The organism is Ramlibacter henchirensis, from assembly GCF_004682015.1.
GTDB lineage: Bacteria > Pseudomonadota > Gammaproteobacteria > Burkholderiales > Burkholderiaceae_C > Ramlibacter > Ramlibacter henchirensis.
This window is the reverse complement of sequence record NZ_SMLM01000002.1, coordinates 444445-556497: the sequence shown is the minus strand read 5'-3', so window position 1 is coordinate 556497 and position 112053 is coordinate 444445. Positions and strand designations below refer to the sequence as shown.

Sequence of the window (112053 nt, the reverse complement as noted above, 5' to 3'; positions counted from 1 at the left end):
GGTGGTCGCCGGATACGCGGAGATCCCCAACCGCTTCAAGACCGGCCGCAGCGCCTACGACCTGGCCGGCGAGGTGCTGGCCGCGCTGCTCGACCGGATGAACCTGGCGCTGGAAGACATCGACGGCCTGTCGGTAACCGCCGCGCTCAGCGAAGGCACCAATCCCTTCTACGCCGCCTACATGTGCGAGGCCCTGGGCATCACGCCCACCTGGCTGCACCTGTCGGGCCTGGGCGGCTGCTCGGCGCTCAGCGGCCTGATGCGCGCGATGTCGGCCGTGCGCGAGGGCGAGTGCCGCATCGCGGTGGTGCTCTCGGCCGACGCGCCAAGCACCATCTACCGCGCGGATTTCGGCGCGCAGCGGCCCGAGTTCCAGGAGCCGCAGGCCGCGGCGCGGCCGCCGGCGGCGTTCGGGTTGCTGATGAACCGCTATGCCCACCAGTACGGGCTCGACCCGAACGCTCTGGGCAAGATCGCCCAGGTGCAGCGCGAGCACGCGGTGCGCAACGACAACGCGCTGCCCAAGCTGCGCACGCCCCTGTCGATGGAGGACTACCTGCAGTCGCGCGTGATCGCCGATCCGCTGCGCCTGCTGGACAGCGTGATGTTCTGCGACGGCGGCAACGCGCTGGTGGTGACCTCGCGCGAGGAAGCGAAGCGGCGCGGCTGGAGCAAGCTGGCGGCGCCCGTGGCGTACGCCGAGATCACCAACTTCAACGGCCGCGACCCGCTGGCCGACATCACCGAAACCGGCTTCGGCCAGCTGGCGCCGCGCCTCTTCGCCCAGGCGAACCTGAAGCCCGCCGACATCCGCATGTTCCAGCCCTACGACGACTTCACGATCGCCGTGCAGATGCAATTGGAGCAGCTGGGGTTCTGCGAACGCGGCGCGGGCGCACGCTTCATCCTCGAAACCGACCTGTCGTTCGCGGGCAAGCTGCCGCTCAACACCGGCGGCGGCCAGATCTCGGCGGGCCAGCCCGGCCTGGCGGGCGGCGCGCTCAACCTCGTGGAGGCCGTCCGCCAGCTGTTCGGCGAAGGCGGGCAGCGGCAGGTGCCGGACCCGCGCAACGCGCTGGTCACGGGCATCGGCGTCATCCCTTACGGCCGCAACTGGTCCACCAGCGCGGCAATGATTCTGGAGCCGGCATGAGCCAGGAAACACCCGCGCGGCGCGTGCCCGCCGAGAGCGCATTCACCGACAGCGCCGCCTTCTGGCAGGGCACGCGCGAAGGCAAGCTGGTGCTGCAGTACTGCACCAAGACCGGCCGCTTCCAGCATTTCCCGCGGCCGGTGAGCCTGGCCACCGGCCGGCGCACGCTGGGGTGGAAGGAGGTGTCCGGCAACGGCACGATCTACTCGCACACCGTGCTGCGCACGCCGGGGCTGGGCGCCGATGGGCGCCTGCCGTGCCCGCTGGCCTTGGTGGACCTCGACGAAGGCGTACGCATCCTCGCCAACCTGCCCGGCGCGGACCTCGATCGCCTGAAGATCGGCGCGCGGGTGCGCCTCGTCTGGGACACCCTGGCGGGCGACGCGCGTTATCCGGCGTTCGCGCTCACCTGAAGCGCACGACAAATCCAAGGAGACAAGGCATGGCAGATCGACGCGAGTTCATCATCAAGGCGGGCGCCGCGCTGGCGGCGCTCGGCACCGGCAGCAGCGTGCTCGCGCAGGCGGGGGACTTCCCGAACCGGGCGATCCGGTTCTACTGCGGCTTCCCGCCCGGCGGCGTGGCCGACATCGTGGCGCGCATCATCGCGCAGCCCCTTTCGGAAAAACTCGGCCAGCCGGTGGTCGTGGACAACCGCTCGGGTGCAGGCGGCGCGATCGCCGTCGAGACCGTCGCCAAGGCGCCGCCCGACGGCTACACCATGGGCTTCGGCGTGTCGGGCGCACTCACTTCGAGCGTGACGCTCAACCCCAAGCTGACCTACGACCCGCGCCGCGACATCACGCCCGTGACCACCGTCGTGATGAACCCCATCGTGCTGGTGGTGCCCGCCGACAGCGGCATCGCGACGCTCAGGGACTTCATCGCGCAGGCCAAGTCGGCGCCCACGCGCTTCAACTACGGCACGCCCGGTCCGGGCACGGCCATGAACCTGGCCGGCGAGCTGCTCAAGCAGGTGGCCGGCTTCGAGATGTCGCACGTGCCGTACAAGGGCAGCGCGCCGGCGGCCACCGACCTGCTGGGCGGCCACCTGAAGGCGGCCATCATCGACTACACGACGGCCAAGCCGCACATCCAGGGCGGCCGCCTGCGCCCGCTGGGCCAGACCACAGCGACGCGTTCGGCCGTGGTTCCCGACGTGCCCACCCTCGCGGAGGCGGGCGTCGCGGGCTATGAGTTCAGCTCCTGGTTCGGGCTCGTGATGCCGCCCGGCACCCCGGCCACCATCGTCGAGCGGGTGAACCGGGACGTCGTGGCGGTGCTGCGCGACCCCGGCGTGCGCCAGCAACTCGTGGCGGCGGGCAGCGACCCCGCCCCGAGCACGCCCGCCGAGATGCGCGCGCGCATCGAACGCGAGATCACGATGACGGCCAAGCTGATCAAGGATGCCAACATCCCGATCCAGTAAGGCCGTCGCGGCGCGCGGCGGCGCGACGTCGTACTGGCCGCGCCACCTGCCGCGGCACCTGGAGGCGCCGGACGTCACCCTGAGCGAAACGCTGGCCACCTCGGCGCGGCGCTTCGCCGATCGCGCGGCGATCCATTCGTTCGGCCGCAGCATCCTCTATTCCGAACTGGCCGATGCCGTCGAGCGGTTCGCCGGCTGGCTGGTCAAGCGCGCCGGCGTGCGGCGCGGCGACCGGGTGCTGCTGTACATGCAGAACTCGGCGCAATGGGTGATCGCCTACCACGGCGTGCTGCGCGCCGACGCCGTGGTGGTGCCGATCAATCCGATGAACCGCGGCGCCGAAGTGGCGCATTACCTGAAGGACAGCGGCGCCTGCGTGGCCGTGTGCGCGCAGGACCTGGTGGAGCAACTTGAAGCCGCGTCGGCCGGCACGGACCTGCGCCAGATCATCGTGGCGACCTACTCCGATTACGTCGATGCGGGCACGGATTGGGCGCTGCCCGACTGGTTGCGCGAGCCTCGTCGCCCTCACGGCTCCCATGTCACCTGGGCCGACGCGCTGGCGGCCGGCGAGCGGCCCGGTCCCCCGCTGTCGCAGCCCGGCGACCTGTGCCTGCTGCCCTACACCTCGGGCTCGACCGGCGTGCCGCGCGCCTGCATGCACACGCACCGCAGCTTCATGCACAACGCGGCGGGGATGGCGCTGTGGCACTGGACAGCGCCCGCCACCGCCTTCCTGTGCGTGGCGCCTATGTACCACGTGGCGGGCCTGTCGCATTCGCTGAACCTGCCGATCTACGTGGGCGGCACGCTGGTCGTGCTGCCGCGCTGGGAGCGCGACCTGGCGCTTCGCCTGCTGGCCGAGCAGCGCGTGGGGCACGCCGCGATTCCGCCGACTGCCGTGATCGACCTGCTGGGCCATCCGCAGCTCGATCAGTACGACCTGGGCGGCCTGCGCCGCATCACCGCCGGCGGCGCGTCGATGCCGATGGAGGTGTGGAAGCGGCTGCGCAATCGGCTGGGCCTGGACTTCATCGAAGGCTATGGCATGACCGAGACGGCGGCCACGACGCACAACAACCCGATCGACCGGCCCAAGCGCCAGTGCCTGGGCGTGCCGTTCTTCGACACGCTGTCGTTGGTGATCGACCCCGCGACGCTGCGGCCGCTGCCGGCCGGCGAGCAGGGCGAGATCCTGGTGAGCGGGCCCCAGCTGTTCCAGGGCTACTGGAACCGGCCGCAGGACACGGCCGATGCCTTCGTCGAGATCGACGGCGTGCGCTACCTGCGCACCGGCGACATCGGCCAGGTCGACGAGGAAGGCTACTTCTTCATGACGGACCGCGCGAAACGGATGATCAATGCGTCCGGCTACAAGGTCTGGCCCGCCGAGGTGGAGTCGGTCCTGTACCAGCATCCCGCGATCCGCGAGGTCTGCGTGATCGGCAGCCGCGACCCCTACCGCGGCGAGACGGTGAAGGCGCTCGTGGTGCTGGATCCGAAATCCCGCGGCAGCGTCGGCGCGGACGACATCATCTCCTGGGCGCGCGAACGCATGGCCGCGTACAAGTACCCGCGTATCGTGGAGTTCACCGAGTCGCTGCCGAAGTCGCCCGTGGGCAAGATCCTCTGGCGCGACATCCAGGAAGCGGAATCCGCCCGCACCTGAAGTGCGGCAGGGCGGAAGGGCGCAGCGCCCTCCGCCTATTTCGCGATCAGGTCCATCTCCTTCATCAGCGGCACCGCCAGTTGCCGCGCGCCGTCGATGCGGCGCTTGATCACGTCCGGCCCGAAGGACACGGCATGCACGCCCTGGCCTTTCGCCGCAGCCTTGAACTCGGGGTCGTTCGCGGCCTTGGTGAACGCTTCCTGCAGCACGCGGGTGCGCTCCGCAGGCGCCTTGCGGTTGGCGACGATGGTGATCACCGAGTTGAACGGGCTCATGTCGACGTTGACGCCCTTCTCGGCGACGGTCGGGATGTTCGGGAACTCGGCCAGGCGCTCGTCGCCGAAGACCACCACACCGGCGAGCGAACCATCCTCGATGTGCTTGGCCACGCCCGAGATGTCGACGATGCCGCTCGCCACATGGCCGCCCATGACCGACGGGACGTATTCGTTGCTGCCCTTGAACGCGACGTACTCGAGGTTCAGGCCCGCCGCGCGCGCGAAGATCTTGCCGAGCATGTCGGGCGTGGTGCCGCGCCCGGTGCCGCCGTAGGAGACCGGCGCCCGCTTCGCGGCGGCCACGAACTCCTCGTACTTGCGCAGTGGCGAATCGCCCTTGACGAACAGCACGTGGCGGAACTGCGCGAAGCCCACCAGCGGCTGGATGTCCTCGGCCTCGAACTTCAGCTTGTACTGGTAGTACGTCATGCCGGGGAAGGTGTCCGTCACCATCCCGACGGTGTAGCCGTCGGGAGGCGCGTTCATCAGTTCCTGCATCGCGATGCTCTGGCCCCCGCCGGGCTTGTTGATGACGAGCAGCGGCTTGTCGACGTGCTTCTGCGCGGAGCGCACCAGCGCGCGCAGGGCCAGCTCGGCCACGCTGCCGGGCGGGAAGCCCGTGATGACGCGGACTTCCCGCTCGGGGAAGGCCTGCGCGAGCGCCGAGCCGGCGAAGAGCGCCAGCGACGCGACGGCGAACAGCTTGTTCATCATGGTTCAGTCTCCTCGGTGGGGAACGAGCAAGGCCTGGATGGCTTCGCCCAACTTGCGATCGGCCGCCTGCGCGGCGGATTCGAACTCCTGCGCCGCGCGCGCGTCCTGTTCGATGCACGCCGCGGCTGACTCGACCTGCTGCATCACGTCCCGCTCGGCGGGGCCGCCGGAAACGATGCGCGACTCCACGATCGCGCGCGGCTGCCGCACCTGGTCGACGAAGCCCGGCGCGAGGCGCAGCCCGTCCTGGCCGGTGTACGTAAGGAAGGCCTGCAGCACGTCCGACTCGGTAACCGATTCCGCCGTGCGGCGAGAATCCATCATCTGCCGCACGAGCACGCTCACCGACTGCTGCGCGGTGCGCCACGGCAGCCCGTGCTCCAGCACCAGCGCGGCCGCGAGGTCCGACGTCCAGCACCAGCTGTCCTCGAAGGCGGCGAGCGCGGCATCCTCGTGCACCGTGAGCGACTCCAGCACCGCCGAGAAAAGCGTCAGCGCGCCCTTCGCGTCGTCGAATGTCCGCCAGAGCTCCTCGACCGCGAGGTAGCGTTCGAACACGATGCTGTCCGAGGGGCTGGCGAACGCGGCCGATACCGACGTGGCGCGGCCCATCGCGATGCGGCCGACGCCGCGGATGTGTTCCAGGGCCACCGGGTTCTTCTTCTGCGGCAGGATGCTGGAGTTGATGCAGAAGCCGTCGTCGATCTCGACGATGCCGAACTCCGAGGTGGACCACAGGTACAGGTCGTCCGCGATGCGCCCGCAGGTCGCGAGCAGGATCGAGAGCGCCGCCGCGGCCTCCTGGTAGGCATCGGCCGCCCAGCCGGCGTCGCGCGAGTTGCGGAACACTGCGGAAAAGCCCAGCAGTTCGGCCGTGCGTTGCGGACGCAGCGCGAAGCGCGAGCCCGTGAGCACCGCCGCGCCCGCGGGGCTGAAGTCGAAGCGCCGGTACAGGTCGGCCAGGCGCGCGAAGTCGCGCTCCAGTCCGAACAGCGCGCTGCACCAGTAGTGGCCCATGGTCGAAGGCTGCGCGTGCTGCAGGTGGCTGTAGCCCATCACGAGCACGCGCGCGTCCTGCCCGGCGCGCGCCAGCACTGCGCGCCGAAGCTGCAGCAGCAGCCTCATGGTGTCGCGCAGTTCGCACTGCTGCGTGAGCCGGTTCGCCACCGCGCTGATGTCGCCGCTGCTGCGCCCCGCGTGGATGCGGCCGGCGACGCCTTCGCCGAGCTTGGCGGTCAGGTACTTCTCGCCGGAATGGTTGCCGCCTCCGATGTCCAGCCGGGCCTGCACGGCGCCGCCTTCGGCCTGCTCCAGTTCGAGCAGGGCTGCGAGCAGCTTGGCCGCGTCCTCGCGCTCGAGGATGCCCGCTTCGGCCAGCATCACGATGTGCGCCTTGTCGAAGCGGTGCACCCCGTCCAGCACGCGCCAGATGCGCTCGTCCGGCACCGGGTAGCAGACGGCCGAGAGCTCGGGCCGCAGCGAGCCCTTCAATCGCGTGCCCGCGGCACGGAACGACGGCGCCTTGTCGTTCATGGCTGCAGGCCCGCTTCGGCCGGCGTCAGGCCGTACTGGTCGACCGCCGCGCGCGGCGTGATGTAGCCGTTGCGCAGGTCCTGCAGCACGGCGGCCCGGTCCCGCTGCAGCGGATCGCCGACGCCCGCGCCGCCCGGCATGCAGGTCTCCAGGCGGTCGCCGGGCGCGAGCTGCACGCGCTTCTTCGGATGCAGGTGAGTCGTGCCGTTCAGGATGTTGGTCCGCAGCGAACCGGGGCCGCCGCCCAGGCGCCCCATGGCCGGATGCTCGGTGCGGTCCGACAGCATCGACACCCACGCATTGCCGCGGTAGCCGGGCGGCACGCGGATCGCGTAGGTCTGGCCGAGGCCGCCGCGCCAGCGCCCGGCGCCGCCGGAGTCCGGCGTGAGCATCTTGCACTCGACGAGCAGGCCCGAACGCGCTTCCACCACCTCGGCCGGGACATTCGCGATGTTGGTCGGGAACGAGCACGCCGAGATGCCGTCCTGTCCCCAGCGCGCGCCCATGCCGCCGTTGCTGGAATAGAACTGGTTGATGGTGCGCGAGCGGCCTTCGGCATCGATCTGCTGCAGCGTGAAGTTGGGGCTGCCGGGCAGGCCGCTGTCGCCGACGGCGAGCTCCTTCGACGTCTGCGCCAGCGCGCCATAGATCGCGAACGGAACGAACATGCCGGTGAGGTGACGCCCGCCCACCGCGGCGGGCGCCTGCGCGTTGAGCACGGACCCGCGCGGCGCCGACACGCGCACCGGCCGGAAGCTGCCTTCGTTGCAGGGCGAGTCGGGGCTCAGCAGGCACTTGACCGCGTAGTTCGCGTAGGCCTGCGTGTACTGCAGCACCGAGTTGATGCCGAAAGGCTGCTGCGGCGAGCTGCCGGTGAAGTCGATCTCCAGCCCGTCCTGTGAGACCGTCACGCTGCACTTGAGCGTGAGCGGGTCGCTGAAGCCGTCGAGCCCCACCTCATGCCGGTACGTGCCCGCCGGCAGGCGGGCGATCGCCGCGCGCATCGCTTCCTCGGACCGCTGCAGGATCTCGCGCGCGAGCTCGCGCAGGTCCAGCCCCGGGTACCGCGCAAGCAGCTCGCCCAGGCGCCGTTCGCCGAAAGCCGTGGCGGTCACCTGCGCCATGACGTCGTGTTCCACGTCGTCAGGGTTGCGCACGTTGTTGCGCAGCAGCTCGAACAGGACCTCGTTGCGCACGCCGGCGTCGAACAGCTTCATCGGCGGGATGCGCAGTCCCTCCTCGAAGACCTCGTTGCAGTCGGCCGACCACACCTTGCCGCCGATGTCGGGCAGGTGCGCCGTGCTCGCCGTGATCGCCACCAGCTGGCCCGCGGCGAACACCGGCCGCAGCACCGTGAGGTCGGGCAGGTGGCCGCCCGCCACCCAGGGATCGTTGGTGGCGAGCACGTCGCCTTCCTTCAGGCCGGGGCCGAAGCGCCGGATCATCTCCTTGGCGGTGTGCGGCATCGTGCCCATGAAGGCCGGGAGGGCATGCGAGGACTGCGCGACCGAGTTGCCGCGGTCGTCCAGCAGCATGCAGGCACAGTCGTGCGACTGGTTCACCACGGTGGAGAACGCGGTGCGCACGAGGATGCTCGTCATCTCGTCGGCCACCGTGACGAGGCGGTTCCAGTGCAGGCCGAGTTGGATCGCGTCGAGGGTCATGCCGTGAGCTCCATGCCCGCCAGGTCGATGATCAGGTTGCCGGAGGGGTCCATCTCCGCGACGGCGCCGGGCGGAATGATCGTGGTGGTGTCGCGCTCCTGCAGGATCGCAGGGCCTTCGATGCGCTCGCCGGCCGCGAGCGAATCCCGGTCGTGCACCGGCGTGCTCGTCTCGCCCGTCTCGGGGAAGTACGCGATGCGCGTGTTCGCCGGCCGCTTGCCGCCCACGGCTTCGCGCGTGACGGCGCCGCGGACCTCCGCGCGCTGCAGCATCTGCATGCGCACGGCGGTGATCTCCACGTCGGCGCGCGACGGGCAGTCGCCGTACGACTGCCGGTACTTCTCCTTGAACGCTTCCGCCAGCCGGTTTGCATCGCCGAGAAGCGCCACGTCGATGCCGAGCGCCAGCGAATGGGCCTGGCCGACGAACCGCGCCTCGATCGAGAGCGCGACCTCGGCCTTGTCTTCCGCGACGCCAACATCGGCCAGCGCGCCCAGCGCCTCCGCCCGCATCGAGTCGCAGGCCTGCGCGATCACCGCGGGGTCCATGCGCGAGAGCGGCATCAGCACGGTGCGGCGCAGGTCGATCGACACCGGGGCGACCAGGAAGCCGAGCGAGGAAGCCACGCCCGCGGCCATCGGCACCACCACCTTGCGGATGCCGAGCTCGCGTGCCAGGCGGCAGGCATGCGCCGGGGCGCAGCCGCCCGAGACCACCAGGGTGTAGTCGGACAGGTCGCGCGCGGTGTCGAAAGCGTGCAGCTGCGCGGCGCGCACCATGTTCTGGTTGACGGTTTCCTGGATCGCCCAGGCGATCTCGACGACGGGCTTGCCCATGCGAGCGGCCAGCGGTCCGAAGGCCTCGCGTGCGGCGCCCGGATCGAGCGGCATCTCGCCGCCGAGGAAGTTGCCGGGGTCCAGGTAGCCCAGCAGCAGGTTTGCATCCGACACCGTCGGCAACGTGCCGCCGCGTCCGTAGCACGCCGGCCCGGGGACGGAACCGGTGCTCTGCGGGCCCACGGCCAGGATGCCCAGCGAGTTGCAGCTGGCGATGCTGCCGCCGCCGGCGCCGATCTCGATCAGGTCGACCATCGGCACGCGAACGGGCATTCCGCTGCCCTTCTTGAAGCGGTCCATGCGCGCCACTTCGCCGTCGGCCACCACCTGCGGCTGGTAGTCGTCGACGAAGCAGATCTTCGCCGTGGTTCCGCCCATGTCGAACGCCAGCGCGCGCCGGATGTCGAGGGACTCGGCGACGAACGCAGCGACCGCAGCGCCGCCCGCGGGACCGGATTCGAGGATGCGCACCGGCATTTCCTTGGCGAGCCGGAAGCGTGCGAGGCCGCCGTGCGAAAGCATCATCAGCGGCGGTGCCTGGATGCCCATGGCCGTGAGCGCGCCTTCCAGCCGGTCCAGGTAGCTCGCCACCAGCGGCTGCACGTAGGCGTTGATCAGGGTGGTGGACGTGCGCTCGAACTCGCCCATCTCGGGCGACACGTCGGAGGAGATCGAGATCGCCGTGCCCGGGCCGAGCTCCTCGCGCAGCCACTGCGCGACCAGGCGCTCGTTGGCCGGGTTGCGCCATGCGTGCAGCAGCACGACCGCGATCGCCTTCTCGCCCGGCGGAAGCTGCCGCACGAGCGCGCCCACTTCCTCGCGAGACGGCGCGCGCACCACTTCGCCGGAAGCGCTGGTGCGCTCGTCGACCTCGAGCCGGCGCGAGCGCTCCACCAGCGGCGCCGGGTTGGCCATGTGCAGGTCGTAGATGTCGTAGCGCTTCTCGCGGCCGATCTCGATCACGTCGCGAAAGCCCTGGGTCGTCACCAGCCAGGTCGGGCTGCCGCGGCGTTCGATCACCGCGTTCGTCACCAGCGTCGTGCCGTGCACCACATAGGAAAGATCGCGCGCGCCCATTCGGCAGCTCGCCAGCAGCTTGCGGGTGCCTTCCAGCACCACGCTGTCGGGACGCTCGGGGTCGGTCAGCAGCTTCTCAGTCCAGATCCTGCGGGACACGGTGTCCAGCAGCACGAAGTCCGTGAAGGTTCCCCCGATGTCCACGCCCAAGATCATCATCGGCAGTCCTCGGTTCCTGCGCGGATGCTAGGAGCCGGGCCGATATTTGTTTAAAACAGCAATCCATGGACCACTCCCGGCCGACCCTGGCCCGGCCGCACGGCCAGAAGGACCTGCTGAACTACCGGCTGAAGGCGCTGTTCGCGCTCAGCGGGGCGCCCGGCCTGCGCCTGTTCGAAGGCGGCTTTGGCATCGCGCGAGCCGAGTGGCACCTGATGGCGATCCTGGTGGAGGAGGGCGCCATGTCGCCCACGGAACTCGGGCAGCGCGCGCACATGGAGTCGGCCCGCGCCTCGCGGCTCGTCACCAGCCTGTTGAGCAAGCGCCTGATCCTGCGAAAGGAACTGGAGATCGACCGGCGTCGCGCCGTGCTGGAGGCGACGGACGCGGCCCGCGAGCTGCATGCGCAGATCTTCCCCCTGCTCGTGCGCATCAACGCCGAGCTCGTCGGCGCGCTCGATGCGGACGAACTGAAGGTGTTCGAGCGCTGCCTGGAGAAGCTCACCGACCGGGCCCGTGAGGTCGCGGCCCATGGCGTGATGGACGTCTCGGCCAATCGCTGGATGGGCTCGGCGCGGCGCGACGAGAAGCGGCGGGCGGGCCGTCCGCGTCTCTAGGGTTTCCGTCAGATTGCTGCGAATCGATCTTGACGGCAAAATCGATTATTCAAACAGCAAAGAGGAAACCCCATGGCCCGTTTTGCTTCCGGCCGCCGAGTGCTGCTCGGCGCCGCCGCCCTCGTGCTCGTGTTCGCCTCGTCCGGCGCCGCGGCGCAGGCGTACCCGAACAAGCCGATCCGCTGGATCGTTCCTTACGCCGCCGGCGGCCCGGCCGACATGATCGCGCGGGCGGTGCAGCAGAAGATGCAGGAGCACCTGGGCCAGCCCGTGATCGTCGACAACCGCCCGGGCGGCGCCAGCAACATCGGCCACGAGCTGGGCGCCAACGCGGCGCCGGACGGCTACACCATCGTGTACGTGGCGCCCAACATCATCACCAACCAGCTGCTGTACAGGAACATGGTGGATCCGGTGAAGGACCTGGTGCCGGTCGCGAAGATGACTTCGCAGGCCTACATGCTGGTCGCCAACCCGAACTTCCCCGCGAAGACCGTGGCCGAGATGATCGAAGTGGCGCGCAAGACCGGCGTCAACTGCGCGTCGGGCGGCGGGCTGCCCGGCTTCGGCTGCATGTGGTTCAAGTCGCACACCAAGGCGGACTTCACCCATGTCCAGTACAAGGGCAACGCCCCGGCGATGAACGACCTGATCGGCGGACAGGTGCACGTGATGATCGACCTGTTCAACACCGCGCTGCCGCAGGTGAAGGCCGGCAAGGCCAGGCCGATCGCGCTCACCGGCCGCAAGCGCGGCATGCCGCTGCCGGAGCTGCCCGTCATCGGCGAAACCATCCCGGGCTTCGTGCTGGAGGGCTGGCACGGCGTGATGACGGCGCCGGGCACGCCCGCGCCCATCATCGACCGCCTGAACCAGGCGATCCGCGCCGCGCTGGCCGACCCGGCGGTCGCCAAGCGCATCGGCGAGAGCTCGATCGAGGTGACGCCTTCTTCGCCGGCCGAGTTCGCGGCCACCATCAAGGAAGACATGACGAAGTACTCGCGCCTCACGCAGGAGGCGGGGATCCGGCCCGAGTGACGATCGCCCGGCCGGCCGACCGCATCCTGCGGGGCGGCCATGTGATCACGATGGCCGGCGGCGAACCCGCCGAGGCAGTGGCGATTCGCGGCGACACCATCGTGGCGGTCGGCCGCGACCACGACGTCTCTTCGTTCGAGGGGCCGGGCACGGAGATCACGAAGCTGCACGGCCGCACGCTGATGCCGGGCCTCATCGACGGGCACGCCCACGCCGACCGCGAGGGATTGAAGAGCCTCTTGCCTTCGCTGGCCGACTGCCGGTCCGTCGCCGAGGTCGTGGATCGCATCCACGGCATCGCGCAGCAGACGCCCAGGGGCCGCTGGATCGTCACGATGCCGCTCGGCGATCCGCCCGAGTTCCGCGCTTTCCCCGCGATGTATGCCGAAGGCCGCCTGCCCGACCGGCACGACCTCGACCGGGCCACCGGCGAGCATCCGGTGCTGGTGCGCTGCGCCTGGGGTTACTGGCCCGGCACGCTGCCGACCGTTTCCATCGCCAACACGGCGGCGCTGCGGCTGGCGAAGATCGACCGCGACACGAACTCGCCATCGCCGAAGCTGGTGATCGAGAAGGACGCCGCCGGCGAGCCCACCGGCCGCTTCTTCGAGCATGCGTTCCAGCCGCTCGCGGAGTTCACCTTGTTCCGCGCGGCGCCGCACTTCACCGCGGACGACCGCCTGCGCACGCTGGAAGCGTCCATGCGGGCCTACAACGAGGTGGGCACCACGGGCGTCTTCGAAGGCCACGGTGTCGCGGGCGAAGTGATCGATGCGTGGCGCCGAACGCGCGACGCGGGCCGCAGCACCCTGCGCGCCCACCTGCTGGTTAGCCCGGCGTTCAGCGGCGCGTCGCTGGCCGACGTCACGCAATGGGTGGCGCGTGAAGCGGCGCGCCTGCGCCGCGACGAGCAGGGCGACGACTGGGTGCGCCTGCAGGGCCTGTACGCCGAGCCTGCGGCCGAGCTGCACGAGGCGCGGCTGCGCGCGGCCTGCGCGCCGCAGACCGGTTGGGCCGGTTTCAACTACGACGCGGGTCTTCCCCCGGAGCAGCTGCGCGCGCTGCTGCACGCGGCCGCTCGCGAACGCCTGCGTGTCTGCGTGATCCAGACCGCGATGGCCGACGTGCTGCTGGACGTCGCGCGCGAAACGCCGATCGACGGCCTGCGCTGGGTGGTCGCGCATCCCGCGACGCTCGATGCCGGACAGATCGCCGGCATCGCCGACAACGGCATCTGCGTCACGACGCTGACCAACGCCTACATCTGGCGCAGCGCCTCCGCGGTGCGCGACCGCATCGGCGCCGCGCGCGAGAACGAGATCTGCCCGATCCGCTCGCTGCTGGATGCCGGCGTGAAAGTCTCGCTGGCCAGCGACAACGTGCCGGTGACGCTGTGGCCCTGCGTGTGGCAGGCCACCGAGCGGATCGACCGGGCGACGCAGGCCGTGATCGCGCCGGCGCAGCGCATCTCGCGCGAGGAAGCGCTGCAGTGCGCCACCGTCAATGGCGCGTGGCTCTGTGGCGACGAGGCGCGCCGCGGGACCCTCGAGCCCGGCAAGCTCGCCGACATGATCGTGCTGCCGGAAGACCCGCTCACCATGCCGGCCGAACGCCTTCCCCTGCTGGTGCCCGACGAAACCATCGTCGGCGGAAAGACGGTGCACCGCCGATGAACTGGAACTTCCCCCATCCCTCGCAGCGCATGCCGCTGCTGGCCGACAACGTCGTCGCCACTTCGCAGCCGCTCGCCGCGCAGGCGGGCGTGCAGGCGCTGGCGCAAGGCGGCAACGTGGTGGACGCGGTCGTCGCTGCCGCGGCCGCGCTCACCATCGTCGAGCCCGTGATGAACGGGCTGGGCAGCGACGCCTTCGCGATGCTGTGGGACGGCAAGGAACTTGCAGCCCTGAACGCCTCGGGCCGCTCGCCGCAGGCGTGGACGCCGCAGCGGTTCGCCGGCCGCGAGCGCATGCCGACCGAAGGCTGGGACTCGGTGACTGTGCCGGGTGCGGTGTCGGCGTGGATCGAGCTCTGGCGCAAGCACGGCAGCCTGCCGCTGGACCGTTTGTTCGCGCCCGCCATCCGCTACGCAACCGAAGGCTTTGCCGTGTCGCCGCGGGTGGCGCGCCAATGGGCCGGTCAGGCCGCGCGGCTGGCGAAACAGCCGGGCTTCGCCGACACCTTTCTTCCGCAGGGCCGCGCGCCGCGCGCCGGCGAGCGCTTCCGCTTCCCCGCCGCCGCGCAGTCGCTCGCGTGCATCGCGGCCTCGGAAGGCCGCGATTTCTACGAGGGCGAGATCGCCCAGGCCATCGTCGCGCATGCGCGGGCGCACGGCGGCGCGCTGTCGCTGGACGATCTCGCGTCGCACCGGCCGGAGTGGGTCGAACCGCTGCGGCTGGGCTATCGCGGCGCCGAGGTGCTGGAGCTGCCGCCGAACGGGCAGGGCATCTCGGTGCAGATCGCGCTGGGCATCCTGCAGCATTTCGACCTGTCCGCCGCCGTGCCGCAGGCGACGCGCATGCACCTGCAGATCGAGGCGATGAAGATCGCGTTCGCGGACGTCTACCAGTGGGTGACCGAGCCGGCCGCCATGCCGATGCGCGTGCAGGACCTGCTCGACCCGGCCTACCACGCGCAGCGCGCACGCTCGATCGACCCGAAGCGGGCTCAGCCGTGGACCGCGCGCCCGCTGCCGCCCGGCAACACGGTCTACATCGCCGCGGCGGATGCGCAGGGCCGGCTCGTGTCGTACATCCAGTCGAATTTCCAGGGCTTCGGCTCGGGCGTGGTGGTGCCGGAGGTGGGCGTGAGCCTGCTCAACCGCGGTGCCGGCTTCTCGCTCGATCCCTCACATCCCAACCACGTCGCGGGCGGCAAGCGGCCCTTCCACACGACCATCCCCGCGATGCTGGTGCGCGACGGGCGGCCCTTGGCGGCCTTTGGCGTCGTCGGCGCCGACATGCAGCCGCAGGGACAGGTGCAGGTGGCGAGCGATCTGCTCGATCGCGAAGCGAACCCGCAGGCGGCGCTGGACGCGCCGCGCTGGCGCATCGCCGAGGAGGACGGCCGCATCCGGCTCGAAGCGGGCCTGTCGGCCGCGGTGGCGTCCGAACTCGCGTCGTACGGCCACCGCGTCGAAGTGGCCGACCCGGCGTCCATCGAATTCGGCGGCGGGCAGCTTGTGCTGCGGCTTGGCGACACCTGGGCCGGCGCGTCGGATTTCCGGCGCGACGGCTGCGCGGCGGGGTTCTAGCGCGAGCCGATCTGATCGAACATCGCGCGCACCAGCGCGCTGTCGCGGCGGCCGAGCTCCGCGATGATGGAGAAGTGATGCAACTCCGGGCACGGCAGGAAAGTGGCCGGGTGGCCGTGGAAGCGCCACACGGCGGCGAAGTTGCGCGATTGCTCGACGAACTCCGGCATTTCGTCGGCCCCCACCGCGCAGACGATGCTGCCGCCGCGGCGGGGTACGTTGTAGATCGCGCTGTGGCGCACCGCGGTGTCGATGTCGAGCCGGAGCCACTCGTTGGCGCCGCTCTTCATGAGCGGGATCATGTCGAACACGCCGCTGACGAACGTGCCGCCCTTGATCAGGTCCGCCGGGAGGCCATGCTCGGTCCAGTCGGTCGTCATCATCACCGAGGCGAGGTGGCCGCCCGCCGAATTGCCGCACACGAAGATGCGGTCCGGGTCGCCGCCGAACGAGCGCGCGTTGGCCGCCACCCAGGCCATGCCCTTGCGCAGGCACGCCACCATGTCGTCGACGCTCGCCGCCGGTGCAAGCGGGTATTCCATCGAGATCCACACCGCGCCGGCGGGGCAGAACACGTCGGCCGGGAACGACCGGTCGCCCTTGCTCGACGCGCGCCACCCGCCGCCGTGCAGGAACACGACGATCGGGGCGTTCGCGTTGTCGGCCGGGAAGATGTCGAGCCGCTCGGCCGGCGCGTCGCCGAACGCCACGTCGAGCTGGCACCGGCGCGAGGCCTGCACCCGCCGGCTTTCCGCGGAGAACTTCTGGAGCCACTCCGCGAAACCGGGCGTGGCCTGCTCGACGGCATAGGCAGGGAAGGGGCTCATCGCACGCTCCTTCACTGCGGCAGCAGCGCGTTGGTGAACATCGCGTCCACCGGCGTCTTGCGGTCGATCACCTTCAGCTGCAGCAGCGACTCCTGCGCCGCTTCGAGGCGCTTCGGATCGGTGGAGCCCCACTTGTAGTTCTTCGCCGCGTCGCGCCTGGCGCGGTCCTGCGTCTCCTTGGAGAACACGCGCAGGTGCTGCGTGTCCTGCACGGTCTGCGGGCCGTACTTCGCCTGGTATCCGTCGATCTCGGTGTCGTGGGCCGGGTCGCGGCCGTATTCATCGGCGCGCTTGAGCACCCGCAGGTAGGCCTTCACCACTTCCGGCTTGTTCTTCACCAGCGACTCGGGCGCGAGGATCATGTCCTGCGGCATCGGCATGTGGTCGTCCATCGCCAGCAGGTTGACCGGCACGCCCTTCGCCTGCAGGGACAACCCCTGGGTGCGGAACCACACGTAGGCGTCGATCTGCCTTTGCGACAGCAGCGTCGGGCCGCTGATGCCGATCGGCCGCAGCGTCACGTCGGAGTCCTGCAGCCCCGCGGAGCGCAGCAGCGCCTGCACCATGAAATGGGTCGCGCTGGAGAACGCCAGCACGCCGATCGTCTTGCCCTTCAGGTCGGCGGGCTTGGTGATGTTGGCGTCCTTGTGGCTGATCAGGTTCCACAGGCTCTCGGCCGACGCGCTCTGGATGCCGACGATCGGCACGCCGCGCGCCCGCGCCTGGATGATCGTGTAGCCGCCCGCCCAGGCGATGTCGCCGCCGCCCTGGCTGAGCACGGAAACCAGGTTGATCGCGCCCCCCGGGATGGGAAGGAACTCGATCTTCAGGCCCTCCTCCTTGAACCAGCCCTTCTCGACGCCGGTGTAGAGCGCACGGAACGTGGTGCCGTGCGGCTCCGGCATCAGCAGGCGCAGCGTTTCCTCGGCGTGGGCCCCGAACGCGGCGAGCCAGCCGAGCAGCAGGAACAGGAAAGCGAAGAAGTGCTTCTTGAACATGATGGGTCCTCCTGGCTTCAGGCGCCGAGGCCTTCGAGGAAAGCCGTCCACGAACGGTCGCTCTCGGAAAGGTCCATGCCGGACTGCGCCTGCAGCGTGCCCGCCATGGTGATGATCCAGGCCGCGTTCAGCACCGTGCGCGCGGCGGCCGCGCGGTCCTTGCGGACGCCTTCGCGGCTGAGGTCCTGCCGCGACAGCAGCTCCAGGCCCAGCGTGAGCACGCGCCCGGAGAGGTGCATGAACCGCGAGCCGCGCCAGTTGGTGCAGATGCTCACGAAGCGGGCCGCGCCCAGCTCGGAGGGCTGCGTCTTGAAGACGGTCTGCTCGCGCCGCCAGGCGCCGTGCATCTTCTCGGTGAGCCACTTGCCGGCGCGGATCGTGCCCGCGGCGAGGCCGCGCAGCTGGTTCTTCATCACGACCAGCTCGGAGGGCTCGACCTCGCCGGGCCCCTCCATGTAGAGCACGCCGATGTGGCCGATGGCGTGCCGCGAATTCAGGTCCACGCTGCCCACCGGGTGGTACTCGCTCTTCGAGTAGTCGACGTCGGGCCGCTGGTCGGGGCCGGCCGCGCCGAGCCAGACACCCGCCAGGACCTTCAGGACGTTGGCGTCGCGGTACAGCTCCGCGGCGCGCTCGGTCTGGTGGCGCGTGTAGTAGCGCTCATGCTCGCGGTGGTATGCGGCGATGTTGCGCTGCGCCTCGACCGCCACCGCGTCGGGCTCCGCGCTTTCCTTCGAGGGCGGCATCGGCGGGTCGGGCGGCAGCGGGATCACCGGTGCACCGGCGCCGAGCGGCGTCGCGCTGACGACCGGCTTGTTCAGCACGGCCGCGCAGCGGAGCAACTGCATGCGTGCGATCGCGGCGTTCACGCGCGCGGCGGCCTCGTTGCCGCGCGTTTGCCAGTCGCAGGCCGACTCGACCGCGCGGGCGGCGAGGCTCAGCTCGATCGCCGAAACCGCCGTGAGCAGGGCGCGCTCGACGTCGTTCGCATCCCGGCACGCCGCCAGGCTGCGCTCGGCCTCGCCGTCGGCGTTGCGGTGCAGCGCCTGGACGTCGTTCAGCACCGACGTGGGCGGTTGCCCCTCTTCCAGCGCGAGGGCGGCGCGCAGCAGGGCCGAAGTGGTGGATGCGGTCATGTCAGGTTCTCCAGAACAGCACGTGCTTCTCCAGGCGCAGCACGATCACGTAGAGGGTGAGGCCCATCGCCATCAGCAAGACGACGGCGACGAAAAGCAGGCTGGTGTCCATGTTCCCCGCCGCGGTCACGGCGAGGTAGCCGAGCCCCGCCCGCGCGCCGACGAATTCGCCGACGACGGAGCCGATCACCGACAGCACCACGGTGATCCGCAGGCCCGCGAAGATGAAGGGCAGGGCGCTCGGGATCTCCAGGTGGATGAAGGTCTGCCACGGGCTCGCCTTCAGCGACTGGAACAGCCGCCGCTCCGTCGGGTTCACCGACCGCAGGCCCGCCATCACGTTCACCAGCAGCGGGAAGAACGTAATGATCCCGGCGATCAGCACCTTGGGCATCAGCCCGAATCCGAACCACATCAGGAACAGCGGCGCGAGCACCACCATGGGCGTGGTCTGGCTGGCGATGATGTACGGCCGCAGCACTTCCTCGGCGAAGCGGGAGCGCGAGATGAGCGTGCCGACCAGCACCGCCATCGAGGTGCCGAGCAGGAAGCCGAGGCCGGCCTCCTGCGCAGTGGCCGCCAGGTGGGGCAGCACGTCGCCGCTGCGAAGCTGCTGGTAGAGCGAGATCGCCACGTCCTTCGGGTGCGGCAGCACGAATGCGGGGATGTTCGCGAGCTCGATGTAGCCGATCCAGACGGCCAGCAGCAGCACGGCCACCAGCGGCCGGGCGATGCGCAGCGCCGTGCGCGATTCCTTCTTCACGGCGCTGCCTCCTTGTCCGGCACCAGCAGCTCGCGCAGCTCGCGGCAGGCCGCCAGGAAGCGCGGGTCTTCCTGCGTGAGCGGGCCGCGCGGGCGGGGCAGGTCGATGCGCAGGTCGCGCACCACGCGGCCGGGCCGCGCGCTCATCGCGATCACGCGGTCGGACAGGAACACGGCTTCCGAGATGCCGTGCGTGACGAACACCACCGTCTTGCGCGTGCCCTGCCAGATGCGCAGCAGCTCCAGCCCCATGCGCTCGCGCGTCAGCGCATCGAGCGCGCCGAACGGCTCGTCCATCAGCAGCACGGAAGGATCGAGCAGCAGCGCCCGCGCGATGGCCACCCGCTGGCGCATGCCGCCGGAGAGTTCCCCGGGAAGGTTCTTCTCGAAGCCCGCCAGGCCGACGGTCGCGAGCAGCTCCCGCGCCTTGGCCTCGTAGCGGGCCTTGTCGTGCCGGATCTGCGCCGGCAGCAGCACGTTGTCCAACACGCTGCGCCAGGGCAGCAGCACGGCGTCCTGGAACGCGAACCCGATCCGGGGTGAAGGTTCCGTGACGGGTTGCCCGTCGAGCAGCACGCTCCCTGCGGTGGGCTTGAGCAGGCCGCCCACGATCGACAGCAGCGTCGACTTGCCGCATCCGCTGGGCCCGACGATGGAGACGAAGGTGCCGTCGGCGATCGCCAGGTCGACTTCGCTGAGCGCCTGCAGCGAGCCCGATTGCGTCTCGTAGCGCAGCCCGAGGCCGCGCACCTCGATCGCAGGAACCGTCGCCTGGCGTTCGCCGGCGACTGCGCGTTCGGGCTGGTACATGTCGACGGCAGCGCTACCGGCTGAAAAGCCCCGTGTCGTGCACCGGCCTGCCACCCAGCAGCGTGGCCAGCACGCGGGTCTGCGGGATGCGGTCCTCGTCCACGGCCAGGATGTCCTGCGACAGCACGGCGAGGTCGGCGTACTTGCCGGGCTCGATCGAGCCGGTGACCTCGTCCCAGAACGCGGTGCGCGCGCCGTTGAGCGTGTAGGTGCGCAGCGCCTCCTGGCGCGAGATGCGCTGGGCCGGGTCGCCCAGCGCCTGGCCCGACACGGCGTCCTTGCGTGCGATCAGCTGCCAGAAGGCGAACATCGGCTGGAAGGGGTTGCCGTCGGTCGACTGCGCGATCGGCACGCCCGAGTCGAGCCAGCTGCGGAACGGGATCGCCTGCTGCGCGAGCTCCTCGCCGAAGGCCTTGCGGTAGACCGAGCCGTACATCCACAGGAAGTTGGTCGTCGTCGTGGGCAGCACGCCCAGGCGCAGGCAGTCCGCCATGTTGTGCGCGCTCGGGAACTGGCAGTGCTGGATGGTCCAGCGCTTGCCCTGGATCGGGATCTCGCGGTCGACTTCCTCGTAGGTGCGCAGCACCTTGTCGATCGCGCCGCCGCCGGAGCACTGCACCTGCACCCGCAGGCCCGCGGCCGCGCAGCGCCTGACGATGTCGCGGAACGCCTCGTCGTCGGCGAGCTGCACGCCCAGCCAGGGCTTGCCCGCGGCGCCGGTGTAGGGCTCGCGCATCAGGCACGCGCCCATGGCGGCCGCGCTGTCGAACGAGAAGCCGAGCCCGCCGAACTTCAGCAGGTCGTCGCCGAAGCCGTTGCCGCCGGCGTAGCGCGCGGTCTGCTCGATCAGCTCGTTGCCCTTCTCGCGGTCGCGGTAGTAGGGGATCGGGTACGACACGACGAAGTACGTGCGCACCGTGAGCTGCTTGCGGTTCCACAGGTCCATGTAGGCGCGCTGCGGCCCCACCGGGATGCCGTGCCCTTCGTAGATGGTCGTGATGCCCGCTTCGTTGAACGCCTTCGCGCCCGCGGCCACGGCGGCCAGGGTCTCGGCGTCGGTGAGCTCCGGCATCGCGGGGAACAGCGACCCCTGCGCGCGGAACGCGCCGTCGCGCACCGGCAGCCATTTGGGGAAGTTGATGTCGCGGAACACGCCGGTGGGTTCGCCGGACGCATCCACCTCGATCTCCACGCCTTCCTTGACCGGGCTGTCCTTGCGGATGCCGCACAGCCGGATGGCCGCGCTGTTGGCGAACGCGTGGCCCGGCGCCACCAGCGACGGCGGCTCGATGTACACCGGGTTGTCGGGCGACACCTTGTCGAGGTCGTGGCGGTTGGGCCAGCGGCCCTCGGCCAGTGCCGCCGGGTAGCCGAACACCTCCGGCTCGCTGGCGACCGGGTTGCAGATGATCCACTCGCCCGGCTTGCGCCGCGCGACTTCCTTGCGGATCACCTCCTGGATGTCGGCGATGGACTTCGGGTTGTTGAACGCGGGCTTGGTCAGGCGCAGGCCCACGCTGTCCATGTGCGGGTGCGCATCGACGAAGCCCGGCACGACGGTGCGGCCGCCGAGGTCGACGCGGCGCGTGGACGGCCCGCAGCGCTGCTCGACGTCCGCGAGGCGACCGACGGCCAGGATGCGGCCGCCGGCGATGGCGATCGCTTCGGCCACCGTGTCCTTGGGATCGACGGTGTGGACCGTCGCGTTGTGCAGGAGCAGGTCGGAGACCTGCGCGGTGACTGCCGCCATGGCCGCCTCAGCGCAGGTAGGACCACTTCCCGCCGCGCGCCTGCAGCACGGTGGGCTGCAGCACGGCGTCGCCGTTCTCGTTGAAGCGGATCGGGCCCGCCACGCCGTTGAACTTGATCTTCTCCAGGCAGCCCCGGATCTTCTCGCGGTCGCCGGCCAGGTCGGCCTCCTTGTTGGTCACGCCGGTGGTCTCGATGCAGTTCTTCAGCATGAACACCGTGTCGTACATCAGCGCGTCGGTGTTGTTGGGCGCCACGTTCGCGCGCTTCTTGTACTCGTTGACCCAGCTCGCGATGCGCGGCTCGGGGTTGTCCGGCCAGAACGGCATCACGACCATCGTGCCTTCCGAGGCGGGGCCGGCGATGTCCAGGAACTTCGGCTCGGACATGCCGAGCGCGCCCACCACCGGCTGCTTCAGGCCCTGCTTGCGGATCTCGCGCACGATGTTGCCGCCCTCGTTGTAGAGGCCGGCCACCACGATGCCGTCGGGATTGAGCTGCTTGGTCCGCGTGACCTGCGCGGCGTAATCGATGTCGGCGGTCTGGAACGAGATGTTGTCCAGCACCTTGATGCCCTTGGCCTGCAGGATCGCCGGGAACACCGTCTGGCCGTCGACCTTGGTGAACGCGTCCTTCACGTCGGTGAGGATCACGACCGACTTCACGTTCGGGTTCTGCTTGAGCCAGGAGTCGATCAGCAGGCCGTTCATCTGGTCCGACGCCAGCGCATTGCGGAAGGCCCAAGGCCGGTTCTTGGTGGCGATGCCCGGCTTGGCGGCGGAGGCGGTGATGATCGGCGTCTTGCCCTGCACGCCCACCGGGAAGGCCACCTCGGTCTCGGCGCTGAAGAACGGGCCGATGATGGCGAGCACCTTGTCGTTGTGGATCAGCTTGCGCGTGAGGCTGATCGCCTCGGCGTTCTCGCCGCGCGTGTCGTACACGATGAACTGGACCTTCTCGCCCTTGATGCCGCCCTTTTCCAGCTCCTGCTGCGCCATCTTCATGGCCACTTCCTGGTGCTGGCCGTAGGAAGCGCCCTTGCCGGAAAGGGGCATCAGCACGCCGATCCTGATGTCGGCGAGGGCGCTGCCCGCGAGCAGCGCGCCGGCGGCGAGCGCCGCCACGGTTCGGGTCGTGATCTTCATGGTTTGTCTCCTTCGGTGGTGGATGTCAGAGCAGAGACGCATGGCCTTCGGCCAGCGCTGCCTCGATGAACGTGACGCCTTCACGTTCGCCGCTCGGGTATCGCGTGAACAGCTCGATGTCGTGGCCGGGAACCAGGCGCTTGAGATCGTCGCCCGCCACCGCCTTCATCTTCTTGAACTCGCGGATCATGTTGAACGCGTTGCCTTGCGTATACCCGGGCGGCCACATGCGCTCCAGGTTCTGGAACGTGTAGCAGCAGTCGCCGGCCAGCACGAACGGCCCCTGGCGCGTGCGGATCTCCAGCCACTGGCTGCCGAAGGTGTGCGAGTCGCGCGCCAGGCGGCAGGTCACGCCGTCCGCCACTTCGTAGTCGCCGTCCAGGAACTCCACGCGGCCCTGCGCCATCGCGCGCTCCAGCGCGTCGAAGTCCGGCACGTTCAGCGACGAGAAGGCCCAGTGGTCCTTGGACTGCGGCGTGCCGCCGAACTCGGCGATCACTTCCTTCCACGCGTCGTACTCGTAGCGCTGCAGGTAGATGCGCGCGTTCGGGAAAGCGTCCAGGTTCCCCGCGTGGTCGAAGTGCATGTGCGTGAGGACCAGCTTGTGGATGTCCTTCGGGTCGCAGCCGAAGCGCCGCAGGATCTCGTCGCTGCGCACGAATCCGTCGAACTTGCGGCCGGTCATCGACTCGCCGGTGGCGAAGCCGGTGTCCACCAGCACCAGCTCGCCGGTGGTCGACTTCAGCAGCGAGACGATCATCGGCACCGGCTGCGTGCCCTTGTTGCTGTTGATCGGCGAGCCGCTCAGGAAGTCCACGGGCAGGCGCCCGGTGGCGTAGCGGAAGCTCCAGAGGCTCCATTCGTTCATGGCGTTCTCCTTCTTCACACGCCCAGGTACGCCTGGCGCACCCGGGGATCGTCGGCCAGGTGCGCGCCCTCGAGCACGATCCGGCCGGTTTCCATCACGTAGCCACGGTGTGAGATCTTCAGCGCCTGGTGCGCGTTCTGTTCCACCAGCAGGATCGTGCTGCCCTGCTGGTTGAGCTCGTGGATGAGGCGGAAGATGTCGGCCACGACCAGCGGCGCGAGGCCGAGCGAGGGCTCGTCCAGCATCAGCAGCGAGGGCCTGGCCAGCAGAGCCCGCGCGATCACCAGCATCTGCTGCTCGCCGCCCGACAGCGTGCCGGCCGGCTGCTTGAGCCGCGGGCGCAGGACGGGAAAGCGCTCCAGCATGCGCTCCAGGTCGGCCTGGATGGCTTCGCGGTCCTTGCGCATGTAGCCGCCCAGCACCAGGTTCTCCTGCACCGTCATGTGCTTGAACGTGGAGCGGCCTTCCAGCACCAGCGCGATGCCGCGGCGGGCGACTTCCGGGCCCGGCAGGTTCTGCACCGCCTCGCCCTTGAACATGACGGTGCCGGCCTGCATGCGGGTGAGGCCGGCGATGGCGCGCAGCAGCGAGCTCTTGCCCGCGCCGTTCAGGCCGATCAGCGAGACCACCTCGCCTGCGCGCACTTCGAGGTCGGCGCCCTGCACGGCGCGCACCTTGCCGTAGCTGATCTCGGCGCCCTTGACCTGCAGCATCAGTGCGCTCCCTCGGGCGTGCCCAGGTACGCCTCGACCACCTGCGGGTCGTCGCGCACTTCGGCCGCCGTGCCTTCGGCGATCTTGCGGCCGTAGTTCAGCACCGTGATGCGGTCGGAGATGCTCATCACCAGGCTCATGTGGTGTTCGGTGAGCAGCACCGTCACGCCGCTGTCGCGGATGCGCTGGATCAGCTGCGCGGCTTCCTTCACCTCGACCGGGTTCATGCCGGCGACCGGTTCGTCCAGCAGCAGCATGCGCGGCTCGGTGGCGAGCGCGCGGGCGATCTCCAGGCGGCGCTGGTCGGCCAGGGCCAGGTCCGCGGCAATGGCATCGGCCTGCTTTGCCAGACCCACCATGTCCAGCAGCTGCATCGCGCGTTCGCGAGTGGCCGCTTCCTGCTTCCCCTCGCGGCCGGGGATGCGCAGGAACATCGGCAGCAGGTCGCTGGACGTACGGATGTAGCGGCCGGTCTGCACGTTCTCCAGCACGGTCATGGCGCCGAACAGGCGCACGCCCTGAAAGGTGCGCACCAGGCCCATGCGGGCGATGCGGTCGGGCCGCCGCCCGGTGAGCTCCTGGCCTTCGAGGGAGACGCTGCCCGCGCTGGGCGGAAGCACGCCGCTCACCAGGTTGAACAGCGTGGTCTTGCCCGCGCCGTTGGGGCCGATCACCGCGTGGATCGTGCCTTGCCGAACGGTGGTGCTGACCTCGCTCACGGCCTGGTAGCCGCCGAAGGTCTTGGAGATGGAGCGAATCTCGAGCATCAGCGCCGCGCCCCCACCAGGCCCCAGGGCCGCAGGATCATCATCACGATCAGCAGCGTGCCGAAGAACGTCATGCGCCAGTCCTGCAGGAAGCGCAGCACCTCGGGCAGCAGCGTCACCGTGACGGCGCCGAGCGTGGCGCCGATGAAATTGCCCATGCCGCCCAGCAGCACCATGATGAAGATCTCGGCGGACCGATGGAAGCCGAACTGCGCCGGGTCGATGAACGACGCGTAGTGCGCGTAGAAGCCGCCCGCCAGGCCGGCGAGCGCGCCGCCGATGGCGAACACCGCGATCTTCACGCGCGTCAGGTTGATGCCGATGATCTCGGCGGCCAGTTCGTCCTCTCGGACCGCCGCGATCGCGCGGCCCATGCGCGAGCGGCGCAGCTGCCAGAAGCCCGCCAGCAGCACGGCGACCACGGCAATGAGCCAGGGCAGGGTGGTGTGGCCGGGGATGCCGCCCAGGCCCGACGCCGCGCCGGTGCGCTCGAAGTTCAGGAAGAACACGCGCACGATCTCGCCGAACCCCATGGTCAGGATGATCAGGTACACGCCCTTGATGCGAAGCGCCGGGAAGCCCACGATCACTCCGACCAGGAAGGCCGCCAGGCCGCCCGCAACCAGCGCCGCGAGGAAGGGCCAGGCGAAGGTGACGGTCAGGTACGAGGAGGTGTACGCGCCGATCGCCATGAAGCCGCCCTGGCCGAGCGACAGCAACCCCGCGGAAACCGGGAGGTAGAGGCTCAACGCCAGCACGACGTTGATCAGCATGAAGATGAGCACCGATTCCGTGTACTGGTCGAACATCGCGCTCAACCCTCCACGTGGTGCAGCGAGCCGAAGATGCCGCGCGGGCGCAGCAGCAGCACGGCGATCATGATGATGAAGGCGAAGGCGTCGCGGTACGACGAGGCGAGGTAGGCCACGCTCAGCACCTCCGCCATGCCGATGATCAGGCCGCCCAGCATCGCGCCGTAGATGTTGCCCAGGCCGCCGAGCAGCATCGCCGCCAGGCCCTTGATGCCCATGTCGATGCCCATGAAGGGCGAGATTGCGTTGAACGACAGGCCCACCAGCACGCCCGCCGCGCCGCCGAGCGCGGAGGCGATGACGAAAGTGAGCAGCACGATGCGCTCGGAGCGGATGCCCAGCGTGTGCGCGATCGACGCGCTCTCCGCCGTGGCGCGCATCGCCATGCCCAGCCGCGTGCGCGTGACGAAAAGATGGAGCGCCACCATCAGCACGATGGAGACGCCCAGGATCAGCAGCTGCACGGACGAGACCGTGATGGTGCCGACATGCCAGGAGGTCGCTTCCATGCGGTGCGGGAAGCCCACCTGCTCGGCGCCGAAGGTGCGCGCCACCACTTCCTGCAGCACGATGCCCACGCCGATGGTGCTGATCATCGGGGCGAGCGAGTGGCCCTTGCGCCGGCGGATCGGGCGGATCGCCAGCAGCTCCACCAGCGCGCCGGCGGCAGCGGCGGCGGCCAGCCCGAAGACGATCGCCATGAAGACGTCGCCGCCGGCGAACCGCACCGCCATCAGGCCGGCGAAGGCGCCCACCATGAACACCTCGCCGTGGGCGAGGTGCACGAGGTGGAGCACGCCGAAGATCAGCGTGTAGCCGATGGCGATCAGCGCATACGTGCTTCCGAGCATCACGCCGTTGAGGACCTGTTGTTCGAGCATCGGAAGCGCGGCGGGTGGGCTTCAGGCCGTGTTGCGGGACTTCAGCAGGTCCAGGGCCACGTCGACGATCATGTCTTCCTGGCCGCCCACCATCTTGCGGCGGCCGAGTTCCACCAGGATGTCGACCGTCTTCAGGTCGTAGCGCTTGGCCGCCACCTCGGCGTGGCGCAGGAAGCTGGAGTACACGCCGGCGTAGCCGAGGGCGAGCGTCTCGCGGTCGACGCGCACCGGGCGGTCCTGCAGCGGGCGCACCAGGTCGTCCGCCGCGTCCATCAGCTTGTACACGTCGCAGCCGTGCTTCCAGCCCATCTTGTCCACCGTCGCGATGAACACTTCGAGCGGCGCATTGCCCGCGCCCGCGCCCATGCCGGCCAGGCTGGCGTCGACGCGGTCGCAGCCTTCCTCCACCGCGATGATCGAGTTGGCGACGCCCAGGGACAGGTTGTGGTGGGCGTGGATGCCGGTCTCGGTCTCGGGCTTGAGCACCTCCTTGAAGGCGCGGAAGCGGTCGCGGATGTCGCGCATGTTCTGCGCGCCGCCGGAGTCCACCACGTAGATGCAGGTGGCGCCGTAGCTTTCCATCAGCTTGGCCTGTTTCGCCAGTTCGTGCGGCGGCGTCATGTGGCTCATCATCAGGAAGCCCACGGTGTCCATGCCGAGCTCGCGCGCGTACTCGATGTGCTGTTTGGAGACGTCCGCTTCGGTGCAGTGCGTCGCGACACGCACGATGCGCGCGCCGGCGTCGTAGGCGTTGCGCAGGTCGTGGATGGTGCCGATGCCGGGCAGCAGCAGCGTGGCGATCTTCGCCTTCTTCACCGTCTCGGCGGCCGCGGCGATCCATTCGACGTCGGTGTGCGCGCCGAAACCGTAGTTGAAGCTGGAGCCTTCCAGGCCGTCGCCGTGGGCCACTTCGATGCTGTCCACGCCGGCCTCGTCGAGCGCGGCCGTGATGGCACGGACGTTGGCCACGGAGTACTGGTGGCGGATCGCGTGGCTGCCGTCGCGCAGCGTCACGTCCGAGATGTAGAGCTTCTTGTCGGGATTCATGATGCGTTCCTCGCCGGGCGGGTGGCGTTCTGTTCGATGCGGCGGCGGGCGATGCGGTCGCCGCAGGCGAGCGCCGCCGAGGTCATGATGTCCAGGTTGCCCGCGTAGGCGGGCAGGTAGTGCGCAGCGCCCTCGACCTCCAGGAAGATCGAAACCTTCAGGCCGTGGCGCGGCCCGATCTTCGGCACGTTGAGGGGCGCGCTTTGCGGCACCTCGTCGAACTGCACCTTCTGCTTGAGACGGTAGCCCGGCACGTAGCCCTGCACCGATGCCACCATGTCCTGGATGCTCTTCTCGATGGCGGCCTTGTCGGCGGGCTCGCAGAGCACGAACACGGTGTCGCGCATGATCAGCGGCGGCTCGGCCGGGTTCAGGACGATCACCGCCTTGCCGCGCTCGGCGCCGCCGAGCTTCTCGATGGCCAGGCGCGTCGTCTCGGTGAACTCGTCGATGTTGGCGCGCGTGCCGGGGCCGGCCGACTTGCTGGCGATCGACGCCACGATCTCGCCGTAGTGCACCTTGGCCACGCGGGAGACGGCGGCCACCATCGGGATGGTCGCCTGCCCGCCGCAGGTCACCATGTTGATGTTGGGCGCGTCCACTTCCTCCAGGTTGATGGACGGGATCACGTAGGGGCCGATCGCCGCCGGCGTGAGGTCGATCACCTGCACGCCGTGCTTGCGCAGGATCTCGTCGTGCTTCTTGTGCGCGCCGGCCGACGTCGCGTCGAAGGCGACGTCGATCTCCTTGAACACCGGCAGCTTCAGCAGCCCGTCGATGCCTTCGGCCGTCGTCGCCACGCCCAGGCGCTTGGCGCGGGCGAGGCCGTCGGATTCGGGGTCCACGCCCACCATCGCACCCATCTCCAGGTGCTTGGCATTGCGCATTACCTTGATCATCAGGTCGGTGCCGATGTTGCCCGAGCCGATGATCGCCACCTTCAGTTTCCTGTCTTGCGTCATCTCATTCCCCCACGTGGAAGCCGGCGCTGCCGAGGCGTTCCATTTCGATCGACACGTACTGGCCGGGTTTGATCCACTCGGCGGCGGTCGCGCCGCCGGCCATCACGACCCAGCCCGCCTGCAGCGGCTCGCCGGCCGCGGCCGAGAGGCGCGCGGCCGCCACGAGCGAGCGCAGCGGATGGTTCAGGATGGCGGCGGTCGAGCCGACCTGCACCACACGCCCGTCGATCGAGAGCGTGAGGCCCAGGTTCGAGAAGTCCTGCTGCGGGTTGCACCAGGGCCCGATCACGAAGCCGCTCGACGACGCGTTGTCCGCGATCACGTCGGGCAGGCTGAACTTGAACTCGCGGTAGCGCGAGTCGATGATCTCGATCGCCGGCGCGATGGCCTCGACGGCGGCGAGCGCCTCGACGGCCGTCACGTCGCCGGCCAGCGGCTTCTTGAGCACGAAGGCGATCTCGGGTTCGGCGCGCGGGTGGACGTACTTCGCGAAGGATGTTTTTGCGCCTTCTTCCACCTGCATCCCGCTGGTGAGCCGGCCCCAGATCACGTCGTTCAGGCCCATCTGCACCATCTTGCTTCGGCTGGTGAAGCCCATCTTCACGCCGACGCGCTTCTCGCCGCGCTCCAGGCGGCGCTGGATCGAGGCGGACTGGATGGCGTAGGCGTCGGGCAGCGGGATCTCGCCCTTCGGGTCGATCTGGTCCACGCCCTTGGCATTGCGCGCCGCATCGTCCAGCAGCGCGGCAAGTTCCTTGATGTTGCTCATTTCTGGGCTCCTTCGAACACCGCCTTCACGGTGCCGAGTCCATTGATGCGGGTTTCGAAGATGTCGCCGGGCTTGACGGGCGCCATCGGGCCGAGCGCGCCGGACAGCACCAGGTCGCCGGCGCGCATGGGCGAACCCACGCGGGCCATGGTGCGGGCCAGCCAGAGCACGGCGTTGAGCGGGTTGCCCAGGCAGGCGGCGCCCGCGCCCACCGAGACCGGCTCGCCGCGCAGCGTCATCGCCATGCCGCACATGCGCAGGTCGAACTCCGAGAGCTTGCGGGGCGTGCTGCCCAGCACGTAGGCGGCCGACGACGCGTTGTCGGCGACGGTGTCGACGAACTTGATGTTCCACTTGTCGATACGGCTGCCCACGATCTCCATCGCCGGCAGGGCGTAGTCGATCGATCGCATCACGTCCACCAGCGTGGGCTCGGCGGCGTCGATGTCGCGGCCGATGACGAAGGCGATCTCGGCTTCGATCTTGGGCTGCTGAAGCACCCTCACCGGCACCGGCTCGCCGTCGCCGTAGCCCATGTCGTCGAACAGGATGCCGAAGTCGGGCTGGTCCACGCCCAGCTGCGCCTGCACGGCCTTGGCGGTCAGGCCGATCTTGCGGCCGACGATGCGGCGGCCTTCGGCCAGGCGCTTGTCGGTATTGATCTTCTGGATGGCATAGGCGGCGGCGCCGTCGATGCCGGCATAGGTCTCGCGCAGCGGCGGGATCCACTGGCCGGTGCGCGCCGCCTCCCGCAGCGAGGCCGCCGCTTCCTGGAGTTGGGGGTCGTTCATGTTCGGATCTCTCTCGGGTGGGATGTCTGTTCGAGGTGGCGGATGCACTCCGTCCAGTTCGGGTCGTTGTCGGCCAGGTCCGCCGCGGTGCGGGTGACCAGCTGTGCGGCCGCGGCCAGGATCGCGGCGGCTTCGTGCAGGCGCGTGGCGTGCGCCGCGCGGTCTTCGCGCAGGCGCCGGGGCTCGAAAGGGATGCCTTCGAGCACGCGCAGCGCCATCTCCAGCACGCGCGCGGCGAGTTGCCGCTCGCGCGAGCCGCGCCAGTTGACGACGATGGTGTTGTAGCGCTGGTGCGCGACGGCGATCAGCGCCGGCTCGTACATCGCGCGCTCGCGGTCCCAGGCCGCTTCCATCTTGGCGGCCAGCCACTCGCCGGCTCGGCGCCACGCAGCCGCCAGTGCCGTGAGCTTTGCCTTCAGCACCTTGATCTCGATCGGCTCGGCCTCGCCTTCCATGAACAGCACGCCGATCATCGAGATCGCGTTCAGCTCGTTCAGGTCGGTGCAGCCGGCCGGGGCGTACACCGGGTCGGAGAAGTCGATCGCGGGGTCCAGCTGCGCCGGTGGGTTGCGGCGCCAGGCCTCGGCCACCACCTTCAGCTTGTTGGCCTCGCGCTGCAGGTCGGCCGCCACGGCCACCCGGTCCTGGGCGTAGAAGCGCTCGTGCTCGCGGTGGTGGCGGCAGATGTTGGTGAGCAGGTCGATGCGCGGGGCGGCTGTGGACGGCGCTGCGGCAGCGTGCGGCTCGGGCGCCGGCGTGCCCACGTCCCACTTCCGTTCGCCGTGCCCGTAGGCGACCAGGCGCCCGACGGAGGCGAGGGCGTCCAGCAGGTTGCTCTGCGCCACGGTTCGGTTGATCTGCTCGGCGCGCGGGTTGTTCGCGTACTGCGCGGCGGTCGTGAGGGCCTTGCGCGCGATCCCCAGGCGCATCGCGATCTGCGCCGACGCGATCGCGAGCTGCGCCGAGGCCGCGTCGTCGCCCTCCAAGGCTTCGTCGCTCGCCTTCGCGAAAGCCGCTTCCAGCGCGGCCATGGCGGCCGGCTCCAGGCCGGGCTGGGACAGCTGCGCGATGACCTCGCGGGTCTTCATCAGTCCGCCTTGAATCCGGCCGCCTTGATCACCGGCTGCCAGAAGCGGCTGTCGGATTCGATCGTGGCCTTCAGTTCCGCGGGCGTGCTGCCGGCGACTTCGAGGCCGAAGTTCTCCAGCTGCTTGCGCGCGGCGGGGTCCTGCAGCGCCTCGTTCAGCGCACGGCTGAGCTTCTGCACCACGTCCGGCGGCGTGCCGCCGGTGGTGAACGCGCCGTACCAGCCCGAGGGATAGTCGAGACCCTTCACGCCGAGTTCATCGAACGTGGGCACATCCGGCGCGAGCGGCGTGCGCTTCGCGCCGGTCACGGCCAGCAGGCGGATCTTGCCGCCGCGGTACAGCTCCAGCTTGCTGCCGATCGAGTCGATGCCGGCGCCGATGTGGCCGCCCATCTCGTCGGCCAGCACCGCCGCGCCGCCCTTGTAGGGCACCGGCGTGACTTCGGCGCCGAGGGCCTTGCCCATCTCCAGCACGGCGAAATGCGCGCTGGTGCCGGCGCCGGGCATGCCGACCGAGCCTCGCCCCGGCGCCGCCTTCACCCAGCGGCGGTAGTCGTCGAAGTTGCGGTACGGCTGGTTCGCACCGGCGCTCAGCGCCAGCGGGAATCTCACCAGCTGCGTGACCGGCACGAAATCCTTCTGCGGGTCGTACGGCAGCTTCGAGAAGGTGAACGGGTAGATCGTGAACGCGGGCGAGAAGTTGATCAGGACCGTGCGGCCGTCGGGCGCCGCCTTCTTCACCGTGTCCATGGCGAGGAAGGTGTTCGCGCCGGGCCGGTTCTCGACCAGGACCGTCGTGTTGAGCGACGTGCGCAGCTTCTCGGCGAGCGTGCGCGCCAGGCTGTCCACCGCGCCGCCCGGCGGGAAGCCGATCACGATCCTCACCGGGGCTGCGTCCTGCGCGTGCGCCGGCAGGGCGGCCGGCAGCAGTGCGGCGGCCGCAAGACCGAAGGCGAACGTCTTGCGCTTCATTGCTTGTCCCGGATCCGGGCCACGATGGCGTCCGCGGCCGTGGCAGCCGCCGACTGCAGCGTGCGTTCGCCTTCCTCGGCGCTGGCCGCGGCGGGATCGCCGAAGTAGCCCAGCGGCGTCGTTCTGCGCGCGTGCTCGAACCCCTTACGCCACACCGCCAGGTCGTCGGGACCGAGGTCGGTGGACTTGAGCGTCCTGCGCACGTCGTCGCGCACCAGGCTCGCGCAGCTCGCGAGCATCATGGACGACTCCCAGCGTCCGGCGTGAACGTCCACGTAGCGCGGCGGCGCCTCGCCGTCACCGGGGGAAGACGGCGAAGACGTGTTCACCTGGAAGAACTTCAGTCCCTCGGCCTGCGCGCCGGCCGGCAGCGTGATCTGCGCATCGTCCAGCGGGATGCCCAGGCGCTGCGCGAGCGCCGCATCCATCACGAAGCTGATGTCCATGCCCGTGCGCTCCACGCCGAGCTTCACGCCTTCGTGGATGGTGCGGTTGTGCAGCGCGTCGCCGTGCCCCGAGAAACAGAACACGCGCTGGAAGCCGTCCCCCTTGAGGCTGGCGAACACGTCCGCCATCAGCTCCCGGATGATCTCCGGGCGCACCTTGTAGGACGCGGGGAACGCGCCGGAGACGACGTTCACGCCCCAGTAGTAAGGCGGCACGATCAGCGCCTTCACGCCGCGCTGCGCCAGCTCGCGCTTGACCTCGCGCAGGCGCGCCTGCGGGATGTAGACGTCGGTGCCGGTGGGCAGGTGCGGGCCGTGCTGCTCGATCACGCCGAAGGCCCACAGCAGGACGGCCCCGTCCTTGGCCGCCTGGTCCACTTCGTACCAGGTCATCTCGGCAATCGTGTCGGCGAAGATGTCGGTCTGGGTCATGGCCGTCCTCCGGTTCTCGGGCGACTCAGAGCTTCACGCAGACGTTGCGCAGTTCCGTGTAGAACTCGAGCGAGTGGACGCCCCCCTCGCGGCCGATGCCCGACTGCTTGCTGCCGCCGAACGGCGTGCGCAGGTCGCGCAGGAACCAGGAGTTGATCCAGCACAGGCCCACGTTCAGCTTCGCGCCGATGCGGTGCGCGCGCGAGAGGTTGGTCGTGTAGACCGACGCGGCCAGTCCGTACGGCGTGTCGTTGGCCAGGCGGATCGCTTCCTCCTCGGTGTCGAACGGCGTCACGTGGCAGCAGGGACCGAAGATCTCCTCCTGTACGATGGCGCTCGTCTCCGGCAGGCCGGTCCACACGGTGGGCTCGATCCACGCGCCTTCGGCCAGCGCGCCTTCCATCTTCGGGATGCCGCCGCCCGCCACGATGGTCGCGCCTTCCGCGCGCGCCTTCTCGTAGTAGGACAGCACCTTGCGGCGATGCTCCTGCGAGATCAGCGGGCCGATCTTCGTCGCGTCGTCCTCCGGACGGCCCGGCTTCATGGACCTGGCCGCTTCGCCGAGGCGCTTGACGAACTCGTCGAAGATCGGGCGCTCGACGTAGACGCGTTCGGTGCCCAGGCAGACCTGGCCGCAGTTGGCGAACACGGAACGGGTCGTGGTCTCGATCGCCTGCGCCATGTCGCAGTCGGCGAACACGATGGCGGGATTCTTGCCGCCGAGCTCCATCGACGTCGCCTTGATGCCGTCGGCGGCCGCCTTCAGGATCGCCGCGCCGGTGCGCGTCTCGCCGGTGAAGGTGATCGCGTTCACGCCCGGGTGCGAGGTGAGGAACTCGCCCGCCGAGTTGGGGCCGAAGCCGTGCACCACGTTGTAGACGCCGGGCGGAACGCCGACCGCGTTCATCACCTCGCCGAGCAGCGTGGCGGTGGAGGGCGTTTCCTCCGAGGGCTTCACGACCACCGTGTTGCCGCAGGCGAGCGCCGGACCCACCTTCCAGGTCATCAGCAGCAGCGGCAGGTTCCACGGGCAGACCACCGCGATCACGCCCTTGGGGACGCGCACCGCGTAGTTGAGGGCGCCGGCGCCGTCGGGCGTCGCCATCTCGAAGAACTCGCTGGAGACGTTCTTCACCGTGTCGGCGAAGACCTTGAAGTTGGCGGCCCCGCGCGGGATGTCCAGGTGCGAAGCCAGCGACACGGGCTTGCCGGTGTCGGCCACTTCGGCCTGCAGGAAGTCGTCGAAGCGGCGGTTGATCTCGTCGGCGACGGCGTAGAGCATCTTCGAGCGCGCATCGACGGTGAGCTTGCCCCAGGGGCCGTCCAGCGCGGCGCGGGCGGAGCGCACGGCGGCATCGACTTCCGGGCGGCCGGCTTCATGCACGCGCGCGATCAGCCGGTTGTCCACCGGGCTCACGTTGTCGAAGGTGCGGCCGCTCGCGCTGCGCACGAACTCGCCGTTGATGAAGTGCAGGGTCTCGGCGCTCACTTCTGCTCTCCCGGCCCGCCGGCTTCCTCCTCGCGCGCGGCGAGGTTGGCCAGCATTTCAGCCCCTTTGTTCGCCGCGCCGAGGCCCCGGAAGAGGAAGCAGAGGCTGATGACGTCCTGCAGCTCCTGCCAGGTGGCGCCCGCGCGGCGGGCGGCCATCGCGTGCAGGACCGCGGCGTCGCTGCCGTCCATCATCAGCATGCCGACCAGCATGAGCTGCGCCGTCTTCACGTCGAAGCTCCTGGGATACATCGCGTGGGCGCGCATCTGCTCCTGCAGCTCCACGAGCTTGGGGTCCAGCGCGCCGGTGACGTTCAGGCGGGCCTCGATGCGCGGGGGCACGAAGCCGATCAGCTCTTCGTAGATCTTGCCGGCCTCGTCGACGATCTTCGCATCGGGGGTGCCGATGCGCTTGCGGACGACGGGCACGTTGATTCGTTTCGGTAGCACGGGATGTCCTTCGGATGTGTGGCTTGTTTGTTGGGGATCAGGGCTCGGTGCGCCAGGCGGCGAGCACGTCGCTCGCGGGGCACACGTCGCCGAACAGGAAACGCACGTTGTTCAGGGTGGCTTCGTGCAGCGCCGGCGTGTGCGAGCCGACGGCGTCCTGCACGGCCACGCAGTAGTGGCCGAAGGCGTGCGCATCGCGCAGCGTCGACTCGACGCACACCTGCGTCTGCACGCCGGTGAAGACGATGGTCTGGCGCTTCAGGGCGCCGAGCACGTCCTGCATGTCGGTGCCGATGAAGCCGGAATAGCTGTGCTTGGTGACGACCGGCTCGCCGGCGGCCGGCTCGACGCCGTACCACTCGAAGCCCCAGGTCCCGGGCTTGCAGCACTCGGCCTGGATCCCGCGCGCGGCGAGCTTCACCGCCATGGAGTCGGGGATGCGGTCGTGCGAATAGTCGGCGCGCAGCCAGACCACGGGCACGCGGGCCTTGCGCGCCTGCGCGACCAGCTCGTTGATGGTGGGGACGATCACGGCGGCGGCGCTCACATCCTTGCCCATCGTCTTGTCGATGTAGCCGCCGGGCGCGCAGAAATCGTTCTGCATGTCGACGACCATCAGGGCGCAGCGCTTGGGCTCCAGGCGCGCGGCGGGCGCCACGGGAAGGTTGCGGTCCGCGAGGGTCACGACAGGCTCCAGTAGGACCCGCCCATGCCGCAGCGCATCGGTACCGAAGGCACGTAGAACACGTTCTCGCCCCGCGGTTGGCCATGCTCGGCGGCCGCGCCCATCGCGACCAGCCAGGCGAGCAGTTCGGCCGCGCCGCCGTCGCCGCCGGTGAGCAGCTTGTCGAACGTGACTTCGCGCCGCACGCGGTCGAGGTCGCCGCTTTCCATCAGGCCCATGAACCAGCGGTCGAAGTCTTCGTGCACGGTGAAGTAGTCGGGGCCGCCCGGGTCGTGCGACAGGCCGCCGGTGGCCATCAGCACCACGCGCTCGTCGCCGGGGAAGTCCCTGACGATGCGGGCGATCTGGCGGCCGACTTCGAGGCAGCGTTCGGCGGCGGGCATCGGCGGCACGATGCAGTTCATGTGGATCGGCACGAACTTCACGCCGTACTCGGGGAACAGGAACTTCAGCGGAACCGACCAGTTGTCGTCGAACAGCAGCTGCTCGGCGAACGCGTGGTTGATGCCCGCCCGGGCCGACTCGCGCACCAGGGCGCGGCCGAGCGCGCGGTGGCCGCTGACCTTGTAGTCGGGCACGTTCAGCCAGTCGCGGAACCAGGGGGCCGGGCCCTCCCAGTCGTCGCCGATGCCGACGCAGAAGTCCGGGATGTTCTCCATCGGGAAGTTCAGCAGGTGGTCGTTCGCCACGCCGATCACCACGTCGGGCTTCAGCTCCTTCATGCGGCGGTGGAATTCGGCGTAGCCCGCTAGCACGGCGTCCTGCTCGTGCCGGGGCGCCTTGTCGATCCAGCCGGTGACGCCGGGGGCGTGGGCGATGCCCACGCTTGCGATCAGTCTTGCCATCTGTCTTCCTTGCTGGCGCTCAGCGGGCGCCGCCCGCGATGTGCATCTTCTCGGCGTACAGGCGCGCCGCTTCGCTGTCGTTGTGGTTGTAGCCGCCGCCCTTGAACAGCCGCGAAACCTGCGGCAGGAAATAGGGATGCACGCCCAGGCGAGCGAGCGTGGAAAGGTCCACCTCGCGCCAGGCGCGCTTTTCTTCGTCGGTCAGCCCGTAGCGGGCCATGCTGGCTTCCAGGTCGCGCTTGAATTCCGCGTACGCCGCGGGGTCGCGGCGCAGCTCGAAGACCATGCGGTTGGAGGGCAGCGTGCGGTCGGTGTCTCGGATTCCCATGGCGAATCGAAATAAATTGGAAAATCGATTATACGAGCCGAGCTTCCGTTGACAAGGGCGGCCGGATAATCGATTATGGAACTCTAAGTCGATTGCACAAGATAAACCGATTGAGGAGAGATGTCCATGGCCATCGAGGAAGTAAGCGGCCGAGCCGTGTGGACCGCCGACGAGATGCGGCGCGACACCCGCTGGGTGCAGCCGCTCGATGAGGCTGAGCGCGCCGAGCTGCGCGGCGCCGTCGACCTGGTGAGGAGCCGCCGCGCCGGGTTCGATTTCGGCAAGGAAGACTTTTCGCTGCCGCGGCTCGGCGAGAAGCTGGTCCGCATCCGGGAGGAGCTCGAGGACGGCAGCGGCGTCGTCGTGATCCGTGGCGTGCCGGTGGAAGACTGGGACCTGCCCGCGATCGAGCAGGCCTACTGGGGCATCGGGACGCACCTCGGCAGTGCGCTGGCGCAGACGCCTCGCGGCGACCTGCTGGTGCGCGTGGAGGACCGCGGGGGCGACCAGCACAAGGACCCGACCGCTCGCGGCTTCCACACGGCCCGGTTCCTGCCCTTCCACAACGACCAGGGCGACGTCGTCGGCCTGCTGTGCGTGCGCGCGTCGAAATCCGGCGGCGCCAGCTGCATCTCCAGCGCGGCCGCCGTGCACAACGAGATCCTCCGCACCCGGCCCGACCTGCTGGAGGTGCTGTACGGCCAGTGGTATTCCGACATCCGCGGCGAGCAGCCGCCGGGCCGCCCGCCGTATTACGTCGAGCCGCGCTTCGCCCGGTTCCGCGGCAGGCTCTTCACCCAGCATGGCCGCACCTACGTCGACAGCGCCCAGCGCTTCCCCGAAGTGCCGCGCCTGACGCCCCAGCAGCTCGAGGCGATGAAGCTCGTCGACACGCTCTGCGAAAGCGAGAGGTACCGGCTGGACATGGATTTCCGCCCCGGCGACATCCAGTTCCTGAACAACCGCGTCGTGCTGCACTCGCGCACCGACTTCGTCGACCATGCCGAGCCCGAGCGCAAGCGCCTGCTGCTGCGCCTGTGGCTGCGCACGCCGGGGTACCCCGAGCTGCCGGACTACTTCAAGCCGCGCTTCGAGGACATGGATTACTGGCTGAAGCACCCGCTGCCGCAGCCGGCCACGCAACACGCCTGACCAGGAGAACCCCGTGATCCGACGCTACTTTTCCGCGGCCGTGGCCGCGCTGTGCCTGGCCGCCGGCTCCGCGCCCGCGCAGACCGCTTCGACGGGACCGGCCTGGCCGGAGCGGCCGCTCAAGCTGGTGGTGCCCTACACCGCGGGCGGCCAGTTCGACGTCGTCGCGCGCATGGTCGCCGAGCGCATGGGCCAGACGCTGGGCCAGGCCGTCGTCGTGGAGAACCGGCCCGGCGGCGGCACGCTGCTCGGCGCCGACTACGTTTCCAAGTCGAAGGCCGACGGCTACACGCTGTTCTACGCGGGCGCCAACGCGTTCGCGATCTCGCCGCACCTGGTGGCGAAGATGCCTTACCAGCGCAGCGACTTCCAGACCATCTCGCTGGTGAGCGAGCTGCCGATGGGACTCGTGGTCAACGCCAGCCTGCCGGTCAAGACGCTGGAGGAATTCATCGCGTACGTGAAGGCGAATCCCGACAAGGTGAACTTCGGCACCTCCGGCGAGGGCGGGGCGCAGCACCTGCTGTGCGAACTGGTGAAGGACCGCACCGGCATCAGCATGCAGCACGTCGGCTACAAGGGCACCGCGCAGGTGCTGCAGGACCTGTTGCCCAATCGCGTGAACGCGGCGTGCGACGGGTTGCTGGCATACGCGCCGCACATGAAGTCCGGCGCGCTGCGCATCCTGGCCGTTTCCAGCTCGCAGCGGTTGCCGGCGCTGCCCGACGTGCCCACTTTCGCCGAACGCGGCATCCCGGATGCGACGGTGAGCGCCTGGGGCGGCATCATGGCGCCCGCGGGCCTCCCGCCGGCCGTGCGGCAGAAGCTGCACGAGGCCGTTACGGCGGCCGTCAACTCGCCGGAAGTGCGCCAGCGCATCAGCAACGATGCCGCCGTGCCGCGCACGACCACGCCCGAGGAATTCGACGCGATCATCCGCACCGACTACGAGAAGTGGGGCGGCGTGATCCGCAAGCTCGGCCTGGCCGGCTCGGTGAAGTAGGGAAAGGGCGGCCGGCGGTGGATCTGTCGCAGGCGGCGGAACAGGGCGGCCAGACGCTGTCGAGCACGATCGCCACCACCCTGCGTGCCGCGATCTCGAACGGGGAATTCGCGCCCGGCTGCAAGCTGCGGCTGGAAGATCTGCGCGCCACTTTCGGCGTGAGCCTAAGTCCGCTGCGCGAGGCGCTCGCGCGGCTGGCGGCCGAGGGCTTCGTGCAGGTGGAGGACCAGCGCGGCTACCGCGTCGCGCCGGTGTCGGAGCAGAACCTGCTGGAAGTCACCAGGTTGCGCGGCATGCTGGAGCCCTTCGCGCTGCGCCGCTCGATCGAGCAGGGCGACGACTCCTGGGAGGGCTCGGTGGTGGCCAGCCTGCACCGGCTGAACAAGCTGGAGCGCGTGGCCGCGCGGTCCGAGCAGGATGCGTGGGAGGTGGCGCACCGGCAACTGCACGATCGCCTGATCTCGGCCTGCCGCATGCCGCTGCTCCTGCAATTCAGCGCCACGCTGCACGACCTGAGCGACCGTTACCGGCGGCTGTTCCTCAAGGCCCGCCCCCTGGACGACGCCGTGCGCCGCGAGCATGCCGACATCTGCGATGCGGCCCTGGAGCGCGACGCCGACCGCGCGTGTCGCATCCTGCACGAACACATAGAGCGAACGGGCAGCAACATCCGTCGCGCCATCGTGAAAAACGAAGTTCCTCCGTATAATCGATCCTAGCTACAGATCGATACGATGGACCTCTCCCAAGCATCCGAGCAAAGCGGTCAGACCCTTTCCACCACCATCGCGACGACGCTGCGGGCGGCCATCTCCAACGGCGAGTTCGCGCCCGGCTCCAAGCTGCGGCTGGACGAGCTGCGCGTGATGTTCGGCGTGAGCCTGAGCCCGCTGCGCGAGGCGCTGTCGCGGCTGTCGGCCGAAGGCTTCGTGGTGATGGAAGATCAGCGCGGTTACCGCGTGGCGCCGATCTCCGAGGAGAACCTGGAAGAGGTGACCAAGCTGCGCGCGATGGTCGAGACCTTCGCGCTGCGCGAGGCCATCCAGAACGGCGACGACAGGTGGGAAGGCGAGGTGGTCGCCAGCCTGTACCGGCTCAACAAGCTCGAGAAGGTCGAGGACACCGCCGACCGGAGCGCCTGGGAGGCCGCGCACCGCGATCTGCACTATCGCCTCATCTCGGCCTGCCGCATGCCGCTGCTGCTGTCGTTCAGCTCGATGCTGCACGACCTGAACGACCGCTACCGCCGTCTGTTCCTGGCGGCCCGGCCGTTCGACAAGACCGTGCGGCGCGAGCACACCGACATCTGCAATGCCGCGCTGGAGCGCGACGCCGAACTGGCCTGCGGCATCATGCGCGAGCACATCGAGCGCACCGGCGCCAACATCCGCAAGGCGCTGCTCAAGAAGGACCAGCCGCTCAAGCAGGCGGCCTGATCCGAACTCCCCGACCTCGACCACGCCCCGCTGAGCCGGGGCGTGCTGCCGCATGGCGGCCTGCGATCCGGCAAGGCGTTTGCCAGCGTTGACAGGGGGTCCCGGCGCGTCTAAATTCGCAGCTCCAATCGATCCAGTCGATGAAAATCGATTTAACTGCGATGCCCAAGATCCTCGTTCAAAGCGACAAGGCGCCGGTGACCGGCTTCACCGACAAGAGCAAGCCGTCGCCGCTGGCCCAGGCCATCCGCGCCGGCGATTTCCTCTACGTGTCCGGCCAGGGGCCGCTGGATCCGGCCACGCGCGAAGTCGTCAGCGACGACATCGCCGCGCAGACGCGCCAGACGCTGTCCAACCTGAAGAACATCCTGGAATCCGGCGGCGCCACGATGGCCCAGGTGGTGAACATGCGCGTCTGCCTGCGCAACACCACCGACTTCCCGGCCTTCAACGAAGCGTTCCGCGACTTCATGGCCGGCGAGAAGGTCACGCGCACCTGCATCGGCGGCACGCCGCACCGCACCGGCGTCCTCGTCGAGATCGACTGTGTCGCCTACCTCGGCTGAGATGCAGTTCGACACCACCGAAGCGGTCGCCGTGAAGGCGGCGAAGCCCGCGGCAGCGACGTCGCCCTACCTGCGCCTGGCCGGCATCCGCAAGGCGTTCGGCACGGGCGACAGCAGCACGCTGGCCATCGGCGGCGTCGACCTCGACGTCCGGCAGGGCGAGTTCCTCGGGATCATCGGCCCCTCGGGCTGCGGCAAGTCGACGCTGCTGCAGATCGCCGCGGGCCTGGCGGCGCCCACCGAAGGCAAGGTGAGCTTCGAGGGCCGCGAGGTCGTGGCGCCGCCGGCCGGCATCGTCTACCTGTTCCAGCAGTACGGGAAGTCGCTGTTCCCGTGGCGCACGGTGCAGGACAACGTGGCCTTCGCCATCGAGCACCAGCCCGGCATGACCCGGGAAAAGGCGCGCGGGGAAAGCCGCCGGTACCTGGAGATGGTCGGCCTGTCCGGTTTCGATCGCAAATTCCCGTTCCAGCTTTCCGGCGGCATGCAGCAGCGCGTGACCATCGCGCGCGCGCTCGCGGCCAAGCCGCGCGTGCTGCTGATGGACGAGCCTTTCAGCTCGGTCGATGCGCTCACGCGCCTGGACCTGCATGCGCTGATCCTCGACCTGTGGCAGCAGCAGGGCTTCACCGCCGTGCTGGTGACGCACGACGTCGACGAGGCCGTGTTCCTGGCTGATCGCGTGGCGGTGCTGTCGCGACGGCCTGCGCACATCGCCGAGGTGGTCGAGACGCAGCTGCCGCGGCCGCGCGACAACATCGCCACCCGCGAGCTGCCGCGCTTCATCGAGCTGCGCCACCACCTGCTGGAGCAGCTGCTGCGCCGCGAGCCATGAAGACACACGCCTTCCGCGGCTCGGACGCGCTGCTCGGCCTGACCACCATCGTCGTGCTGCTGCTCGCGCTGGAGGGGGCCGTGCGCGCGGGCAAGGTGAATGCGGCCATCGTGCCGCCGCCCACCGTGGTGGTGCAGAAGCTGATGGACATCGTGACCGGCGGCGCGTTCCTGGAGCCGCTCGGCAAGACGATGTACCTGCTGTTCGTGTCGTACGCGATCGGCTGCGCGCTGGCGGTCGGCGTGGGCCTGCTGATGGGCCGCTACAGGTTCGTCGACGGGCTGCTCGAGCCGATCGTGGAGTTCCTGCGCCCGCTGCCCAAGCCGGCGCTGCTGCCGCCGCTGATGCTGTTCCTCGGGCTGGGCGACGCGATGAAGATGACGGTGATCTCGCTGGGCGTGTTCTTCCCGGTGCTGATCAACACGGTGCAAGGCGTGCGCGGCACCGATCCCGTGCTGCTCGACGTGGGCCGCACCTTCGGCCACAAGCCCACCGCCGCGCTGCGCAAGATCATCCTGCCGTCGGCGCTGCCGCTGATCCTGGCGGGCATGCGCGTGAGCCTGGGCCTGGGCCTGGTGCTGGTGATCGTCGCCGAGATGATGGCGGGCACCGGCGGCATCGGCTTCCTCGTCATCGACATGCAGCGGTCCTTCCGCAGCGCCGACATGTACGCCTGGATCGTGATCCTGGCCGTGCTCGGCTTGCTCCTCAACGCGCTCTTCGTCCGGCTGGAGCGGCGCTTGATCCACTGGTCTTATTCCAGAGCCGACTGAAACGAGAAAGGAAACCAGGAAATGCTGCCCAGAACCCTTCGCCGCCGCGACTTCAACCTGCTGGCGGGCGCCACGGCCCTCGGCGTCGCCGCGCCCGTGTTCGCGCAGACCACCAAGCTGCGCCTGAGCACCATCCCGATCGTCGACACCGCGCCGCTGCAGGTCAGCATCGCCAAGGGCTTCTTCGCGGAGCAGGGCCTGGAGATCGACACCACGCCCACGGCCGGCGGCGCCGCCGGCCTGCCGGCGCTGGCCGCGGGCCAGGTGCAGATCACGTTCAGCAACATCATCTCGATCGTGCTGGGCGCCAAGCAGGGCCTCGGTTTCCAGGTGATCGCGATGGGCGCCGGCACCGGCGACACCACGCCGGACCTGGCCGGCCTGATCGCGAAGAAGGGCGCGCCGTTCAAGACCGGCAAGGACTTCGAAGGCAAGCGCATCGCGGTGAACACCCGCAACAACGTGATCTGGCTGTTCGCCCGCGAATGGGTGCGCGCCACCGGCGGCGACCCGGACAAGGTGAACTACATGGAAGTGCCGTTCCCGCAGATGACGGATGCGGTGCGCGGCGACCGGGTCGAGGCCGCGTTCGTGGTGGAGCCGTTCCTCTCGAACGCCCAGAACGCCGAGAACATGCAGGTGGTGGGCTGGCCGTACAACGTGGTGATGAAGAAGGTGCCCGTCGGCATGTACGCGGCGACCAAGACCTACATCGACCAGAACCCGCAGATCATCGAGCGCTTCGTGCGCGGCTACATGAAGGGCGTGGACTGGACCAACGCGAACAAGAGCAGCGACGAGTGGATCCAGATCGTCGCCAACTACACCAAGCTGCCGCCGGAGAAGGTCAAGGGCCTGACCGTGCCGCCGTACGACAAGGTGGTCGATGCCGCCGGCGTCGACGCCGTGCAGGGCCTGATGCGCAAGAACGGGATGCTCGACTCGCCCGTGGACACCAAGGGCCTGCTGTACCGCACGGCCACCAACCCGGTGAGTTGAACATGGCTGCATCCCGGAATCGCCGCGCTCTCCTGAAGCTCTCCGGCGCCGTGCTCGCCGCCGGTGTCGCGCCCGTCGCGCTGGGGCAGCAGCAGCCCACGAAGCTGCGCCTCAGCACCATCCCGATCATCGACACGGCGCCGCTGCAGGTGGCGATCGCCAAGGGCTTCTTCACGGCCGAAGGCCTGGAGATCGACACGACGCCCACCGCCGGCGGCGCGGCCGGGTTGCCGGCGCTCGCGGCCGGGCAGGTGCAGATCGCCTTCAGCAACATCGTCTCGATCGTGCTGGGCGCCAAGCAGGGCCTGGGCTTCCAGGTGATCGCCGCGGGCAGCGCCATGGGCGGCCCGCCGCCCGACATCGGCGGCATCATCGCCAACAAGGGCGGTCCGAAGTCCGGCAAGGAGCTGGAGGGCAAGCGCCTGGCGGTGAACACGCGCAACAACATCGGCTGGCTGTACGCGCGCGAATGGGTCAGGCGCACCGGCGGCGATCCCGACAAGGTCTCGTACGTCGAAGTGCCGTTCCCCCAGATGGTGGACGCGGTGCGCGGCAACCGTGCCGAGGTCGCCTTCGTCATGGACCCGTTCCTGTCCGCCGCCGTGGCCAGCGGCAGCATGGAGGTGGTCGGCTGGCCGACCGACGCGGTGCCGGGACCCGCGCCGCTGGCGCAGTACGCCTCCACCAAGGCGTTCATCGAGCAGAACCCGGCGGTGATCGAGAAGTTCGTGCGCGCCTACAACAAGGGCGTGGACTGGGCGAACGCCAACAAGAGCAGCGACGAATGGGTGCGCATCGTCGCGGGCTACACGAAGATGGAGCCCGAGAAGGTCAAGGGGCTCAAGCTCCCGCCGTTCGAGAAGACCGTGGACGCGGCCGCCGTCGAGAAAGTGGTCGGCGTGATGCGCAAGAACGCGCTGCTCGATGGCCCGTTCGACGCGAAGTCCGTGCTGTACCGCACCGCGACCAGCCCGGTCAGCTGAGGAGGCGATCGCAGTGGCAGTGAACGGCAAGGCGCTCGTCGTCGAAGGCGACATCGTGACCATGGACCCGGCGCGTCCGCGCGCGCGGGCGATGGCGGTGCGCGAAGGCCGCATCCTCGCGGTGGGCGGCGTGGAGGAAGCGCGTGCGGCCGCAGGCGCGGGTCACGAGGTGATCCGCTACGGCAGCGGCACCGTGGTGCCGGGCCTGATCGACACGCACAACCACATGCAGTGGACCGGCATCCAGTCGCGCGTGGTCGACCTCGCGGCCGCGCGGTCGATCGCCGACATCCAGGACGCGATACGCGCGTATGCCGCCAGGAACCCGCAGGTGGCGTGGATCACCAGCGGCTCCGGCTGGCACGTGGTGAACCTCAAGGAAAAGCGCTACCCGACGCGCCAGGAGCTCGACGCAGCCTGCGCCGACCGGCCGATCTACCTGCCGCGCGTGGGCCATGCCGCGGTGGCGAACACGCTGGCGCTGAAGCTCGCGGGCATCGGCGCGGAAACGCCCAATCCCGAAGGCGGCAAGATCGAGCGCGACGCGCAGGGCGTGCCCAACGGCGTGCTGATGGAGCCGCCCGCGTTCGAGCCGGTGGCGCGGCTGGTGCTGCCGCCGAGCCTGGAAGACCAGGAAGGCGCGCTGCGGGACATCCAGAAGGTCTACCACGCCGCGGGGCTCACCGGCATCGTGGACCCGGGCCTCACGCCCGAGATGTTCGGGATCTACCAGAACCTGTGGGCGCGCGGCGAGCTCACCATGCGCTCGGTGCTGATGCCGCTGGCCGACTCCAGCCTGCCGGTGGAGGAGAACGTCGCGCGGATCCGGCAGTTCGGCGTGCGCACCGGCTTCGGCGATGCGCGCATGAAGCTCGGCGCGGTGAAGCTGTTCCTGGACGGCGGCGCATCGCTCGGCACCTCGCTGATGCGCGAGCCGTATCCGGACGAGCGCTGCAATTGCGGCATCCAGGTGACGCCCACCGAGAGCTTCCGCGCGATCGCGAAGACCTGCGCGCAGAACGGCTGGTCGCTGGGCGTCCACACCGTGGGCGGCAAGGCGATCGACATCGCCCTGGACGTGTTCGAGGAGATCGACCGCGAGATCCCGCTCAAGCCGCTGCGCTTCAGCCTGATCCACGCCTACCTGTGGCCCGAGGAACGCAACATCCGCCAGGCGCGCAAGATGGGCATCACGGTGGCCACGCAGTGCTCGATGCAGTACACGTTCGGGCCGCTGCTGGTGCAGCGCTTCGGCACGGCGATGATGGCCACGGCGACGCCGGTGCGCAGCTGGCTGGACGGCGGCGTGGTCGTGGGCGGCGGTTCCGATTCGCCGGTGACGCCGTACTCGCCGCTGCTGGGCCTGTGGCAGGCGCGCACGCGCCGCATCGCCGGCACCGACGAGCCGGTCGGCCGCCTGCAGGCGGTGAACGGCGAGGAGGCGCTGGCGATGTACACGCGCGATGCGGCGTACGTGGCCTTCTCCGAGCACGAGCGCGGCGTGCTGCGCCCCGGACTGCTGGCCGACTGGACGGTGCTGTCGGTGGACCCGGTCGCCTGCCAGCCCGACGCGCTGCAGGACGCGCGCGTGCTCGCCACGGCCGTGGGCGGCGAGGTGGTCCATGAAGCGTGACCGCGACTACCGCATCTGGGGCTTCGGTCTGGTGGCGGCGCTGCTCGTGCTGTGGGAGCTTTCCGCTCGCACCTGGGTGGCCAGCCCGAACTGGCCGCCGGTGTCGCAGATCCTGGTGGCCGGCAAGGAGGCGTTCACGTCGGGCGAGCTGCCGATGGTGTTCCTCTCGAGCCTGGGGCGCATGGCCGCCGGCTTCGTGGCCGGAGGGCTGCTCGGCATCGTCGTGGGGCTGCTCATGGGCCGCTTGCGCTGGGTGAATGCCGCGCTGGACATGCTGGTGGAACTGGTGCGGCCGATCCCGATCCCCGCCATCGTGCCGCCGCTCATCCTGCTGCTGGGCATCGACACCTCGATGAAGGTGTTCATCGTGGCGTTCGCCACCTTCTTCCCGGTGCTCGTGAACACGATCGCCGGCGTGCGTTCGGTGGAGAGGACCGCGCTGGACGTCGCCCGCACGTTCCAGGTGCCGCCCTCGCGCACGCTGGTGCGCGTGGTGCTGCCCGCGAGCATGCCCTTCATCCTGGTCGGCCTGCGCACCAGCCTCGCGCTGGCGCTGATCGTGACGGTGATCGCCGAGATGATCGCCGGCTCCGAGGGCATCGGCTACTACCTGATGACGATGCAGTTCGCCATGCGCGCCGGCGAGATGTACGCCGCCATCCTGCTGCTCGCCATCGTCGGCTACGTCCTCAACCTGGGCATGCTGCGCATGGAAAGGCGCGTGCTGCACTGGTTCCAGCGCGCCGCCGACTGAACCACCGGTGCCCCCCATGAACCTGACCTGGCAGATCGGCGACTCGACCGTCACCCGCATCGAGGAGCAGCTGGGCGCCGGCAGCTACCCGCCGGACCAGTACTTCAAGGGCTTCGACCCGACCGTCGTCCAGAGCAACCTGTCGTGGCTGGCGCCGAACCACTACGTTCCGGAGAGCGACGCGCTCATCACCAGCGTGCATTCCTGGCTGGTGCGCACGAAGCACCACACGATCCTGGTGGACGCCTGCTCGGGCAACCACAAGGACCGCCACTTCTGGCCGCGCTTCCACATGCTGGAGACGCCGTACCTCGAGCGTCTGGCCGAAGCCGGCGTGGCGCCGGAGGACATCGACTTCGTGATGTGCACGCACCTGCATGCCGACCACATCGGCTGGAACACGATGCTGAAGGACGGCCGCTGGGTGCCGACGTTCCCGAACGCGCGCTATGTGCTCTCACGCAGGGAATGCGACCACTGGGACCCGGCGAAGAACCCCGAGGGCGCCGACGACCCGCACCGTCGCATCGCCTACCAGGACAGCGTGCTGCCGGTGATCGAGGCGGGCCTGGCCGAGCTGGTGTCGGGCCCGCATTCGATCGGCGACCAGTTGCTGATCGAGGATGCGCCCGGCCACACGCCGGGGCACATCCTGCTCAAGCTGCTGCATCCGTCCGGCGGCGGCGTGTTCTGCGGCGACGTGATCCACCACCCGATCCAGATCTATGCGCCGGACTGGGTGATGTGCTTCTGCGAGGACCCCGACCAGTCGCGCAAGACGCGCCGGCGGGTGCTGGAGCATTGCGCCGACACGGGTGCGCTGTTGCTGCCGACGCATTTCGGCGCGCCCCACGTGGCCGCGATCGACCGTTCGCGCGACGGGTTCGCGGCCCGCTGGATCAATCCGGGTTGACCGGGTTCGCGCGCCAATACTCCATGTCCTCGTGCCGCGGCCGCAAGAACGGCGGGATGTCGGCATACCAGGGCGTGTCGAGCCACAGGCGCAGCAGGTGGCGCTTGCGGTGCGGCTCGTCGAAATCCACGAACCCCGTGCGCGAGTGCAGCACCAGGTGGTTGTTGAGGAACTGCACATCCCCCGGTTCGAAGTCCATGTCGAGCCGGAAGCGGTCGTCGGCCGCGAGCTGCGTGACAAGCTCCAGCGCCTCGAGCTGCTGCGGCGTGAGGCGAGGCACCTCCTCGAATCGCTGCGCCGACTTGATGTAGGTCGGGCCATGCTGCGCATAGAAGCGGCCGTTGTGCACGGCATAGCGCGGCTCGACGTAGTAGGGCTTGCGGCCCGGCGGCTGCTCGCCGCGGATGTCGGCATACCAGTCGCCGTACAGCAGCTCCAGCAGCTCGGGGCGCGTGGCCAGGATCTCGTTGTGGATCGCGCCCGAGCTGCACACGCAGCTGAGGCCCCCTTCCTTCGACCTGCGGTAGCACAGCAGGCCGACGACGTCGCCCTGGTCGTTGTGGAACGGCAGGTACTGCGAGGTGTGATAGCCGCGCTGCGTGGGGTTCTTGTACGGGTCGCCGCCTTCGTCGCGCACGTCCACCAGCAGCGCGCCCTTCGGGTTCTGCGCCAGCGCGGTGCCCAGGTGCGCGCCCAGGCCCCAATAGACGAGGCGGGTGCCGTCGAGGCCGTAGCGGTCCACCTCCAGGCCGCGGATCAGGGCCACGCCCGCGCCTTGCTCGATCTCGTCACGCATCGCCCCCAGCCGCTTCGGGAGCGAATCGAGCGGGAAGTCCTGCGGGCCGAACGGGATCTGCAGGCCGCGCGATCGCACGCGCCCGAGCGCGCCCGCGATCTCGCGCAGCTCGGCGGCGCTCAGCTGGAACACCCATCGGTCACGGTCCGAGCGCATCTGCGCGGCGAGCCAGGCGTTGGGGAAGGGAACAGCTTCGATCGGCATCGGGGTTTCTCCGAGGAAAATCGATTATCTGTTGTAAATCGACATAGCGCCAGATAACATCGGAACGGCAACCCAGGAGGTTTCCCCATGAATACGAACTGCTTGCCCGCGCTGCTGCGCGGGGTGGCCGCCGCGGCCATCGCGGGCCTCGCGGCCGCCGCGCCCGCGTGGGCGCAGGACAAGGTCAAGGTCGGCGCGTACTCGTCCGTTTCCGACGCGCCGCTGTACATCGCGCTGGAAAAAGGCTTCTTCAAGGAGCAGGGCCTCGACGTCGAGATGGTCAAGATCGACTCCGGCGCGGCGCTCACCACGCTCTTGTCCACCGGGGACCTCGACGCCTCGGGCGGCTCGCCCGGCGCGGGCGTCTACAACGCGGTGCGGCAGGGGCTGCAGTTCAAGATCGTCGCGGACAAGGGCAGCACGCTGCCGGGCCACGGCTACTTCGCCTTCGTGGTGCGCAAGGACCTCGCCGACCAGATCAAGACGCCGGCCGACCTGAAGGACCGTTCGCTCGCCGTCACCGGCTACAAGGTGGGCGCCAGCAGCGAAGTCACCATCGGGAAGCTGCTGGCGAGCGGCGGCCTGAAGGAGTCGGACCTGAAGATGACGAACATGACGTTCGGGGACATCGCGGCCGCGCTGGGCACCAAGAAGATCGACGTCGGCGTGCTGATCGAGCCGCTCGTGACGCAGGTGGAAGCGCAGGGCATCGCCACGATCTGGAAGCGGGCCGACACCGTGTACCCCAACCAGCAGTACGGCGCGCTGATGTACGGCCCGGGCATCATCAAGCGGCAGGCGGTGGCCGACAAGTTCATGGTCGCCTACCTCAAGGCGGCCCGCTTCTACAACGCGGCGCTCGCCGGCAAGGCTTCGAAGGACGAGCTCGTGCAGATCCTCACCAAGCACACCACGGTGAAGAACCCCGAGCTGTACAAGACCATGAAGTTCCCCGGGATCCATCCCGACGGCAAGCTCAACACCGCCGGCATGGCCGAAGACGTCAAGTGGTGGCACGCGAACGGCCGCATGAAGGAGGAGGTCAAGCTCTCCGACATCGTGGACCAGTCCTACGCGGAGCGCGCCAAGAAACAGCTCGATGCTTCGCGTTGACCCGCTCGACAAGGCCAATCCCCGCGACGGCGGGGGCGGCGCGGTGAGCGCCGGGACCAAGATCGCGGTCCGCGGCCTGGCCAAGCAGTTCCAGGCCGGCGCCGCGACGGTGAGTGCGCTGGAGGGCTGCAGCATCGACGTCGCCGAAGGCGAATTCGTGACGATCGTCGGCCCGTCCGGCTGCGGCAAGACGACGCTGCTGCGCATCGTCGCGGGACTGGAAACGCCTTCGCAGGGCAGCGTGTCGATCCGCCACCGCGATGCGGGCAAGCCGCTCAGCACCATGGTGTTCCAGGAGACGTCGATCTTCCCCTGGATGACGGTGCGCGCCAACGTCGGCTACGGCCTGATGCTGCGCGACGTGCCGCGCGCGCAGATCGATCCCGTCGTCGACAAGTTCCTCGCGCTCACCGGCCTCGAGCGCTTCGCCGATGCGTACCCCTACCAGCTCTCGGGCGGCATGAAGCAGCGTGCCAGCGTGGCCCGCGCGTTCGCCAACGACCCCGAGGTGCTGCTGATGGACGAGCCGTTCGCGGCGCTGGACGAGCAGAACAAGATCCTGTTGCAGGAGGAGCTGCTGCGCATCTGGGGCGAGACGCGCAAGACCGTCCTCTTCATCACGCACTCGATCGACGAGGCGCTGGTCCTGAGCGACCGGGTGCTCGTCATGAGCGCGCGGCCCGGCCGCATCAAGGCCGACCTGCGGGTGAACTTCCCGCGTCCGCGCGCGGCGATGGACCTGCGGGGTGACCCGGACTATGCGCGCCTGAGCCGCGAGATCTGGCTGATGCTGCGCGAAGAGGTGGTGGGCAGATGAGGATAGCGACCGCTGACGAAGTGCGCGTGCTGCCGGACGACACCGCCGGCGAGCCCGCGTGGAAGAAGCTCACGCGCCAGGGCTGGTTCCTGGCCGTGGCCTCCCCGGTGCTGATGCTGGTGCTGTGGGAGATCCTGGTGCGGGTGAAGCTGCTCGATGCGCGCTTCTTCCCGATGCCCTCGGTCGTGATCCAGGACCTGCTGACGCAGGCGATGCACAAGGAGCTGTGGATCCACACCGGCTACACCATCAGCCGCATGCTGATCGGCTTCGTGCTGGGCGCGATCCCCGGCGTGCTGCTCGGCATCGCGATGGGCCTTTCGCCCGTGCTGCGCCAGCTGCTGCAGCCGGCGATCGCGGCGATCTACCCGATCCCGAAGGTGGCGCTGTTCCCGCTGATCATGCTGATGTTCGGCCTGGGCGAGAGCTCCAAGTGGGTGATCGTGGGCGTGGCGGTGTTCTTCCAGGTGCTCATGGCCACGCTGGCCGGCGTGGTGAACATCGAGCGCGTGTACCTCGACGTCGCGGCCGATTTCCGCGCGCGGCGCTGGCAGGCCTATCGCACCATCGCGCTGCCAGCCGCGCTGCCCTTCATCTTCACCGGTTTCCAGCTCGGGCTGGGCATGTCGCTGATCGTGGTGGTGATCGCGGAGAACTTCGGCACCGAGAAGGGGCTGGGCTACGTGATCTGGCACTCGTGGCAGATCTTCGAGGTGCGCGACATGTACGTCGCGCTGATCCTGGTGGCGCTGCTCGGCTATCTCTCGCAGCTCCTGCTGGCGCGCATCGAACGCGCCGTGATCCCGTGGCGCCGGCCGGTGCGCCAGAACCTGAACACCTGACGTGTCCATCACCACCCAGACCTGGCGCGTGGGCGCCGCCACCATCACGCGCGTCGAGGAGCAGGTGGGCCCGAACGATTCGGTCGCCGGCCACTTCCTGCCCGACCTCGACCGCGCGCGTTTCGAGCCGCACTTCGACTGGCTGGTGCCGACGCACTACGACCCCGTGCACGACAGGCTGATCACGAGCAACCACTCCTGGCTGATCCGCACGGACGACCTCACGATCCTGCTGGACACCTGCGCCGGCAACCACAAGGAGCGGCCGTGGTTGCCGCGCTTCCACCAGCTGAATGTGCCGTTCCTGGAGCGGCTCGAAGCGGCCGGCGCGAAGCCGCAGGACATCGACATCGTGCTGTGCACGCACCTGCACGCCGACCACGTGGGATGGAACACGCGGCTGGAGAACGGCCGCTGGGTGCCCACCTTCCCGAATGCGCGCTACCTCTTCTCGCGCATCGAGAACGAAGCGTGGGACCCGGAGGTCGGCAACCGCCGCCAGGAGAACCCCGGCCGCGCCTGCATGTACGACGACAGCGTGCTGCCCGTCATCCAGGCGGGGCAGGCGCAGCTGCTCGAAGGCCTGCACGAGATCACCGGCGCGCTGCGGGTGGAGCCGACGCCGGGCCACACGCCCGGCCACGTGGTGCTCAAGCTGCTGGAGGAGGGCGGCGGCGCCGTGTTCTGCGGCGACACCATCCACCATCCGATCCAGGTGTGCGAGCCCGACTGGAGCACGCGCTTCTGCGGCGACCCCGTGCTGGCGCGCGTGAGCCGGCGCAAGGTGCTGGAGCATTGCGCGGAGCAGCGCAGCCTGTTGTTCCCGACGCACTTTGCGGCGCCGCACGTGGCGGCGGTCGACCGCGCGGGCGAGGGCCGGTACCGGCCGCGGTTCGTGCACTGCTGCTGACCGGGACGCGGCCGTGGCGCTCGAGCTTCGCATGCAGCCCTGGCGCAAGGACCCGCGCCGGGCCGCTGCGTCTTCGGTGTGGCTCGAGGAAGCGATGGCGGCCGAGCCCGGCTTCACGCCCGCGGTGCTCGAAGGCGACACGCGGGCCGACGTCTGCATGGTCGGCGGCGGCTTCACCGCGCTGTGGACCGCCTTGCGGCTGAAGGAGCAATCGCCTGCGCTCGACATCGCGATCGTCGAAGCGGGCCTCTGCGGCCAGGGCGCGAGCGGCCGCAACAGCGGCGCCACCGGCCATTGGTGGGGGCGGCTTCCGGTGCTGCTGCGCCTGCTGGGCAAGCAGGACGGCGTGCACCTCCTGAAGGCCAGCGTCGATGTCCTCGACGACGTGCGCGCCTTCATCGCCGCCAACGCGATCGACTGCGACCTGCGCAGCGAAACGTCCGTGTGGAGCACCACGTTTGCGAACCAGCAAGGTGCGTGGCTGCCGATGTTCAAGGCTGCGGAAGCGGCCGGCGTGACGCCGCCGCACCGTGTGCTCTCCAGGGCCGAACTCAAGGAGCTGTTCGGCGAGGCACCTTACTTCTCCGGCGTGGCGGAGGACAACGCGCTGCGCGTGCAGCCGGCCAAGCTCGCGCGGGGCCTGCGGAAGCTGGCGATCGAACGTGGCATTCGCGTGTACGAAGCCTCGCCGGTGACGCGCATCGCGAGCGAGCCCGCCGGCGTGTCCGTGTGCAGCGAAAGGGGCCGCGTGCGCGCCGGGAAGGTGCTGCTCGCGGCGAATGCCTGGATGTCGCACCTGCCTCAGCTCAAGCCCTTCATCGCGGTGACGTCCAGCGAGATGGTGGTCACCGACCCGATCCCCGAGCTGCTGGCGCAGCGCGGCCTGCGGCGCCGTCCCGGCGGCGTCAACTCGCGCATGATGCTCAACTACGGCGGCGTCAGCGCGAATGGCCGCGTCTACATGGGCCGCGGCGGCGGCAGCATCGCCTGGGCCAACCGCATCGGACCCGAGTTCGATTTCAGCCCCCGGATGACCGCCGAGGTCGAGCAGGACTTCCGCTACCTGTATCCCGAGCTGCGCGACGTGCCGGTCGCGGCGTCATGGTCGGGCCCCATTGACCGCTCGTCCACCGGGCTGCCCTGGTTCGACACGATGCCCGGCGATCCGCGCATCCACTACGCCATCGGCTACAGCGGCCACGGCATGGGCGCGACCGCGCTGGCCGGCCACGTGCTCGCTTCGCAGCTGCTGGGACGCGACGACGCGTGGTCGCAGCTGGGCCGGCTCTTCCTGCGCGCGCGCAGCGGCTGGTACCCGCCGGAGCCGATCCGCTACATCGCCGCGCATGCGATCCGAAATGCGGTGGCGCGGCGGGATGAAGCGATGCGCGATGGGCGCGCGCCTTCCAGGCTGGACACCCGGCTCGCGTCGTACGCGATGAGCAGCCTGCCGGACCGCTATCGCTGGAGTACGACCTCTTGAGCGAGATCGTCATCGAACGCATGACCTGCCGCTACGGCGCGGGCGCGCCCGCCGTCGACACGCTCGACCTGCGGGTCGGCGACGGTGAATTCATCGCGCTGCTGGGCCCCAGCGGCTGCGGCAAGACGACCACGCTGCGATGCATCGCGGGACTGGAGCAACCGTCGGCGGGCCGCATCGCCATCGGCGGCCAGCTGGTGGCGGACGGCAGCGACCGCTGGTCGGTGCCGGCCGACAAGCGCGGCCTGGGCATGGTGTTCCAGAGCTATGCGCTGTGGCCCCACATGAGAGTGTCCGCAAACGTGGCCTATCCGCTGAAGGTGCGCGGCAGCAAGGACGACATCCCGGCGCAGGTGCGGTCCGCGCTCGCGCTGGTGGGCATGGAGGGTTTCGGAGACAGGGCGGTGTCCGACCTTTCCGGCGGGCAGCAGCAGCGCGTCGCGCTGGCGCGCGCCCTTGCGAGCCGGCCGCACGTGCTGTTGCTGGACGAGCCGCTGTCCAACCTCGACGCGGGGCTGCGCACCTACATGCGCCGTGAACTTCGACGGATCCATCGCGAGGTGCGGACGACCTGCGTCTACGTCACCCACGACCAGCTGGAGGCCGCGACGCTGTCGGACCGCATCGCGGTGATGCGCGCCGGCCGCCTGCAGCAACTGGGCACGCCCCGCGAGATCTTCGAATCTCCGGCGACCGCCTGGGTGGCCGAGTTCGTCGGCTTCGACAATTTCGTGCCCGGCGCCGTCACGCAGGTGGACAACGACACGGCGCTGGTGCAGCCGCCGGGCTGGCCCACGGCGTTGCGTGCGAGGACGGTCGCGAGCGCGCGGGTGCAGCCCGGCCGGGGGGCGGTCGTGGCTTTCCGCAGCTCGAGCCTGCAGCAATCGCCGCTGGACACGGCGAACCGCATCGATGCCACCGTGACCGAGCGCATGTTCCTCGGCGACCAGACGGAGCTGACGCTCGCGGCGCATGGCGCGCGGCTGGTGGCGAAAGTGCCGGGTGCGCGACTCGAGGGCGAAACCTCGCTGTCGTTGTGGCTGCGACCGGAGCAGGCCGTGGTCCTTCCGGAGGCGGTGTGACGGCGCTCGCCGCGAACCATCCGGGCGGCGGCATGGCGCGGATTCCCGCGCACGCCGGCGCGGCCCTGCTGGTCGCGGGCGTCGGCTTCTTCTTCGTCTGGCCGGTGCTGATGCAGGTGCTCGGCATCTTCAGGGACGCGGCCCCGGGCAGCACGGCGGCCTGGTCGCTGCAGACGCTCACGCGGGTCTACAGCAACCCGGAAACGTACGCGGCGCTGAAGAACTCCCTCATCTACGCGGTGTCGACCACGCTGCTCGCGACGCTGCTCGCGCTCGTGCTGGCGCTGCTGGCGACCCGCACCAGCGTGCGCCTGGGCTGGCTCGTGACGCCGGTGATGGTGCTCGTGTTCGCCGCCCCGAACCTGTTCTACGCGATCAGTTGGTCGCTGCTGGCCGATCCCGGCGCGGGGCTGCTGAACCAGGCGGTGCGCGCCGCCACGAATTCGTCCGTGACGCCATTCAACGCGTACTCGTGGACCGGGCTGGTCGCGGTGCAGTCGCTCAAGCTCACCGGGTTCTGCTACCTCATGCTGCTCGGGCCCTTCCAGCGCATGAACCGCAGCTACGAGGAGGCATCGCTCATCTCCGGCGCGGGGCGCTTCAGGACCATCGTGCTCGTCACCATTCCGTCTATGACGCCGGCGATCTTCGGCGTGCTGATCGTCGGCATCGTGTTCGGCATGGGGACGTTCGACATCCCGCAGATCCTCGGCGGACTGGCCAACATCTCCTTCCTCTCCACCGAGATCTTCAAGTCGATCAGCTACGACGTGCCGGCGGATTACGGCCGCGCAAGCGCGCTCAGCCTGTTCGTGATGGCGGCGCTCGCCCTCATGCTCCTGGTGCAGTGGAGCGTGGTGAAGCCGGGGCGTTTCGTCACCGTAACCGGCAAGGCCTTCCGCGGCGACAACTGGCAGCTGGGCGCGTGGGGCCATGCGGGCACGGCGCTCATCGCCGTGTTCACGATCGCTGCGCTGCTGCTGCCGGTCGTGCAGTTGGTGATCACCTCGTTCCAGCCGGCGATCGGTGTCTGGCGCTTCACATCGGGGAACTACACGGCGGTGCTCCGTGATTCGCAGACGGTGGCCGCCTTCCGGCTGACGGCCGTGCTCGCCATCACCGGCGGGCTCGCGGCCGTGCTTCTCGCGGCATTGCTGGCGCACGTCGGGCGGCACTCGCGGCCCTGGATGGAACGCCTGCTCGACCTGGCGACGCTGCTGCCGATCGTGATGCCGGGCGTCGCGCTCGCGGTGGCGCTGCTGTGGGCCTACATCTCGGTGCCGGGCCTGCGCGCGCTGTATGGCACGGCGTGGCTGGCGCTGATCGGGCTGGTGGTCGCCGTGATGCCGATCGCGAGCCGGGCGGTTCGCGGCGGGCTGGCGCAGATCGGGCGCGAACTCGAAGAGGCGGCCACCGTCTCCGGCGCCTCGCCGCTGCGCGTGCTGGGCGACGTGGTGCTGCGGCTGATCGCGCCCAGCCTCGTGGCGGGCTGGATCGTGAGCTCCGTGATCATCGCGGGCACCCTGGACGTGCCGCTGATGCTGCTCTCGTCCACCCGGCCCACCGTGTCGATGCAGGTGTTCGGCGTGCTGCAGGCCGGCTCGCCGACGCAGGCCGCGGCGTTGCTGGTGCTGCTGCTCGCCTGCATCCTGGCCGTCACCTGCCTCTACGGCGCCTGGCGTGCGCTGCGGCGCTGATTCCACCCCTTGCCTACCCACCTGGAGCTGTCATGACCTTCTCACGCCGACAAGCAATTGCCGCCGCCGCGGCCGCAACCCTCATCTGCGGAAAGCCCGGGTTCGCGCAGGACACCGCGTGGGCCGGCAGCCCGGCCAATGCCACCGCGATCCAGAAGCTCTATGACGAAGCCGTGGCTGCGAAGCAGTCGCAGGTGGTCGTGTACGGCGGGTATTCCGCGCTGTACAAGCCGCTCTGGGAGGTGTTCACCAAGCGCTTCCCCAACGTCACCGTCGTGCCGAACCCGCTGACGGGGCCGCGGCTGGTGAGCAAGCTCGATGCGGAATTCGCCGCCGGAAAGACCGAAGCCGACGTGCTGATGGCCGGCATGACGGAGCTGCTCTACAACGTGTCCAAGGACCGCGTCACGCCGTACAAGCCGCCGAACTTCTCGGCCCTGCCGGCGCGCTTCGCCGATCCGGACGGCAAGTTCCTGATCATGTTCGCCGACGCGTACGGCACGCTTTACAACACGACGCAGATCAAGCCGGCGGACGCGCCGAAATCGATCACTGACCTCGCGGACCCGCGCCTGAAAGGCCAGTTCGTGCTGGACAACCCGCTGGGCGGCGGCGGCGCCACGCTCGTCTGGATCGAGCTGTTCAACAGCGGCCTAATCGACCCGAAGCTGATGCGCGGGATCCGCGACAACGCGCAGGTGGTGCCGAGCGTGCCGCCGCTCTACCCGAACGTCGGCGCGGGCTCGGTGAAGATGATCGCGTGGGGGTCCTTCACGCGTTACCTGCAGATGAAGGAAGCCGGCTCCCCCGTCGGATTCGCGTTCATCGACAAGGGCGTCGTGCCGCTGTTCGGCGGCACCGCGATCATGAAGGGCGCCCCCAACGAAAAGGCCGCGCGCCTGTTCCAGGCCTGGTTCCTCACGCCCGAAGCCCAGGAGGCCGTCGTGAGCAAGGGTCACAGCTACCCGGTGCTGCCGGGCGTGAAGACACCGGCCGAGTGGAAGCCGCTCACCGAGCTGATGGCACCGCTCAAGATGGTGCCGCCCGCGGAGTACGTGAAGGTGCGCGCGGATTACGAGAACGTCGCCAGGCAGGCGCTGCAGTAAGCAAGGAAGGAAAAGATGCCCCACGCCAACATGGAGCACTGGCGCTCGCTCGTCACGGGCCAGCTCGCCGAATACAAGCCGATCACGTCCATCGAGGACCTCGTCGCCCGCCGCAAGAAGGGCGCCGGCCTCTACGCTCGCCTGAACGTCGACCTGCCCGATCTTGCGCAGTTCCACGAGCACGTGGTGATGCGCCCCAAGGGGCGCAGCACGCCCACCGCGGAGATCTATGTCCCGCACGGGAAGGGACCTTTCCCGGTCCTCATCCACCTGCACGGCGGCGGCTGGTTCACCGGCACCGCGGAAGGCGAGCGCAAGCTCGGGATGCTGCTCGCAACGGCCGGCTTCGTCGTGGTGAACGTCGACTATGCGCTCGCCCCCGAGCAGCCGTACCCGCAGGGCCTCGAAGACTGCATCTACGCGGCGCGCTGGGTCAGCAGGCACATCGCGGAATACAACGGCGACCCGTCGCGTATCGCGATCGGCGGCGGCTCCGCCGGCGGCAACCTTGCGGCCTGCACGGTGCTCGCGCTGCACGGCTCGGAGGAGGACCTCGACGGCGGCGACCTCGCCGGCGTTCCCGTCAGGTTCGCTGCGGCCGTGCTGGAATTCGGCGTGCTCGACGTGCCCCTGTGGCTGCAACAGCCGCACTACTACGCCGGCGTGTCGGAGATGTTCATCATGTCGTACCTGGGCATGAACTTCACCGACAAGATCCGCCTGCCACTGGTGAGTCCCGTGCACAACCCGCACCTCGGGAAGATGTGCCCCACCTACCTGTCCTGCGGCGACCAGGACGCTCTTTTGAGCCACACCTTCTCGATGGCCCACGCGCTGTCTCTCGTCGACGTGCCGATCACGGTTTCGGTGGTGCAGGGCGCGGACCATGAGTTCCTGAAGATTCCCGGCGTCGTGGAGGGCTCCGGCCCCGAGCGCGAGCGCATCGCAGCCTGGCTGCACAAGCAGATGGGGACCGCCCGATGACACACAAATTCGAAGCGAGCGCCGCCTCGGTGCCCTGGGAACCCATCGCGCAGGCCCCCGGCACGTCGCGCGCCACCGTCCCGACCGACCGGGGCCGCGAGCCTTATCGGCTCGCGAAGTGGAAGGCCGAGCCGGGCACCTACGTGCGTCCGGACGGCATGACCTGGTCGGAAAGCTTCGTCGTCTACAAGGGCCGTGGCCGCCTGCGCACGCAGGGCGAGACCGTGGACCTTTCGCCCGGCGTCGTGATCGACGTGCGCAAGGGCGTACCGTACGTGCTCGAGATCTTCGAGACGCTTGAGAAGGTGGCGGTCGTCACCCTGGAAACCTAGGAGCAAGAGTGATCTTCAAGAACAACCCGACCCGCCGCGAATGGCTGGGCGCAACCCTGGCCGTGGCGGCCGCATCGGCCCTGCCGCTGAACGCGTGGGCGCAACGCAAGTACCCGCAGCAGCCGGTGAAGCTGATCGTGCCGTTCGCGGCGGCCGGCGCCATCGACAACATCACGCGCACGGTCGCGCAGCAGATGTCGCGCGAGCTGCAGCAGTCGGTGGTGGTGGAAAACCGCGCGGGCGCGGCCGGCAACATCGGCGCGGCCGCGGTCGCGCGCGCCCAGCCGGACGGCTACACGCTGCTGGTCGGAACGTCGGCGACGCACGGCGCCAATCCCTCGCTCTTCAACAAGCCGGGCTACGACGCGTTCAACGACTTCGAGCCCATCGCGTATTTCGGCAGCGTGCCCAACGTGCTGGTGGTGCACCCGCAGAAGGGCCCGAGAAACGTGGCGGAACTGGTCGCGCGCGCAAAGGCGGAGCCGGGCAAGCTCACCTACGCGTCGGCGGGCCTGGGCACGTCGCTGCATCTCGCGGGCGTGATGTTCGAACGCGCCTCCGGGGTGCAGCTCACCCATGTTCCGTACAAGGGCGGCGCGCCCGCTTCGGTGGACCTGATGGGCGGCGTGGTCGACATGATGTTCGACACCGTCGCGGTGTCGCTGCCGCTGGTGCAGTCGGGCAAGACCCGCGCTCTGGCCGTCGCCTCGGCGGAGCGGCATCCTTCACTGCCGGAAGTGCCCACCTTCGCCGAGCTCGGGTTCAAGGGCGTCGAGGCGGGCACCTGGGCCGGGCTGTTCGCGCCCAAGGGAACGCCGGCCGACGTAGTCGCCGAACTGCGCCGCGCGAGCGATGCGGCGCTGGCCGACAACGGCGTCAGGACGTCGCTGCGCGGCATGGGCGTGCAGACGGTCTCGCGCTCGGGGCCGGCCTTCCGTGAGTTCGTGCAGGAGGAGATCCGCAAGAACGCGCAGCTGGTGAAGGCGGCGAAGATCTCGCCCGAGTGACCCGGGTGTCGTAGCCGCGCCTTCAGTCCGGCTGGATGCCCGCTTCCTTCACGATCCGCGCGTACTTCTCGTAGTCGCGCTTGAGCGTCTCAGCGAAGGCCGCCGCGCTCGTGGGCGTGACTTCGATGAAGCTGTCCGTGATCTTCTGGCGAACGGCGGGGTCGGCGAGCGCGCGGGTGAACGCCGCGTTCAGGCGTTCGACCCGGTCCGCCGCGGTGCCTGCGGGCGCCATGATGCCGTGCCACCCCTGCAGCACGAAGCCCGGCAGCGTCTCGGCGAAGACCGGCACGTCCGGCAGCGGCTGGCCACGCGTCGCGCGGGTGAGCGCGATGGGCCGCACCGTGCCGGCGCGCACTTGCGGCAGCGCGGTGTTGAAGAGGTCGACCATCACGTTCACGTGCCCGCCGACGAGGTCGTTGAGCGCCTGCGTCCCCTTGTAGCGGACGTGCGTGATGTTCTTCTTCGTCGTCGAGCGCAGCCAGTCGCAGGCGAAAGCGGGTAGTCCGCCGCCGCTCGCGCAGGTCACCTGGCCGGTGTCGGCCGCCGCGATCAGCTCGGGGAGCGTCCTCGGCTTGAACGAGGGATGCGCGATCATCACGTACGACTGCGTCGTGAGCTGGGCGACCGGCGTGAGCTCCTTGAACGGGTCGACCTGCGCGGCCTTGAACAGCGAAGGATTGGTGACGATCCCGGGCGCCACGTAGAGCAGCGTGTGCCCGTCGGCCGGCGCGCGGGCCACCAGCGCGTGCGCGATGTTGCCGTTGCCGCCCGCGCGGTTGTCGACGACGATGGGCTGGCCCAGCTCCTCCTGCAGCTTCGGCGCGATCGTGCGAGCGATGATGTCCGCGGGGCCTCCGGCCGAGAACGGGATCACGAGCGTGATCGGCCTGGACGGGAAACCCTGGGCGTTCGCCTGCGATGCGCATGCGAGGGCGAAACAACAGGAGGCGAGCAGCTTCTTCATCGGACGTTCCTTCAACGCGTGTCAGCCCGCAGGCGCGTGCCGCCGCAGGAAATCCAGCAGCAGCGGCGTGAACTCCGCGGTGTTCTCCGCCCACGGGTAATGCCCCGAGCGGGAAACCACCGCGAACTCGGAGCGGGCGGCCATCGCCGCGACGCGCCGCATGCCTTCGGGATGCCCCACCTTGTCCTCCGACCCGGCGACCAGCAGCGTGGGCACGGCCAGCGCGCGGAATGCGCCGACGGCGTCCTGCTCGGGGTAGGCCTGCACGGCGCGCACCGACGCCTGCACGCTGTCCGGCGGCGTCTGCATCGCAACTTCGCGCACCAGGTCGACGTCCGCCCCGGTGGCGCCGGCCGCGAACATGCCGTTGATGACGGCGAGCTGCGCGACCTTCGGGTCGGTGCCCGGCTCGGGCGGCTTCGTTCGCGTGCGGACGAACTCGGCCTGCTCCTCCGGCGTGCGATTGGCGAAGTAGCCGATGGTGGCGGTGATCACGGCCGCGCGCACGCGGTCCGCCACCTTGCCGACCAGCCGCGGCGTGATCTGGCCGCCCATGCTGTGGCCGAACACCACGTTGTGTTCGGTGCCGGTGGCGCGGATGAGCCGCGCACCGGCTTCGGCCACCACGTCGAAGCTGAAGTCGTCCGGGCGCTTGGACAAGCCGTAGCCGGGCGCGTCCCATGCGATCACGCGGTAGCCCGCCTCCACCAGCCGGCGCGTCAGCGGCCGCCAGTATTCCTTGGCGCCGTAGATGCCGTGCAGCAGGTAGACCGTGGTGCGCCCCGCATCGTGGGTGACGACGTGGTCGGGCAGCGGCAGTCTCTCGCGTTCCATCGTCGTTCCTTCACTTCCAGCTGACGCCGCCCATGCTGCAGCGCAGGCCGACGGTGGGTTCGTAGCAGACGATCTCGGCCGGCGCGCCCTGCGCCGCGCCCCACGCGACGAACCAGGCGATCAGCTCCGGCGTACCGCCCGCGCCCGCGGCGCGCATGCGCTCCAGCGTGCATTCGGCGAACGCGCGCTCGGTATCGCCCTGCTGCAGCAGCGCGAGGAACCAGCGGTCGAAGGCTTCGTCGATCTCGAAGTAGCGCGGCCCGCCCGGGTCGTGCGACAGCCCGCCGGTGGACATGATCGCCACGCGCAGGCCGGCGGGGAGGTCCTCGGCGATCGCCCGCGCGATCAGCGCGCCCTTGTCGAAGCAGGCCCTGGGCGTGGGCACCGGCGGCACCAGGCAGTTCATGTGCACCGGGATGAACGGAACGTCGAACTGCGGCGTGAGCACCTTCAGCGGCACGCTGAAGTTGTCGTCCATCAGCAGGTCCGGGCGGAAGGCGAGCGCCAGGCCGCGCCGGTCGAGCGCCTGCACCAGCGCGTGCGCGACGTCGGGCTTGCCCGGCACGCGGAACGGCTCGATCGCGAGCCAGTCCTGGAACCACGGCGCGGGTCCTTCCCATTGCGCGGCGGTGCCGATGCACATGTCCGGCAGGTTGTCGAACGGCAGGTTCAGCAGGTGGTCGTTGCCGAAGCCGATCACCACGTCCGGCCGCGCGGCCTTCAGGCGGCGGCCCAGGTCGGCGTAGCCGGCCTGCAGCCGCTCCCGCTGGCCGGGCTCGGCCTTGTCGAACCAGCCCGTCATGCCCGGCGCGTGCGCCACGGCCATGCAGCTCACAAGTTGCGCCATGGTGCTCAGTCCTTCGAGTCGACCAGCTGCCGGCGGTACGCCTGGATCGCCGCGCTGCCCTGGTGGTTGTTCGCCGAGCCGTGGAAGAGGCGCGTGATCTGCGTCAGGAAATAAGGATGCACGCCGAGCGCCAGCATCCGCTTGAGGTCCTGGGCGCGGAACGCGTCGCGCTCCTCGGCGGAAAGGCCGTAGGACTCCATCAGCCCTTCGAGGTCCGATCTGAAACGCTGCACCAGCGCCATGTCGCGCCGGACGTCGAACACCATGCGGTTGGCGGGCAGCGTGCGTTTGAAGTTGTCGAGGCTCATGGCAAGTCTCCCATTGAACGGGTCCTTCCTTCGTAGAAATCGGCCAGCGCCGACTGGTAGCGGCGCAGCAGCGGCAGGAACTGCGCCATGGCGTCCGCATGCGTCCGCAGTTGCGCGTGCAGCTCCGAGACGACCGCCGCTTCGTCGACGCCGCAGACTTTTCCGTCCTGGACCACCGTCCGGCCCGCGACCACCAGCGTTCGGACGCTGGCCGCGGTGGCGCGCGCATGCAGCAGGGTGGCGACGTCCGACAGCGGCTCGCACAGGTCGGCGGTCTCGCGCTTCAGGTCGAGCAGCAGCAGGTCGCCCGGCCCGCCGGCCGCGATCTCGCCGGCGCCCGCGCAGCCCGCCGCGGCGGCGCCGTGGCAGCAGGCCGCCTCCAGGACCGCCTCGCGCGGGACGCCCGGTGCGAAGCCCGTGCCGCCGTGCAGCAGACGCAGCAGGCGCATCTCGCGCAGCAGGTCGTCGTCGTCGTCGATCGCCAGCGCATCCAGTCCCACGGCGAACTTCAATCCCGCTTCGCGGATGTGCCGCAACGGCGCGACGCCGGAGCGAAGGCGCAGGTTGGAACTGGTGTTGATCGACACGACCACGCCTCGGCTGGCCAGCAGCTCGCATTCGTTCGGACGCAACCAGGTGCCGTGCGCCACGGTGAGACGCGGCGACAGCAGCCCGGCCTGGTCGAGGTGGCGCACGATGCCTTCCGGGTACTCGCGGTCGGCCCACTCGCGCTGGTAGCGCGACTCGAGCAGGTGCATGTGAACGCGGCGGCCGCTCGCTCCGGAGGCGGCCGCGATGCGCTCCAGCAGGGGATCGGAACACCATTCGGCCCCGACCGGCCCGTACTGCACCTGGAACTGCGGCGAATCGCAGGCGGCGGCGATCTCGTCCACCACGGACACCTGTTCGTCGATGGAGGCGATCGGCCGCAGCCAGCGCGCGCGGATCGCTTCGGCATCCGGCGCATCGAGCAGCCGCAGGATGGCTTCGTCGGGGCCGTAGCCGAGCCGGTGCCGGTCGCGCAGCGGCACGACGAAGGCGATGCGGATGCCGACGTCGCGCGCGGCGCGGCTCACCGCCTGCGCCTCGCGCACCAGGGTGCGCGGATCGCGCGAGAGGTGGCAGTGCACCGCCGAGCCGATGCCGCTGCGCGCCATCCGGCAGAACGCGGCCGCGGCGACCAGGTACGGGTCGACCGGCGGCAACGTGTACGTGGCCGGGACCCACGCCTCCACCGGCGCGTCGAACGCACCGTAGGCCAGCGTCCTGATGCCGCGGCCGTGGTCGTGCGCGTTGGCCAGCGGCGGCATGAGCAGCGTCGCGTCGCCGCTGGGCTGGACGCGCTCGATCGCTAGCACGCCAGTGCTGTCGTAACGGACCTCCACGCCGCGCTCGACCGCGGCTGCGCGCGCCGAAGCGAGCAGCCAGTCCGCGCGCACCGTGGCGGTGTTCACTTGAAGCCGATCTTCAGGTCGGCCCGCTTGATCTCGGGCGGATAGATCACCACCGGGTTGCCCTTCTGGTTCTGCAGCAGCGGCGGCTTCAGCGACGAGATCTGGCCCGTGGGGCCGAACTTCACCGGACCCCAGAACGTCATCGCATCGGTGGCCGCGATCGCATCGCGCACCTTGGCCTTGTCGACGCCGCCGACCTTCTCGATCGCCATCTGCAGCACAACGCCGCACGCGGCGGAACCGGCGCCCGCGTATTCCGGCGGCTCGTTGAACTTCGCTTCGTACAGCTTCCCGAAGTTCTCGGCGGAACCGAAGATGTCCTTGGACTTGTAGCCCGCGGCCACGTCCCACCAGGCGAAGGTCGTCACGTTCTCGGCCAGCGGACCGACGGCCTTGATGAAGTTGCGGTCGGCGGCGCCCACCACCATCGTCAGCAGCTTGCCGCTCACGCCCTGTTCGGCCATCTGCTTGCGGGCCAGGATCAGGTCGTTGGTGTAGCCGGCGATGAACACCCAGTCGGGGGTGGTGCTGCGCATCTTCGTCATCGCCGCGCCGAAGTCCACCGTGCCGATGGCGAACTTCTCGCTGTAGACCACCTCGATGCCGCGGGACTTGACGGACTTCTGCAGCTCGTCGGCGATCGCGGTGGGGAACAGGTCGTTGCGCGCGAGGATCGCCACCTTCTTGATGGTGGGCTGCGTCTTGGCCACCAGCTCGGCGACCGGCTCGGTCAGCGTCTGGTTGGGCGAGTACACGCCGAACAGGTACTTGAAGCCCTGGTCGTAGACCTGCTCGGACGCGGCATTCGGCGCGATCATGGGGACGCCGTACTTCTCGCTGACGGCGCTGGCCGCCTTCACCGCGCCCGAACCGAACGGGCCGAACAGGAAGTCGACCTTGTCCTGCGTGATCAGCCGCTCGACCGACTGCACGGCGCGCGGCGTGTTGGACTGGTAGTCGACGTAGACCATCTCCACCTTGTAGGTGTCGCCGCCGGCCTTGATGCCCCCCTTGGCGTTGACGGTGTCGGCCCACATCTGGTAGCCGTTGCGCTGGCGCACGCCTTCGGGCGACAGCGGCCCGGTGAGCGGCAGCGCGGCGCCGATCTTCAGCACCTTGTCGGCGGCCAGGCCGGGCAACGGCAGGAGGGCCGCCGAAGACGCGAACGACACCAGGATCGAGCGGCGGAGGAAATCGGGCTTCATGGGGGCTCCTTTGAGTGTTGAAGCGTCGGGGATATGCGTCAGGCCAGACCCATGTAGGCCTGGCGCACGGCGGGATTGCGGGAGAGTTCGGCGGTCGGGCCTTGCAGCGACACGCGTCCGGTGTCGAGCACCACGCCCTTGCTGGCGAGCTCGAAGGCGGTCGTCACGTCCTGCTCGACCAGCAGCACGGCCACGCCTTCGCGGGCGACCTGCGCGATGACCCCGCCGAGCTGCTCGACCACCTGCGGCGCGAGCCCGAGCGACAACTCGTCGATCATCAGCAGCTTCGGCCGGCCCATCATGCCGCGCGCGATGGCGCACATCTGCTGCTCGCCGCCCGAGAGGGTGCCGGCCTGCTGGTTCGCACGCCTGGCCAGGATGGGGAACATGGCAGTCATCCGCTCGATGTCGCGCTCGATCTCCGCCGTGTCGTGGCGCAGGTAGGCGCCCATTCGCAGGTTGTCGATCACGCTCATCGGCCCGAACAGGCGCCGGCCTTCGGGAACATGGGCGATCCCCGCAGCGAGGATCTGCCGCGGCCCCCAGCGCGTGATGTCGTTCCCGTCGAACCGCACGCTGCCCCCGCGCACGTCCAGCAGCCCCGACAGCGTGCGCAGCAGCGTGGTCTTGCCCGCGCCGTTCGAGCCCACGAGGCACAGGGTCTCGGCGGGCGCCATCTCGAAGCCCACGCCGTGCAGCACCGTGATGTCGCCATAACCGGAGACGAGCGAATCGACCTTCAGCAGCGCTTCAGCCATGCGCCTCCCGCAACCGCTGGGCGAACTTGTCTCCCAGGTAGGCCTTGATCACCCGCTCGTCGCGCACCACCTCGCCGGGCGGGTCGTCGGCGATCAGTTCGCCATGGTGCAGCACCACGACGCGGCTGCACAGCGTCATCACCACCTTCAGCAGGTGTTCGATGATCAGGACGGTGATGCCGCGGGCGGCGATGGCGCGGATCAGTTCCAGGGCCTGGTCGACTTCGGCCGTGTTGAGGCCGGCGTTCACCTCGTCCAGCATCAGGAGGCGCGGGCTCATCGCCAGGCTCTTGGCCAGTTCGAGGCGCTTGCGCTGGGCCAGCGTCAGCTGCGACGCGGGCCGTTCGGCCAGCGCGTGCAGGCCGCAGAAACGCAGGTGCTCCATCGCGGCTTCGCGCGCCTGCGGCATCGAGCGGATGCCCGAGCCGAACAGCGCACCGGCCATCGCGTTCTCGATGACCGTCATCGCGGGGAACGGCTGGACCACCTGGAAGGTGCGGGCGATGCCGCGCGCCGCCACCTGGTACGGCTTCAGGCCGTGGATCGGCGCGCCCTCGTGCAGGATCTCGCCGGAGGAGGGCGGGTGCACGCCGGTGATCACGTTCACCAGCGTCGTCTTGCCGGCGCCATTGGGGCCGATGACGCCGATCACCTCGCCGCGCTTGAGCGTGAGCGACACGTCGCGGATGGCGTGCACGCCGCCGAACGAGCGGGCCACGTGCCGCAGCTCCAGCAGCGGAGCGCTCATGTACGCCTCCCCGGCGCCGGCCGCCAGCTGCCCAGCGCGGTGCGCCAGCTGAACGTGGTCAGGCCCATCGGCAGGAACAGGATCAGCAGGATGATCAGCAGGCCTAGGATGCCGGTGTGCAGCGTCAGGAAATTGCGCCACACGAGTTCATCCAGCGCGAGGAAGGCGACGGCCCCCAGCACCGGCCCGAGCAGCGTGCCGGCGCCACCCAGCAGCACCATCACGATCGCCTTGATCGAGAACATGATGTCGAACACGTCGGCCGGTTCGATGTAGGCGGTCCAGGAGGCGTACACGGCGCCGGCCGCGGCCGTGAACGCGGCCGACAGCATGAAGGCGAGCGACTTGAAGACGGTGGTGTTGACGCCCACCATGCTCGCCGCGTCCTCGTTCTGCTTGATGCAGCGCAGCCCGAAGCCGAGCCGCCGGATGGCGACGGCGTGCATCGCGCAATAGGTGATCGCCGCCAGCGCCAGCATCGCGTAGAAGTAGTAGCGCGCGCCCTGTTCCGGCGTCATCGCACCCGGCAGGTTGATGCCCATGCCGCCGCCGGTGAGCGAGACCCAGCCGTTGACGATCTCGCGCAGCAGCTCCACCACCACGAGCGTCGCAATCGCGAAGGCGTGGCCGCGCAGGCGCAGTACGGCCAGCCCCAGCAGCAGCGCGACCAGCGCGCTCACGCCCGCCGCGAAGATCCACGCGGAGATCGCGGGCAGCCCCTTGGACTGCACGATCGCGCCGGCGTAGGCGCCGAGGCCGAAGAACGCCGCCGTCGCGAACGACGGGTAGCCGGCGAATCCGCCGATGAAGTTCCAGGCCATCGCCAGCACGGCGTACATGAGCATCGTCGTGCCCACGCGCAGCACGTAGTTGTTGCCCACGGCAGGCAACAGGGCGAGCAGCACCAGGACGGCGGCGAGGGCGGCCAGCTCGCGCCTGCTCATACCAGCGCCTTGTTGCCCATGAAGCCCTGCGGCCGGACCACGAGGAAGGCGAGCAGCAGCGTGAACGCCAGGATCAGACCGCTTTCGGGGCCGAACACGATGCCGCCGAAGCTCTCGATCAGGCCGAGCGCGATGCCGCCGACCACCGCGCCACCGATGCTGCCCACGCCGCCCAGCACGCACACCACGAAGGCCTTGCCGAGGAACACGTGGCCGCTGAGTGGCGAGACCGGGAACACCAGGCTGAGCAGGCTGCCCGCGGCGGCCGCCATCATCGCGCCGATCGCGAACGTGAGCGCATAGGTGCGCGCCACGTCCACGCCCATCAGCGCCGCGGCCTCGCGGTCGGTGCGCACCGCGACGATGGCGCGGCCCATGCGGGTCGCCTTCAGCGCGTAGGCCACGGCCAGGATCACCAGCAGCGACAGGCCCATCGCCGCGGCGCGGTCGAGCGGCAGGAAGATGCCGCCGATGTCCGCGTTGCCCAGCGGCCTGTCGAGCGTCACCTTGCGGAAGTCGGCGGTGAAGGCCAGCAGCATCGCGTTGTTGGCCATCAGCTCCAGCCCGAAGGTGAGCGTGAGCGTGATCAGCACCGACTTGGCCACCACCCGGTTGATCAGGCTCGCCTGCAGCACGTAACCGATGATCCCGGCGATGGCGGCCGCGCCGAGCGCCGACACGAAGGGATGGATGCCCCACCACTGGTGGAAGAAGAAGGCGACATAGGCCCCCAGCACGATGAACGCGCCGTGCAGGATGTTGATGATGTTCAGCACGCCCCACACCAGCGAGAAGCCGGCGGCGATGCAGGCGTAGAGCCCGCCGAGCAGCAGGCCGTTGACGAGCGACTGCGCGTAGATCATCCGGCCGCGCCCTTGGCCCTGGCGCGCTGGAGCGCGGCGCCGGCGCGCCGGGTCGCACGCGCCGTGAGCTCGGCCTCGTCGGCCAGCAGCAGCTTGCGGTCGCGCACCGCGACCTGCCCACCCACGATGACGTCGCGCACGTCGCGGCTGGTGGCGGCGAACACCAGCGTGGCGGCCACGTCGAAGGTGGGGCCGCAGAACACGTTGTCGAGGTCGACGCAGATCACGTCGGCGCGCTTGCCGGTTTCCAGCGAGCCGATCTCGCCGTCCAGCCCGAGAGCGCGGGCGCCCTCGATGGTCGCCATCTCGAGCGCGCGTTGCATCGACATGGCGCGGACGCCTCCGCCGCGCGTACGCGCCAGGCTCACCATGGTCTTCATGGCCTCGAACAGGTCCTGGGCTCCCGCGCTCGCGAGTCCGTTGGTCGCTACTGCCGTCGGGTTGCCGTTGTTGATCACCTTCAGCACGGGCGGCTCGCCGGTGCCCAGCGTCGTGCCGGAGACCGGGTCGAGGATCACCCGCGTGCCGGTGCGCGCGACGATGTCGAACTCGGCGTCGGTGAGCGCGGCGCAGCCGAGCAGCTGCACGTCCGGGCCGAGGCAGCCGCCGTCTTCGTACACCTTGATGTTCGAGCGGTGGCCGAACGCCTTCTCAATCATCACCGGGTAGTCGGCCGACTCCGCCGTGTGCATGTGGATCCGCACGCGGTACTCGTCGGCGAGCCGCCGGGTCATCCGGAAGCCCTCGTTGGAGAGGCCCCAGGGCAGGTTGGGAGACAGTTCGATGGCGATGCGGCCGTCGGCGCTGCCGTGGAACTCGTCCAGCAGCGAACGCAGGGATTTCTCCAGGGTGGGCAGGTCCTCCGCGTACTCCGGCGCGACCATCTGGCTGGTGTAGGCGCGCGCCATCACGTACTGCAGCCTGTAGCGCGCGGCCAGGCGCAACGCCTCGCGGTAGCGCGCGTCGCTGCGGGCCGGCAGCGCCATCGCATCGACCACGCAGGTGTTGCCGGACTTGATGTTCAGCGCCAGGCCCACCTCGATGCAGGTGAGGAAATCCTCGTCGTCGAACTGGGCGATCAGGTTCTTCTGCGTGCCGAGCCACTGCAGCAGGTCCTCGCCGAACGAGAGGCTGCGGCCCAGCGATGCGTACAGGTGCGTGTGGGCGTTCACGAGGCCGGGCAGCACCGCGCAGCCCTTCGCGTCCAGCGCCTTGTAGCCCTCGGGAACACCCGCGCCCGGCGGCAGCACCGCCGCGATGCGGCCGCCTTCGACCAGCACCGTGCCGCCGGGAAGGATGTCGCGCGCCGGGTTCATCGTCACCACGGTGCCGTTGGCGATCGCCAGCTTGTCCATGTCTGTCTCCTTGCGGGCGGCGCCCGCGCGTCAGGGTTGCGGCGGCGGCTCGAAGCGGCGGAAGCCCTGCTCGAGCAGGCGCGCCAGCGCGATCGAGGTGAGGTCGCCGTACTGGCGCGCGACGATCTGCACGCCGATCGGCAGGCCCTCGCGTGAACGCGCGGCGGGCACCACGGTGGCAGGCAGGTAGGGGATGCCGACGAGGCCGGCCCAGAACATCTGGTCGGCCACCGGCTGCGCGCGGCCGTTGACCTGCACCGTGCGTTCGAGCATCGGCGTCGGGTCGTGGCGGAAAGCGGTGGTCGCCGCGGTCGGGCAGATCAGCACATCCCAGTCGCCGAAGAAGCGCTCCCAGGCCTGCTGCATCGCATAGCGGCGCATGTTGGCCTGCAGCCAGTCGCGGTGCGTGGCGGTGACGGCGCGGACATAGCGCTCGTACGGCCGGTCGTCGGCCGGGTCGAGCGTCGTGCGTTCCCGCAGCAGCCGCTCGTATTCGGCGTCCGGCACGCGGCCCGAGGTCGTGGCGCGGAAGAACAGCGGCACGTCGTTGCGCGCGAGCTGGCGATAGTCGAGGTCCGGACGCGCCTGCGAAACCTTTGCCCCCTCGGCGGCCAGGTGGCGCGCCACCGCATCCACGGCCGTGCGGATCTCGTCGTCCACTTCGGCTTCGGGGCAGTCGCTCATCACCGCGACGCGGAAGTCGCGCACCGACTTGTGCGGACAGGCGGGCAGTTCGAGCCGCAGCGCGCGGGCGTCGGCGCCGTCGGGGCCGGCCGTGAGCTTGAGGCCGAGTTCGAGGTCGGTGGCGCTGCGCGCCATCGGACCGGGCACCGAAACGTCGGTGCGCGGCCCGGGCGAGATCCAGTGGCCGGCGGGCGGGATCACGCCCCAGGTCGGCTTGTGCGAGTAGATGCCGCAGTAGTGCGCCGGCACGCGCAGCGAGCCGCCGATGTCGCTGCCCCATTCGAAGCCGACGAGCCCGGCGGCCAGCGCCGCGGCCGAGCCGCCGGAGGAGCCGCCACAGGTGCGCGAGAGGTCCCAGGGGTTCGAGGTGGTTCCGTAGTTCTCGTTGGCGCTCTGGTAGTCGGCCAGCAGCAGCGCGATGTTGGTCTTGCCGAAGACCACTGCGCCGGCGTCCTGCAGGCGTCGCACCGACACGGCGGTCGACGACGCGATGTTGTCCTTCAGCGCCGGAACGCCCCAGCTGGTGGGCAGGCCTTCGACGTCGAACGACTCCTTCACCGTCATCGGCACGCCGTGCAGCGGGCCCCTGACGTCACCGCGCGCGAGGGCGGCATCGGCCTCGTCGGCCGCTGCGCGCGCCCGCTCGAAGTCGCGCACCACGATGGCGTTGATGCGGCCGTCGAGCGCCTCGACGCGCTTCAGGAAAGTCTCCAGCAGTTCGCGGCTGGAGAAACGGCGCTCACGGATGCCGGCGGCGAGCTCGACCGCGCTGGCGTAATGGATGTCCAAGTCCGGCCTCCCGCGTTCAGTCCAGCGCCGCGCCCGTGGCCTTCACCACCTGCGCCCACTTCTGTGTTTCCTCCTGCACGAAGCGCTGCGTGTCTGCCGGCGTGCGCGCGTCGACCACGAGCCCGAGCGCAGCGAAGTGTTCCTGGATGTCGGGCTCCCGCAGAGCCTGCACGACCTCCGCGTGCAGCTTCTCCACCACCGGCCCGGGCGTTCCCGCGGGGGCGAACAGCGCATGCCAGCTGATCGCCTCGTACTGGGGAAAGCCGGACTCGGCCACCGTGGGCACCTGCGGCAGCAACGCGTGGCGCTCTTTCGACGTGACGGCCAGCGCATGCAGCTTGCCGGCCTTGATCATCGGCAGCACCTGCATCAGGTCGGCGAACATGCTGTCCACCTGCTCGGCCAGCACGGCCTGCAGCGCCGGGCCGCTGCCCTGGTAGGGCACGTGCATCAGCCGCATGTTGGCGGCGATGCCCAGCATGCCGCCGGCCAGGTGCAGCGTGGTGCCCCGGCCGGGGGACGAATAGGTGATCGCTTCGGGTTTGGCGCGGGCCGCGGCCACGTAGTCGGCCAGCGAATTCACCGCGAGGCCGGGGCGCTTCACCAGCACCAGCGGCGAGCGGACGATCAGCGCGACGGGCGCGAAGTCCTTCGCCGGGTTGAACGGCAGCTTGCTGTAGACCGACGCGCTGATCGCGTTGCTGCCGGTCACGCCCATCAGGATCGTGTGGCCGTCCGGGTTGGCCTTGGCCACGTAGCCCGCGCCGACGGTGCCGCCGGCGCCCGCGCGGTTTTCCACCACGACCGGCTGGCCGAGCGACTTGCTCAGCTTGTCCGCGAGCTTGCGGGTGAGCGCGTCGGTCGCGCCGCCCGGCGGCAGGGGCACGACGAAGGTGACGGGCCGTGCCGGCCAGGCTTGGGCGCGGGCGGTGGACGTGAGCGGGGCCAGCGCGGCGCCGGCGAGGAGCGCCAGGGTCTGGCGGCGCGACGGGGGAGAGGAGAAACGCATCTGCAATCGATTATTGAGGATTAATCGATAGGCAGGGTAGAGGGCGGACCCCCCGAAGTCAATAGAGGACTCCGCAGTCGGGCTATCGATCCGGCCAGCGCACTTCGCGCACGCACTGGATCAGCAGGTTCGCGCCCGGCGACGAATGTTCGCGCGTGCGCCGCAGGATGCCGACGGGCCGGCTCGTGCCCGGCAGCGCCACCGGCAGCTTCACCAGGCTGCCGTTCTCTTCCTGCTGGTGGAACAGGTGCGTCGACGTCGCGGTGAGCATGTCGCTCTGCAGCAGCAGGCCGTGGATGAACGTGAGGTCGGACGACTCCACCACCACGTTCGGATGCGGCAGCTGCTGGCGCTCGAACAGCGCGGAGATGACGTTGCGCGTCGGCGTGCGGCGGCGCGCGAGCACCCACTGCTCGCCCGCGATGTCCTTCAGGGCGAGGCTCTTGCGCCGCGCCAGCGGATGTCCGGCGCGCGCGAACACGGCCATGTCCTGCACGAACAGTTCCTCGCGGACCAGCTCCGGATGGAGCTCGACGGGCCGCAGCACGCCGATGACGAAGTCGAGGTCGCCGGCCAGCAGGCCCGACACCAGCGTCTCGAACGGCCCTTCGACAGTGGCCACGCGCAGTCCCGGGTGCTCGTCCAGCAGCCGCGCCACGGCAACGGGGAGCATGTAGGGCCGCGCGAAAGGCAGCGTGCCGACGGTGACGTCGCCTCGCAGCTCGCCCTTCATCGCGGCGATCTCGGCCTGGGCCACGCGCAGTTCGGCCAGCGCGCGCTTCACGTGCAGCAGCAGCGTCTCGCCGCCGGGCGTGAGGCCCACGCCGCTGACGTTGCGGTTGAACACCTGGAAGCCGGCCGCGGCCTCGATGTCCCGGATGGCCAGGCTCACCGCGGGCTGGGACACGCCGAGCTGGCGCGCGACGAGGTTCACGCGCGTGCGCACCGCGAAGGCCTGCAGCACATCCAGGCGCACTTCATTCACCGACAGCGAGAAGATGCCCGCGTGGCGCAGGCGCCGGCCGGGTTCCTTCTCGAGCAGGCCGCTGCGCGCGGACTCCAGCTCGCCGAAGGCGCGCTCGACGCGCTGCAGCAGGAGCTTGCCGAATTCGGTGAGCAGCATCCCGCGCCCGTGCCGCTCGAACAGGGGCACGCCGAGGCCGTCCTCGATCTCCCGCACGGAACGCGAGACCGACGACTGCGTGCGGCGCAGCACCTCGGCCGCACGCGTCACCGTCCCCTCGTGGCACACGGTGCGGAACACGTGGATGTGCTTGCTGGGGACCATCGGCCGGATAAGGAAATTCGATGGCGCCGATCGTACCCGCGTGGAGCTCTTCGCCGATTCTGCGCCGGATAATCGATTTCGCCCCGTTGACAAGGAGTGACGATGAGACTCGACCTCTTCAGGCGCGCCGCGACGCTGGCCGCCGTCGGCCTGCTGGTGGCGCTGCCGCTGGCGCCCGCTTCCGCACAGGACCGCTACCCCTCCAAGGAGATCCGGATCCTGGTCGGCTTCCCGCCGGGCAGCGCGGCCGAAGGCACGCTGCGCGCGCTGGTCAATGCCGCGGGCAAGTACCTGCCCCAGCCGCTCGTCATCATCAACAAGCCCGGCGCCGCGCAGGCGCTCGCGATGACGGAACTGGCCGGCGCCGAGCCCGATGGCTACACGATCGGGATGACGACCGACGGCTTCCTCGCGCTGACCGTGCTGCAGCAGAAGATGCGGTTCAACCCCGAGGACCTCTCGCCGCTGCTCGGCTACTCGCAGTTCAAGCACGTGCTCTTCACGCGCGGCGACGCGCCCTGGCGCAAGTACGAGGACTTCCTCGCGCAGGCGAAGAAGGAGCCGGGTTCAATGGATTACGGCGGCGCCGGCAGCGGCTCCGCCCCCGACCTGCTGGGCAAGGTGCTCGCGCGCGATGCGGGCATCCAGATGACGTACGTACCCTTCAAGGGCAGCAACGAATACATCCCATCGGTGATGGGCAAGCACGTCAAGACCGCGGTGGTCGCCGTCTCCGGCATCGCGCCGCAGCTGAAGGACGGCTCGCTCGCGGCGATCCTGGTGTTCGGCGACGAGCGCCTGCCGGAGCTGCCGGGCGTGCCCACCTCGGAAGAGAAGGGCATCCGCAACACCGACGTGTTCAACAGCATCCTGATGCTGGTCACGCCGAAGAAGATGCCTGCCGACCGCGTGAAGGTGCTGCACGACGCGTTCCGCAAGGCCGCGGAAGACCCCGACTTCCGCCGCGCCGTCGAGCCCACCGGCCTGGCCGCCAAGTACTTCAGCCCGCAGGACGTCGAGCGCCGCATGCAGCGCGCCCGCGAGATCGGCGTGCCGCTGCTGCGCGAGCTGAACCTGCTGGTCAACTGAACGAAGTGGCCGCCGTGACCCACCCGTACCAGGCGTCCGCGATGATCGGCGTGCTCGATCACCGCTACTATGGGCGGGACCCGGCCGCGGCCGCGAGGATCGCGCCGTACCTGTCGGAGGACGGCTTCTTCCAGGCGATGCTGAAAGTCGAGGTCGCGCTGGCGGAAGGCCTGGCCGCGCGCGGCCTGTGCGAACGGTCGGTGGCCGACGAAGTGCGTGCCGCCGCCGCGCAGGTGCAGCCGGCGGAGGTGCATGCGGAGCAGGAGCGCATCCGCCACCCGGTGATGTCGCTCGTGAACTGCCTCAAGCGCCGCGTGTGCGACACCGCGAGGCCGTTCGTCCACCTCACGGCGACCACCAACGACATAGTCTGCTCGGCCGACGCGTACCGCTACCGCGAGTTCACGCGCCACGTGCTGCTGCCGTGCCTCATCGAACTCCAGTCGACGCTGCTGCGGCGCGCCGTGGAGGAACGGGACACGCTGCAGATCGGCCGCACGCACGGGCAGTACGCCGAGCCGATCACCTTCGGCTGGAGCCTGGCGCACTTCGCCAGCCGCCTCGGCCGCGCGATCCGCCAGGTGCATGCCGCCGCCGAGGACCTGCGCGGCAAGATGGCCGGAGCGGTCGGCGCGTACAACGCCTCCTCGCTGTTCTTCGACGACCCGCTCTCGTTCGAGCGCGAAGTGCTCGCGCGCCTGGGCCTGAAGCCTTCGCCGCTGCCGACGCAGATCGTCGAGGCCGAGTACCTGGTCGACTACACCCATGCGCTGGTCTCGGCGTTCGGCATCGTCGCCAACATCGCCGACGACATGCGCAACCTGCACCGCAGCGAGCTGGGCGAGGTGGAGGAGCACTTCACGGCCGACCACGTGGGCAGCTCCACGATGCCGCACAAGCGCAATCCGTCCCGCTTCGAGGCGGTGAAGTCGCTGTGGAAGGTGTTCATGCCGCGCATGGCGACCGTGTACATGGACCAGGTCTCGGAGCACCAGCGCGACCTGACCAACTTCGAATCGACGTTCTTCGTGGCGGAGGTGGCCGCGGGCCTGTACTTCGCCGCCGACCTGCTCGGCAAGACGATGGCCACGATGGTGGTGCGGCGCGACCTGATGCGCCGCAACTTCGACGATGCCGCCGGCGCGATCGTAGCCGAGCCCGCGCAGCTGCTGCTGTCCGTCTCGGGCCACCGCGACGGCCACGAGACCGTGCGCCGCCTCAGCCGGCAGGCGCTGGCGGAAGGACGCAACCTGGCCGACCTGTTGTTCGCCGACCCCACCATCGCGGAGCGGCTGCGCGGGCTGGACGAGCGGCGTCTGGCCATCCTGCGCGATCCCTCGCACTACACCGGCATCTGCTCGCCGCGAACCGCCGAACTCTGCGCCGAACTGGAGCGCGACCTCGCGCGCCTGAAGTCCACGCTGGCGGATACCCAGCCCCATTGAGACCGATCCTTCGATGAGTTCCCATCCCTATCGCCTCGGCTGCGACATCGGCGGCACCTTCACCGACTTCGTACTGGTGAACGACGACACCGGCGAGCTGCACGTCCACAAGTGCCTGACCACGCCGGCCGATCCATCCGAGGCGGTGGAGCAGGGCGTGCTGGCGCTCGCCGCACGCATCCCCGACCTGCCGGGCAGGCTGCGCGAGGTGGTGCACGGCACCACGCTCGTCATCAACGCGATCATCGAGCGCAAGGGCAGCCGCACCGGCCTGATCACCACGCGCGGCTTCCGCGACACGCTGGAACTGGGCCGCGAGAAGCGCTACGACACCTACGACATCTTCGCGGAGATGGCACCGCCGCTGGTGGAGCGGCCGTTCCGGCTGGAGCTGGACGAGCGCATCGCCGCCGACGGCCGCGTGCTCCAGCCGCTCGATGCGCAGCAGGTGCGCGACGTGCTGGCGCAGATGCGGTCGATGGGCGTCGAGTCGCTCGCGGTGTGCCTGATCAACTCGTTCGAGAACCCGGCGCACGAGCTGCAGGTCAAGGCGATCCTCGAGCGCGAGGCGCCCGAGCTGGCCGTGTCCATCTCCTACGACGTGCTCCCGCAGATCCGCGAGTACGAGCGCACCAGTACCACGGTGGCCAATGCGTACGTGAAGCCGCTGACGGCGCGTTATCTCGCCAGGCTCAAGCAGCGGCTGGAGGCGCTCGGGTTCGGCGGGCAGATCTACATGATGCTGTCCAGCGGCGGCATCACGTCGGTGGAAGCCGCGCGCCAGTCGCCGGTGCGCGTGATCGAATCCGGCCCGACCGCGGCGGTGATCTCCGCCGAGCACTTCGGCCGCATGCTCGGCATGCAGGAGCTGTTCGCCTACGACATGGGCGGCACCACCGCCAAGTCGTGCCTGATCCAGAAAGGCCGCGCCGGCAAGGTGACGACGTTCGAGGTGGGCCGCGTGCACCGGTTCAAGAAGGGCAGCGGGATCCCGATCCAGGTGCCGGTGGTCGACCTGATGGAGATCGGCGCGGGCGGCGGCAGCATCGCGCGGGTCAACAAGCTCGGCCTGCTGCAGGTCGGCCCGGACAGCGCGAGCGCATTGCCGGGCCCCGCCAGCTACGGCCGCGGTGGCACCGAGCCGACGGTGAGCGACGCCGACCTCGTGCTCGGCTACCTCGATCCCGATTACTTCCTCGGCGGCGAGCTGAAGCTGCAGCGCGAGCTGGCGGAGAAGGCGATCCGCGAGCGCATTGCGCAGCCGCTGGGCCTGGACCTGACGCAGGCTGCCTGGGGCATCCACGACGTCATCAACGAGACGATGGCGGCCGCCGCCAAGACCCACATCGCGGAGAAGGGCGGCAACCCGCGGCAGGTGACCGTCGCCGCGTTCGGCGGCGCCGGGCCGGTGCATGCCTGCAGCCTCGCGCGCAAGCTCAAGGCCAGCCGCGTGCTGGTTCCGCCGGTGGCGGGCGTGGGCTCCGCGCTGGGCTTCTTCACCGCGCCCGTGGCCTACGAAGTCGTGCGCACGCGCAAGATGAACCTGAAGGACGCGCGGCTGGACGAGGTCGAGGCGCTGTTCCGGGAAATGGAGGCTTCCGGCCGCGAGGTGGTGGCGCCGCTGGGCGGCGTCGACGTCGCGGTGGAGCGTTCGATCGACATGCGCCTGGCGGGCCAGGGCTGCGAGCTGAGCGTGGCGCTGCCGGCCGGCGACCTCGGCCGGATGTCGCGCGAGGACGTGCGCAAGCTGTTCGACGACGCCTACGTGGCCCTGTACGGCCGCACCTATCCCGAAGTGCCGGCGGAGCTGGTCACGTTCAACACCGTGGTGCGGCTGCCCATGCGGCCGCTGCAGCTGCCGCTCGTGGCACCGTCGCGGCACGGGGCCGAGGGCGCGGTGAAGGGCGCGCGCAAGGCGTATTCGCCCCAGGCCGGCGACTACGTGCGGCACGTCGTGTACGACCGCTACAAGCTGGGCGCGGGCGACACGCTGCGCGGCCCCGCGATCATCGAGGAGCGCGAGTCGACCACCATCGTGGGCGAGGGCGCGCAGGTCACCGTCAACGGGCAGGGCTTCCTGTTCATCGAGCTGGAGGCCGCGTAAATGGCAGCGAAGTTCAATCCGATCCAGCTGGAGATCCTCTGGCGCCGCCTGATCTCCATTGTCGACGAAGCCGATGCCTCGGTGTACCGCACCTCGTTCTCCAGCCTGATCCGCGACGCGCATGACTACACCAACGCGTTCTTCGACCGGCACGGCCGCGAGATCTGCGAAGGCTCCATGGTCACGCCGGGCCAGCTGGGCGCGCTCACGCAGGGCGTGCGCGAGATCTGCAGGAGCTTCGACGTCGCTTCGCTGCATCCCGGCGACGTGCTGGTGAGCAACGACCCCTGGCTGCTGGCGGGGCACCTGAACGACGTGTGCGTGATCAGCCCCATCTTCCTCAGGGAGAAGCTCGTCGCCTTCACCGCCTGCGTGTTCCACCACACCGACATCGGCGGCCGCCCGGGCGCCGACAACCACGAGGTGTACGAGGAAGGCCTGTTCATCCCGCTGATGAAGCTGGCCGAGCGCGGCGTGATGAGCGAGCCGGTGCTGCGGATGATCCGCGCCAACGTGCGCAAGCCCGACGACGTGATCGGCGACCTGCGCTCGCAGATCGCGGCCAACCACGTCTGCGCCGGCAAGATCGTCGACATGATGGAAGAGCTCGGCCTCGACTCGCTCGACGAGCTGGCCGACGAGATCATCGGCCGCACCGAGAAGAGCATGCGCGAGGCGATCGCCGCCATCCCGGACGGCGTGTACCACGCGGAGAACACGATCGAGGGCGCGGGCAACCGCGGCGACATCCGCATCAAGGTGAGGGTGGAGGTGAAGGGCAGCGAGGTGCTGGTGGACTTCGCGGGCACCGATCCGCAGGTGCGCTGGGGCGTCAACTCGGTCTACAACTTCACCTACTCGTACGTCAATTTCGCGATCAAGAGCGCTTTCAACCCCGAGGTGCCGAACAACTACGGCAGCACGCTGCCGGTGAAGGTGGTGGCGCCGGAAGGCAGCGTGGTGAACTGCAGCTATCCGGCGGCGGTGGCCCACCGCACGCACGTCGGCCACGGCCTCACCGAGCTGGTGTACCGCGCGCTGTCGGACGCGACGCCCGAGCGGGTCCTCGCCGAATGCGGAACGGCGCCGGGCTCGTCCACCGTGGTGTACGGGGCGCGCGGCAACGGCCAGCGGTTCCTGACGATGGACCTGCGGGCTTCGGGCATGGGCGCGAGCCGCATGGCCGACGGCATCAACTGCACGCATTTCCCCTCGAACACCAGCAACACGCCGGCCGAGATCCTGGAAGCCGACACGCCGCTGATCGTCGAGAAGCGCGAGATGGTGTGCGACAGCGGCGGCCCCGGGCGCCGGCGCGGCGGGTTGGGGCAGGAGGTGGTGTGGCGCATCCCGGACGACCAGGCGGCTCCGAAGCCGCCGGTCACGGTCGTCACCGTGATGGGGCGCTTCCGTTATCCGCCCAAGGGGCTGTTCGGCGGCGGCGAGGGCGGGCGCGGCAGCTATCGCATCAACGGCGAGGCCAGCCCCTGGGGCGGGCTCAACCTGTGCAAGCCGGGTGACGTGATCACCTTCCGCCAGCCGGGCGGCGGCGGCTACGGCAAGCCGATCGAGCGCGAGCCGGAACGCGTCGCGAGCGACGTGCGCCAGGGCTACGTGAGCATCGAGAAGGCGCGCGAGGTGTACGGCGTGGTGCTCGACGCCGCGACCTTCGAAGTGGATGCGGCCGCCACGCAGCGGCTGCGCGACGGGATGCGGAGCGCGTAGGGCGTGGTGCGGTCGATCGCCGACATCGAAGCGCTGGAGCAGCGGCCGCTGCGGGAGCGGCTCGATGCGGCGACGGTGCCGGCGTTGATCCGCCGCGGCGCGGGGCGCGATCCCGCGAAGGCGGCGCTGCGGTTCCTGCCCGAAGGCCGGCTCGACCGGGACGAGATCGTCCTCTCGCACGGCGAGCTGCTCGCGCAGGTGCATCGTGCGGCGCGGTTGTTCCGGTCGCTCGGCGTGGGCCGGGGCGATGTGGTCGCGCTGCTGCTGCCGAATCTTCCCGAGACCTATGTCGCGCTGCTTGGTGCGATGTGCGCCGGCATCGCCATGCCGGTGAACTGGATGCTGCGGCCGGCGCAGCTGGAGTCGCTGCTGCGGGCCGGGCGGCCCAAGGTGGTGGTGGCCGCCGCCGAGTTGCGCGACACGCTGGAAGCGCTGCCCGCCGCTGTGGTCGACGGGATCGCGTTGTTGCAGGTGGGCGGCTCGGCGACGCGGGCCGGCTGGACCTCTTTCGAAGAAGCCTGCGCGTCGCATGGCGGTGATGCGCTCGAAGTCCCGGAGCCCGAAGACGTCGCGGCCTACATCCACACCGGCGGCGCCACCGGGCAGCCCAAGCTGGCCAAGCTCCTGCACCGCGGCATCGCCTACAAGTGCTGGGCGTATCGCGAGCTGCTCGGCCAGCGCCCCGAACACGTGGCGCTCGGCGTGAGCCCGCTGTTCCACGTCGGCGGCATCGTGCTGCGCGCGATCCATCCGCTGGCGTGCGGGATGTCGATCGTCATCCCCGGCGCGCTGGGCCTGCGCGACCGCGAGGTGCTGCGGCGCTACTGGCAGATCGTCGAGGCCAAGCGCGTCACGGAGCTGTCGGCGGTGCCGACGTCGCTCGGCGTGCTCGCCGAGGTCGACCCCGGTGCGGCCGACCTGTCGTCGCTGCGGCCGTTCGCGATCACCGGGTCTTCCACGCTGCCTTTGGCGGTGGCGAAGCGCTTCGAACAGCGCATCGGCGTGCGCCTGCTGTGCGACTACGGCCTGACGGAATACACCGCCACCGTGGCGCTGCCGCCGCCCGGCGACGACCTGCCGGAAGGCAGCTGTGGCCTGCGGCTGCCCTACACGCAGGTGCGCATCGTTCGCGGCGATGGCCGTGAGTGCGCACCCGGCGAGATCGGCGAGATCCTGGTGAATGGGCCGGGGCTGGTCGGCGGCTACCTCGACGCGAAAGCGACCACCGCGTTGTTCACCGAGGACGGCTGGGCGCGCACCGGCGACCTGGGGCGGATGGACGGGAACGGCTTCCTGTTCATCACCGGCCGCGCCAAGGACATCATCATCCGCGGCGGCCACAACATCGACCCGCGCGTGATCGAGGAGACGCTGCAGTCGCACGACGATGTGGCCCTCGCGGCCGCGGTCGGCCAGCTCGACGCTTACGCCGGCGAGGTGCCCGTGGCCTATGTGCAATTGAAGAAGGGCAACGGCGCCGGGGCCGAGGAACTCCAGGCGTTCGCGAAAGAGCGCATCCCCGAGCGTGCGGCTGCGCCGGTGGCCGTGCACGTGCTGCAGGAGATGCCGCTCACCGGCGCCGGCAAGGTGAACAAGCCGCTGCTGCGCGAGATGAGCGGGTGCGCCGTGATCGAGCGGATGGTGCGCGAGGCGGGCGGGTTGGCGGCCACACGCGTCACCGCCGTGCCCGACCCGGTGCACGGCACGGTCTATCGCGTCGCGATCGCCGCAGACGCGTCAACTGCAGCGCGCCTGGAAGGCGTCCTGGCCGCGCTTCCCTGCCGCTGCGAAGTGACGCCAGAATCGGCGCTGGAGGTGCCATGAACCAGCCGCACAACCCGGGCCGCGAAGGCATCCACGCCTTCCGCGATTCCGACCAGCGCGAGCCGCTGCGCAACGACGTCAGCCCGTTCACCGTGGGCCTGAACATGCGCATCGTGTCGATCGACGCCCGCGCGGGCCGGTTGCGGGCCACATTCGATCCCGGTGAACACTACATCGGCGGCGCCCGGCCGACGGTGCACGGCGGCGCCATGGCCACGATGCTGGACATCTCGATGGCGACCCTGGTCGTGGCGATGACGGGCGCCGACCAGAGGACCGCGACCGCCAACCTCAACGTCTCCTTCTTGCGGCCGCTGCCGCCGGGGCCCTGCACCTGCGAAGTGGAAGCCGAGCGGGTGGGCCGCACGGTGGCCTTCATGCGCGCGGTGCTGCTGGATGCCGCAGGCGAGCGTGCCGCCACCGGCTCGGCGACCTTTCCCTTGTTCACCGCGAGCTGAGCAGGCGCGATGGACAGCGAGCTGCGTGTGCAAGTCCAGGGCGGGATCGCGCGCCTGACGCTCGACCGGCCGCACAAGCGCAATTCGATGACGCCCGCGATGCGCTCGGCCTTCACGCAACACTTGAACGAGTGGGCGGCGGACCCGTCCGTGCGCTTGCTCCTGCTCGAAGGCGCGGGCCCCGACTTCTGCGCCGGCTCCGACATGAGCCTGGCCGGCCAGCAGAGCGCGCGTGAACGGCTCGCGATGTTCACCACGCTGGCGCGCTTTCCCAAGCCGGTCGTCGCTTCCGTGCAGGGCGCCTGCATCGGTGCCGCCGTCGCCATGGTGGCGTGCTGCGATGCGGTGCTGGCGAGCCCGTCGGCGTTTTTCTCGGTGCCCGAGGTGCGGCTGGGCTTTCCGCCCGGCGCGCTCGCGCCGTTGCTGCTGCGCGGCCTGGGGGAGCGCGGCTACCGCCGTTACGTGCTGAGCGGCGAGCGCTTCGATGCGCGCACCGCGCAGGCGCTCGGCCTGGTGCACGAGGTGTGCGAGGACCTTGGCGGTCGAACCGCGGAAGTCTGCGCGGAGTTCCTGCGCGCCGCGCCGGGCGCTGCTGCCGCGGCCAAGAAGGTGGCCGGCGACGATGTGGCCTCCGCCGTCGAAGCCCTGATCGAAGCCGAAGCGGCGCTGCTGCAGACGGAGGACGCCCGCGAGGGGCTGGCCGCCGCCCGCGAACGCCGGCGGCCCAGCTGGGATCGCTGATTCAGGCGAGCAGCGTCAGCAGCCGCTGCGAATCGACGACGGACCCGAAGTTCACCCGCACCGTCGCGAGCGTGCCCTCGTGGCCGGCCTGGTTGCCGCTGCCGACGCAGTCTTCCGCCACCACGATGTTGTAGCCGAGGAAGAAGCCGTGGCGCAGCGTGGAATCGACGCACACGTTGGTCGCCACGCCGGTCATCACCAGCGTGCGGATGCCGCGCGCCTGCAGCCGCTCGTGCAGGTCCGTCTCGTGGAAACCGCTGAAGGTGTGCTTGGTGACCACGATGTCGCCTTCGGCCGGCTCGATGCGGAACCAGTCCGCGCCCCAGCTGCCTTCCATGCAGCAGCCTTCGCCCTCGCGCTTGGCGATGTGCGCAGGCGCGAGGTGCTTGAAGTCGTAGACGGAGCGCAGCCACACGACGGTGGCGCCGGCGCGCCGCGCCTCGGCCGCCAACCGCCCGATGCGCTCGGCGATCCGCTCGTTCTCGTCGACGCGGATCGGGTTCTCCGAGGACGCGGCGCGGGTGCGCTGCAGGTAGCCGCCTTCGGCGCAGAAATCGTTCTGCATGTCGACGACCACCAGGGCGGTGTGCGCCGGCCGCAGCTGCTCTTCGAGCGTGCGCAGGACCTCTTGCGTCATTTGTCGGGCATCACCGTGCCGCACTTCTTGCAGGTGCGCGCGTCCATGTTGCTCCAGAAGCGGTCATAGGCGCGCGACACCGGGTCGGCGCCGTAGTCCGCCACCACGAACTGCTCCTCGTGCAGGAAGTTGTCGCACTTGGGGCAGAACCAGTGGAAGCGGTCGATCTCGCCGGGGCGGCGCTTGCGCTCGATGACGAGCTGGAAGGCGTCGGGACCGAACCTCGGCGAGTGCGGCACCAGCGGCGGCTGGTACAGGCAGTTGCCCTCGGGCACGTGCGAGATGTGCACCTTGTTGTCGGCGTCGCGCCAGTGCAGGTCGAGCGTTCCCTTCAGCGAGTACTGCATCTCGAAGCTCGGGTTCAGGTGGAACTCGCTGCGGTACTCGCGGCCGCGCGCGATGAACGCCAGGCAATCGTCCTCCTGCCACAGGGGCCAGGTGCGGCGCTCGTTGGTGCTGCTCAGGTAGTCCATGATCTCCTGGAAGTCGATCTGCGGCATGAACTGCTTGAGCGTGGGGAAATTGGGGAGGGCCATGGTGTTGCTCCTTGGGTGTCTCAGGGAAAGGGCGGCGGCTCGAAGCCGCGGAAGCCAAGTTCGAGCATGCGCGCGAGTGCGATGCAGGTGAGGTCGGCGTACTGCCGGCCGATGATCTGCACGCCGATCGGCAGGCCTTCGCGCGAGCGGCCGGCGGGCGCCACGGTGGCGGGCAGGTAGGGGATGCCCGCGAGGCCGGCCCAGAAGACCTGGTCGATCGAGGGCAGCATGCGGCCGTTCACCGGCACCAGCCGCTCGTGGCGCGGCAGCGAGTGGTCGTGCTTGAAGGCGACGGTCGAGGCGGCTGGGCACAGCAGCACGTCGTGATCGGAGAAGAACCGCTCCCAGGCCTTCTGCATGGCGTAGCGGCGGGCGTTCGCCTGCAGCCAGTCGCGATGGGTGGCGGCAATGCCGCGAGCGAAGCGGGCCGGATAGCGGTCGTCGGCGGGATCGAGCGCGGCGCGCTCCTGCTGGAAGCGTTCGTAATCGGCGGGCGGCATGCGGCCGGACGTGGTCGCGCGGATCAGCAGCGTGGCGTCGCGCGAGACGGCGTCGAAGTCGAGATCGGGGCGTGCGTCCCAGGACACCTTCGCGCCCTCGCGTTCGAGGAAGCGCGCGGCCGCTTCCACGGCGGCCTGCACTTCACCGTCGACTTCGGCGGGCGCCGCATCCAGCAGCACGGCGACGCGGAAGCCGCGCGGCGTCGTGTGCGGGCAGGGCGGCAGCTCCAGCTTCCAGGCGCGCGCGTCGGCGCCGTCCGGGCCGGCCGTCAGTTCCAGGCCGAGCTGCAGGTCCGCCGCGCTGCGGCCCATCGGCCCGACGACCGAGATGTCGGTGCGCGGCCCCGCCGACACCCAGTGGCCGGCGGGCGGCACGACGCCCCAGCTCGGCTTGTGCGCGTACACGCCGCAGAAGTGCGCCGGGATGCGCAGCGAGCCGCCGATGTCGCTGCCGTATTCGAATCCGGCCAGGCCTGCTGCCAGCGCCGCGGCCGATCCGCCGGAGGAGCCCCCGGGCGTGCGCGACAGGTCCCAGGGGTTGTTCGTCGCGCCGTGGATCTCGTTGAAGCTCTGCCAGTCGGCCAGCATCAGCGGTATGTTGGTCTTGCCGAACACCACCGCGCCCGCGGCCTTGAGCCGCCGCACCGCTTCGGCGTCGGCCGCCGCGATGTTGTTGCGGTGGGCGGGGTTGCCCCAGGTGGTGGGCAGGCCGGCGACATCGAAGGATTCCTTCACCGTCATCGGCAGGCCGTGCAGCGGGCCCGGCACGTCGCCGCGCGCGAGCGCCGCGTCGGCCGCGTCGGCGAGCGCGCGCGCGCGCTCGAAATCGCGCGCCACCACCGCGTTGAGTTTCGAGTCGAGCGTCTCGACCCGCCGCAGGTACAGCTCCAGCAGCTCGCGGCTGCCGTAGCGGCGTTCGCGCAGGCCCCTCGCGAGCTCGACGGCGGATGCGTAGGCCAGTTCCATCATTGCGCCCCGTGCACCCAGCGGCCGGCGACCATCGTGGCGCGGCAGGTGATGTCGCGCAATGCGTCGGGCTGCACTTCGAGCGGGTCCGCCGACAGCACCGCAATGTCGGCGTGCTGGCCCGCGACCAGCCGGCCCTTCTCGTTCTCCTCGAAGGTGAGATAGGCGCCGCCTTGCGTCAGGATGCGCAGCGCGGTTTCGGGCGGCACCTTGCCGCCTTCGCCCATGACGCGGCCGGTCGTGCGTTCGCGCCGCGTCACCATCGACCACAGGCAGAACAGCGGGTTGTACGGCACGGCATCGGTGCCCGCCGCGACCGGCACGCCCATCTCGAACAGCTGTTTCGCGGGCGAGAGATGGTCCATCTCCTGTTCGCCGAAGCGCAGGAACGGCGTGCCGTGCTTCCACACGTACTGCGCCGGGATCAGCGTCGTGGCGACGCCGAGCCGCCTCACGGTGGCCAGTTCTTCCGGCGCGGAGCGGCTGATGTGCTCCAGCACCCAGCGCCGCTCGCCGATCGGGAAACGGCGCGCGACACGCTCCATCACGGGTGCGACCTTCGCGAGCTTGTCGGACACGATGGTGTGCATCCGCAGGTCGTACTCGCCCGCCAGCATGCACAGTGCCTCGAAGTCCTCGGTGGAGTTGACCTGCTGCACGTAGCCCGACCAGCCCATGTAGGCCAGGTCGCGCTGCTGGATGCGCGCCACGCACGGGTCGCCGCCGTGCGCGATGAAGACGCCCGAGACGCGGAACATCGCGTCGCCCATGCCGCGGCCGCGCATGGTCGGCATCCAGTCGCGCATCGCGGCGGCCGCGTCTTCGAGCGACCGCCAGCGCGGGCTGAGGACCATGGCGGTGCGCATCGTGAGGTCGCCGCGCTCCCACAGTTCGCGGTAGGCCGCGATCACCTCGGGCGCGCTGCCGTGCCCCTCGTAGATGCTCGTCGTGCCCATGCGGTGGTACAGGTCCATCGCCTGGCGGATGCCGTCGCGGCGCTGCTCGTAGGTGAAGCGGGGCACGGCGGGCAGCAGGTCGGCCTCGAGCGTGTTGACGTAGCTCTTCTCGACGAAGGTGCCGAGCGGCTCGCCGCGTTCGTCCTTCTCGATCACCGTGTTCGGGTTCGACGGCACCGTGTCGCGGGTGATGCCGTTGCGCTGCAGGGCCAGCGAGTTCATGGCCGAGTGGCAGGGCGGCTCGCCCCAGTAGCCGCCTGGCGCCAGGATGTAGACCGGGTGCTCCGGCGCGGCGGCGTCCAGCTCGTGCCGGTTGGGCAGCCGCCCTTCGGCCAGCGTGGCCGGCGCGTCGAAGTAGTAGGGCGGATTGCCCACCGGCATCGTGACGATCCACTCGCCCCTGGGCGTGCTGCGCGCGAGTACGCGGATGCGGTCCTGCACTTCCGCGATGCTGCGCGCGCCCTCCAGGGTGGGACGCAGCTGGCGCGTGCCCAGCGTGTCCATGTGGGCGTGCGCGTCGTTGAAGCCGGGGACGAGCGTCGACCCAGTGAAGTCGGACACCGCGGTGTGCGGCCCGCGGAGCTCGAGCATGGCTTGGCGCGTGCCGGTGGCCAGCACGCGGCCGTTGGCGATCGCGACCGCCTCGGCGCGCGAGCCGTTGCCGTCCAGCGTGAGAACGTTGCCTAGCAGGACCTGGTCGGCGCGCAAGCTCACTTCTCGCCCACCTTCTTCACGACCGTGTCCCAGTAGCCGAGGTCGCGCTTGACGATGCTGCCGAATTCCGCCGGCGGCAGCGCCGTCGGCGTGAGCGACATGCCGCGCAGCTTGGCGGCGACGTCGGGCATCTTCAGCACGCTGGCGATGTCGCCCGCGATCCTGTCGACGACGGGCTTGGGCGTGCCCGCGGGCGCGAACATGCCGAACCAGCCCACCACGTCCAGCTGCGGGTAGCCGAGTTCCTTGAAGCTCGGCACGTCCGGCAGCAGGGCCGAACGCGGGCCCACGACGCCGAGCGCGCGCACGGTGCCGCCCGCGATGTGCGGCCCGGCGGTGGCGATGGTGGCGAAGCCGCCGGACACGTGGCCGGCGATGATGTCGTTGAGCAGCGGTCCGTCGCCCTTCTGCGGCACATGCGCCATGTCCAGGCCGGCCGCTTCGTTGAAGGTGGCGCCCAGCAGGTGCAGCGTCTGGTTGACGCCGCCCGAGCCGAAGGAATGCTTCTTCGGCTCGCGCTTGACCAGCTCCACGAAGTCCTGCAGGTTCTTCACCGGCAGCTTCGGATTGACGACGAACACCACCGGAGCGTGCGTCATGTGCAGGACGGGTTCGAAATCCTTGATCGGGTCGTAGGGCGGGTTGGCGGCCGCCGCGCCCACCACGTTCTGGATCAGCGCCGAGTTGGTCAGCAGCAGCGTGTAGCCGTCGGGCGGCGAACCCTTCACCCGCTGCGCGCCGACCAGGCCGCCCGCGCCCGCGCGGTTGTCGACCAGGACCGGCTGGCCCCACACCGCCGAGAGCTTCTCGGCCGAGATGCGGCCCAGCGCATCCATCGAGCCGCCCGGCGGGAACGGCACGACGATGGTGACGGCCTTGTTCGGGAAGGCGGTCTGCGCGACAGCCGAGGGAACGATGGACGCCGCCAGCAGGAGGGCGGGAACCATGCGGCAGAGGAAGGAAAGCATGTCGAGACCTCCAGGGGAACTGTCGCGGATTGTGGCTGCGCACCCCTTGCGGCCTTCCCAAAAATCCTGAGGGAGCCCGCGAATCTCCTTATGGCCGGGGTGCCGCGTTGCGTGGGCCAGTTTAATCGATTATTCTGAACTGATCGATTTATCGGCTTCCCTTTGGAAGGAGTCCCCCCGTGAAATTCCTGATGAGCCTCGCGCTGGCTGCCAGCGCCTCCCTCTGCGGCCTGTTCGCGGGCGCCGCCCACGCCGCCGAACTGAAGACGCTGCGCGTGAGCATCATCCCCATCATCGACGCGGCGCCGTTGATCGTGGCGCGCAAGCTGGGATTCTTCGAGCAGGAGGGCTTGCAGGTCGACACCTCGCCCACCGCCGGCGGCGCGGTCGGCATCCCGGCCGTGATCGGCGGCTCGGTCGACATCACCTTCGGCAACGTCGTCTCCACCATGCTGGCCGCGGGCCAGGGCTTGCCGGTGCGCGTGATCGCGCCGGCCACGAACTTCCCCGACAGTCCCACCGTGTCGGTGCTGATCGGCCGCAAGGCGGACAGCTGGCAGAAGCCGTCCGACTTCGAAGGCAAGGCGATCGGCGTGAACACGCGCAACGGCATCAACTGGCTCTACGCGCGCGCATGGGTCAAGGCGCGCGGCGGCGACCCCGAGAAGGTGACCTACCGCGAAGTGCCGTTCCCGCAGCTGGCCGATGCGATCAAGCGCAAGCAGATCGATGCGGGCATCACGGGCGAGCCGTTCAAGACCGCGTTCCTGCGCGATCCGGAGCTGGCGATCGTCGGCTCGCCGTTCATCGAGGTGCAGCCCGGCATGGACGTCGGCCAGTACGTGACCACGGCCGATTTCGTGGAGAAGAACCCGGAGGTCGTGGCGAAGTTCGCGCGGGCCCTGCGCAAGGGCATCACGTGGTTCAACGACAACCGCACCAACCCGCAGCTGCACGAGATCGTGGCCGAGTTCACCCGGCTGCCCGTCGCGACGGTCAGCGAGATCAAGCTGCAGCCGCTGCCGATGAACGTCAACGTCGAGCAGATCCAGAAAACCACGGAGGTGATGCGCGCGCACGGCATGCTGCAGGCGCCACTGGATGCCGCCAAGTTCATCGCGCCGGTCGCAAGGGGCAACTGAGTGACGGCTCCCGCGCTCTCCCATTCGTTCGTCACGGTCGACGGTTGCCGCACCAGCCTCTGGCGTGGCGGCGAGGGGCCGCCGCTGCTCTTCCTGCACGGCGCGCAGGGCGTGCCCGCGCCGCTGCCATTCATGAACGAGCTGGCCAAGCGGTTCGAGGTGCTCGCGCCCGAGCATCCGGGGTTCGGCCTCACCGATGTGCCGCCGTGGCTGGACAACATCCACGACGTCGCCTACTTCTATCTCGACTTCCTGCGTGCGCTCGATCTCAGGGGCGTCTATGTCGTCGGCCAGGCGCTCGGTGGCTGGATCGCCGCCGAGGTGGCGGTGCGTGACACGTCGCGCATCGCCCGGCTGGCGCTCGCGGGCGCGACGGGACTGCACGTGCCGCACGCGCCGACGCTGGACGTGTTCTCGGTCGACGACACGCAGATGGCGGACTACCTGTTCCATGACCCGAAGCTCGCGGCGGCCGCCCGCCAGCGCGCCGCCGAAGCGCACGCGAGTCCGATCGCGAAGAAGAACCGGCAGAGCCTGGAGCGGCTCGCGCGCGCGACGGCGTTCACCGATCCGCACCTGCACAAATGGCTGCACCGCATCGACGTGCCGGTCCTGCTGCTGTGGGGTGAGCAGGACCGGCCGGTGCCCGTGGCGCAGGGCCGCGTCTGGGAGTCCCTGATCCCGGGCGCGAGGCTGCAGTTGCTGCGCGAATGCGGCCACCTGCCGCACGTGGAGAAGTCGGCCGAATACGTCGCGGCTCTGCAGGCGTTCGCCGCATGAGTCCGCCGGCCGGCCCGCAGATCGGCTTCAGCGGCGGCGCGCGGTCGGACATGGAATACCGCGCTGTCGGCCGTTCCGGACTGCGCGCGTCGGCGATCGGCATCGGATGCATCCCGTTCGGCAGCGTGGTGGACGGACCCACCGCCGCGCGCATCGTGGATGCCGCCCTCGAGCGCGGCATCAACTACTTCGACACGTCCAACAGCTACGGCCTCGGCCGCTCGGAGGAGTGCCTGGGGCAGGCGCTGGCCGGCCGGCGCGAGCAGGCGGTGATCGCCACCAAGTTCGGCCAGCGCGTCGGGCCCGGGCCGCACGAGGCAGGGGCGTCGCGGCTGGCGATCGTCCAGGCCTGCGAGGGAAGCCTCAAGCGCCTGCGCACGGACCACATCGACCTTTACCAGCTGCACTGGCCGGACCGCTCGACGCCGATCGAGGAGACGCTGCGCGCGCTGGACGACCTCGTGCGCGCCGGCAAGGTGCGCTACATCGGCGCGTCGAACCTGTACGAGTGGGAGCTGTGCGAAGCCGTCATGACGTCGCGCCAGCGCGGCTGGTGCGAGTTCGTGAGCACGCAGGAGCACTACAACCTGCTGTACCGCGACCTCGAGAAACGCATGGAGCCGTTCCTGCTCAGGCATGGCATCGGGCTGATCCCGTACTTCCCCCTCGCGGGCGGCCTGCTGGCGGGGGCGTACACGCGTTCGTCCGCGCCCGCGCAAGGTTCGCGGCAGGCGCTCAACCCGAACACGCCGGCATGGCAGTCGGCTCGCAATTTCGATGTGCAGGAGCAACTCGCGGCTTTCGCGCGGGAGCGCGGCTGGACGCTCGCGCAGCTGGCGCTGGGCTGGCTGCTGTCGCGGCCGACCGTCTCGACGGTGATCGCGGGCGTGGACACGGTCGCGCAGCTGCAGGAGAACCTCTCGGCGCTGGAGGTCCGGTTCACGGAAGAGGACTTGGTCGAGATCGACCGCATCACGCTGGTCGACGAGGACCGCACGATGGCGCCCGTCTTCCGCGCGCTCGAGCCCGAACGGATCCACGAGTTCGAGACGCTGCAGGCGGCCCGCCGCAAGGGGCTCAACCCCGGCGGCTTTTCCAGGTGACGGGCACCGGCTTGCCGAACTCGCGCTCGGCGCCGATCGAAGCCAGGTAATCGCGCAGCTTCGGCATGTCGGCCGTGCGCGTGCGCTCCTCGTAGTAGGGCACGAAGGGCTTGTACCAGTCGTGGATGCGGCGCAGCTCGCGGATGGGCTCCTCGTGCACGTCCACGCGGAGATCGCAACGCGACCAGCCCTGGTCGGCGTTGTGGGTGCGGAGCGCGGCCGAGGTCTGGCCCTGCTCCTGGCCGCCCGCGTCGCGGCCGGCTTCCAGCGACAGCAGCAGACGCTCTTCCAACTCCTGGCCCGCGCTGTCCTCGAAGGCCTCGGCCAGCGCCTGTATCACCTGCGGCCCCGCGATGTAGTTGCCCATGGCCACGAAACCGTCGCCGACCCGGTGGCCGGCCCAGGGGATGTTCTTCTCGCCGCTGTGCGCCTCCGCATGCCCGTCGAAGTCGACCACCGCGATCTGCCGCTGCGAGGCGTAGTAATCGTCCTGCAGCAACGCGCGCATCACGGCGCGCGCCGTGTGGCCCGCCGAGAGGAGCTGCAGCGCGAAATCGCCGCGGCGCGGGTCCGACATCGACTGCAGCGCCACGGCGCCGTCACGCCCGACGAAGACGCAGCGGTTGCCGATCGCGGGCGAGCTCGTGGCCATGGCGATGCCGGTGCGGCGGGTGCGGCGGCAATGGGCGGTGATGCTGAATGTCATGTTTCGTATCGTGCATGAGCGGAGCTCGTCGGACTTGCAAAAAAAGCGCTTGGAGCACTGCAAATTGCTTATCGGCCGGAAGCGACAGCTGCTCCGCTCGCGGGAATACGATGGGGGAAGGTTGCAGAAAAGCGACCAGAACCAACTGCCGCGCTGGTGCCCAGGCGCCGGTGCGGCTCCGCTCCAAAGGGGACCACGATGGCAATGAACATCGGCTTCATCGGCCTGGGCGTCATGGGCACGCCGATGGCCACGCACCTGGCCCGGGCGGGCCATCGGCTGACGCTGCTCGACGCAAAGGCTTCCGTGGGGCAGGAGTTGGCGCGAAAGCTGGGCGGCAGCGCCGTTGCGGTGGCCACACCGCGCGAGGTGGCGCAGCGCTCCGACGTGATCATCACCATGCTGCCCAATGGCCACGTGGTGCAGCACGTGGTGCTCGGCGATGACGGCGTGATCCACGGCCTGCGCCAGGGTGCGCTGGTGCTGGACACCTCCTCGTGCGAGCCCTGGTTGACCGAGGAGACCGCCAAGGCCCTCGCCTCCCGCGGCGGCGGAATGGTCGATGCGCCGGTCTCCGGTGCGCAGTGGGGCGCCGAGGAAGCCAAGCTGGTCTTCATAATGGGAGGCAGCGCGGAGCACGTGGCGCGCATCCGGCCCTTGCTGGAAGTGATGGGCCGGGCGGTGTTCCACCTCGGCGACGTCGGCAGCGGCCATGCGATGAAGTGCATCAACAACTGCATAACCGCCGTCACGCTGGCCAACACGGCCGAGGGCCTGGTCGCCGGCAAGCGCTATGGCCTGGATCCCAAGGTGATGGTGGATGTGCTGAACGAGTCCACCGGCGGATCGTGGATCACGCAGACGCATTTCAACCAGCGCGTGTTCAACCGGGCCTTTGACGACCCGTTCAAGCTGGAGCTGATGCTCAAGGACATGGGCATCGCGGTCGAACTGGCACGCGAGACCGCCACGCCCGTGCCGCTCTGGGGCCTGGGCCAGCAGCTCTGGCGCATGGCCAACCACGCCGCGGGGCCGGGCGCGAGCGTCAGTGAACTAGTGCGCTGGGTGGAGAAGCAGACCGGGACGGAGCTGACGCCGGGGGCGCAGCCGCGCGGCGGCTGAAAAGCTGCGAAGCTGCGGCCTTCGATTTTTCTCGCACCCACGCAAAGGATCAGCCATGAAGACACGTGCCGCCGTGGCCTGGCAGGCGGGCCAGCCGTTGACGATCGAGGAGCTCGACCTGGAAGGCCCGCGGGCCGGCGAGGTGCTGGTCGAAGTCAAGGCCACGGGGATCTGCCACACGGACTACTACACGCTCTCGGGCGCGGATCCGGAGGGCCTGTTCCCGGCCGTGCTGGGCCACGAAGGCGCGGGCGTGGTGCTCGAGGTCGGCGCGGGCGTGACGTCGCTCAAGCCCGGCGACCACGTGATCCCGCTCTACACGCCCGAGTGCAGGCAGTGCAAGTTCTGCCTCTCGCGCAAGACCAACCTGTGCCAGCTGATCCGCGGCACGCAGGGCAAGGGCCTGATGCCTGACGGCACGTCGCGCTTCTCGCTCAAGGGCAAGCCGGTCCTGCACTACATGGGCACCTCGACCTTCGCCAACCACATCGTCGCGCCGGAGATCGCGCTGGCGAAGATCCGACCCGACGCGCCCTTCGACAAGGTCTGCTACATCGGCTGCGGCGTGACGACGGGCGTGGGCGCGGTGATCTGGACGGCCAAGGTGGAGGCGGGCGCGAACGTGGTCGTCTTCGGCCTTGGCGGCATCGGTTTGAACGTGATCCAGGGCGCGAGGATGGTGGGCGCGGACAAGATCATCGGCGTCGACCTCAACCCGGGGCGCGAGGCCATGGCGCGCAAGTTCGGTATGACGCACTTCCTCAACCCCAAGGACCATCCGAACATCGTCGACTCGATCGTGCAGCTCACCGACGGCGGCGCCGACTACAGCTTCGAATGCATCGGCAACACCGCCACCATGCGGCAGGCGCTGGAGTGCTGCCACAAGGGCTGGGGGCAGAGCGTCATCATCGGCGTGGCCGAGGCGGGCAAGGAGATCGCGACGCGTCCCTTCCAGCTGGTGACGGGGCGCGTGTGGAAGGGCTCGGCGTTCGGCGGCGCGCGCGGCCGCACCGATGTCCCGAAGATCGTCGACTGGTACATGGAAGGCAGGATCAACATCGACGACCTCATCACCCACAAGCTCAAGCTCGAGGACATCAACAAGGGCTTCGAGCTGATGAAGGCCGGCGAGTCGATCCGCTCCGTGGTGGTCTACTGACATGGCCGACGTGAGGACGCTGGAGGAGCACGCCAGCTTCGGCGGCGTGCAGGGCTTCCATGAACACGGCTCGCGCGAGGTGGGGCTGCCGATGCGGTTCGGCGTCTACCTTCCACCGCAGGCGAAGCAGGGGCCCTGTCCCTTGCTCTACTGCCTCGCCGGTCTGACCTGCAACGAGCAGACCTTCGCCATCAAGGCCGGTGCGCAGCAGCACGCGTCGCGACACGGACTCGTGCTCGTCACCCCCGACACGAGCCCCCGCGAGACCGGCATCCCCGAGGCCGATGCCGCGGGCTGGGATTTCGGGACCGCGGCAGGCTTCTACCTGGACGCCACGCGCGAACCCTATGCCCGCCACTGGCGCATGGAAAGCTGGCTGATGAAGGAGCTGCCGGACGTGCTCGCCTCACGCTTCCCGGTGCAGGCCGATCGCGTGGGCATCCTGGGCCATTCGATGGGCGGGCACGGAGCGCTCACGCTGGCGTTGCGGTATCCGGGCCGATTCCGCTCCGTGTCCGCATTCGCGCCGATCTGCGCGCCGAGGGAAGTGCCGTGGGGCGAGAAGGCGTTCCGGGGCTATCTGGGCGACGACGTGTCCGCCTGGAAGGATCATGACGCGGTGGCGCTGATCGAGCGCGGCGGCCGCCTGCCGAAGTTGCTGGTGGACCAGGGTGGGGCCGACCAGTTCCTGGCCTCGCAGCTGCGGCCCGAGCGGCTCGAACAGGCCTGCCGTTCCAGCGGGCAGCCGCTGGAGCTGCGCCGGCACGAGAGCTACGACCACGGCTACTTCTTCATCGCCAGCTTCATCGGCGACCACCTGGACCACCACGCGGCGCAGCTGCGCGCGGGCTAGCGCGGGGCGGCCATCAAGGCATCGTCGAAGATCGCGACTGCGCGCGTCCAGCCCGCCGACGCGCCGCGGATCTTGTGCGGGAAACAGCTGATGTAGAAGCCCGTGGGCGGCAGCGCCTCCAGGTTGTGCAGCTTCTCCAGGTGGCAATAGCCGATGTCGCGGCCGGCCTTGTGGCCTTCCCAGATCAGCCTGGCGTCGCCGGTCTCGCCGTATTTCTTCGCCGTGTGCACGAAGGGCGCGTCCCAGCTCCACGCGTCGGTGCCCGTCAGGCGCACGCCGCGCTCGAGCAGGTACATCGTGGCTTCGTAGCCCATGCCGCAGCCGGATGAGACGTAGTCGGGGTGGCCGTAGCGCGAACCTGCTCGCGTGTTGACGACGACGATCTCCAGCGGCTGGACTTCGTGGCCGATGCGCGCGAGCTCCGCCTCGACGTCCTTTGCCGTCACGACGTAACCGTCGGGGAAATGCCGGAAGTCCAGCTTCACGCCCGGCTGGAAGCACCACTCGAGCGGCACCTCGTGGATGGCGATGGCGCGCTCCTTCCCGCCGAGCTTGCCGTTCATCGTCGAGTGGAAGTGGTAGGGCGCGTCGAGGTGGGTGCCGTTGTGCGTGGACAGCTGCACCGTCTCGACCGCCCAGCCTTCACCTTCGGGCAGGTCCTGCTTCTTCAGCCCGGGGAAGAACGGCTCGATCTGCTCGAAGGTGTTCTCGTGCGTGAAGTACTGGATCTTCGGCGCGAACGCGGGCGGGTCGGACACCACGTCGTTCTCGAGAAAGATCGACAGGTCGACGAAGCGGCGGGGCATCGGAGTCTCCTGTGCCGGGAGAGCATAGCGCGGCGCCATCTCACTTTGATTGGACCTCGGGACGATCCACTTCGACCCGCCCCAGTTCGTCCCCGAACCGCCGTCTCATGACGGCCTCGAAGTCTTCCGTCGCGGGAGCGATCGTTCCGCCGCCGCGCACCAGGTAGGCCTGCGGGTTGTCGGCGGCGGGAGCGGCCGCGCCGCCGGCCACCTGGGCGGCCGCTTCGAGCATCAGCCGGCGGAAGTGCACGACGGCGACATCGGTCGGCCCCAGCAGTTCACGCGTGCGGTCCGCGATCTCGCCCTGGCTGTCCTGGATCGCGGCGTCCTGTTCGGAGACGCCCTCGATGCCGGTGAAGTTCTCCAGCTTCTGCATCCGGCGGTCCAGCAGGTACTCGTTGCTGCGATTGCGCAGCGGCACGTAGTCGGCGCCGCGCGCGGGGTAGACCGCGCCGCCGGTGACATACGAGGCCCGCTCCTGCGCCGTCAGCGGCCGCTCCGGGTTCCACGAGTAGCAGAAGATCCAGCACGAGTGGTCGTCGATCGGCACCCAGCTCTGCCCGTGGTAGGTCTGGCCTTCCGCGGCGCTCGGTGTATAGCCGTGGCAGGGCATCAGGTACTGCGCGATGCGCCAGTAGTGCTCGCCCGGTTCGCCCTGGCGCGATGCGCCGAGCACCAGACCGGCCGCATGCCGCCGCACGTGATAGCGCGGCCGCGGGTCTTCGCGCATCCACCGTACGTGGTCCTGGCTCATGCTCTTGGCCGAATAGCCGCGCACGGCGCGCAGCGCGCGCTCGCTGAACTCCTCGTTCGATCGCGCCACCGGCATGTGCAGGAAGGAGAAGTGCGCGGTGTCGATCCCGCCTTCGGCGGCCTGCGCCCAGTTGCACTCCTGCAGCTTCTTCGAAACGTAGCGATGCTCGGGCGGCACCAGCGCGAATTCCATCTGCGGCAGCGGCGGCGGCTCGTGTCCCGCCGGCGCCTGCGCCATGTACGCCCAGACCATGCCGCCCCATTCGCGCGTCGGGTAGCTGCGGATGCTCGCCTTCTGGCACAGGGTGCGCGCCGTCTCGGGCGGGACCGTGGGCATGTCGAGGCAGCGGCCGTCCGCGTCGAACTTCCAGCCGTGGTAGGCGCAGCGGATGCCGCCTTCTTCGTTGCGGCCGAAGTAGAGGTCGGCGCCCCGGTGAGGGCACCTGGGTTCGATCAGCCCGACGCGGCCGCCCGCATCGCGGAAAGCGAGCAGGTCTTCGCCGAGGATCTTCACGCGCACCTGCGGGCCATCCTTCTCCGGCAGCTGCTCCGAGAGCAGGACCGGCAGCCAGTAGCTGCGGAAAAGCGTCCCCATGGGCGTTCCCGGCCCGGTGCGGGTGAGCGTTTCGTTCTCTTCGCGGCTCAGCATTCCGTTCCTGCCTCAGTTCTCGACGGTGAGGCCGACCTGCTTGACGACCGAGGTCCACTTCGCGGTGTCGCTCTCGATCAGGGAGCGGAACTCCGCCGGGGTGGCCCTGGCCACTTCGCCGCCGACCGCGGCCAGCTGCGACTTCACTTCGGGCGCGGCCAGCGCACGGGAGAGGGCGTTCACCAGCTTGCTGCTCACCGCGGGCGGGATGCCGGCCGGACCGACGATGCCGAACCAGGGCGCCACCATCGCGGTCGGATAGCCCGCTTCGGCCATGGTGGGCACATCGGGGAACTGGGGCGTGCGCTGCGTGGCCGTGGTGGCGAGCACGCGGATGCGGCCGGCCTTGGCCTCGCTCATGGTGAGGATCGCCGCCATGCTGGTCATCGCCACCTGACCCTCGGCGAGGTCCACGATCATCGGCGCCGAACCTTTGTAGGGGATCGGGTTCGCCTCCAGCTTCGCGGCCAGCTTGAACAGTTCGAAGCTGAGGTGGGCCGTGGTGCCCACGCCGGGATGGCCGTAGTTGTACTTGCCGGGGTTGCGGTGCACCAGGTCGACCAGCGACTTGACGTCGTTCACCGGCACCTTGGAACTGACCACCAGGTAGTTGGGCGAGCTGGCCGCCAGGCCGATCAGCGTGAAGTCGCGCAGCGCGTCGTACGGCAGCTTGCGCCCGAGCGCGGGATCGATGGCCAGCGAAGGCACGGCGAACAGCAGCGTGTAGCCATCCGGCTTGGACTGGGCGACGTAGGTATTGCCGATCACCCCGCCACCGCCGGCGCGGTTCTCGACCACGACGTTCCCGCCCAGCTCCTTGCCGAGCTGCTGCGCCACGACGCGTGCGAAGACGTCGGTGACGCCGCCGGGGGCGAGCGGCACCACCAGCTTGATCGGACGCGATGGAAAGTCCGCATCCGTCTGCGCGCGCGCGGCCGGCGCGAGGGCGGCCGTTGCAAGGGCCGCGATGAAGGCGCGGCGGTAGATCCCGCTCGATTGGATCGGCATGGCTTGTCTCCTTTGAGGGCGCCTCACCGCGCGGCGCGTTCCTTCACAACCCGGTTCTCCAGGCGCGCGATCCCGGACACCTCGACCTCGATCCGGTCGCCGTCCTTCATGAAAAGCTGCGGCTCGCGCTTCACTCCGACACCGGCGGGTGTTCCCGTGACGATAACGTCGCCAGGCTCGAGGCTCATGATGGTCGAGATGTAGTTGACGAGGCGCGGGATGGAGAAGATCAGCTGGTCGGTGTTCCCGCGCTGCACTTCCGTTCCGTTCAGGCGCGTCACGAGCTCGAGCCGCGCTCCGTCCGCGATCTCGTCGCGCGTCACCATCCAGGGACCGAATGCGCCCGTTCCGTCGAAGTTCTTTCCGGCGGTCCACTGGGTCGTGTGGTACTGCCAGTCGCGGATGGAGGCGTCGTTGTACGGCGCATAGCCTGCAATGTGGGCCCAGGCATCGCGCTCCGGGATGCGGCGCCCGCCGCGGCCGATGACGACCGCGATCTCGCCCTCGAAATCGAGCTGCACGGATTCGGGCGGCAGCGGAATGTCCGCACCGTGGGATGTCTGCGAAGTGGCGAACCGCACGAACAGCGTCGGGTTCGCTGTCTCGGCGCGCTTGGCCTCCAGCCTGTGCGCCTCGTAGTTCAGGCCGATGCAGAGGATCTTGGCGGGGTCGGGGATGACCGGTAGCAGGCGCACGTCCTCCATGCGGATCGTGGGCGCGCCGCGCTGATCGGCCAGCCGCGTACGGATGCCCTCGACGCCCAGCTGCGCGAGCGCTTCGCGCAGCGTTGGTATCACGCTGTTGCCGCAGCGCGCGAGGTCGGTGATGGAGCGGTCGCCGTCCAGCGCGCCCCATGAAGCGTTGCCGCCATGTTCGAAGCTCAGAAGTTTCATTGAGTGGTCCGGAAAGGTGTTCTGTTCAGGCGCGCCGGCGGAACGGTTCGTGCCAGCCGATCGAGTCCAGGGTGCTTCCGGTGGGCGCGTACTCGCACCCGACCCAGCGGTCCCAGCCAAGCTCCTCGAGCGTGCGGAAGATGTAGCCGAAGTCCAGTTCGCCCGCCCCCGGCTGGTTGCGCCCCGGCGTGTTGCCGATCTGCATGTGGCCCATGTACGGATAGACCTGGCGCAGGCGCTCGGTGAGCGCGCCTTCCTGCATCTGCACGTGGTACGTGTCGAAGCACAGCTTGATGTTGGGCTTGCCGAGCTCGTCGATGATGGCCACGCCTTCCGCGAGCCGCGAGTACAGGTACGCGGGGAACCGCGCGTTGCACACCGGCTCGATGATGATCGTGATGCCCTCGGGCGCCGCGAGCTGGGCGGCGAACTCGAGGTTCTTCTTGAAGGCATCCATGCAGGCAGCCGGGTCGTGCTCCGGGCCCAGGTTGCCGGCGAGCACATGGACCATGGGCTTGCCGACCGCGACCGAGTACTCGATCGCCGTCTCGATGCTCTTGCGGCTTTCGGCCGCTTTCTCGGGCAGCGCGGCAATGCCGCGGGAGCCGCCCTCCCAGTCCACCGGCGCCAGGATCTGCACCAGTGTCAGGCCGTTGTCGTCCAGCAGGCGCTTGAGCTCGCGTGCCGGGTATTCGTAGGGGAACGCCACCTCGACCCCGGAGAACCCCGCCCGGGCGGCGGCCGCGTACCGGTCCCACATCGGCAGCTCGGTAAACAGCCACCTCAGGTTAGGGTCGAAGCGAAGCATTCGTTTGTCTCCTGGCGCGGTGCTCATCGGCGCCGTCTCGGTTGGACCCACTTTATGGGCGCGCATTGCTGGAGACAATCGAGAAATACTCAGCGCATATTTGAGGTTCCCTGATGAATGTGACGCTCAAGCAGATGCGCGCCTTTGTCGCGCTGGCGGAGGCCGGCAGCTTCACCGCGGCAGCCCGGCAGTTGCACGTCACGCCGTCTGCGCTCAGCCTGGTCATCAAGGACCTGGAGTCCGGCGTCGGGATGCGCCTCTTCGACCGCACCACGCGCGAGACCCGGCTCTCCCCCGGCGGCCGCGAATTCCTGCCGGCCGCCCGCAAGCTGGTCGAGGACTTCGGACGGGCCCTGGAAGGCCTTCGTGAATTCAAGGCCAGCGAGCGGGGCGTGCTGCGGATCGCCGGCTCGCCTATCTATTCCGGCACGCTGGTGCCGCAGCTTGCCGCCGAGTACGGGCAGCAGTTTCCGGGCGTGCGCGTGCACGTCATCGACGCGCTCACCGACCAGGTCGCCGCCAAGGTCGCCAACGGCGACGCGGACCTCGGCATCGCGCCGGAGCGCCCCGTCCCCGCCGAGGTGCGGCAGACGCAGCTCTTCCGCGATCCGGTGCAGCTGGTGTGTCCTCCGCAGCATCCGCTCGCGTCACGCGACACGGTGGAGTGGGTCGACGTGATCCGGCACCCGTTCATCTCGCTGTCGCCCGACTACACGATGGGCCTGCGGGCCGATCTCGCGCATCACTCCGAAAGCCTGACGCTGGAACCGGCGGCCTACGTCACCTTCATCACCACCGCTCTCGCGCTGGTGAAGTGGGGCCGCGGCGTGACGGCGCAGCCTTCGCACGCCGACCTGCTGGCGGCCGCGTATGGACTGGTCGTGCGGCCCATTCAAGGCCCGCGCATCGAAAGGCGGATCTGTCTGCTCGCGCCGAGGGAACGCGAGCACTCGCCGGCGGCGCTGAGTTTTCACGAGTTCCTGGCGCGCCGTTTTCAGCTGGAGCCGCAACGGCAACGACCTGATGAAGCGGCAGGCTGAGTGATCCCATGCCCGCCGGGGATCGTGGCAGGATGTCGCGGAACGAGGAGACCCGACGATGGCTTTACTGGGCGGCGCGGCGCTCGCGATGTGGTGGAACATGGCGCCGCAGATGCGCGCCGAGTTCGAGCACTGGCACACGCACGAGCATTTCCCTGAACGCCTGGGCATCCCCGGATTCCGGCGTGCCTCGCGCTGGGTCGATGCCGCGGGAGGCGAGGGCATCTTCGTGCTGTACGAACTGGAAGCGCACGGCGTGCTGTCTTCCGGCGCCTACCTGCGAAGCCTCAATGCACCCACGCCGTGGTCGACGCGCATGATGCCGCACCACCGTGACATGGTGCGCAGCCAATGCCGCGTTCTGGCGTCCGCCGGCGGGGCCGTGGCCGGCTACGCGGCTACGGTGCGGCTGTCGCCTGCCTCGGGTGCGCAGGATCGATTGCAGCCGGGCCTTCAACATCGCCTCGCGGAGTGGGCGGGACGCGCCGGCCTGGTGGGCGCGCACCTGCTGCGGCACGAGGCGCCGGCCATCGCAGTCACCACCGAGCAGAAGATCCGCGGCGGCGACAGCCATGCCGACTGGGTACTGGTGCTCACCGGCTATGACGCCGCTGTCCTCGAGAAGGTGGTGCGCGACGAGATGTCCGATGCCGCACTGGCCGCGCTCGGCGCGCGGTCCGGATCCACTTCGGGGTTCTTCCGCCTGTCGCACTCCTGCGTGGAAGGAGAGCTGGCGGGCGCCCAGGCGCCCTAGCGCGGCATCTGCAGCGGATCGCTTTCGGGCGAACGCGTAGGGACTACGCCTTGTCGCGGCGGCTCGCCGCCCCGAGCGCCAGCACGGCCATCGTGAGCCTGTCGTTGGCGATGGCACGGGCGCGCGACACTTGCGCGATCAGCGACTCCGACGGCGCGGGCCCGCCCTTGTCGTAGGCGACCCAGGCAGCCTTCAACCGGCTTTCCGCTTCCCTCGCGTCTGCGTCGGCCTTCTGCCAGTCCAGATAGGCGCGTCTTGCTTGTTCTGCCACGGGCCTGATGTTAATCCGGTGTGCGGTTCGGGGGGCGGGGAAGGTACGTGGTCCACGTTAGCGTTGCTGCATTCACCCTTCGAAACCGGCTGCGGACGGTGCCGCTGTAAACTGGCCTCCCGCGACCTACGGCGGCCCTCCTTCGTGCCCTGAGCCGCCCGCCTCCCCAAGCAGGTCACCATCTCGCCAGTGCACTTCGACGAGGAGTGCGCTCATGAGCGAGCACCAATCGACCAGGTTCCAACTGTGGGCAGATGCCCAGGCCCTCGCAGGTGCCGCGGAACATCGGATCGCAACCAGGGCAGCCCAGCACGTCGCCCATGGCGCCCCTGCGCCGCTCGCGGCAGAGGTCCAGGCGACGCTCATCCTGAGGAGCAAAGCCACCGCCCTGTTGATGGCGGTTCTCTCGGAAAGCGAGGCCGCGGCGCAATCGCAGGACCAGGAGAACTTCGGCTTCGCGATGGTGAACCCGGGTCCGAACGGCAGTCCGCAAGGCGCAGCGTAGGTCGGCCGATCTGCGGCAGTTGCAGGCGCGCTGGACCATGCCGGCGCGCCGCTTGTGCCGCCGCAGGGCCGGCGCGCGCGGCTACTCGACCGCTTGCCGCCGGTCCACGCCGCGCAGCAACTCGTCCAGCGAGGACTGGCCCGCGTCCAGCACGCGATCCGCATCCTGCGGCAGCTGGCCTTCGGGACTGAGCTTGTCCACCACTTCGGGAAGGATGTCGGCTAACCCTTCGGAGACTTCCTGCTCGCCGACGCCGAGCTGCTGCGACATGCGCGCGATCTCGTCGCGGCCGAAGACCTCGTCGACCGCCTGCGGCGGCAGGGCTTCGTTCTCGCCCGTGCCCACCCAGGAGGACGCCTGGTTGGAATAGCCGCGCTGGCGCGTGCGCTGCAGCACGTTGCCGATGCCGCCATTGCGCTGGATCCACTGCAGTGCGAGCGGCAGCAGCAGGGCCAGCATCGCGTTTCGGCCTCGCAGGCCGCCGCCCATCGAACCGCCCAGCGCTCCGCCGAGGATGCCGCCTAGCCCGCCCGGCATTCCGCCGCTGCCGGCCATGCCGCCACCGGGAAAGCCGCCACCGGGAAAGCCGCCGCCGGGCATGCCTGAACCGGGCATGCCGCTGCGGCCCATCGCCTGGCCGAGCACGCTGCCGAGGATTGCTCCGAGAAATGGATTCGCCATGAAGGGCCTCCTGATCATCGAAGCACCACCCTAGATCGGCAGCGCCAGCCTCGGCGTAGGCGCATCGCGCATGCGCTTCGGCGAAGGCGGCCTGCACGAGCCGCCGCGCAGTGGATCAGCCTCGCAGGCTCACCCTTATTTCCGCCCCGCCATCGCCAGCCCTTCGATCTGGTGCTTCTGCACGATCGGCTCGAGCTGGTCCACCACGCGGCAGACCAGGTGATCGCGGACCTCGGCCGGAAGCTGGTCGTGGAACTCGCGCGTCACCGTCACGTCGTGCAGCGCAGCGTGTCCCGCGCCGGGAGCATCGAAGCCGAGCACGAGCACCGGGCGCGCGATGGGCGACAGGTGCTCGGTGCCGCGGTGGATCGTCAGGGCCGAGCGGCAGCTGATGTCGCCGGCCTGCGGGAACTTGCGCGAGCTGCGGCTCGCGAAGCGCGGCGACAGTTCCTCGGGCGGGAACATCTCGTACTTCCACTCGCGGCCGTCTTCCCACTGCGTGCCGTGCGCCACCTCCAGCGGACCCATGTCCGGCGTGACGTCCACGCCGCTCACGTTGAAGGCCAGCGAGGTGATGCGGCGGTCGCGCCAGCTCTCGCGCGGCGCCGGGAAGTCGCGGTGCCAGGGCTGGAACTTCGCGCCCTGGAACGGAACGTCCAGGCCGATCTCCACGATCTCGTAGTCGGGGCCGAGCACGGATTCGGCCATGCCGCGCACCCAGGGATGCGCCACCAGCTCGGTGAAGCCGCGGAAGGCTTCGGGATGCGCCTCCACGTACCAGCGACGCGGCCCGCGGCCGACGGCGCCGCCGGGGCGCTGGATGGCTTCCCAGAACGCCGTCATCATGTCTTCCCGCAACTGCTCCACGAAGTCGCGCGTGAAGGCGCCCTTGCAGGCCGTGATGCCGTCGCGCAGCAGGGTGTCGACGTAAGGTTGCAGCAACTCGGTGCGGGAAAGGGTGGCAGCGTCCAAATCTGGTCTCCGGGTTCGTGTGGACAGGAAAGGAAAGGGCGCCACGTTAAACAGCGCGCCGCCCTGTACGCCGTTCGTAAGCGGCGCCTTGCATCGCTGCGGCTGAGGATCGAAAAAACCGCACGTCCAGGTGCGGGAAAGAGACTCGGCAGTTCGGCGCGCGAGCAGCGCGCGCACGGGTCAGCGCGGTGCGCGGCCCGCGGCCTGCGCCGGACGCAGCGCGGCGCCGCGTGCGCCTCGCGCGCCGCTGCCGGCCCGTGCGGCCCGGGCGCTTCCGTTCGCGCGGACGGGCTCCCGCGTGCCGCTCCTCGATGCAGGCGATGCACTCTCGCGCAAGGCCGCATCGATCAGTGCGTCGGCCATCCACATCACCGTGCCTTCGAGTTCGCGGTCGGCGCACGCCCAGATGTCCCGCAGGATCACGTAGGCCTCGATGCCGTAGATGACGGAGAGCGCCCGGTGCAGCCGAGCGCGGGCAGGGCGGCTCAACGCGGGTGCCAGCGGCGCGATGGCGTGTTCGAGGATGCGGATGCGGTGGCCACGCCGGTACGGCTCCTCCTCCAGCAGCCCTGCGCGCTCCAGCGCCCACTGCTCCAGGGCGAGCTGCGCCGCGGCGCGCAGCTGCGGCTCGAACTCCTTGAAGCGCGGGAAGGTGGACTTGAAGAGTTCGTGCACGCGTTCGCGCCCGCCGCGGCTGTCGTCGGCGAGCTTGCGCACGGGCCCCAGCGAGGCATCGATCACGGTGGTAACCAGCGCGCTGCGGCTCGGGAAGTAGCGGTAGGCCGTCGCGCGCGAAACGCTGGCGCGAACCGCGAGCTCAGCAACGGAAGGAATGTGGCCCGACTGCTGGATGAGCACCATCGCCGTATCGACGAGCAACTTGAAAGTTGCAGCCTTGACGCCGCGCTCGGGCGGCACGGCGGGTTGCGTCGGTTGGGGCCTGGTGCGGGGCATAGGGTATGTCCGGAGATGGCCCGCCGCAAACCGTCTATCGCGCCGCGGGACCTTGTGCGTATGATGGTCCGAAAATTTTGAGACGCAAGTCTCATTTTCACGCAGGCGTCTCACGGGCCCTCAGCGCATCGCCCGGGGACAGCCACAAGGAGACAAGCGATGCGTCTAGCCAGCTGGAGCTGGGGCGGGCGCCCGCACGCGGGCGTCGTCTCGGCCGACGGCAGGGAGGTCACGCCCCTGGCCCTCTCCAACGCGTCGCGCGGCGTGCTGGAGATCGTCGAGCGGCTGGCGCAGGGCGAGGGCCTGCCGCGGGAGGCCGGTCCCCGGCTGCCGATCGACGCGGTGACGCTGCGCGCACCGCTGCCGCGCCCGCGACGCAACCTCTTCTGCATCGGCCGCAACTACCGCGCGCACGCGGCCGAACTGGCTACCACCGTGTTCCGCGAGAGCCTGCCGGACAAGGACGCCTGGCCGATCGTGTTCACCAAGTTTCCCGAGACGGTGGTCGGCCCCTACGACACGGTGCGGCTGCCGTCGCCCTCGATCACCACGCAGATCGACTACGAATCGGAGCTCGCCGTGGTCATCGGCCGCGGCGGCCGCGACATCGCGCGGGCGCGGGCGATGGACCACGTGTGCGGCTACACCGTGGTCAACGACGTCAGCGCGCGCGACATCCAGGTGCGCCACCAGCAGTGGGAGCTGGGCAAGGGCTTCGACACCTTCTGCCCGATGGGGCCCTGCCTCGTCACGGCCGATGAAGTGGATGGCCGCGATGTGCGCATCCGCGGCTGGGTCACGCCGCGCGGCGGCACGCCGGAGTTGCGGCAGGACGGGCGCACCCGCGACATGATCTTCGACATCCCCACCCTCATCGAGACCTGCTCGCGCGGCATCACGCTCCTGCCCGGCGACATCATCGCGACCGGCACGCCTTCGGGCGTGGGCATGGGCTTCTCGCCGCCGAAGTGGCTGGGACCGGGCGACGTGTTCCGCGTCGAGATCGACGGCATCGGGTTCATCGAGAACCGCTTCGAGCCCGGGTGACGCGATGGCGCTGCACATGATCGACCGCGTCGCGGTGGAAGACGAAGGGCAGGGCGATCCGGTCGTCTGCCTTCATGGCCTGGGCGGAAGCTCGAACACCTGGACCGCGGTGATGCCGGCGCTGGCACGGCATCGCGTGATCCGCATCGACCTGCCCGGCAGCGGCCGGTCCGCTGCGGGCTCGCAGCCCCTGAGCATCGCGCGGCTGGTCGAGTGCGTGCGCACGGTGTGCCAGCGGCTGAACGTCGGACGCGTGCACCTGCTCGGCCATTCGATGGGGACCATCGTGGCGCAGCACCTGGCGGCCGACCATCCCGGGCTGGTGCGCAGCCTGGCCTTGTTCGGGCCGCTTCTCGCGCCGCCCGATCCCGCCCGCGCCAACATCCGCACTCGTGCGGCCAAGGCGCGCGAAGGCGCGGCGGGCATGCAGGAGATCGCGGACACGCTGGTGAAGGCTTCCACCTCGGCGGACTCGCGCGAACGTTTTCCCGCCGCGGCTGCCTTCGTGCGCGAGAGCCTCACGCGGCAGGACCCGGAAGGCTACGCCCGCAATTGCGAAGCGCTGGCCGATGCCAAGCCGGCCTCCGTCGCCAACATCCAGGCCGGCACGCTGCTGGTCACGGGCGACGAGGACGGCGTCGCGCCGCCGCAGAGCGTGCGTGCGATGGCCGAGAAGTTCACCGGCAACAAGGGCGGCACGCGCGTGGTGGTGTTCAACCGCTGCGGCCACTGGACGCCGATCGAAAGACCGCAGGAATGCATGCGAGAGCTCGCGTCCTTCCTGCCCACCCAACGTTGACGCCAAGGAGGTATCGATGGCCGACGTGCTGATCACCAACGCCCGCATCTTCGACGGCACCGGCGAGCAGCCCTTCACGGGCGACGTGCTGGTGCAGGGCAACCGCATCGCGCGCGTGCAGCGCACCGGCTGGGGCGCGCGCCCGATGCCCACCATCGGCGTGCCGGTGATGGATGCGGCCGGCGCCTTCCTCATGCCCGGCATGGTGGAAGCCCACACGCATTTCTCGTGGAATGACCAGCCCAGCCTGGATTCGATCCAGCGCATGCCGCCGGAGGAGCACATCCTCTGGTGCGCGCAGGTGGCCAAGACCTACCTCGACATGGGCTGGACGTCCTGCGTGGGCGCGGCCACGGCCAAGCCGCGCCTGGACGTGGTGATCCGCAACGCGATCAACGACGGCACCATCATCGGCCCGCGCTACATGGCGGCGAGCCAGGAGATCACGGTGCCGGGCGGGCTGGGCGACACCACGCAGCCGCACCTGCCGCAGCCGGAATTCGCCTTCGGCGCCGTCGTCAGCGGCGCCGAGGAGATGCGCCGCTGCGTGCGCATGTTCGCCAAGTACGGCGTGGACACGCTCAAGATCAACCTGTCGGGCGAGTCCATCACGGGCATGCCCAGCAGCATGTCGCAGTTCACCGAGGAGGAAGTGCGCACCTGCGTCGAGGAGGCGAAGGTGTGGGGCAAGCGGGTGGCGGCGCACGCGCGCTCCACGCATTCGATCAAGCAGTGCGTGCGCCTGGGCATCGAGGTGATCTACCACGCCAGCTTCGCCGACGAAGAGGCGCTGGACCTGCTGGAGCAGCACAAGCGCGAGCACTTCATCGCGCCCGGACTGGCCTGGCTGATCAACACCTGCCACAACGCGAGCGAATACGGCATCACACCCGAGGTCGCGCGCAAGATGGGCTACTTCGAGGAACTCGAAGCGGCCATCGAGACCATGAGGGAGCTGCGCCGGCGCGACGTGCGCATCCTGCCGGGCGGCGACTATGGCTTCGCGTGGACGCCGCACGGCACCAACGCCAAGGACCTGGAGTACTTCGTCAAGTACCTGGGCATGTCCACGATGGAGGCGCTGCTGTCGGCCACCGCCTGGGGCGGGCCGATGATGAAGATGCGCGACCAGCTCGGAAAGGTGCAGGACGGCTGGCTGGCCGACCTGCTGCTGGTCGACGGCGATCCGCTCGCCGACATCACCGTCCTGCAGGACAAGTCGCGCATCCTGGCCGTGATGAAGGACGGCGAATTCCACCGCGCGCCGCCGATGCGCGCCAATGCCCGCACCGCCACGCGGTGGGCGGCCTGAACAGGAGGTCGATGTCATGGCCACCACTCTCTTCACCAACGTCCGCGTCCTCGACGGCAGCGGCACGCAACCCTGGCTGGGCAGCGTGCTGGTCGAGGGCAACCGCATCCGCCAGGTCGGCCGCTCGCCCACCAGCGTCGGCCCGGCCGGCGCCACCGTGATCGACGGCGCCGGCGCCACGCTGATGCCCGGCATGTGCGAGGCCCACACGCACTTCTCCTGGAACGATGCGGCCACGCTGGCCGGCATCCAGACCATGCCGCTGGAGGAGCACGTGCTGTGGTGCGCCAAGGTGGCCAGGCGCTACCTGGAGGCGGGCTTCACGTCCTGCGTGGGCGCGGCCTGCGCCAAGCCGCGGCTCGACGTGGTGATCCGCAACGCCATCAACAGCGGCCAGATCCCCGGCCCGCGCTACCTGGCCGCGAGCCAGGAGATCACGGTGCCGGGTGGGCTGGGCGACGAGACGCTGCCGCACCTGCCGTTCCCGGAGTTCAGCTTCGGCGTCAACGTCAACGGGGCAGAAGACATGCGCAAGGTCGTGCGCATGTTCCTGAAGTACGGCGTCGACTCGATCAAGCTCAATCTCTCGGGAGACAACTTCACGCCCGATTCGCCCGCCGAGACCACCTGGATGACCGACGCGGAGGTCGCCGCGGCGATGGAGGAGGTCAAGCTGCGGGGCAAGCGCTGCTCGGTGCACGCGCGGTCGGCGGCTTCCGTCAAGCAGGCGCTGCGCCATGGCTGCGAGGTGATCTACCACGCCAGCTTCACCGACGAGGAAGCGCTGGACATGCTGGAGGCGGCGCGGGACCGCGTGTTCGTCGCTCCCGGCATCGGCATCCTCTATGCGATGCTGAACGAGGCCGAGCCCTACGGCATCACGCGGGCCAAGGCCACGCAGATGGGCTACCAGGTCGAGTGGGATGCCGCGATCGAGTCGCTGAAGGCCATGCACCGCCGCGGCGTGCGCATCCTCTTCGGCGGCGATTACGGTTTCGCGTTCACGCCGCACGGCCAGAACGCGCGCGACCTCGAGTTCTTCGTGCGCCACCTGGGCTTCACGCCGATGGAAGCGATCCGCTGCGCGACGCAGTACGGCGGCCAGATCATGATGCGCGGCCACGAGCTGGGCGTCATCAAGGACGGCTTCCTCGCCGACCTGCTGCTGGTCGACGGCGACCCGCTGGCCAACATCGCCATCCTGCGTGACCCGAAGCGCATCCTGGCCGTGATGAAGGACGGCACCTTCTACAAGCAGCCGGAGATGGCGGCCGAGCCGTTCCGGAGGGCCGCATGACGATGACGGCCGCCCGCCGCCGGCAGTGGCTCGCGTGGGTCCTCATCGGGGGCCCTCTGGCCATCTTCGCCATCTGGGGCCTGGTGGACAACGCGCGCCTGTTCCTGGTCACGCTGCTCAATGGGCTGACGCTGGGCGCGCTCTATTTCATCGTGGCCAGCGGCTTCACCCTGGTGTTCGGCTTGATGCGCAACGTGAACCTGGCGCATGGCTCGCTGTACCTGGTGGGCGGCTACATCGGCTTCATCGTCGCCGAGCGCACCGGCTTCTGGATCCTCGCGGTGGCCGCGGGATTCGCTGCCGCGGCGCTGGCGGGGCTGTTGCTGCAGGTGCTGGTGCTGCGCCACATGCAGGGCCAGGACCTGCGCCAGACGATGGTGACGATCGGGCTTTCCGTCGTCGTGGCCGACCTGCTGATCTGGATATTCACCGCGCAGGTCCACCAGATGGAGGCGCCGTCGTTGCTGCAGGGCCCGATCCGCGGCATCCCCATCATCAACGCCTACTCGGCGTACCGGCTCGCGCTGCTCGGCATGGGCATCGGCATCGGCTTCGGCCTGTGGTGGCTGCTGAACCGCACGCGCGTGGGAATGATGATCCGCGCCGGCGTCGATGACCGGGCGATGCTGTCGGCGGCCGGCGTCAACGTGAACCTGGTGTTCGCCATCACCTTCGCGCTGGGCGCCGGGCTGGCGGGACTGGGCGGCGTGATCGGCGCGGTGGAACTGTCGATGGTGCCGGGCGAGGACACGCGGCTGCTGCTCGCATCGCTGATCGTCGTGATCGTCGGCGGCATGGGCAGCGTGACGGGTGCCGGCATCGGCGCGGCGATCCTCGGACTTGCCGAGACGTACGGCCTGGCCTACGCGCCGACCTACAGCGTGGTCTTCACCTTCCTGATCCTGATCCTCGTGCTGGCCTTCCGGCCGCGCGGCATCCTGGGGAAAGCCGCATGAGCGCGGCGCAGTGGCGCAAGGCCATGAACTCCGCGGCGACCGGCAGCGCCGGCCGCCTGCCGTCGACGGAAACGGGGCGTCCGGCGCCTGCGCCTGCAATTCCGGTCGAGCCTGACCCGTATGCGGACAGCGATGCGCCGCGCTGGCTGAAGTTCCTGTGGCGCCACGTCTCCACGCGCCATGTGCTCACGTTGCTGGGACTGCTGGTGTTCCCGTTCGTCGTCTCGCCCTTCGTGACCTTCCAGATCGGCGCGCAGACGCTGGTCCTCGGGCTGGTGGCGCTGTCGCTGACGCTGCTGGCCGGCTACGGCGGCATGGTGTCGCTGGCGCAGATGACCATCGCGGGGATCGCGGGCTACA

111 protein-coding genes (2 of these 111 cut by a window edge) are annotated in these 112053 nt (G+C 69.6%); 53 read left to right on the top strand and 58 right to left on the bottom strand.

What is annotated here, in order from left to right:
* The 4 genes in view from EZ313_RS15400 to EZ313_RS15385 are tightly spaced (at most 29 nt apart) and all read left to right on the top strand, a layout consistent with a single transcriptional unit that may run on beyond the window.
* Positions 1–1153, top strand: partial view of a thiolase family protein gene (locus tag EZ313_RS15400; RefSeq protein ID WP_135264168.1) — the 3' portion only. The gene continues 47 nt to the left of window position 1, outside the view; only the last 1153 of its 1200 coding nucleotides appear in the window; its start codon lies beyond the left edge, outside the window; it ends in the stop codon at positions 1151–1153.
* Positions 1150–1566, top strand: coding sequence for a Zn-ribbon domain-containing OB-fold protein (locus EZ313_RS15395; protein ID WP_135264167.1), 417 nt, complete (start codon positions 1150–1152; stop codon positions 1564–1566). Before EZ313_RS15400 ends, EZ313_RS15395 begins: the two co-directional genes overlap by 4 nt.
* A gap of 29 nt (positions 1567–1595) precedes the next feature.
* Complete coding sequence (locus tag EZ313_RS15390) at positions 1596–2582, top strand: Bug family tripartite tricarboxylate transporter substrate binding protein (RefSeq protein WP_135264166.1); 987 nt, start codon at positions 1596–1598, stop codon at positions 2580–2582.
* On the top strand, positions 2560–4251 hold the full coding sequence (locus EZ313_RS15385; RefSeq protein WP_135264165.1) for a long-chain-fatty-acid--CoA ligase: 1692 nt from the start codon (positions 2560–2562) through the stop codon (positions 4249–4251). The genes EZ313_RS15390 and EZ313_RS15385 overlap by 23 nt, the downstream gene beginning before the upstream one ends.
* Before the next feature lie 35 nt (positions 4252–4286).
* On the opposite strand, the gene EZ313_RS15380 is transcribed toward EZ313_RS15385, so the two are convergent.
* From EZ313_RS15380 to EZ313_RS15365, 4 genes are read right to left on the bottom strand one after another with little or no spacing between them, the layout of a single operon-like run.
* The gene (locus EZ313_RS15380; protein WP_135264164.1) at positions 4287–5243 is read right to left on the bottom strand and encodes a Bug family tripartite tricarboxylate transporter substrate binding protein; all 957 of its coding nucleotides are present in this window, start codon (positions 5241–5243) and stop codon (positions 4287–4289) included.
* Positions 5244–5246: 3 nt separating this feature from the next.
* On the bottom strand, positions 5247–6776 hold the full coding sequence (locus tag EZ313_RS15375; protein WP_135264163.1) for a lyase family protein: 1530 nt from the start codon (positions 6774–6776) through the stop codon (positions 5247–5249).
* Positions 6773–8440, bottom strand: coding sequence for a hydantoinase B/oxoprolinase family protein (locus EZ313_RS15370; protein WP_135264162.1), 1668 nt, complete (start codon positions 8438–8440; stop codon positions 6773–6775). The genes EZ313_RS15375 and EZ313_RS15370 overlap by 4 nt, the downstream gene beginning before the upstream one ends.
* A complete protein-coding gene (locus tag EZ313_RS15365) occupies positions 8437–10512 on the bottom strand; it encodes a hydantoinase/oxoprolinase family protein (protein WP_135264161.1) in 2076 nt (691 codons plus the stop codon). Before EZ313_RS15365 ends, EZ313_RS15370 begins: the two co-directional genes overlap by 4 nt.
* A gap of 65 nt (positions 10513–10577) precedes the next feature.
* On the opposite strand from EZ313_RS15365, the gene EZ313_RS15360 reads away from it, so the two are divergent.
* The 4 genes from EZ313_RS15360 to EZ313_RS15345 all read left to right on the top strand — a co-directional run bounded on the left by EZ313_RS15360 (position 10578) and on the right by EZ313_RS15345 (position 15417).
* Positions 10578–11129, top strand: coding sequence for a MarR family winged helix-turn-helix transcriptional regulator (locus EZ313_RS15360; protein WP_135264160.1), 552 nt, complete (start codon positions 10578–10580; stop codon positions 11127–11129).
* A 72-nt stretch (positions 11130–11201) separates the two neighbouring features.
* Entirely contained in the window at positions 11202–12167 is a 966-nt protein-coding gene (locus tag EZ313_RS15355; RefSeq protein WP_135264159.1) for a Bug family tripartite tricarboxylate transporter substrate binding protein, read from the top strand.
* Entirely contained in the window at positions 12164–13840 is a 1677-nt protein-coding gene (locus tag EZ313_RS15350; RefSeq protein WP_135264158.1) for an amidohydrolase, read from the top strand. The genes EZ313_RS15355 and EZ313_RS15350 overlap by 4 nt, the downstream gene beginning before the upstream one ends.
* Positions 13837–15417, top strand: coding sequence for a gamma-glutamyltransferase family protein (locus EZ313_RS15345; RefSeq protein WP_135264157.1), 1581 nt, complete (start codon positions 13837–13839; stop codon positions 15415–15417). The genes EZ313_RS15350 and EZ313_RS15345 overlap by 4 nt, the downstream gene beginning before the upstream one ends.
* Here the strand turns inward: EZ313_RS15345 and EZ313_RS15340 are convergent.
* Genes EZ313_RS15340 through EZ313_RS15225 form a run of 24 tightly spaced genes read right to left on the bottom strand, consistent with a single transcriptional unit; the run spans position 15414 to position 37187 of the window.
* A complete protein-coding gene (locus tag EZ313_RS15340; protein ID WP_135264156.1) occupies positions 15414–16244 on the bottom strand; it encodes an alpha/beta hydrolase in 831 nt (276 codons plus the stop codon). The two genes, EZ313_RS15345 and EZ313_RS15340, sit on opposite strands and share 4 nt — an antisense overlap.
* 11 nt (positions 16245–16255) lie before the next feature.
* Positions 16256–17242, bottom strand: coding sequence for an ABC transporter substrate-binding protein (locus EZ313_RS15335; protein ID WP_135264155.1), 987 nt, complete (start codon positions 17240–17242; stop codon positions 16256–16258).
* A gap of 17 nt (positions 17243–17259) precedes the next feature.
* Positions 17260–18378 carry a hypothetical protein gene (locus EZ313_RS15330; protein WP_135264154.1) on the bottom strand — a complete coding sequence of 373 codons (1119 nt, stop codon included), beginning with the start codon at positions 18376–18378 and terminating at the stop codon, positions 17260–17262.
* A 1-nt stretch (position 18379) separates the two neighbouring features.
* Positions 18380–19141 carry an ABC transporter permease gene (locus EZ313_RS15325; protein WP_135264153.1) on the bottom strand — a complete coding sequence of 254 codons (762 nt, stop codon included), beginning with the start codon at positions 19139–19141 and terminating at the stop codon, positions 18380–18382.
* A complete protein-coding gene (locus tag EZ313_RS15320) occupies positions 19138–19950 on the bottom strand; it encodes an ABC transporter ATP-binding protein (RefSeq protein ID WP_135264152.1) in 813 nt (270 codons plus the stop codon). Before EZ313_RS15320 ends, EZ313_RS15325 begins: the two co-directional genes overlap by 4 nt.
* 13 nt (positions 19951–19963) lie before the next feature.
* Positions 19964–21700, bottom strand: a complete 1737-nt coding sequence (locus EZ313_RS15315; protein ID WP_135264151.1) for an amidohydrolase — start codon at positions 21698–21700, stop codon at positions 19964–19966.
* A 7-nt stretch (positions 21701–21707) separates the two neighbouring features.
* Positions 21708–22844 carry an ABC transporter substrate-binding protein gene (locus EZ313_RS15310; protein WP_167772598.1) on the bottom strand — a complete coding sequence of 379 codons (1137 nt, stop codon included), beginning with the start codon at positions 22842–22844 and terminating at the stop codon, positions 21708–21710.
* A gap of 25 nt (positions 22845–22869) precedes the next feature.
* The gene (locus EZ313_RS15305) at positions 22870–23712 is read right to left on the bottom strand and encodes an N-acyl homoserine lactonase family protein (RefSeq protein WP_135264149.1); all 843 of its coding nucleotides are present in this window, start codon (positions 23710–23712) and stop codon (positions 22870–22872) included.
* Positions 23713–23726: 14 nt separating this feature from the next.
* On the bottom strand, positions 23727–24425 hold the full coding sequence (locus EZ313_RS15300; RefSeq protein WP_135264148.1) for an ABC transporter ATP-binding protein: 699 nt from the start codon (positions 24423–24425) through the stop codon (positions 23727–23729).
* Entirely contained in the window at positions 24425–25192 is a 768-nt protein-coding gene (locus EZ313_RS15295) for an ABC transporter ATP-binding protein (protein WP_135264147.1), read from the bottom strand. The genes EZ313_RS15300 and EZ313_RS15295 overlap by 1 nt, the downstream gene beginning before the upstream one ends.
* A complete protein-coding gene (locus EZ313_RS15290; RefSeq protein WP_135264146.1) occupies positions 25192–26001 on the bottom strand; it encodes a branched-chain amino acid ABC transporter permease in 810 nt (269 codons plus the stop codon). The genes EZ313_RS15295 and EZ313_RS15290 overlap by 1 nt, the downstream gene beginning before the upstream one ends.
* Positions 26002–26006: 5 nt before the next feature.
* On the bottom strand, positions 26007–26885 hold the full coding sequence (locus EZ313_RS15285; RefSeq protein ID WP_135264145.1) for a branched-chain amino acid ABC transporter permease: 879 nt from the start codon (positions 26883–26885) through the stop codon (positions 26007–26009).
* Between the two features lie 21 nt (positions 26886–26906).
* Entirely contained in the window at positions 26907–27932 is a 1026-nt protein-coding gene (dmpG, locus tag EZ313_RS15280) for a 4-hydroxy-2-oxovalerate aldolase (protein ID WP_135264144.1), read from the bottom strand.
* Positions 27929–28894: an acetaldehyde dehydrogenase (acetylating) gene (locus EZ313_RS15275; protein WP_135264143.1), complete on the bottom strand. Its 966-nt coding sequence runs from the start codon at positions 28892–28894 to the stop codon at positions 27929–27931. The genes dmpG and EZ313_RS15275 overlap by 4 nt, the downstream gene beginning before the upstream one ends.
* A gap of 1 nt (position 28895) precedes the next feature.
* The gene (locus tag EZ313_RS15270; RefSeq protein WP_135264142.1) at positions 28896–29663 is read right to left on the bottom strand and encodes a 2-keto-4-pentenoate hydratase; all 768 of its coding nucleotides are present in this window, start codon (positions 29661–29663) and stop codon (positions 28896–28898) included.
* Entirely contained in the window at positions 29660–30454 is a 795-nt protein-coding gene (mhpD, locus tag EZ313_RS15265; RefSeq protein WP_135264141.1) for a 2-keto-4-pentenoate hydratase, read from the bottom strand. Before mhpD ends, EZ313_RS15270 begins: the two co-directional genes overlap by 4 nt.
* Positions 30451–31542 (bottom strand): hypothetical protein, encoded by a 1092-nt coding sequence (locus EZ313_RS15260; RefSeq protein WP_135264140.1) that lies wholly within the window; start codon positions 31540–31542, stop codon positions 30451–30453. The genes mhpD and EZ313_RS15260 overlap by 4 nt, the downstream gene beginning before the upstream one ends.
* Positions 31542–32513: a Bug family tripartite tricarboxylate transporter substrate binding protein gene (locus EZ313_RS15255; RefSeq protein ID WP_135264139.1), complete on the bottom strand. Its 972-nt coding sequence runs from the start codon at positions 32511–32513 to the stop codon at positions 31542–31544. Before EZ313_RS15255 ends, EZ313_RS15260 begins: the two co-directional genes overlap by 1 nt.
* A complete protein-coding gene (locus EZ313_RS15250) occupies positions 32510–33391 on the bottom strand; it encodes a creatininase family protein (RefSeq protein WP_135264138.1) in 882 nt (293 codons plus the stop codon). The genes EZ313_RS15255 and EZ313_RS15250 overlap by 4 nt, the downstream gene beginning before the upstream one ends.
* A 25-nt stretch (positions 33392–33416) precedes the next feature.
* Entirely contained in the window at positions 33417–34880 is a 1464-nt protein-coding gene (locus EZ313_RS15245) for a 2-hydroxymuconic semialdehyde dehydrogenase (protein ID WP_167772597.1), read from the bottom strand.
* Positions 34877–35329, bottom strand: a complete 453-nt coding sequence (locus EZ313_RS15240) for a carboxymuconolactone decarboxylase family protein (RefSeq protein WP_135264137.1) — start codon at positions 35327–35329, stop codon at positions 34877–34879. Before EZ313_RS15240 ends, EZ313_RS15245 begins: the two co-directional genes overlap by 4 nt.
* A 37-nt stretch (positions 35330–35366) precedes the next feature.
* Positions 35367–36014 (bottom strand): cysteine hydrolase family protein, encoded by a 648-nt coding sequence (locus tag EZ313_RS15235; protein WP_135264136.1) that lies wholly within the window; start codon positions 36012–36014, stop codon positions 35367–35369.
* Entirely contained in the window at positions 36011–36859 is an 849-nt protein-coding gene (locus tag EZ313_RS15230) for a DODA-type extradiol aromatic ring-opening family dioxygenase (protein ID WP_135264135.1), read from the bottom strand. Before EZ313_RS15230 ends, EZ313_RS15235 begins: the two co-directional genes overlap by 4 nt.
* A 19-nt stretch (positions 36860–36878) precedes the next feature.
* Positions 36879–37187: a hypothetical protein gene (locus EZ313_RS15225; protein ID WP_135264134.1), complete on the bottom strand. Its 309-nt coding sequence runs from the start codon at positions 37185–37187 to the stop codon at positions 36879–36881.
* A 126-nt stretch (positions 37188–37313) separates the two neighbouring features.
* On the opposite strand from EZ313_RS15225, the gene EZ313_RS15220 reads away from it, so the two are divergent.
* From EZ313_RS15220 to EZ313_RS15165, 12 genes are all read left to right on the top strand, one after another.
* Positions 37314–38339 (top strand): TauD/TfdA family dioxygenase, encoded by a 1026-nt coding sequence (locus EZ313_RS15220; RefSeq protein WP_167772596.1) that lies wholly within the window; start codon positions 37314–37316, stop codon positions 38337–38339.
* A 13-nt stretch (positions 38340–38352) separates the two neighbouring features.
* Positions 38353–39342 (top strand): Bug family tripartite tricarboxylate transporter substrate binding protein, encoded by a 990-nt coding sequence (locus tag EZ313_RS15215; RefSeq protein ID WP_135264132.1) that lies wholly within the window; start codon positions 38353–38355, stop codon positions 39340–39342.
* A 17-nt stretch (positions 39343–39359) separates the two neighbouring features.
* The gene (locus tag EZ313_RS15210; protein ID WP_240788659.1) at positions 39360–40061 is read left to right on the top strand and encodes a GntR family transcriptional regulator; all 702 of its coding nucleotides are present in this window, start codon (positions 39360–39362) and stop codon (positions 40059–40061) included.
* A 15-nt stretch (positions 40062–40076) separates the two neighbouring features.
* Positions 40077–40778 carry a GntR family transcriptional regulator gene (locus EZ313_RS15205; RefSeq protein WP_135264131.1) on the top strand — a complete coding sequence of 234 codons (702 nt, stop codon included), beginning with the start codon at positions 40077–40079 and terminating at the stop codon, positions 40776–40778.
* 140 nt (positions 40779–40918) lie between these two features.
* Complete coding sequence (locus EZ313_RS15200; RefSeq protein ID WP_240788658.1) at positions 40919–41344, top strand: RidA family protein; 426 nt, start codon at positions 40919–40921, stop codon at positions 41342–41344.
* A 1-nt stretch (position 41345) separates the two neighbouring features.
* A complete protein-coding gene (locus EZ313_RS15195) occupies positions 41346–42179 on the top strand; it encodes an ABC transporter ATP-binding protein (RefSeq protein WP_135264129.1) in 834 nt (277 codons plus the stop codon).
* Complete coding sequence (locus EZ313_RS15190) at positions 42176–42952, top strand: ABC transporter permease (RefSeq protein ID WP_135264128.1); 777 nt, start codon at positions 42176–42178, stop codon at positions 42950–42952. The genes EZ313_RS15195 and EZ313_RS15190 overlap by 4 nt, the downstream gene beginning before the upstream one ends.
* 21 nt (positions 42953–42973) lie before the next feature.
* On the top strand, positions 42974–43951 hold the full coding sequence (locus EZ313_RS15185; RefSeq protein ID WP_135264127.1) for an ABC transporter substrate-binding protein: 978 nt from the start codon (positions 42974–42976) through the stop codon (positions 43949–43951).
* A gap of 2 nt (positions 43952–43953) precedes the next feature.
* On the top strand, positions 43954–44934 hold the full coding sequence (locus EZ313_RS15180) for an ABC transporter substrate-binding protein (RefSeq protein ID WP_135264126.1): 981 nt from the start codon (positions 43954–43956) through the stop codon (positions 44932–44934).
* Positions 44935–44947: 13 nt separating this feature from the next.
* Positions 44948–46567: an amidohydrolase gene (locus EZ313_RS15175; protein WP_167772595.1), complete on the top strand. Its 1620-nt coding sequence runs from the start codon at positions 44948–44950 to the stop codon at positions 46565–46567.
* Positions 46557–47321: an ABC transporter permease gene (locus EZ313_RS15170; protein ID WP_135264124.1), complete on the top strand. Its 765-nt coding sequence runs from the start codon at positions 46557–46559 to the stop codon at positions 47319–47321. The genes EZ313_RS15175 and EZ313_RS15170 overlap by 11 nt, the downstream gene beginning before the upstream one ends.
* 16 nt (positions 47322–47337) lie before the next feature.
* Positions 47338–48234: an MBL fold metallo-hydrolase gene (locus EZ313_RS15165; RefSeq protein WP_135264123.1), complete on the top strand. Its 897-nt coding sequence runs from the start codon at positions 47338–47340 to the stop codon at positions 48232–48234.
* Here EZ313_RS15165 and EZ313_RS15160 read toward each other — a convergent pair.
* Complete coding sequence (locus EZ313_RS15160) at positions 48221–49234, bottom strand: TauD/TfdA family dioxygenase (RefSeq protein WP_135264122.1); 1014 nt, start codon at positions 49232–49234, stop codon at positions 48221–48223. The genes EZ313_RS15165 and EZ313_RS15160 overlap by 14 nt on opposite strands.
* 87 nt (positions 49235–49321) lie before the next feature.
* Between EZ313_RS15160 and EZ313_RS15155 the strand changes: the two genes are divergently transcribed.
* Genes EZ313_RS15155 through EZ313_RS15105 form a run of 11 tightly spaced genes read left to right on the top strand, consistent with a single transcriptional unit; the run spans position 49322 to position 60607 of the window.
* Positions 49322–50347, top strand: coding sequence for an ABC transporter substrate-binding protein (locus EZ313_RS15155; RefSeq protein WP_135264121.1), 1026 nt, complete (start codon positions 49322–49324; stop codon positions 50345–50347).
* The gene (locus EZ313_RS15150) at positions 50334–51164 is read left to right on the top strand and encodes an ABC transporter ATP-binding protein (RefSeq protein WP_135264120.1); all 831 of its coding nucleotides are present in this window, start codon (positions 50334–50336) and stop codon (positions 51162–51164) included. The genes EZ313_RS15155 and EZ313_RS15150 overlap by 14 nt, the downstream gene beginning before the upstream one ends.
* The gene (locus EZ313_RS15145; protein ID WP_135264119.1) at positions 51161–52006 is read left to right on the top strand and encodes an ABC transporter permease; all 846 of its coding nucleotides are present in this window, start codon (positions 51161–51163) and stop codon (positions 52004–52006) included. Before EZ313_RS15150 ends, EZ313_RS15145 begins: the two co-directional genes overlap by 4 nt.
* 1 nt (position 52007) lies before the next feature.
* Positions 52008–52916, top strand: a complete 909-nt coding sequence (locus EZ313_RS15140) for an MBL fold metallo-hydrolase (protein WP_205960404.1) — start codon at positions 52008–52010, stop codon at positions 52914–52916.
* Positions 52917–52929: 13 nt separating this feature from the next.
* Complete coding sequence (locus tag EZ313_RS15135) at positions 52930–54399, top strand: NAD(P)/FAD-dependent oxidoreductase (protein WP_135264118.1); 1470 nt, start codon at positions 52930–52932, stop codon at positions 54397–54399.
* Positions 54396–55481, top strand: a complete 1086-nt coding sequence (locus tag EZ313_RS15130) for an ABC transporter ATP-binding protein (protein WP_135264117.1) — start codon at positions 54396–54398, stop codon at positions 55479–55481. Before EZ313_RS15135 ends, EZ313_RS15130 begins: the two co-directional genes overlap by 4 nt.
* Positions 55478–57178: an ABC transporter permease gene (locus tag EZ313_RS15125; RefSeq protein WP_135264116.1), complete on the top strand. Its 1701-nt coding sequence runs from the start codon at positions 55478–55480 to the stop codon at positions 57176–57178. The genes EZ313_RS15130 and EZ313_RS15125 overlap by 4 nt, the downstream gene beginning before the upstream one ends.
* A gap of 32 nt (positions 57179–57210) precedes the next feature.
* Complete coding sequence (locus tag EZ313_RS15120) at positions 57211–58284, top strand: ABC transporter substrate-binding protein (RefSeq protein WP_135264115.1); 1074 nt, start codon at positions 57211–57213, stop codon at positions 58282–58284.
* A 15-nt stretch (positions 58285–58299) separates the two neighbouring features.
* Positions 58300–59268 carry an alpha/beta hydrolase gene (locus tag EZ313_RS15115; RefSeq protein WP_135264114.1) on the top strand — a complete coding sequence of 323 codons (969 nt, stop codon included), beginning with the start codon at positions 58300–58302 and terminating at the stop codon, positions 59266–59268.
* On the top strand, positions 59265–59600 hold the full coding sequence (locus EZ313_RS15110) for a cupin domain-containing protein (protein ID WP_135264113.1): 336 nt from the start codon (positions 59265–59267) through the stop codon (positions 59598–59600). The genes EZ313_RS15115 and EZ313_RS15110 overlap by 4 nt, the downstream gene beginning before the upstream one ends.
* 8 nt (positions 59601–59608) lie before the next feature.
* The gene (locus EZ313_RS15105) at positions 59609–60607 is read left to right on the top strand and encodes a Bug family tripartite tricarboxylate transporter substrate binding protein (protein WP_135264112.1); all 999 of its coding nucleotides are present in this window, start codon (positions 59609–59611) and stop codon (positions 60605–60607) included.
* 22 nt (positions 60608–60629) lie between these two features.
* Here the strand turns inward: EZ313_RS15105 and EZ313_RS15100 are convergent, their stop codons facing one another.
* The 14 genes from EZ313_RS15100 to EZ313_RS15035 form a co-directional block, all read right to left on the bottom strand.
* Entirely contained in the window at positions 60630–61571 is a 942-nt protein-coding gene (locus EZ313_RS15100; protein ID WP_135264111.1) for a Bug family tripartite tricarboxylate transporter substrate binding protein, read from the bottom strand.
* Positions 61572–61592: 21 nt separating this feature from the next.
* A complete protein-coding gene (locus EZ313_RS15095) occupies positions 61593–62405 on the bottom strand; it encodes an alpha/beta fold hydrolase (RefSeq protein WP_135264110.1) in 813 nt (270 codons plus the stop codon).
* Positions 62406–62415: 10 nt separating this feature from the next.
* Entirely contained in the window at positions 62416–63252 is an 837-nt protein-coding gene (locus EZ313_RS15090; protein ID WP_135264109.1) for a DODA-type extradiol aromatic ring-opening family dioxygenase, read from the bottom strand.
* 5 nt (positions 63253–63257) lie between these two features.
* Positions 63258–63560, bottom strand: a complete 303-nt coding sequence (locus tag EZ313_RS15085; RefSeq protein WP_135264108.1) for a hypothetical protein — start codon at positions 63558–63560, stop codon at positions 63258–63260.
* Positions 63557–65014 carry an amidohydrolase family protein gene (locus EZ313_RS15080; RefSeq protein WP_135264107.1) on the bottom strand — a complete coding sequence of 486 codons (1458 nt, stop codon included), beginning with the start codon at positions 65012–65014 and terminating at the stop codon, positions 63557–63559. The genes EZ313_RS15085 and EZ313_RS15080 overlap by 4 nt, the downstream gene beginning before the upstream one ends.
* On the bottom strand, positions 65011–66219 hold the full coding sequence (locus EZ313_RS15075; protein ID WP_135264106.1) for an amino acid ABC transporter substrate-binding protein: 1209 nt from the start codon (positions 66217–66219) through the stop codon (positions 65011–65013). The genes EZ313_RS15080 and EZ313_RS15075 overlap by 4 nt, the downstream gene beginning before the upstream one ends.
* 38 nt (positions 66220–66257) lie before the next feature.
* A complete protein-coding gene (locus EZ313_RS15070) occupies positions 66258–66977 on the bottom strand; it encodes an ABC transporter ATP-binding protein (protein ID WP_135264105.1) in 720 nt (239 codons plus the stop codon).
* Positions 66970–67725 carry an ABC transporter ATP-binding protein gene (locus EZ313_RS15065; protein WP_135264104.1) on the bottom strand — a complete coding sequence of 252 codons (756 nt, stop codon included), beginning with the start codon at positions 67723–67725 and terminating at the stop codon, positions 66970–66972. The genes EZ313_RS15070 and EZ313_RS15065 overlap by 8 nt, the downstream gene beginning before the upstream one ends.
* A complete protein-coding gene (locus tag EZ313_RS15060) occupies positions 67722–68669 on the bottom strand; it encodes a branched-chain amino acid ABC transporter permease (RefSeq protein ID WP_135264103.1) in 948 nt (315 codons plus the stop codon). Before EZ313_RS15060 ends, EZ313_RS15065 begins: the two co-directional genes overlap by 4 nt.
* Entirely contained in the window at positions 68666–69532 is an 867-nt protein-coding gene (locus tag EZ313_RS15055; protein ID WP_135264102.1) for a branched-chain amino acid ABC transporter permease, read from the bottom strand. Before EZ313_RS15055 ends, EZ313_RS15060 begins: the two co-directional genes overlap by 4 nt.
* Positions 69529–70887, bottom strand: a complete 1359-nt coding sequence (locus EZ313_RS15050) for an amidohydrolase family protein (protein ID WP_135264101.1) — start codon at positions 70885–70887, stop codon at positions 69529–69531. The genes EZ313_RS15055 and EZ313_RS15050 overlap by 4 nt, the downstream gene beginning before the upstream one ends.
* Positions 70888–70917: 30 nt before the next feature.
* Entirely contained in the window at positions 70918–72360 is a 1443-nt protein-coding gene (locus EZ313_RS15045; RefSeq protein WP_135264100.1) for an amidase, read from the bottom strand.
* Between the two features lie 16 nt (positions 72361–72376).
* Complete coding sequence (locus tag EZ313_RS15040; protein WP_135264099.1) at positions 72377–73369, bottom strand: Bug family tripartite tricarboxylate transporter substrate binding protein; 993 nt, start codon at positions 73367–73369, stop codon at positions 72377–72379.
* 82 nt (positions 73370–73451) lie between these two features.
* Positions 73452–74657, bottom strand: a complete 1206-nt coding sequence (locus tag EZ313_RS15035; protein ID WP_135264098.1) for a LysR family transcriptional regulator — start codon at positions 74655–74657, stop codon at positions 73452–73454.
* A gap of 102 nt (positions 74658–74759) precedes the next feature.
* Here EZ313_RS15035 and EZ313_RS15030 point away from each other — a divergent pair, with 102 nt between their 5' ends.
* The 7 genes from EZ313_RS15030 to EZ313_RS15000 are packed head-to-tail and all read left to right on the top strand — an operon-like array spanning position 74760 to position 84043.
* A complete protein-coding gene (locus EZ313_RS15030) occupies positions 74760–75746 on the top strand; it encodes a Bug family tripartite tricarboxylate transporter substrate binding protein (protein ID WP_135264097.1) in 987 nt (328 codons plus the stop codon).
* A 14-nt stretch (positions 75747–75760) separates the two neighbouring features.
* On the top strand, positions 75761–77191 hold the full coding sequence (locus EZ313_RS15025; protein WP_135264096.1) for a lyase family protein: 1431 nt from the start codon (positions 75761–75763) through the stop codon (positions 77189–77191).
* A 13-nt stretch (positions 77192–77204) separates the two neighbouring features.
* Positions 77205–79295 (top strand): hydantoinase/oxoprolinase family protein, encoded by a 2091-nt coding sequence (locus EZ313_RS15020; protein ID WP_135264095.1) that lies wholly within the window; start codon positions 77205–77207, stop codon positions 79293–79295.
* Positions 79296–81020 (top strand): hydantoinase B/oxoprolinase family protein, encoded by a 1725-nt coding sequence (locus EZ313_RS15015; protein WP_135264094.1) that lies wholly within the window; start codon positions 79296–79298, stop codon positions 81018–81020. It begins immediately after the preceding gene.
* A 6-nt stretch (positions 81021–81026) separates the two neighbouring features.
* The gene (locus EZ313_RS15010; protein ID WP_205960403.1) at positions 81027–82844 is read left to right on the top strand and encodes an AMP-binding protein; all 1818 of its coding nucleotides are present in this window, start codon (positions 81027–81029) and stop codon (positions 82842–82844) included.
* Positions 82841–83302 carry a PaaI family thioesterase gene (locus EZ313_RS15005; RefSeq protein ID WP_135264092.1) on the top strand — a complete coding sequence of 154 codons (462 nt, stop codon included), beginning with the start codon at positions 82841–82843 and terminating at the stop codon, positions 83300–83302. The genes EZ313_RS15010 and EZ313_RS15005 overlap by 4 nt, the downstream gene beginning before the upstream one ends.
* 9 nt (positions 83303–83311) lie before the next feature.
* Positions 83312–84043 (top strand): enoyl-CoA hydratase/isomerase family protein, encoded by a 732-nt coding sequence (locus EZ313_RS15000; RefSeq protein WP_135264091.1) that lies wholly within the window; start codon positions 83312–83314, stop codon positions 84041–84043.
* 1 nt (position 84044) lies between these two features.
* Here the strand turns inward: EZ313_RS15000 and EZ313_RS14995 are convergent, their stop codons facing one another.
* The 5 genes from EZ313_RS14995 to EZ313_RS14975 are packed head-to-tail and all read right to left on the bottom strand — an operon-like array spanning position 84045 to position 89320.
* Entirely contained in the window at positions 84045–84680 is a 636-nt protein-coding gene (locus EZ313_RS14995; RefSeq protein ID WP_135264090.1) for a cysteine hydrolase family protein, read from the bottom strand.
* The gene (locus EZ313_RS14990; protein WP_240788657.1) at positions 84677–85216 is read right to left on the bottom strand and encodes a 3-hydroxyanthranilate 3,4-dioxygenase; all 540 of its coding nucleotides are present in this window, start codon (positions 85214–85216) and stop codon (positions 84677–84679) included. The genes EZ313_RS14995 and EZ313_RS14990 overlap by 4 nt, the downstream gene beginning before the upstream one ends.
* Before the next feature lie 20 nt (positions 85217–85236).
* Complete coding sequence (locus tag EZ313_RS14985; RefSeq protein ID WP_205960402.1) at positions 85237–86682, bottom strand: amidase; 1446 nt, start codon at positions 86680–86682, stop codon at positions 85237–85239.
* Positions 86682–88352, bottom strand: a complete 1671-nt coding sequence (locus tag EZ313_RS14980; RefSeq protein WP_135264088.1) for an amidohydrolase — start codon at positions 88350–88352, stop codon at positions 86682–86684. The genes EZ313_RS14985 and EZ313_RS14980 overlap by 1 nt, the downstream gene beginning before the upstream one ends.
* The gene (locus EZ313_RS14975; RefSeq protein WP_135264087.1) at positions 88349–89320 is read right to left on the bottom strand and encodes a Bug family tripartite tricarboxylate transporter substrate binding protein; all 972 of its coding nucleotides are present in this window, start codon (positions 89318–89320) and stop codon (positions 88349–88351) included. Before EZ313_RS14975 ends, EZ313_RS14980 begins: the two co-directional genes overlap by 4 nt.
* A gap of 179 nt (positions 89321–89499) precedes the next feature.
* Between EZ313_RS14975 and EZ313_RS14970 the strand changes: the two genes are divergently transcribed.
* Genes EZ313_RS14970 through EZ313_RS14960 form a run of 3 tightly spaced genes read left to right on the top strand, consistent with a single transcriptional unit; the run spans position 89500 to position 92345 of the window.
* A complete protein-coding gene (locus EZ313_RS14970; RefSeq protein WP_135264086.1) occupies positions 89500–90462 on the top strand; it encodes an ABC transporter substrate-binding protein in 963 nt (320 codons plus the stop codon).
* The gene (locus EZ313_RS14965; protein ID WP_135264085.1) at positions 90463–91242 is read left to right on the top strand and encodes an alpha/beta fold hydrolase; all 780 of its coding nucleotides are present in this window, start codon (positions 90463–90465) and stop codon (positions 91240–91242) included. It begins immediately after the preceding gene.
* Positions 91239–92345 carry an aldo/keto reductase gene (locus EZ313_RS14960; protein ID WP_167772594.1) on the top strand — a complete coding sequence of 369 codons (1107 nt, stop codon included), beginning with the start codon at positions 91239–91241 and terminating at the stop codon, positions 92343–92345. Before EZ313_RS14965 ends, EZ313_RS14960 begins: the two co-directional genes overlap by 4 nt.
* On the opposite strand, the gene EZ313_RS14955 is transcribed toward EZ313_RS14960, so the two are convergent.
* Positions 92320–93051, bottom strand: a complete 732-nt coding sequence (locus EZ313_RS14955; RefSeq protein ID WP_167772593.1) for a DUF1028 domain-containing protein — start codon at positions 93049–93051, stop codon at positions 92320–92322. The two genes, EZ313_RS14960 and EZ313_RS14955, sit on opposite strands and share 26 nt — an antisense overlap.
* A gap of 198 nt (positions 93052–93249) precedes the next feature.
* Between EZ313_RS14955 and EZ313_RS14950 the strand changes: the two genes are divergently transcribed.
* The 3 genes from EZ313_RS14950 to fghA are packed head-to-tail and all read left to right on the top strand — an operon-like array spanning position 93250 to position 96188.
* Positions 93250–94173, top strand: coding sequence for an NAD(P)-dependent oxidoreductase (locus EZ313_RS14950; RefSeq protein WP_135264082.1), 924 nt, complete (start codon positions 93250–93252; stop codon positions 94171–94173).
* A 55-nt stretch (positions 94174–94228) separates the two neighbouring features.
* Complete coding sequence (locus tag EZ313_RS14945) at positions 94229–95335, top strand: S-(hydroxymethyl)glutathione dehydrogenase/class III alcohol dehydrogenase (RefSeq protein WP_135264081.1); 1107 nt, start codon at positions 94229–94231, stop codon at positions 95333–95335.
* Between the two features lies 1 nt (position 95336).
* On the top strand, positions 95337–96188 hold the full coding sequence (fghA, locus tag EZ313_RS14940; protein WP_135264080.1) for an S-formylglutathione hydrolase: 852 nt from the start codon (positions 95337–95339) through the stop codon (positions 96186–96188).
* Here the strand turns inward: fghA and EZ313_RS14935 are convergent.
* From EZ313_RS14935 to EZ313_RS14915, 5 genes are read right to left on the bottom strand one after another with little or no spacing between them, the layout of a single operon-like run.
* Positions 96185–96994 carry a cyclase family protein gene (locus EZ313_RS14935; RefSeq protein ID WP_135264079.1) on the bottom strand — a complete coding sequence of 270 codons (810 nt, stop codon included), beginning with the start codon at positions 96992–96994 and terminating at the stop codon, positions 96185–96187. The genes fghA and EZ313_RS14935 overlap by 4 nt on opposite strands.
* A gap of 40 nt (positions 96995–97034) precedes the next feature.
* Positions 97035–98396, bottom strand: a complete 1362-nt coding sequence (locus tag EZ313_RS14930; RefSeq protein WP_135264078.1) for a Rieske 2Fe-2S domain-containing protein — start codon at positions 98394–98396, stop codon at positions 97035–97037.
* A gap of 12 nt (positions 98397–98408) precedes the next feature.
* Positions 98409–99404 (bottom strand): Bug family tripartite tricarboxylate transporter substrate binding protein, encoded by a 996-nt coding sequence (locus tag EZ313_RS14925; protein WP_135264077.1) that lies wholly within the window; start codon positions 99402–99404, stop codon positions 98409–98411.
* Positions 99405–99427: 23 nt separating this feature from the next.
* Positions 99428–100297 carry a fumarylacetoacetate hydrolase family protein gene (locus tag EZ313_RS14920; RefSeq protein WP_135264076.1) on the bottom strand — a complete coding sequence of 290 codons (870 nt, stop codon included), beginning with the start codon at positions 100295–100297 and terminating at the stop codon, positions 99428–99430.
* A gap of 25 nt (positions 100298–100322) precedes the next feature.
* Positions 100323–101105, bottom strand: a complete 783-nt coding sequence (locus EZ313_RS14915) for a hydroxypyruvate isomerase family protein (protein WP_167772592.1) — start codon at positions 101103–101105, stop codon at positions 100323–100325.
* Positions 101106–101218: 113 nt separating this feature from the next.
* Between EZ313_RS14915 and EZ313_RS14910 the strand changes: the two genes are divergently transcribed.
* Positions 101219–102145, top strand: coding sequence for a LysR family transcriptional regulator (locus EZ313_RS14910; RefSeq protein WP_135264074.1), 927 nt, complete (start codon positions 101219–101221; stop codon positions 102143–102145).
* A 58-nt stretch (positions 102146–102203) separates the two neighbouring features.
* A complete protein-coding gene (locus tag EZ313_RS14905; RefSeq protein ID WP_135264073.1) occupies positions 102204–102899 on the top strand; it encodes a hypothetical protein in 696 nt (231 codons plus the stop codon).
* A gap of 43 nt (positions 102900–102942) precedes the next feature.
* Here the strand turns inward: EZ313_RS14905 and EZ313_RS14900 are convergent, their stop codons facing one another.
* Positions 102943–103095: a hypothetical protein gene (locus tag EZ313_RS14900; protein WP_167772591.1), complete on the bottom strand. Its 153-nt coding sequence runs from the start codon at positions 103093–103095 to the stop codon at positions 102943–102945.
* 289 nt (positions 103096–103384) lie between these two features.
* On the opposite strand from EZ313_RS14900, the gene EZ313_RS14895 reads away from it, so the two are divergent.
* Positions 103385–103675 (top strand): hypothetical protein, encoded by a 291-nt coding sequence (locus tag EZ313_RS14895; protein ID WP_135264071.1) that lies wholly within the window; start codon positions 103385–103387, stop codon positions 103673–103675.
* 81 nt (positions 103676–103756) lie between these two features.
* On the opposite strand, the gene EZ313_RS14890 is transcribed toward EZ313_RS14895, so the two are convergent.
* The 3 genes from EZ313_RS14890 to EZ313_RS14880 form a co-directional block, all read right to left on the bottom strand.
* Entirely contained in the window at positions 103757–104356 is a 600-nt protein-coding gene (locus tag EZ313_RS14890) for a YidB family protein (protein ID WP_135264070.1), read from the bottom strand.
* A gap of 135 nt (positions 104357–104491) precedes the next feature.
* Positions 104492–105328: a phytanoyl-CoA dioxygenase family protein gene (locus tag EZ313_RS14885; RefSeq protein WP_135264069.1), complete on the bottom strand. Its 837-nt coding sequence runs from the start codon at positions 105326–105328 to the stop codon at positions 104492–104494.
* Positions 105329–105508: 180 nt separating this feature from the next.
* Positions 105509–106282 carry a TetR/AcrR family transcriptional regulator gene (locus EZ313_RS14880; RefSeq protein WP_135264068.1) on the bottom strand — a complete coding sequence of 258 codons (774 nt, stop codon included), beginning with the start codon at positions 106280–106282 and terminating at the stop codon, positions 105509–105511.
* Positions 106283–106441: 159 nt separating this feature from the next.
* Here EZ313_RS14880 and EZ313_RS14875 point away from each other — a divergent pair, with 159 nt between their 5' ends.
* The 6 genes in view from EZ313_RS14875 to EZ313_RS14850 are tightly spaced (at most 16 nt apart) and all read left to right on the top strand, a layout consistent with a single transcriptional unit that may run on beyond the window.
* Complete coding sequence (locus EZ313_RS14875) at positions 106442–107329, top strand: fumarylacetoacetate hydrolase family protein (protein WP_135264067.1); 888 nt, start codon at positions 106442–106444, stop codon at positions 107327–107329.
* A 16-nt stretch (positions 107330–107345) separates the two neighbouring features.
* Positions 107346–108128, top strand: a complete 783-nt coding sequence (locus tag EZ313_RS14870; RefSeq protein WP_338106318.1) for an alpha/beta fold hydrolase — start codon at positions 107346–107348, stop codon at positions 108126–108128.
* Between the two features lie 16 nt (positions 108129–108144).
* Positions 108145–109440, top strand: a complete 1296-nt coding sequence (locus tag EZ313_RS14865) for a metal-dependent hydrolase family protein (protein WP_135264065.1) — start codon at positions 108145–108147, stop codon at positions 109438–109440.
* 16 nt (positions 109441–109456) lie between these two features.
* Positions 109457–110737 carry a metal-dependent hydrolase family protein gene (locus EZ313_RS14860; protein WP_135264064.1) on the top strand — a complete coding sequence of 427 codons (1281 nt, stop codon included), beginning with the start codon at positions 109457–109459 and terminating at the stop codon, positions 110735–110737.
* Positions 110734–111693, top strand: a complete 960-nt coding sequence (locus tag EZ313_RS14855) for a branched-chain amino acid ABC transporter permease (RefSeq protein WP_135264063.1) — start codon at positions 110734–110736, stop codon at positions 111691–111693. The genes EZ313_RS14860 and EZ313_RS14855 overlap by 4 nt, the downstream gene beginning before the upstream one ends.
* Positions 111690–112053, top strand: the 5' end (the start) of a protein-coding gene (locus EZ313_RS14850) for a branched-chain amino acid ABC transporter permease (protein ID WP_135264062.1). 782 nt of this gene lie beyond the right edge of the window; the window shows 364 of its 1146 coding nt (coding positions 1–364); it begins with the start codon at positions 111690–111692; the stop codon falls past the right edge of the window. Before EZ313_RS14855 ends, EZ313_RS14850 begins: the two co-directional genes overlap by 4 nt.

What these genes read in the sequence shown, in the direction of transcription:
- EZ313_RS15395 (WP_135264167.1), top strand. Translation starts at nt 1,150, where the DNA reads ATGAGCCAGGAAACACCCGCGCGGCGCGTGCCCGCCGAGAGCGCATTC.
- EZ313_RS15390 (WP_135264166.1), top strand. Translation starts at nt 1,596, where the DNA reads ATGGCAGATCGACGCGAGTTCATCATCAAGGCGGGCGCCGCGCTGGCG.
- EZ313_RS15385 (WP_135264165.1), top strand. Translation starts at nt 2,560, where the DNA reads ATGCCAACATCCCGATCCAGTAAGGCCGTCGCGGCGCGCGGCGGCGCG.
- EZ313_RS15380 (WP_135264164.1), bottom strand. Translation starts at nt 5,243, where the DNA reads ATGATGAACAAGCTGTTCGCCGTCGCGTCGCTGGCGCTCTTCGCCGGC.
- EZ313_RS15375 (WP_135264163.1), bottom strand. Translation starts at nt 6,776, where the DNA reads ATGAACGACAAGGCGCCGTCGTTCCGTGCCGCGGGCACGCGATTGAAG.
- EZ313_RS15370 (WP_135264162.1), bottom strand. Translation starts at nt 8,440, where the DNA reads ATGACCCTCGACGCGATCCAACTCGGCCTGCACTGGAACCGCCTCGTC.
- EZ313_RS15365 (WP_135264161.1), bottom strand. Translation starts at nt 10,512, where the DNA reads ATGATGATCTTGGGCGTGGACATCGGGGGAACCTTCACGGACTTCGTG.
- EZ313_RS15360 (WP_135264160.1), top strand. Translation starts at nt 10,578, where the DNA reads ATGGACCACTCCCGGCCGACCCTGGCCCGGCCGCACGGCCAGAAGGAC.
- EZ313_RS15355 (WP_135264159.1), top strand. Translation starts at nt 11,202, where the DNA reads ATGGCCCGTTTTGCTTCCGGCCGCCGAGTGCTGCTCGGCGCCGCCGCC.
- EZ313_RS15345 (WP_135264157.1), top strand. Translation starts at nt 13,837, where the DNA reads ATGAACTGGAACTTCCCCCATCCCTCGCAGCGCATGCCGCTGCTGGCC.
- EZ313_RS15340 (WP_135264156.1), bottom strand. Translation starts at nt 16,244, where the DNA reads ATGAGCCCCTTCCCTGCCTATGCCGTCGAGCAGGCCACGCCCGGTTTC.
- EZ313_RS15335 (WP_135264155.1), bottom strand. Translation starts at nt 17,242, where the DNA reads ATGTTCAAGAAGCACTTCTTCGCTTTCCTGTTCCTGCTGCTCGGCTGG.
- EZ313_RS15330 (WP_135264154.1), bottom strand. Translation starts at nt 18,378, where the DNA reads ATGACCGCATCCACCACTTCGGCCCTGCTGCGCGCCGCCCTCGCGCTG.
- EZ313_RS15320 (WP_135264152.1), bottom strand. Translation starts at nt 19,950, where the DNA reads ATGTACCAGCCCGAACGCGCAGTCGCCGGCGAACGCCAGGCGACGGTT.
- EZ313_RS15315 (WP_135264151.1), bottom strand. Translation starts at nt 21,700, where the DNA reads ATGGCGGCAGTCACCGCGCAGGTCTCCGACCTGCTCCTGCACAACGCG.
- EZ313_RS15310 (WP_167772598.1), bottom strand. Translation starts at nt 22,844, where the DNA reads ATGAAGATCACGACCCGAACCGTGGCGGCGCTCGCCGCCGGCGCGCTG.
- EZ313_RS15305 (WP_135264149.1), bottom strand. Translation starts at nt 23,712, where the DNA reads ATGAACGAATGGAGCCTCTGGAGCTTCCGCTACGCCACCGGGCGCCTG.
- EZ313_RS15300 (WP_135264148.1), bottom strand. Translation starts at nt 24,425, where the DNA reads ATGCTGCAGGTCAAGGGCGCCGAGATCAGCTACGGCAAGGTGCGCGCC.
- EZ313_RS15295 (WP_135264147.1), bottom strand. Translation starts at nt 25,192, where the DNA reads ATGCTCGAGATTCGCTCCATCTCCAAGACCTTCGGCGGCTACCAGGCC.
- EZ313_RS15290 (WP_135264146.1), bottom strand. Translation starts at nt 26,001, where the DNA reads ATGTTCGACCAGTACACGGAATCGGTGCTCATCTTCATGCTGATCAAC.
- EZ313_RS15285 (WP_135264145.1), bottom strand. Translation starts at nt 26,885, where the DNA reads ATGCTCGAACAACAGGTCCTCAACGGCGTGATGCTCGGAAGCACGTAT.
- dmpG (WP_135264144.1), bottom strand. Translation starts at nt 27,932, where the DNA reads ATGAATCCCGACAAGAAGCTCTACATCTCGGACGTGACGCTGCGCGAC.
- EZ313_RS15275 (WP_135264143.1), bottom strand. Translation starts at nt 28,894, where the DNA reads ATGACGCAAGACAGGAAACTGAAGGTGGCGATCATCGGCTCGGGCAAC.
- EZ313_RS15270 (WP_135264142.1), bottom strand. Translation starts at nt 29,663, where the DNA reads ATGAGCAACATCAAGGAACTTGCCGCGCTGCTGGACGATGCGGCGCGC.
- mhpD (WP_135264141.1), bottom strand. Translation starts at nt 30,454, where the DNA reads ATGAACGACCCCCAACTCCAGGAAGCGGCGGCCTCGCTGCGGGAGGCG.
- EZ313_RS15260 (WP_135264140.1), bottom strand. Translation starts at nt 31,542, where the DNA reads ATGAAGACCCGCGAGGTCATCGCGCAGCTGTCCCAGCCCGGCCTGGAG.
- EZ313_RS15255 (WP_135264139.1), bottom strand. Translation starts at nt 32,513, where the DNA reads ATGAAGCGCAAGACGTTCGCCTTCGGTCTTGCGGCCGCCGCACTGCTG.
- EZ313_RS15250 (WP_135264138.1), bottom strand. Translation starts at nt 33,391, where the DNA reads ATGACCCAGACCGACATCTTCGCCGACACGATTGCCGAGATGACCTGG.
- EZ313_RS15230 (WP_135264135.1), bottom strand. Translation starts at nt 36,859, where the DNA reads ATGGCAAGACTGATCGCAAGCGTGGGCATCGCCCACGCCCCCGGCGTC.
- EZ313_RS15225 (WP_135264134.1), bottom strand. Translation starts at nt 37,187, where the DNA reads ATGGGAATCCGAGACACCGACCGCACGCTGCCCTCCAACCGCATGGTC.
- EZ313_RS15220 (WP_167772596.1), top strand. Translation starts at nt 37,314, where the DNA reads ATGGCCATCGAGGAAGTAAGCGGCCGAGCCGTGTGGACCGCCGACGAG.
- EZ313_RS15205 (WP_135264131.1), top strand. Translation starts at nt 40,077, where the DNA reads ATGGACCTCTCCCAAGCATCCGAGCAAAGCGGTCAGACCCTTTCCACC.
- EZ313_RS15200 (WP_240788658.1), top strand. Translation starts at nt 40,919, where the DNA reads ATGAAAATCGATTTAACTGCGATGCCCAAGATCCTCGTTCAAAGCGAC.
- EZ313_RS15195 (WP_135264129.1), top strand. Translation starts at nt 41,346, where the DNA reads ATGCAGTTCGACACCACCGAAGCGGTCGCCGTGAAGGCGGCGAAGCCC.
- EZ313_RS15190 (WP_135264128.1), top strand. Translation starts at nt 42,176, where the DNA reads ATGAAGACACACGCCTTCCGCGGCTCGGACGCGCTGCTCGGCCTGACC.
- EZ313_RS15185 (WP_135264127.1), top strand. Translation starts at nt 42,974, where the DNA reads ATGCTGCCCAGAACCCTTCGCCGCCGCGACTTCAACCTGCTGGCGGGC.
- EZ313_RS15180 (WP_135264126.1), top strand. Translation starts at nt 43,954, where the DNA reads ATGGCTGCATCCCGGAATCGCCGCGCTCTCCTGAAGCTCTCCGGCGCC.
- EZ313_RS15170 (WP_135264124.1), top strand. Translation starts at nt 46,557, where the DNA reads ATGAAGCGTGACCGCGACTACCGCATCTGGGGCTTCGGTCTGGTGGCG.
- EZ313_RS15165 (WP_135264123.1), top strand. Translation starts at nt 47,338, where the DNA reads ATGAACCTGACCTGGCAGATCGGCGACTCGACCGTCACCCGCATCGAG.
- EZ313_RS15160 (WP_135264122.1), bottom strand. Translation starts at nt 49,234, where the DNA reads ATGCCGATCGAAGCTGTTCCCTTCCCCAACGCCTGGCTCGCCGCGCAG.
- EZ313_RS15155 (WP_135264121.1), top strand. Translation starts at nt 49,322, where the DNA reads ATGAATACGAACTGCTTGCCCGCGCTGCTGCGCGGGGTGGCCGCCGCG.
- EZ313_RS15150 (WP_135264120.1), top strand. Translation starts at nt 50,334, where the DNA reads ATGCTTCGCGTTGACCCGCTCGACAAGGCCAATCCCCGCGACGGCGGG.
- EZ313_RS15145 (WP_135264119.1), top strand. Translation starts at nt 51,161, where the DNA reads ATGAGGATAGCGACCGCTGACGAAGTGCGCGTGCTGCCGGACGACACC.
- EZ313_RS15120 (WP_135264115.1), top strand. Translation starts at nt 57,211, where the DNA reads ATGACCTTCTCACGCCGACAAGCAATTGCCGCCGCCGCGGCCGCAACC.
- EZ313_RS15115 (WP_135264114.1), top strand. Translation starts at nt 58,300, where the DNA reads ATGCCCCACGCCAACATGGAGCACTGGCGCTCGCTCGTCACGGGCCAG.
- EZ313_RS15110 (WP_135264113.1), top strand. Translation starts at nt 59,265, where the DNA reads ATGACACACAAATTCGAAGCGAGCGCCGCCTCGGTGCCCTGGGAACCC.
- EZ313_RS15100 (WP_135264111.1), bottom strand. Translation starts at nt 61,571, where the DNA reads ATGAAGAAGCTGCTCGCCTCCTGTTGTTTCGCCCTCGCATGCGCATCG.
- EZ313_RS15095 (WP_135264110.1), bottom strand. Translation starts at nt 62,405, where the DNA reads ATGGAACGCGAGAGACTGCCGCTGCCCGACCACGTCGTCACCCACGAT.
- EZ313_RS15090 (WP_135264109.1), bottom strand. Translation starts at nt 63,252, where the DNA reads ATGGCGCAACTTGTGAGCTGCATGGCCGTGGCGCACGCGCCGGGCATG.
- EZ313_RS15085 (WP_135264108.1), bottom strand. Translation starts at nt 63,560, where the DNA reads ATGAGCCTCGACAACTTCAAACGCACGCTGCCCGCCAACCGCATGGTG.
- EZ313_RS15075 (WP_135264106.1), bottom strand. Translation starts at nt 66,219, where the DNA reads ATGAAGCCCGATTTCCTCCGCCGCTCGATCCTGGTGTCGTTCGCGTCT.
- EZ313_RS15070 (WP_135264105.1), bottom strand. Translation starts at nt 66,977, where the DNA reads ATGGCTGAAGCGCTGCTGAAGGTCGATTCGCTCGTCTCCGGTTATGGC.
- EZ313_RS15065 (WP_135264104.1), bottom strand. Translation starts at nt 67,725, where the DNA reads ATGAGCGCTCCGCTGCTGGAGCTGCGGCACGTGGCCCGCTCGTTCGGC.
- EZ313_RS15060 (WP_135264103.1), bottom strand. Translation starts at nt 68,669, where the DNA reads ATGAGCAGGCGCGAGCTGGCCGCCCTCGCCGCCGTCCTGGTGCTGCTC.
- EZ313_RS15055 (WP_135264102.1), bottom strand. Translation starts at nt 69,532, where the DNA reads ATGATCTACGCGCAGTCGCTCGTCAACGGCCTGCTGCTCGGCGGGCTC.
- EZ313_RS15050 (WP_135264101.1), bottom strand. Translation starts at nt 70,887, where the DNA reads ATGGACAAGCTGGCGATCGCCAACGGCACCGTGGTGACGATGAACCCG.
- EZ313_RS15040 (WP_135264099.1), bottom strand. Translation starts at nt 73,369, where the DNA reads ATGCGTTTCTCCTCTCCCCCGTCGCGCCGCCAGACCCTGGCGCTCCTC.
- EZ313_RS15035 (WP_135264098.1), bottom strand. Translation starts at nt 74,657, where the DNA reads ATGGTCCCCAGCAAGCACATCCACGTGTTCCGCACCGTGTGCCACGAG.
- EZ313_RS15030 (WP_135264097.1), top strand. Translation starts at nt 74,760, where the DNA reads ATGAGACTCGACCTCTTCAGGCGCGCCGCGACGCTGGCCGCCGTCGGC.
- EZ313_RS15020 (WP_135264095.1), top strand. Translation starts at nt 77,205, where the DNA reads ATGAGTTCCCATCCCTATCGCCTCGGCTGCGACATCGGCGGCACCTTC.
- EZ313_RS15015 (WP_135264094.1), top strand. Translation starts at nt 79,296, where the DNA reads ATGGCAGCGAAGTTCAATCCGATCCAGCTGGAGATCCTCTGGCGCCGC.
- EZ313_RS15005 (WP_135264092.1), top strand. Translation starts at nt 82,841, where the DNA reads ATGAACCAGCCGCACAACCCGGGCCGCGAAGGCATCCACGCCTTCCGC.
- EZ313_RS15000 (WP_135264091.1), top strand. Translation starts at nt 83,312, where the DNA reads ATGGACAGCGAGCTGCGTGTGCAAGTCCAGGGCGGGATCGCGCGCCTG.
- EZ313_RS14995 (WP_135264090.1), bottom strand. Translation starts at nt 84,680, where the DNA reads ATGACGCAAGAGGTCCTGCGCACGCTCGAAGAGCAGCTGCGGCCGGCG.
- EZ313_RS14990 (WP_240788657.1), bottom strand. Translation starts at nt 85,216, where the DNA reads ATGGCCCTCCCCAATTTCCCCACGCTCAAGCAGTTCATGCCGCAGATC.
- EZ313_RS14985 (WP_205960402.1), bottom strand. Translation starts at nt 86,682, where the DNA reads ATGGAACTGGCCTACGCATCCGCCGTCGAGCTCGCGAGGGGCCTGCGC.
- EZ313_RS14975 (WP_135264087.1), bottom strand. Translation starts at nt 89,320, where the DNA reads ATGCTTTCCTTCCTCTGCCGCATGGTTCCCGCCCTCCTGCTGGCGGCG.
- EZ313_RS14960 (WP_167772594.1), top strand. Translation starts at nt 91,239, where the DNA reads ATGAGTCCGCCGGCCGGCCCGCAGATCGGCTTCAGCGGCGGCGCGCGG.
- EZ313_RS14955 (WP_167772593.1), bottom strand. Translation starts at nt 93,051, where the DNA reads ATGACATTCAGCATCACCGCCCATTGCCGCCGCACCCGCCGCACCGGC.
- EZ313_RS14950 (WP_135264082.1), top strand. Translation starts at nt 93,250, where the DNA reads ATGGCAATGAACATCGGCTTCATCGGCCTGGGCGTCATGGGCACGCCG.
- EZ313_RS14945 (WP_135264081.1), top strand. Translation starts at nt 94,229, where the DNA reads ATGAAGACACGTGCCGCCGTGGCCTGGCAGGCGGGCCAGCCGTTGACG.
- fghA (WP_135264080.1), top strand. Translation starts at nt 95,337, where the DNA reads ATGGCCGACGTGAGGACGCTGGAGGAGCACGCCAGCTTCGGCGGCGTG.
- EZ313_RS14935 (WP_135264079.1), bottom strand. Translation starts at nt 96,994, where the DNA reads ATGCCCCGCCGCTTCGTCGACCTGTCGATCTTTCTCGAGAACGACGTG.
- EZ313_RS14930 (WP_135264078.1), bottom strand. Translation starts at nt 98,396, where the DNA reads ATGCTGAGCCGCGAAGAGAACGAAACGCTCACCCGCACCGGGCCGGGA.
- EZ313_RS14925 (WP_135264077.1), bottom strand. Translation starts at nt 99,404, where the DNA reads ATGCCGATCCAATCGAGCGGGATCTACCGCCGCGCCTTCATCGCGGCC.
- EZ313_RS14920 (WP_135264076.1), bottom strand. Translation starts at nt 100,297, where the DNA reads ATGAAACTTCTGAGCTTCGAACATGGCGGCAACGCTTCATGGGGCGCG.
- EZ313_RS14915 (WP_167772592.1), bottom strand. Translation starts at nt 101,105, where the DNA reads ATGCTTCGCTTCGACCCTAACCTGAGGTGGCTGTTTACCGAGCTGCCG.
- EZ313_RS14910 (WP_135264074.1), top strand. Translation starts at nt 101,219, where the DNA reads ATGAATGTGACGCTCAAGCAGATGCGCGCCTTTGTCGCGCTGGCGGAG.
- EZ313_RS14905 (WP_135264073.1), top strand. Translation starts at nt 102,204, where the DNA reads ATGGCTTTACTGGGCGGCGCGGCGCTCGCGATGTGGTGGAACATGGCG.
- EZ313_RS14895 (WP_135264071.1), top strand. Translation starts at nt 103,385, where the DNA reads ATGAGCGAGCACCAATCGACCAGGTTCCAACTGTGGGCAGATGCCCAG.
- EZ313_RS14890 (WP_135264070.1), bottom strand. Translation starts at nt 104,356, where the DNA reads ATGGCGAATCCATTTCTCGGAGCAATCCTCGGCAGCGTGCTCGGCCAG.
- EZ313_RS14880 (WP_135264068.1), bottom strand. Translation starts at nt 106,282, where the DNA reads ATGCCCCGCACCAGGCCCCAACCGACGCAACCCGCCGTGCCGCCCGAG.
- EZ313_RS14875 (WP_135264067.1), top strand. Translation starts at nt 106,442, where the DNA reads ATGCGTCTAGCCAGCTGGAGCTGGGGCGGGCGCCCGCACGCGGGCGTC.
- EZ313_RS14870 (WP_338106318.1), top strand. Translation starts at nt 107,346, where the DNA reads ATGATCGACCGCGTCGCGGTGGAAGACGAAGGGCAGGGCGATCCGGTC.
- EZ313_RS14865 (WP_135264065.1), top strand. Translation starts at nt 108,145, where the DNA reads ATGGCCGACGTGCTGATCACCAACGCCCGCATCTTCGACGGCACCGGC.
- EZ313_RS14860 (WP_135264064.1), top strand. Translation starts at nt 109,457, where the DNA reads ATGGCCACCACTCTCTTCACCAACGTCCGCGTCCTCGACGGCAGCGGC.
- EZ313_RS14855 (WP_135264063.1), top strand. Translation starts at nt 110,734, where the DNA reads ATGACGATGACGGCCGCCCGCCGCCGGCAGTGGCTCGCGTGGGTCCTC.